Raw genomic sequence first — 113,425 nt, 5'->3', positions numbered from 1 at the left:
GCGGCCGTCCAGCGCCGCCTGCTCGATCCCGAGTGCGGGCACGCAGGCCAGGATCTGGACCCGGCCGCTCCCGCCATCGCGGAAGGGCTGCGCCAGGGGAAGGCGGTCAGCGAGGTCGCCTGGTCGCTCGGCTTCAGCGAGCGCCAGCTACGCCGCCGCAGCGTGGCGGCGTTCGGCTATTCGCCCAAGACGCTCCAGCGCATCGTCCGCTTCCAGCACGCGCTCCGCCTGGCCCGCGCCGGCCTGCCGCTGGCCCAGGTCGCCGCCACGGCCGGCTACACCGACCAGGCCCACATGGCCAACGACGTGCGGCGGCTGAGCGGCGGACCGATGAGGGGCCTTCTTTAGGCCCTCACTTCTTCCCCGACACCGGCCGTTTTCCGGAAACGAGCCCCTGCACCCATTTCGCGCTCGGGTCGCTGTCAATCAGCAACGCCCGTGTCAGCAGGCTCAGCGGAATGGCGAGAATCGCACCGAGCGGCCCGAGCACGAAAGTCCACACGATCAGCGAGATGAACGTCATCGTCGTGGAAAGCCCAACGGCGTCACCCAGGAATTTCGGCAGAATGAACGACTGCGTGACGACGTTGATGACGATGTACGCGCCGATGACCAGCAGCATCGTCCGCACCCCGCCGTCCAGCAGGGCGAGCATGGCCGGCGGCAGCAGGCTGATCACGAAACCGATGTTGGGGATGTAATTGGCGATCAGCGCCAGCACGCCCCACAGCAGCGGCAGCGGCACGTCCAACAATGACAGTGCGATCATGTCGAGAATCGCGTTGATCAACCCGAAGACGGTAGAGACGATCAGATAACGCCGGGTCTTGTGCGCGAACGTGGCCAGCGCCGTCACCATGTGCGGCCGGTTTCCCTCGCCCGCGGTGAGCACTTTCGAGGTGACCGGAGCGTCGAGCGACATCGCCAGCAGCAGCACCACGATGAGGAAGAGCGCCGACAGCACGCCGATCAGGCTGCCGAGCAGGACCTGCACCAGTTCCAGCACCCTGCCGGGGTCGAACGCCTGCAACGCCCTGTTCAGCACGTCGGTCCCCACGCCGTGCTCCGAGGCCCAGCGCTGAGCGTCGGCCACGAGCTGCTGGAACTGGTCGGTGTACGCGGGCAGCAGGTAGGCGAGCTGGGTGGCCGAGATGGTGACGATGCCGACCATGGCGAGCAGTATCAGGACGACGATGGCGAAGGGCACGGCGACCTGGAGCCAGGTCGGGGCGTGCCAGGCGGGCCAGCCAGCCGCGTACCGGGGAGACCGCGATGACGAGCACGAGCGCCAGCACCACGGGGCCGGCGATGGAGGAGACCTCGCGGATGCCGAAGAGCACGATCACCCCGGCGGCCAGGCCGACCAGGATGATCACCGCCCGGGGCACGGATTGATCAAGCACGCCCCGTACTTACCCGTGACGCAGGGGCGCACCGCCGATTTGACGGTTCCGGGAGGCGTACATAGAGTTCACCAGTCCCAAGGGAACGGCGGTGATCGCCGGACTCACTCGGGGACCACCTCCTAAGAGATCACCACTCCGGTGACACGTGCGCGTGCACTCGGAACGGCTGGTAACTTAGAGGGGTTGTCTCCGAAAGGGGATGCGGCTTAATTCTTGGCAAGTCGTTCGAGTCGGGTCAATTTGACAGGGCTCGGGGCGGCTGAAAAGATTAAGACACAACAAAACGAACGGAGTGAACGCCTCCGCCGCCGGGATCGCGGATGTGGTTTCGGTCGGGGATGTACGCGTCCGTTTCTTGAGAACTCAACAGTGTGTTAAAAGCCAGTGCATGATGCATTACCCCGTCATGTTTCCATGACGTGGATTCCTTTTAGTTGGCATCAATGTTGTTGATGTCGGCTGGGATTGTTTTCCAGACATTGTTTGGAGAGTTTGATCCTGGCTCAGGACGAACGCTGGCGGCGTGCTTAACACATGCAAGTCGAGCGGAAAGGCCCCTTCGGGGGTACTCGAGCGGCGAACGGGTGAGTAACACGTGAGCAACCTGCCCCTGACTCTGGGATAAGCCTGGGAAACTGGGTCTAATACCGGATACGACCACCGATCGCATGGTCTGGTGGTGGAAAGTTTTTTCGGTTGGGGATGGGCTCGCGGCCTATCAGCTTGTTGGTGGGGTAGTGGCCTACCAAGGCGACGACGGGTAGCCGGCCTGAGAGGGCGACCGGCCACACTGGGACTGAGACACGGCCCAGACTCCTACGGGAGGCAGCAGTGGGGAATATTGCGCAATGGGCGGAAGCCTGACGCAGCGACGCCGCGTGGGGGATGACGGCCTTCGGGTTGTAAACCTCTTTCAGCAGGGACGAAGTTGACGTGTACCTGCAGAAGAAGCGCCGGCTAACTACGTGCCAGCAGCCGCGGTAATACGTAGGGCGCAAGCGTTGTCCGGAATTATTGGGCGTAAAGAGCTCGTAGGTGGCTGGTCGCGTCTGCCGTGAAAGCCCGCAGCTTAACTGCGGGTCTGCGGTGGATACGGGCCGGCTAGAGGTAGGTAGGGGCAAGTGGAATTCCTGGTGTAGCGGTGAAATGCGCAGATATCAGGAGGAACACCGGTGGCGAAGGCGGCTTGCTGGGCCTTACCTGACGCTGAGGAGCGAAAGCGTGGGGAGCGAACAGGATTAGATACCCTGGTAGTCCACGCTGTAAACGTTGGGCGCTAGGTGTGGGGGTCTTCCACGATCTCCGTGCCGGAGCTAACGCATTAAGCGCCCCGCCTGGGGAGTACGGCCGCAAGGCTAAAACTCAAAGGAATTGACGGGGGCCCGCACAAGCGGCGGAGCATGTTGCTTAATTCGACGCAACGCGAAGAACCTTACCAAGGTTTGACATCACCCGGACCGCCTCAGAGATGGGGTTTCCCTTTTGGGCTGGGTGACAGGTGGTGCATGGCTGTCGTCAGCTCGTGTCGTGAGATGTTGGGTTAAGTCCCGCAACGAGCGCAACCCTTGCTCCATGTTGCCAGCAACCTCTTCGGAGGGTTGGGGACTCATGGGGGACTGCCGGGGTCAACTCGGAGGAAGGTGGGGATGACGTCAAGTCATCATGCCCCTTATGTCTTGGGCTGCAAACATGCTACAATGGCCGGTACAGAGGGCTGCGATACCGTGAGGTGGAGCGAATCCCTAAAAGCCGGTCTCAGTTCGGATTGGGGTCTGCAACTCGACCCCATGAAGTCGGAGTCGCTAGTAATCGCAGATCAGCAATGCTGCGGTGAATACGTTCCCGGGCCTTGTACACACCGCCCGTCACGTCACGAAAGTCGGCAACACCCGAAGCCCGTGGCCCAACCCTTGTGGGGGGAGCGGTCGAAGGTGGGGCTGGCGATTGGGACGAAGTCGTAACAAGGTAGCCGTACCGGAAGGTGCGGCTGGATCACCTCCTTTCTAAGGAGCCTTTTCACCTTGCATCACCGTTCGTGTGGTGGGGTGACAGCTCACTAGTGGAGCACTGGTTATTCAGGTTTGCCGGGTTGTCGGCGTGCTAGTACCGCCCATCCTCTAAGGGGGCTGGGAGTGGGAACGGGCGTGCGGGGGCTTGGGGAGCTTGGGCACACTGTTGGGTCCTGAGGAAACGGGCGACCGGTTCCTTGGAGACAGGGCCAGCGAACATCGTCGGTGTTGTGCTGATGGTGGGGTCTGGAGTCGCTGTTTGTTGTTTGAGATTTGCATAGTGGACGCGAGCATCTTTGTGGCCAAGTTTTTTAGGGCACACGGTGGATGCCTTGGCATCAGGAGCCGATGAAGGACGTGGGAGGCTGCGATAAGCCTCGGGGAGTCGCCAACCAGACGTTGATCCGGGGATGTCCGAATGGGGAAACCTAGCACCAGTCATGTGGTGTTGCCTCCGCCTGAATGTATAGGGCGGTTGGTGGTAACGCGGGGAAGTGAAACATCTCAGTACCCGTAGGAAGAGAAAACAATAGTGATTCCGTGAGTAGTGGTGAGCGAAAGCGGATGAGGCTAAACCGGGCGTGTGTGATAGCCGGCAGGCGTTGCATGTTCGGGGTTGTGGGACCTTCCGGTGGCTTCTGCCGGAGCCACGAGCAGTGATAAATCCGTCTGATAGCTGAAGCCTCTGGGAAGGGGCGCCGTAGACCGTGAGAGCCGGGTAGGCGAAATTGGATGGACTGTTGGAGGGGATCCCAAGTAGCACGGGGCTCGAGGAATCCTGTGTGAATCTGCCAGGACCACCTGGTAAGCCTAAATACTCCCTGGTGACCGATAGTGCACGAGTACCGTGAGGGAAAGGTGAAAAGTGCCCCGGTGAGGGGTTGTGAAAGAGTACCTGAAACCGTGTGCCTACAAGCCGTAGGAGCTTAGCTGGGCTTGCTCAGCTGTGATGTGACTGCGTGCCTTTTGAAGAATGAGCCTGCGAGTTATGGTGTGTGGCGAGGTTAACCCGTGTGGGGGAGCCGTAGCGAAAGCGAGTCTGAAGAGGGCGTTTGAGTCGCATGCTGTAGACCCGAAGCGGGGTGATCTACGCATGGGCAGGTTGAAGCTCAGGTAAGACTGGGTGGAGGACCGAACCCACCAGGGTTGAAAACCTGGGGGATGATCTGTGTGTAGGGGTGAAAGGCCAATCAAACTCCGTGATAGCTGGTTCTCCCCGAAATGCATTTAGGTGCAGCGTTGCGTGTTTCTTGCCGGAGGTAGAGCACTGGATGGCCGATGGGCCCGACAAGGTTACTGACGTCAGCCAAACTCCGAATGCCGGTAAGTGAGAGCGTGGCAGTGAGACTGCGGGCGATAAGGTTCGTAGTCGAGAGGGAAACAGCCCAGATCACCGACTAAGGCCCCTAAGCGTGTGCTAAGTGGGAAAGGATGTGGAGTCGCAGAGACAACCAGGAGGTTGGCTTAGAAGCAGCCATCCTTGAAAGAGTGCGTAATAGCTCACTGGTCAAGTGATTCTGCGCCGACAATGTAGCGGGGCTCAAGCACACCGCCGAAGTCGTGGCACTGACAGGATCTTCGGGTTCTGTTGGTGGGTAGGGGAGCGTCGTGCAGCCGGTGAAGCAGCAGAGTGATCTAGTTGTGGAGGCTGTGCGAGTGAGAATGCAGGCATGAGTAGCGAATCGAGGGTGAGAAACCCTCGCGCCGGATGACCAAGGGTTCCTGGGCCAGGTTAATCCGCCCAGGGTAAGTCGGGACCTAAGGCGAGGCCGACAGGCGTAGTCGATGGACAACGGGTTGATATTCCCGTACCCGCTTCAACGCGCCCATACTGAACCTCGTGATGCTAAGAGTCCTTAGCTCGGGTTGTCCTTCGGGATGACTGTCAGGGTGAACGCTTGAACCGATCGGGTAGTAGGTAAACGATGGGGTGACGCAGGAAGGTAGTCCAGCCCAGGCGATGGTTGTCCTGGGGTAAGCATGTAGGGAGCGCGGTAGGCAAATCCGCCGCGTGTGATCCTGAGATGTGATGCCGAGCCGATTGTGGTGAAGTGGATGATCCTATGCTGCCGAGAAAAGCCTCTAGTGAGTGTTGTGGCGGCCCGTACCCTAAACCGACTCAGGTGGTCAGGTAGAGAATACTAAGGCGATCGGGTGAACTGTGGTTAAGGAACTCGGCAAATTGCCCCCGTAACTTCGGGAGAAGGGGGACCTCTGCTGGTGATGGCACTTGCTGCTGGAGCTGGTGGGGGTCGCAGTGGCCAGGGGGAAGCGACTGTTTACTAAAAACACAGGTCCGTGCGAAGTCGTAAGACGATGTATACGGACTGACGCCTGCCCGGTGCCGGAACGTTAAGGGGACCGCTTAGCTCAGTCTTCGGATTGGGCGAAGGTGAGAACTTAAGCGCCGGTAAACGGCGGTGGTAACTATAACCATCCTAAGGTAGCGAAATTCCTTGTCGGGTAAGTTCCGACCTGCACGAATGGCGTAACGACTTCCCCGCTGTCTCAACCGCAGACCCGGCGAAATTGCACTACGAGTAAAGATGCTCGTTACGCGCAGCAGGACGGAAAGACCCCGGGACCTTCACTACAGCTTGACATTGGCGTTTGGAGCGTCTTGTGTAGGATAGGTGGGAGACTGGGAAGCTCGGACGCTAGTTCGGGTGGAGTCGTTGGTGAAATACCACTCTGGTCGTTTTGAACGTCTAACTCTGGTCCGTGATCCGGATCGGGGACAGTGTCTGGTGGGTAGTTTAACTGGGGCGGTTGCCTCCTAAAGGGTAACGGAGGCGCCCAAAGGTTCCCTCAGCCTGGTTGGCAATCAGGTGTTGAGTGTAAGTGCACAAGGGAGCTTGACTGTGAGACTGACGGGTCGAGCAGGAGCGAAAGCTGGGACTAGTGATCCGGCATCGGCGTGTGGAAGCGGTGTCGCTCAACGGCTAAAAGGTACCCCGGGGATAACAGGCTGATCTTCCCCAAGAGTCCATATCGACGGGATGGTTTGGCACCTCGATGTCGGCTCGTCGCATCCTGGGGCTGGAGTAGGTCCCAAGGGTTGGGCTGTTCGCCCATTAAAGCGGTACGCGAGCTGGGTTTAGAACGTCGCGAGACAGTTCGGTCCCTATCCGCTGCGCGCGTAGGAGACTTGAAAGGGGCTGTCCCTAGTACGAGAGGACCGGGACGGACGAACCTCTGGTGTGCCAGTTGTACCGCCAGGTGCACGGCTGGTTGGCTACGTTCGGAAGGGATAACCGCTGAAGGCATCTAAGCGGGAAGCTCGCCTTGAGATGAGGTCTCCCACCCACGTTGTGGGGTAAGGCTCCCGGGTGATGACCGGGTTGATAGGCCGGAGGTGGAAGCGCGGTAACGTGTGGAGCTGACCGGTACTAATAGGCCGAGGACTTGACCACAAAGCTTTTGCTCGCGTTCACTAGGCAATTCTGAGACAGCAAATGGTGTGCTGTTTCGTGGGGTTACGGCGGTTATGGCGGGAAGGAAACACCCGGTTACATTCCGAACCCGGAAGTTAAGCTTCTCAGCGCCGATGGTACTGCACTCGGGAGGGTGTGGGAGAGTAGGTCACCGCCGGACAATCTTTGATGAGAGGGGTTTTGGTATCTGGTTTCGGATACCAAGGCCCCTCTTTTTGTGTGTGTTGGGGGTGGGGTTCTGGCATCTGTTGTGGTGTTGGGGCCCCTCTTTTGTATGCCTGGGCTTTTTTGTGTGTGCTGGTTTTTGTGTGGGGTGTGTGGTGGGGGTTTGTTTTGTGTGTCTCGGGTTTTTGGGCTGGTGGTGGGTGGGTCGGGGTTATTGGGTTGCCGGCGCTGCTTGGGGTGTGCTCCGGGCGGCTGACCCGTTCTGCGCGGCAGGAGATCAGTGAACGGGTCGTGTGGCAGGACCTTGGGGCCGGGGCGGTGTGGCAGGAGTTTGGTGGCCGGGGTCGTGGCTGAGGAGCCCTTTGTCGCGGGCGGGCGTGGGGGCTGATGGCGGGCGCTTCGGGCGGGTGAATCGGAGCCCCATGAGGCTGCTCTGGGGCGGCTTGTGTCGCGCGAGGCTGTTCGGAAGCCGGGTTGGTGGTGTGGGGGTTCCGGGCGGTCGGGCTCGGCTGGCGTTCGAGGCTCTGTGCGGTGTGGACGGCCTGCTCTCTACGAGTGAGGTGCTTCGGCTGTGTGGCGGCGAGGGCTGGGTTGCGCCGCTCGGGCCTGTGGGGTGGGGTGCGGCGGGGCTTGTGGGCGCTTTGGCGGGTTGGGGGCTTGGGTGGTCCTGATGGCCGGGACTCAAGGGCGGTGGTTCGGGGTGGGGGCTGGGGGCGCTTTTCGGGCATGGTGGACTTCCGGTGGCGGGGGGCACGCGGCCCGGTCACTCTGGGTGTGTGACTCCTTCTCGCTCTTCGGACCGGGTATCGGCGCAGGTGAGGCGGCGGCGCCGGTGGATGCGCGTCCTTGCGTGGACGGTCGCACCGGTTGCGTGCACGCTCGTGCTCGCGGGGGTTGTGGACATCGTCGCCGGGATGTTCGGGACGCCCGGCAACCTGCTCGGGGTGCTGGACGAAATGGACAGCTTGCTCAGCATCGCCGTCGGGGGTGTGGGGTTGATGGTGGTGACGATGGTGGTCGTACGGGCGTCGAGAGGGGTGCGTGACGAGACAGCCGATTCATCCAGCGCCGTGGAACGTTCCATATCTGTCGAAGGGGACAATCCCGGCGTGGCGCTGACGGGGGACGGGGCGACCGCCGTGAACGTGGGGCGGGTGGACGTCGCGGGCGACGTACGGGTGGAGCCTCGGCCGCAGGTGCCGACGCGGCCGGTGCAGCTCGCACCCCGGACGCCCCTGCTGCTGGGCAGGGAGGAGGTGGTGGCCGAGGTCGGGCGGCGGTTGCGGCGAGGGCCGGGGCGGCCGTGCGTGGTGGTGATCTACGGGCTGGGCGGCGTCGGCAAGACGAGCGTGGCCGTCGAGTACGCCCACCGCCACCAGAACGACTACCGGCTCGTCTGGCAACTGCCGGCCACGGACGCGGCGGTGCTGTCGGTGGCGTTCGCCCGGCTGGCGGCGCTGCTCGGGGTGCGGGAGACGGAGGACCCGGCCGACCCGGTGGATCAGGTGCACGCGGCGCTGGCGGCGAGTCCCGAACCCTGGCTGCTCATCTTCGACAACGCGCCCGACGCGGACACGGTGCGGCGCTTCCTGCCACCGGCGGGACCGGGGCATGTGCTGGTCACCAGCAGGTCGGGAAGCTGGCCGCCGGAGCAGGGGCTGGAGTTGCCGGTGCTGGATCCGGATCCGGCGGTGGACCTGGTGCTGGCGCGGTCAGGGCAGGAGGACGCGGTGAGCGCCGCGGCGGTGGCGGTGGAGCTGGGCGCGCTGCCGCTGGCGCTGGAGCAGGCGGCGGCGTTCATGGCGGAGACGGGGCTGCGCCCTGCCGAGTACCTGGAGCTGCTGCACGACCAGCGGGCCGAGCTGCTGGGCCAGGGGCAGCCGTGGGGCTATCGGGAGCGGATCACGACGACGTGGCAGCTGTCGTTCGACAACCTGGCGCGGACCAGCCCGCAGGCGATCGCGCTGCTGCGGGTGCTGTCCTGCTGCTCGCACGAGCCGATCCCGTACCAGCTGCTGCTGTCGCCGCTGGACGGACGGGCGCCGCGCGAGGTGCTCGCGGCCGATGTGCGGCGGCAGCGTGCGTACGGGCGGCTGCCGGGCAGGCGGCTGCGGCGGGTACGCGAGCTGCGGCCCTGGCTGAGTGCGGTGATGGCGTTGCAGGAGCTGCCGAGCGACCCGCTGGCCGTGAACGCGGCGGTGAGCGCGCTGCGCGGGCACAGCCTGATCAGCCACCCGGCGGACGGCATGGCGTCGGTGCACCGGCTGGTGCAGGCCGTCACCCTTGACCGGTTGCCGCCGCAGGAGCAGCAGCGGTGGCGGGACGTGGCCGCCATGCTCCTGGAGTCGGTGCTGCCCGATGACCCGGCCGACCCCGCCGGCTGGCCACGGTACGCCGAGCTGCTGCCGCACATCCTGACCGTGCTCACGCCGATGGCGGCCGGGACCGGCAAGACGGCGCAGTACCTGGGGGCCAGCGGCGACTACCGGACGGCCCGGGCGCTGTACGAGGAGATCGGCGAGGCGCTCGCGGGACGGCTGGGCCCGGAGCATCCGTCCACGTTGACCGCCCGCCACGAGCTGGCCCGCTGGACCGGCGAGCTGGGTGACGCGGCGGCGGCCCGGCGGCAGTACGCGAACCTGCTGGCGATCCGGCAGCGGGTGTCGGGTGCCGAGCATCCCGATACGTTGACGGTGCGGCATGAGTTGGCGCGGTGGACGGGTGAGTTGGGGGATGTGGTGGCGGCCAGGGACATGTATGCGGGGTTGCTGGTGGTTCGGGAGCGGGTGTCGGGTGCCGAGCATTCTGACACGTTGACCGTCCGGCACGAGCTGGCCCGGTGGACGGGTGAGCAGGGCGATCCAGTGGCGGCGCGCGATCAGTACGCGGCCTTGCTCCCGGTACGCGAGCGGGTCTCCGGGGCCGAGCACCCCGACACGCTCACCGCCCGCGCCAACCTGGCCTACTGGACCGGGCGGGCGGGCGATCCCGCTGCGGCGCGCGATCAGTACGCGGCGCTGCTGCCGATCAGGGAACGCGTGCTCGGTCCCGACCATCCGGCGACGCGGTCGACGAGGGAGCAGCTCGCGTACTGGACGGAACGGGCTTAGCGCCCAGCCGCCTCGACGTCGAACGGCCCAGTGGCGGCCTCCTCAGGTCACTGAGACGAACGGGGCCGGTAGCGGTGCCGGACTTGCCCACACAGGCGAAGAACGGTCGAGCCCACACAGGCGAAGAAGCGGGCGAAGCGCGGCTCGGCGTTGGTGGAGATGCCGTTCATACCGCCACATACCGGTCATCACAGTCGATTGGTGCAAATGCGGAATAAGGCGATGGCCGCTAGCCTGGCTGCCGATCAAACGGACCCGATCGGAGGGACAGGGCATGGACGGTGGACGACCGGCGGACGACATGGTGCTCGGCCTGGTCGCCGACCAGCTCAGCGCCGCGATGGGCGCGCCTTGGGAGGTGCGTGACGGCATGGCCAAGGGGCCGGGCACGCTCGCGGTCGTGCTCGGGGCCGACCACACCGGCCACCCTTCCCACCTGGACCTCGACTTCGTGCTCAACGTCAACCGGCCGCACGAGACCACGATCTCCGACTGCGTGACCGGCTACGGCTCCACCCCTGAGCAGGTCGCCGACCAGGCCGTGCGCATGTGGCTGGGCACGACCGGCAGCGCCGTGCTCGAACTCCTCGTCCAGGACGGCTCCCACGCCGTCCACTTCGCCCCCGGCGACCCCGGCGGGCTGCCCGGCTGGCATGTCATCCACGGCGGCATCAACGGCTGGGGCGTCGGTGATGAGCACGACGCCGTCCAGATGTGGGCCGTCCAGCACCCGCTGCTGCCTCACCTGGCGCCGGTGCTCAAGGGCACGTTCGACCGCGAGCTCCTGGTGGGCGTCAAGCTGGTCTTCGGCGGCGGCGAGGGCTCGGAGGTCGCGGAGGTCCGCGTCGGCGGGGTCGGGCACGAGGCGGCCTCGCGAGCGCTGGCCGAGCTCGACTGGCCGCGCCCGGAGCGCGGTTTCTCCTACGCTCGCACCTTCGCGCTGCTCGTCCACCCGGACGAGGACTGACCGGAGGACGCACAAAGGGACCCGCACGCGGTGGTGCGGGTCCTTGCGGCAACAGTCACTCGGGCAGGACTAGCCGTGCGGGTCCCTTGCGGCAACAGTCGCTCGGGCAGGACTAGCCGTGCGGGTCCCTTGCGGCAACAGTCACTCGGGCAGGACCAGGAGGGCGTCGCCGACCGCGCGTTCCCGGCCGTCCGACGGACGGTTGACCACCTTCTTGCCGACCACCATGGCCGTCGAGCCGCCGCCGTCCAGGTTGATCGCCTGGGTGGCGCCGAGCCAGCGCATGAACTGGGCGGCCTCATGGAAGTTCGCGCCGACGCTCTCGCCGGGCCGGCGGCCGTCGATGGTGGCGAGGATGAGGCTGCCGTTGCGGGTCGTGCCGAGGAGGGTGCGCGGGTGGCGGCGCAGGATCATGTTGACCGAGTCGTGGCCGTCGCGCTTGGCGGTGATCTTCACCTTGCCGTTGCGGACCAGGCCGACGCCGCCGGCGATGACGTGCAGGTCGGGGGTGAGCTTGAGCGGCCGCCTGGTACGCAGGTCCACGACCTGCGTGACTATCTTGACGGTCCAGTTCTCCCAGGCGTGCTCGTTGACCCAGTCGGCGGCCAGGCCGTTGGCGTGCAGCACGCGCGTCCCTGCGGCGACGGCGGCACCGGAGGCGCGCAGGCCGATGACCTTGCCGTTCGCGTCGATGACCGCGTCGGTGCCGCCGGTGGGGGTCTTGGCGCCCCACTCCTCGGTGTAGAGGATCAGCTCGTCGGTGGCGGGAGCCCGGTTCACGCCGTTGACCTTGACCTTGGAGCCGTCCTGGGAGATGGCGGTGACGTCGGTCCGCAGCTCGGTGATCTTCGCGGTACGGCCCTTGAGCACGACCGCCGAGCGGCCGGGAACGGCCTCGCTCAGCAGCTTGCCGCCGACCACGGACGCGCCGACCGGCTCGCCGCGCAGCGCCTTGGCGGTGTGGATGTTGAAGAAGCCGCCGTTGACGCCGACGAGGGCCTTGCTCGCCTTGACCATGGACGAGACGGTCTCGCGCTTGGCGACGCTCCTGCCGAGCGAGGCGGCGTACGAGCCGCGGAACACCCGGGAGTCGATCATGACGACCTTGGCGCTCCACGGGCCGGTGGTCTGCAGCCCGTCGTCGCCGAGGTAGTCGACCTTGACCTTGAGCCCGGCCTCCTTCAGCTTCTTGGCGGCCTTCTCGGCCTTCTTCTTGTCTTTCAGCGGCCACATGCCGACGCGCACCATGTAGACGGTCTGCGAGGGCGCGTCGGCGACGCTCGGCCTGACGACCTCCTGCACGCTGGGCGTCTCACCGGCGGCTTCGACCTCGGCGGCCACGGCCTCGGCCGTGTGCTGCATGCCGTAGTCGCGTCCGCTGGGCATCAGGACGGTCAGCGTGTATCCGTCGGTGGCCTTGCCTGCCTGGACGTCGTACAGATCGATGCCCTTGGCCACGGCGGTCACCGTCTTGGTCGGTACGGGCCGCGCGCCCAGCGGGAACTTCGCCGACGGGAACCGTACCGTGCGCTGTTCCGCGTTGGCGGGCAGCGCCGTGAGGGTGATCGCGACGGCTAAAGCGAGGCCGCCTGCGAGGGTGCGTCGAGACATGAACTCTCCAGAGGGCGGTACAAGGGACCGCACCATACTGGCGAGATCAAACCCCGCAAGGCAGGCGAACACGCCAATTGGCTCAGGAAAATTACGAGATCCACACCGACCTCCGATATCCTGCGTACATGACTTGTTTCCGCATGTGGTGGCGGCCGAGAGACGGCCGCTGATTCGCCATGCGGGGGCCGTCCCAGAGACGGCCCGCCACCACGCAGGTCCTCTCCGGGACGGCATCGAGACCCAGGAGAGAGATCATGAACGACGTCGTTCTGACCGGTGACCGCCCGACAGGGCCGCTCCACCTCGGCCACTACTTCGGCTCCCTGGCCAACCGGGTCGAGCTGCAGGGCCGATATCCCATGTACGTGCTGGTCGCCGACTACCAGGTGATCACCGACCGCGACACCCCCGGTGAGATCCGGCGCAACACCACGGAGCTGGTGCTGGACTACCTCGCCGTCGGCATCGACCCCGCGCGGGCGGTGATCTTCCAGCACAGCGCGATCCCCGAGCTGAACCAGCTCCTGCTGCCCTTCCTGAGCCTGGTCTCGGTGGCGGAGCTGCAGCGAAACCCCACGGTGAAGGACGAGATCGCGCACAGCTCGCAGCGCGCGGTGAGCGGGCTGATGTTCACCTATCCGGTGCACCAGGCGGCCGACATCCTGTTCTGTAAGGGCACGCTGGTGCCGGTGGGCAAGGACCAGCTCCCGCACGTGGAGGTGACGCGGCTGGTGGCGCGGCGCTTCAACGAGCGCTACGGCCCGGTGTTCCCGCTCCCGCAGGCCCTGATGGGCGAGCAGCCGCTGCTCAAGGGGCTCGACGGCGGCAAGATGAGCAAGAGCAGGGGCAACGCCATCGCCCTGTCGGCCACCGAAGATGAGACCGCCGCTCTCATCCGCAAGGCCCGTACGGACTCCGACCGGCACATCACCTTCGACGAAGAGCGCCGCCCCGAGGTGGCCAACCTGCTCACGCTGGCCGGGCTGTGCCTGGGCCGCTCGCCGCGCGAGCTGGCCGAGGAGATCGGCGACCGCGGCGCGGCCGAGCTCAAGCGGGTGACCACGGAGGCGGTCAACGAGTTCCTGCGGCCGATCAGGAAGCGCCGGGCCGAGCTGGACGAAGGTGACGTGCGCCGGATCCTGGCCGAGGGCAACGAGCGGGCGCGCGAGCGCGCGGTGCGGACGCTGGAGGAGGTGCGCCAGGCCATGGGCTTCTGAAGGCACCGCCCGGATCGGCCCACCGACGGTTCGTCCCCCTCGGGCTCGCCGCCGTCGGCGGGCCGTCCATCCAGAGCGGGCCACCCGGCAAGCGCGTCAGCGGGCCTCTCGGCGGAACGACTCCAGGGCCAGCAGCGCCACGTGCAGCGACAGGCAGGACTCGACGTCGTCGAGGTCGGTGTCGAGGATGCGTTCCAGGCGGCGCAGCCGGTCGTAGAAGGCGGGCCTGGACAGGTGGGCCTTCTGGGCGGCGACCGCCTTGTTGCGCCCGCAGTCGAGGTAGATGCGCAGGATGCGGGTCAGGTCGCCGCCGCGCTGCGCGTCGTGGGCGAGCAGCGGGCCCAGCTCGCGCTCGGCGAACGTCTGCAGCCGCGCGTCGTCGCGCAGCAGGTGGAGCAGGCCGCGCAGGCGCAGGTCGGGCAGGCGGTAGTAGGGGCGCCCGTCGGGCTGGCGGACCGCCACCTCGGCGACCTGCTCGGCTTCGAGGAAGCTGCGGCGTACGTCCTTGATGGACTCGACGACAGAGCCGGCCGCCAGCACGAACGCGGCGCCCGGACACAGCCCGCGCAGCCGCTCGGCCAGCGCGGTCAGCGCCGGCTCGGCCTGGGTGCGCGGCGGAAGGGGCAGCAGCACGCCGACGCGGTCCTGGTCGAGCGCGCCCACCAGGGCGGGCAGGCGGGCGTCGCGGCAGGCGGCGGCGGTGCATTCGGCCAGCTCGCCGAGCCGCGCCTGTCCGTCGAGCGCCTGGTCGATGTGCTCGGTGGGCCGGATGACCACGCTGATCAGCCGGCGCCCGGTGAGCGGCACGCCCACCGCGCGGGCGCGGGCGGCGGCCTCGTCGGGGTCGGCGTAGGCATGGGTGAGGATGCCGGTGATGATCGTGCCGTGCGCCTGGCGTTCGAGCGACTCCTGGTGGCGCTCCAGCAGGCGGCCGAGGGCGAGCGTGGTGGCGGCGCGCTCGGCGAGCACCATGTCGCGCGGCGAGGGCTTGCTGTCGCAGAGCAGGATGAGCCGCCCCCAGTCCTGTCCGCGCGCGCCGACCGTGGTGACCAGCCAGCCGGAGGCCGGATCGTAGGCGGTGCGCTCGGCCGGCGCGACCGCCCGCGACCTGGTCTCCCACCCGGCCAGCAGCTCGCCGGCGTCGCGGCCGGCGGCCTCGCAGGCGAGCACCTGGTGCGCGAGGTTCTCCAGCAGCACGGGACGGCCGGACAGCCGGGCCACCTGCGCCAGCACCTCGGCGGGCGACGCGCCTTCGACCGACAGCTCGGTGAAGACCTCGTGCAGCTGCTCGGAGGCACGCAGCTCCTCGAGCTGGATGTCGATGATCCGGGAGTGCACCGATTCGGTGATCTGCACGAACGGCGTCTCCCTGGTGAGCACGATGACCGGCAGCCCGTGCTCCTCCGCCGCCTTGATCACCGCGCGCGGCAGCTCGCGGACGAACCTGCGGCCCAGCTCCACGACCAGCCCGGAGGCCCCGACAGAGGAAAGCTCGCCGATGTAGTCGGCGAGCTTCTCGGGGTCCTCGGGCAGGGCGACGCCCGTGGTGAGAACGAGCTCGCCGCCGCGTAGGAGATGAGCGATGTCGGCGATCTCGCCGACGTGCACCCACCGCACCTTGGTGTCGAGGCGGTCGGCGCCGGCGACTACGCGCGGGTTGCCCCGGCGCACGGTCTCCAGGGCGAGCACGTCGGCGATGGTGGGGAGCACGGGGCAGAGCCTAGCCGATCATCTTGTAAGAACGCCCACGGGGCACATGACACTTTGTCGCCCTTGTCATGGGTTGAGGTCTTCTTCGCGATATTCCCGGCGAGGTTCGCGTACGCGCAGCTCGACGCGGCGGATCTTGCCGGAGATCGTCTTCGGCAGGTCGTCGAACTCCAGCCGCCGCACCCGCTTGTACGGCGCCAGCTCCCTGCGGGAGTGCTCGAAGATCGACCTGGCGGTCTCCTCGGAGGGCTCGTAGCCGGGGGCCAGCAGGATGAACGCCTTCGGCACCGCCAGGCGCACCGGGTCGGGGGCGGGCACCACGGCGGCCTCGGCCACGGCCGGGTGCTCCAGCAGCACGCTCTCCAGCTCGAAGGGTGAGATGCGGTAGTCGGACGCCTTGAAGACGTCGTCGGTCCTGCCCACGTACGTGATGTAGCCGTCCGCGTCGCGGGTGGCGACGTCGCCGGTGTGGTAGTAGCCGCCGCGCATCGCATCACCCGATCCGCCGACATATCCGGACATGAGGCCGAGAGGGCGGCGGTCGTCCAGCGGCAGGCAGATCTCCCCGTCGTCGCCCGGCTCACCGGTGACCGGATCGAGCAGCACGACCTCGTAGCCGGGCAGCGGCCGCCCCATGGAGCCCGGCTTGACCTGCTCGCCCGGGGCGTTGCCGATCTGCGCCGTGGTCTCCGTCTGGCCGTAGCCGTCCCTGATCGTGATGCCCCACGCCTTGGCGACCTGGTCGATGATCTCGGGGTTGAGCGGCTCGCCCGCGGCCACGGCCGTGCGCAGCGGCAGCTTCCAGGCGGCGAGGTCCTCCTGGATGAGCATCCGCCACACCGTCGGCGGCGCGCAGAACGTGGTCACCCGCTCGTCGCGCAGCACCTCCAGCAGCGCGGGTGCGGAGAAACGGCGGTAGTCGTGGATGAGCACGGTCGCGCCGGCGTTCCAGGGGGCGAAGACGTTGCTCCAGGCGTGCTTGGCCCAGCCCGGCGAGGAGACGTTGAGGTGCACGTCGCCCGGCTTGATGCCGATCCAGTACATCGTGGACAGGTGGCCGGCGGGGTAGGAGGCGTGGGTGTGCTCGACCAGCTTCGGCTGTGAGGTGGTGCCGGAGGTGAAGTAGAGCAGCAGCGTGTCGCCCGCCTTGGTGGGCGCGTCGGGGGTGAAGCTCGTGCTCGCCTCGTACGCCTCGTGGTACGGCAGCCAGCCGAACGCGTCGCCCACGGCGATCTTCGTGTACTCGCCGGCCTCGAACTTGCCCGCGTCGGCGGCGTTCGCGATGACGTGGGACACCCCGCCGCGCCTGATGCGTTCGGTGACGTCCTTGGCGGTGAGCAGCGTGGTGGCCGGGATGATGACCGCGCCCAGCTTCATCGCGGCGAGCAGCGCCTCCCACAGCTCGGCCTGGTTGCCGAGCATGAGCAGGATCCGGTCGCCCCTGCGCACGCCCTGCTCGTGCAGCCAGTTGGCGACCTGGTTGGAGCGGGCCGACAGCTCGGCGAAGGTGTAGACGGCGCTGCTCTCGCCGACGATCTTGAGAGCGATGGTCTCGGGGGTCTCGGCGGCCAGCACCCCGTCGAACCAGTCGAGCGCCCAGTTGAACTCGGCCGGTCTCGGCCAGCGGAAGTCGCGCCTTGCGGTTTCGGGGTCGGCGGCGAGAAGGAAGTCGCGGGCGGCACGGAAATCGCTCATGCCGGGATACTGCTACGAGGCACGCCGCCGCTCAAGACCGTCGAGCAACGACACGAGCCCGAAGTCGAACGACAACCGGCGCACGGTGTCGGGATCGCCGTCGGCGAGCGTGTCGACGCCCTCCAGCATCTCGGGGTGCGCCGCGGCGGCCTCGCGCACGGTGTCGCGCATCTGCCCGATGTCCTTGTCGCCCATGCTGGTCCTCCAGGCGATCTCGGGGATCGTCATGCCGAACACGTACGCGGTGAGCGTGGAGCCGCAGAAGTCGATGTCCAGGCCCTGGAAGCCGGCGGCCTTGAAGATGCGGCGGATGCGGTCGCCGACCCGCATCGAGTTGGGCCCGAGCGCAGGCAGGCGGCCGATCAGGTCGGCCGACCACGGGTGGCGCAGGATCGTCGCGCGCATGCCGTAGGCCAGCGCGGAGACGGCGTCACGCCAGCCCACGTCGTCGGGGTCGGGCACGATGATCTCGCCCCACACCTGGTCGTAGGCGCGTTCGAGCAGCTCGTCCTTGTTGGCGACGTACCAGTAGAGGCTCGTGGCACCGGCGCCCAGCCGGGCGCCGAGCTTGCGCATGCTCAGGCCGCTCAGGCCCTCCTGGTCGAGCAGCTCGACGGCGGCGGCCACGATCTCCTCCCTGCTGCGCCCCGGGGCGGCGGCGCTCTTGCGGGGCTCGCGGAGCCAGACGGAGGAGAACGGCTTGCTGCTCATGGCCTAAGGATAAATCCACTCGCACACTGTGCGAGTATTGTCGTACAGTGTGCGAGTGAACTCGAACACTGTACGAGACCAGCGCCGCTGGTGGATTCTCGGCGCGCTCTGCCTGGCACTGCTCGTCCTGGTCATCGACAACACCGTCCTCAACCTGGCCATCCCGTCCCTCAACCAGGAGATGGGCGCGACGCCGTCGGACATCCAGTGGATCCTCGACGCGTACGTGCTGGCCTTCGCCGGCCTGCTGCTCACCGCGGGCAGCCTGTCCGACAAGTACGGCCGCCGCCGCATGCTGATCATCGGCCTGGTGTTCTTCGGCGGCGCGTCCCTGCTCGCCGTGATCGTCACCGAGCCCTGGCAGCTCATCGTCGCCCGCTTCCTCATGGGCGTCGGCGGCTCGCTCGTCATGCCGTCCACGCTGTCGATCCTGATGACGGTCTTCGACGAGGCCGAGCGGCGCAAGGCGATGGCCGCCTGGAGTGCCGTGGCCCTGGTCGGCATGGTGTCGGGGCCCACCCTGGGCGGCCTGCTGCTGGAGAACTACTGGTGGGGCTCGATCTTCCTGCTGAACGTGCCGGTGGCGGCGGTCGCCATCGTGGCCGCCGTCGTCCTGATGCCCGAGAGCCGCAGCCCCGCCCGCAGGATCGACCCGGTCGGCGTGGTGCTGTCGATCGTCGGCCTGACCGCCGCCGTCTACGTGATCATCGAGCGGGAATGGAACATCCCGGTCATCGTGGCAGCGGTGATCGCGCTGACCGCGTTCGTCATCTGGGAGCGCAGGCGGGACGAGCCGATGCTGCCGCTGCACCTGTTCGCCAGCCGCAACTTCAGCGGCGCGTCGTTCTCGATCCTGCTCATGTCCTTCGGCGCCGGCGCCGTGATGCTCATGCTGACCCAGTACCTGCAGTTCGTGCTGGGCTACGGCGAGATGCAGGCCGGGCTGGCCATGCTGCCGTATGCCGTCGCCGCCGCGATCTTCAACGGCGTGGGCGCCGGGCTCGGGCAGCGGCTGAGCAACCGGGCGCTCGTCGGCCTCGGCCTGATGCTGATGGCCGGCGGCTTCGTGGTGATGGCGCTGACCACCGGCTACCTGCCGCTGCTCACCGGCCTGGTGATCATGGGCATCGGCGGCGGACTGGCGGGACCGTCGGCGTACTCCTCGCTCATGGGCGCCATCCCCGTCCAGCACGCCGGGGTCGGCTCCGCGCTCAACGACACCGTGCAGCAGGTCGGCATGGCGCTCAGCATCGCGGTCCTGGGCAGCGTGCTGGCCGGGCGCTACACCTCCGAGATGCCCGCCGACCTGCCCGCGGTCGCCAGGGAGTCGATCGGCGGCGCGCACAGCGCCGGGTTCGCGGGCATCGCCAACGAGGCGTTCACCTCCGCCATGCACCTCGGCTCGTGGGTGGGCGCCGCGTTCTGCGTGGCCGCCGCCGTGCTCGCAGTCAGCGTGCTGCGCCCGGCGCCGCAGGCGACGGCTCCCGAGCCCGCCCAGGAGAGCAGCGCGGTCTGACGGCAGCGGGTTTGCATGGTGTAAGGCATTTTCTCGGCTAGGCGACACGTTGCACGTAGGAGGGCACCGGAACGGAAAGGGATACTCGACAACATGTCGGACCTACTCGCGCGCCATCGGGCAGTGATGCCCAACTGGCTGGCACTCAACTACAACGATCCCATCGAGATCGTCAGTGGCAAGGGCAACCGCGTCACCGACGCGAACGGCAAGAGCTACCTCGACTTCTTCGCCGGCATCCTGACCAACATGATCGGCTATGACGTCCCCGAGGTACGTGAGGCCGTCGAACGCCAGCTCGCCACCGGGGTCGTCCACACCAGTACGGTCTACCTGCTGCGCGGGCAGATCGAGCTGGCCGAGAAGATCGCGAGGCTGTCCGGCATCCCGAACGCCAAGGTGTTCTTCACCAACTCCGGCACCGAGGCCAACGAGACCGCGCTGCTGCTCGCCACGTACGCGCGCAAGAGCGACCAGGTGCTCGCCATGCGGCAGAGCTACCACGGGCGCAGCTTCGGCGCGATCAGCGTGACCTCCAACCGGTCGTGGAAGAACAACTCGCTCTCCCCGCTCAACGTGCACTTCCTGCACGGCGCCGACAGGCACCTGGCCCAGTTCAGGGGCCTGTCGGACGCCGACTACATCAAGGCGTGCGTCGACGACCTGCGCCACGTCCTCGCCACCTCCGTCTCCAACGACGTGGCGGCGCTGATCGCCGAGCCGATCCAGGGCGTGGGCGGCTTCACGATGGCGCCCGACGGGCTGTTCGCCGCCTACAAGGAGGTGCTGGACGAGCAGGGCATCCTGTTCATCTCCGACGAGGTGCAGACCGGCTGGGGCCGGACCGGCAGCTCGTTCTGGGGCATCGGCAACCACGGGGTGACGCCCGACATGATGACGTTCGCCAAGGGGCTCGGCAACGGGTTCGCGGTGGGCGGCGTCGTGGCGCGCGGCGACCTCATGGACGCCCCCCACGCGGTGGGCCTGTCCACCTTCGGCGGCAACCCCATCGCCATGGCCGCCGCCAACGCCACCCTCGACTACGTGCTCGACCACGACCTCCAGGCCAACGCGGCGCGCACCGGCGAGATCATCATGAGCGGCCTGAAGGCCGCCGCCGAGCGCCTGACGGTGGTCAAGGAGGTGCGCGGCAAGGGACTGATGTTCGCCGTCGAGCTGGAGAGCCCCGAGCAGGCGGGCCGCTTCATGGAGCTGACCAAGCAGGCGGGCCTGCTGGCCGGCAAGGGCGGCCTGTACGGCACCGCCATCCGCATGGCGCCGCCGCTCACCCTCACCGTGGACGAGGCCACCGAGGGCCTGGGCATCATCGTCACCGCCCTGGAGACCATCGACGCGGAGGCGAAGGACCGGTGATGGCAGAGATCAAGCACGTCAAGCACTGGATCGGCGGGGCACTCGTCGAGGGCGACGACACGCGTACCGCCGAGATCTTCAACCCCGCCACCGGCGAGGTGAGCGGCCACGTCGCGCTGGCCTCCGTCGCCGACGTGGACGCCGCCGTCGCCGCCGCCGCGGCGGCCTTCCCCGCCTGGCGGGACGCCTCGCTCACCAAGCGCACGCAGGTGCTGTTCCGCTTCCGCGAGCTGATGAACGCCCACCGCGACGAGCTCGCCGCCCTCATCTCCTCCGAGCACGGCAAGGTGCACTCCGACGCGCTCGGCGAGGTGGCCCGCGGCCTGGAGGTCGTGGAGTTCGCCTGCGGCATCCCGCACCTGCTCAAGGGCGGCTTCTCCGAGGGCGTCTCGACCCGGGTCGACTCCTACTCGATCCGCCAGCCGCTGGGCGTGGTGGCCGGCATCACGCCGTTCAACTTCCCCGCCATGGTGCCGATGTGGATGTTCCCCATCGCGATCGCCTGCGGCAACGCGTTCGTGCTCAAGCCGTCGGAGCGCGACCCGTCGGCCTCGCTGCTCATGGCGCGGCTGTGGCAGGAGGCCGGCCTGCCCGACGGCGTGTTCAACGTCGTGCAGGGCGACAAGGTGAGCGTGGACCGGCTGCTCGAACACCCCGACGTGCGCGCGGTGTCGTTCGTCGGCTCCACCCCGATCGCCAAGTACGTCTACGAGACCGGCACCGCGCACGGCAAGCGCGTCCAGGCGCTCGGCGGCGCCAAGAACCACATGCTGGTGCTGCCGGACGCCGATCTCGACCTGGTGGCCGACTCGGCGGTATCCGCCGGGTTCGGCTCGGCGGGGGAGCGCTGCATGGCGATCTCCGTGGTGCTGGCCGTCGAGCCGATCGGCGACGAGCTGGTCGAGAAGATCGTCGAACGCGTGGGCAGGCTCGTGGTCGGCCCCGGCGACGACCCCAAGTCCGACATGGGGCCGCTGGTCACCGGGCCGCACCGCGACAAGGTGGTCTCCTACCTCGACCTCGGCGTCCAGGAGGGCGCCAAGCTGGTCGTGGACGGCCGCGAGACGCCCGTGCTCGGCGGCGGCAAGGCGGCCGAGACGCCCGGCTTCTGGCTCGGGCCGACCGTGCTCGACCACGTGCCCGTCGGGTCGCGCGTGCACACCGACGAGATCTTCGGCCCGGTGCTGTCGATCGTGCGCGTCTCGTCGTACGAGGAGGGCCTGAAGGTCATCAACAGCGGCCAATACGGCAACGGCACCGCCATCTTCACCAACGACGGCGGCGCGGCCCGGCGCTTCCAGAACGAGGTCGAGGTGGGCATGATCGGCATCAACGTGCCGATCCCGGTGCCCATGGCCTTCTACAGCTTCGGCGGCTGGAAGGCGTCGCTGTTCGGCGACACCCACGTCCACGGCACCGAGGGCGTGCACTTCTACACCCGCGGCAAGGTCGTCACCTCCCGCTGGCTCGACCCCTCGCACGGCGGCGTGAACCTGGGCTTCCCCACGAACGGGTAAGCGGCGCTCACCGGCGGGAGGAACGGCGCGTCCTCCCGCCCGCCTCCCCGGTAAGCTCCAGCACGACGGATGAGGGGGGACGACAAGGGGGGACATCGTGAACGGTCGTCGTACTTATGCCCTGGCGCTCGCCGTGACGGCGCTGGTCGCGGGCGTGGGCGCGACGGCCTCCACGGGCGTCACGGCAGGTACGGCCTCCGGGCAGCAGGCCGTACGGCCCAAGCCCACCCCCACCGCCAAGAGCAGCGCCACCCCCACGCCCACGCCGAGCGCCACCCAGCTCGACGGCACGCTGCAGATCCTCACCTACCGCGGCTACGCCGAGTACGGCGGCGTCAGCTCCCGGGTCAACTGGGTGGGCTCGTTCGAGCGGGAGACCGGCTGCCGCATCGCCAGGCTCGACATCGCGCAGACCGCGGAAGAGCTGGCCGCCCGGGTCGGCGACCGGCCCTACGACCTCGTCACGGCCGGTCCCGCGCTGGCCGCCGGCCTGATCCAGCGCGGGCAGGCGCAGCCCATCGACCCGGCCAAGGTGAGCGGCTACAACGACCTCGACAAGCGGTTCCGCGACATGACCACCGTCTCCGGCAAGGTCTACGGGGTGCCGTACCTGTGGGCGTACGACGAGTTCGTCCGCGACCGCAACGCCGGGGGAGGGCTCGACGACGTGTTCTCCTCGACGCGGTCGGCGCTCAGGGACAGCCCGCTGACGATCGCCGCCGCCGCGCTGGCCGAGGGGGCGAAGGACCCGTACGAGCTGAGCGAGGCCGACCTGGACAAGGCGACGGCGCTGCTCGACCGCAACAAGGACCGCACCTACTGGCGCAACCCGATCGACCTGATCAAGGGGTTCGCCACGGGGGCGCTCGACTACGCCCAGGTCACCCCCTACTACCGGACGCTCCTGCAGAAGGCCGGGGTGCCGGTCGAGACCATCAAGACGCGCACGACGACCGGGTGGCTCGACTCCTGGATGCTCACCTCGTCCATGCCCGACACCACCTGCGCCTACCGGTGGCTCAACTGGGTGACCGCGGCCGACGCGCAGCGCGACGCCGCCGCGTGGACGGGCATGGCGCCCGCCAGTGAGAAGGCGTGCAAGGGGCGGGCCAGGGCGATGTGCAGGACGTACGGGATGGGCGACGGCAAGCGGCTCGATCGTGTGAAGTTCGCGGTGCGCCCGCCCGGTGATTGCCGCGCGGACGACGGGGAATGCACGGACTACGCCACCTGGGTCAAGCGGTGGCAGGAGCTCATGAAGTAGATGGGGCCGCTGCCCCAGCGGAAGGTGCCGCGGGCTCGCCCTGTTCTCGGCCGGGCGCGGCCCGCTCAGAGGTGCCCCGGGCCCTCCCCGCTGTCCCGGGGCGTTCTCGCCGCGCGTGCGGGCGATGGCCGCGCGCGTCAGCGGGACGGGAAGGCCACGACGGTGGCCATGGGCGCGGGCACGAGGGCCTCGGCGCAGTCGGCGCACGCGAGGACGGGCGCGTCGTCGGGCAGGCGGCCCACCCGCACACGCGGGCGCGGCCATCTCTTGTGGCAGACGACGCAGGCGTCGCCGTCGCGCTGAGCCCAGGTCAGGCCCTCAGGATCGAAGGTCAGCATGTCCTGCGTCGCTCTGGTCGAACCCCAGTTCATCACGCTCCCACCAGCCATGGGACTCTCCGCATGTCGGAACCGTTATAACCCTGACTGAGGCCGTGAGCGTCCTGCAGAGCGTCAAGTCAGAGTGAATTCTCTACCCATGCGACGCCGTTTACACCACAAAAACGGGCATCCAGCCGCAAGCTGGATGCCCGTTTCGTTGGGTTTCGTCTAGAGGTCGGCGATCGCCTTCTCCAGGATGCCAAGGCCCTCCTCGAGCAGGTGCTCGGGGATGACCAGCGGCGGCAGGAAGCGCAGCACGTTGCCGTACGTGCCGGCCGTCAGCACCAGCAGGCCATCGGCGTGGCAGCGCTTGACGACCTCGGCGACGGCCGCCGGGTTCGGCTCCTTGGTGCCCGGCTCGACCAGCTCGATCGCGATCATCGCACCCCGGCCGCGCACGTCACCGATCACGTCGAAGCGCTCCTTGAGCGCCTCCAGGCGGGGCAGCATGATCTCGCCGATCCGCCGGGCCTTGGCCACCAGGTCCTCGGCCTCGATCGTCTCCAGCACGCCCAGCGCGGCCTCGCAGGCCAGCGGGTTACCGCCGTACGTGCCGCCGAGCCCGCCCGGGTGCACCTTGTCCATGATCTCCGCGCGGCCGGTCACCGCCGCCAGCGGCAGGCCGCCCGCGATGCCCTTGGCCGTGGCGATGATGTCGGGGACGATGCCCTCGTCCTCGCAGGCGAAGAGCGTCCCCGTACGCGCGAAGCCGGTCTGCACCTCGTCGGCCACGAACACGATGCCGTTCTGCTTGCAGAACTCCGCGATGCGCGGCAGGAAGCCCCTGGCCGGCACGATGAAGCCGCCCTCGCCGGCGATCGGCTCGATCACCACCGCGGCCACGTTCTGGGCGCCGATCTGCTTGGTGATCACGTCGATGGCCTGCGCGGCCGCCTCCTCCGCGCAGTTCTCCGGGCCCGTCGGCCACCGGTACGGGTAGGCGAGCGGCACCCGGTAGACCTCCGGCGCGAACGGCCCGAAGCCCTGCTTGTACGGCATGTTCTTGGCCGTCAGCGTCATCGTCAGCAGCGTGCGGCCGTGGTAGCCGTGGTCGAACACCACGACGGCGGGCCGGCCCGTGGCGTGACGGGCGATCTTGACCGCGTTCTCCACGGCCTCGGCGCCCGAGTTCACCAGGAACGTGCGCTTCTCGTGCTCTCCCGGGGTCAGCTCGTTGAGCTTCTCGCACACCCGCACGTACGACTCGTACGGGGTGACCATGAAGCAGGTGTGGGTGAAGTCGGCCACCTGCTTGCGCACCCGCTCGACGACCCTGGGCGCGGAGTTGCCCACGTTCGTCACGGCGATGCCGGAGCCGAAGTCGATCAGCGAGTTCCCGTCGGCGTCCTGCACCACGCCGCCACCCGCGCGGGTCACGAACACCGGCAGCGTGGTGCCGACGCCGGGCGGGACGGCGGCCTGCTTGCGGGCCAGCAACTCCTGCGACTTGGGGCCTGGGATGGCGGTCACGACGCGCCGCTCCTGGGGAATGCTCATGCCACCGACGCTACGGGCGCTTCCCACCTGCGCCGATACGTCGGTATGTCACACTGGGAGTGGTCCTCTTAGCCGAAATGGACAATTTCGCATGCCGCCTACGCTCCAGACCGTCATGCGTCGCATGCAACTCAAGCCGCTGGCCGGCACCGCGCGGCCCGGCGTGCTCGACGCGCCCGTACGCTGGGTCGCCGTCAGCGAGCTGTCCGATCCGACGCCCTACCTGGAGGGCGGCGAGCTGCTGCTCACCACCGGCCTGCGGATGGAGGGCGACCTGTCCGGCTACGTCGCCCGGCTGGTCAGGCGCGGGGTCGCCGGGCTCGGATTCGGCGTCGGGGTCTCGCACGAGGAGACGCCGCCCGGACTGGTCGAGGCCGCAGAAGCGGCCGGGCTGCCGCTGCTCGAAGTGCCGCGCGAGATGCCGTTCATCGCCATCGGCAAGGCCGTCAGCGAGCTGCTCGCGGCCGAGCAGTACGAGGAGATCAGCCGCGCCTTCGCCGCCCAGGGCCGCCTGACGCGGGCGGCGCTGCGCCAGGAGGGCGTGGAGGCCGTCATCGACCGGCTGGCCAAGGAGGTCGGCGGGTGGGCCGCGCTGCTCGACGAGTCCGGCGAGGTCCGCCACGCCACGCCCGGCGCGCGGACCGAGGCGGTCGCGGCCGAGCTGTCCCGGCGTCGCGGCCGTCCCTTCGAGCCCGTGCCGGCCGCCGGTGAGGCGCGGATGCCGGCCAGTCTCGCGCTGTCCGCGCCCGGCGAGCACATCGTCGTGCAGCCGCTGGGCGGCGGGGGCAGGCCGCGCGGGTTCTTCGCCGTCGGGGCCGAGCACGCCTTCTCACCCGTCACCCACACCGTGATCAACGCGGCGGGCTCCCTGCTCACGCTCTCCATGGAGCAGGGCAGGGCCCAGCGCGCCGCCGAGCGCAGCCTGCGGGCCGCCGTGCTCGAACTGCTGCTCGCGGGGGAGGAGGAGCGGGCCAGGGCGGTGCTCGGCCGGCTGGGCGGGCGGCTGCCCGCCGCACCCGTGGTGGCGCTCGCGGCGGGACCCGAGGCGCTCGACGCGCTGGAGCCGGTCGCCTACGCCGCGCTGACCGGCGTGCCCGACGTCGTGGCGCTCGTACCCGAGCAGGACGCCGAGGAGGTGGCGCTGGGCGCGGGGGTGCCGGTCGGCGTGAGCCTGCCCACCGGCTACGGCTCGCTGCGCGACGCGCTCGACCAGGCCAGGCGGGCCCTGGAGGCGGCCGGCGACACGCGGCGCGGGCCGGTCGTCAAGTTCGGCGAGCTCGCGGGGCAGGGGCTGCTCGCGCTGCTCGACCCGGCCGCCGCCCACGCGTTCTCCACGGCGGTGCTGGCCCCGCTCAACGCCTACGGCTCGCGGGCCGACCTGGTGGAGTCGCTGCGGGCGTACCTGGAGAGCAACGGCCACTGGGACGCGGCGGCCCAGCGGCTCGGCGTGCACCGCCACACGCTGCGCTACCGCATGAGGCGCGTCGCGGAGCTGCTCGGCCGCGACCTCGACGACCCCGGCGTACGCGCGGAGCTGTGGCTCGCCCTGGAGGCGGCGGGCCGCCCCCGGGCCAAGCGGCGGGCTACTCCGGCTTTTCGACCTGGTAGCAGCAGATGACCGCGTTCGTCACCGCCTCGTAGGTGCGGCCGTCGCGCAGGTGCCCGGCCCGTTCCAGGCTGATCGCGCCCTGAGCGGCCGACCACAGCGCGTCGGCGATCTTGCGAGGCTGCGTCGGCACCAGGTAGCCGGCCGAGATGCAGTCGGCGATGACCCGATCGAGGATGTTGAGCGCGGCACGCGCCAGCGTCCTGGCGCGCTCGCTGGGCTCGAAACCGGGGATCGCCCGCTCGAACATCAGGCTGTAGTAGCCGGGCTCGGACAGGCACGCCTGCCGGTAGGCCGGGCTGAGCGCCGTCAGGTGCTCGTACGGATTGCGCCGGGGCGGCACCGCCTCCAGATACCGGCGGAACCGCTCGAACCCCTCCAGATAGAGCGCCTCCGCCAGCCCCTCCCGGTTGCCGAACATCGTGTAGATGACGGTCGTCGTGCAGCCGGCCTCGGCGGCGATCCTGCGCATGGTCAGGCTGTCGGGCCCGTCGCTCTGGAGCAGGTTGACCGCCACGTCGAGCAGACGCGAGCGGAGTTCGTCATGGCTGGCGCGCTCACCCTGGGAGTACGCACCCTGCAGTCCGAGAGGCGCCGAGGTCATGAGACCTCCTTAGTGGCCAAGGAGCTATGCGTCCTTGTGACCTCACGTCGTTCGGTCACGGGGCCCACGCCTTTCTGATCGGGGGCCCACCGCGCTGGAGACCCGCACCCGATGACTTAGCCATGGCGGAGATCCCTCAAACCACTCCGCATGGTAAACATCCCGAATTGGGTCTACTTCTGTTACATCATGGGTATACAACGGGGCTTGTACTTAACGGTGAGCCCTCGTGTGAGTCTTGTGCATCGTGGTGTAAATCCCCCGTGCGGCCGTGGCATAACGTCGAGGTATGGACGTGCGTACCTTCTGGCTGGCCGGCCGCGCCGCGACCGGGGAGACCGAGCTCACTGTCACCAACCCCCACGACGGCCGCGAGGTCGGGCGGCACTCCGTGCCGACCGACGCCCAGGTGGAGGAGGCCGTGGCGGCCGCGCACGCGGTCGCGAAGGAGGCCGCCGCGCTGCCCGTGCACGTGCGCGCCGAGGCGCTGGCCCACGTCTCGCGCCGCATCGCCGAGCGCGCCGACGAGATCGCCCACCTCATCACCGCCGAGAACGGCAAGCCCATCATGTGGGCGCGCGGCGAGGTGAGCCGCGCCATCGCCACGTTCCGCTTCGCCGCCGAGGAGACCCGCCGCTGGTCCGGCGGCGTGCAGCGGCTCGACACCGAGCCCGCGGCCAACGGGCGCCTCGCCTACGTCACCCGCGTGCCCAAGGGCCCCGTGCTGGCGATCACCCCGTTCAACTTCCCGCTGAACCTGGTCGCGCACAAGGTCGCCCCCTCCATCGCCGTCGGCGCGCCCGTCGTCGTCAAGCCCGCGCCGGCCACCCCGCTGTCCTCGCTGCTGCTCGGCGAGATCCTGGCCGAGACCGACCTGCCCGCCGGCATGTTCTCGGTGCTGCCCATCGAGAACGCGCGCGCCTCCGCCCTCGTGACCGACCCCCGGCTGCCCGTCGTGTCGTTCACCGGCTCCGCGCCCGTCGGCTACGCCATCGCCGACCAGGTGCCGCGCAAGCACGTGACGCTGGAGCTGGGCGGCAACGCCGCCGCCGTCGTGCTGGCCGACGCCGACCTCGACTGGGCCGCGCAGCGCATCGCGCTCTACTCCAACTACCAGGCCGGGCAGAGCTGCATCGCCGTCCAGCGGGTGATCGTCGAGGAGCCGGTCTACGACGCGTTCGTCGAGCGGCTGCTGCCCGCCGTCAACTCCCTCGTCACCGGCGACCCCGCCGACGAGAAGACCCAGGTCGGGCCGCTGGTCTCCGAGGCCGCCGCCGAGCGGGTCGAGCAGTGGGTGCGCGAGGCCCTCGACGCCGGCGCCACCCTGCTCGCGGGCGGCGGCAGGGACCGCGCCACCATCGAGCCGACCGTGCTGGCCGACGTGCCGCGCGAGGCGAAGGTCGCCTGCGAGGAGGTCTTCGGGCCCGTCATGATCCTCCAGCGGGCCGCCTCCATCGACGAGGCGTACGCGATGGTCAACGACTCCAAGTACGGGCTGCAGGCCGGCGTGTTCACCCGCTCGCTCGACGCCGCCTTCCGGGCCAACAGGGAGCTGGAGGTGGGTGGCGTGATCATCGGCGACGTGCCGTCGTACCGGGCCGACCAGATGCCGTACGGCGGGGTGAAGGACTCCGGCGTCGGCCGCGAGGGGCTGCACTCGGCCATGGAGGACCTGACGTACGAGAAGGTCATGGTCCTGACCGGGCTGACGCTCTGACGCCTTAGTGGTGCGGCGGGTCGCCGGCTCTGGAGCTCAGTGGTGCGGCGGGGTGACGCAGCGCGCCCGCCACCCCGCCCGTCTTAGGGGCCCGTCTTAGGGGCCCGTCTTAGGGGCCCGTCTCTGGGGGCCCGTTTCAGGGGCCCGTCCGGTGGGGCCCATTCTTCAGGCGCGCTCCGCCGTGCGGAAGAGCGCCTTGATCGTGTCGCCGAAGTACGGGCCGTACATCGTGCGCCGGTCATCGCTGTACTTGAAGCTGCTCAGCGACATGATCGTGCCCTTGCCCGTCGCCGTGTCGAATGAGGTCATCCACGGGCCGCCGCTCGCCCCGGCCGTCATGTCGCAGCCGAGCCCCTGGTCGCGGGTCTGGCCGTGCGGGTCGCTCTTCGCCGGCCCGCGCAGTAGACGAGGTGCGAGCCGTCGTACGGCGGGTCGGCCGGGTAGCCGAAGCCGAACGCCTGGCCGCCCCTGGGCGTGTTGAACGCGATGTCCTGGCCTCCCACGACGTCGGTCACGTGCCGGCCCCGCGAGGTGGCCAGGGCGACCATGCCGACGTCGTAGTTGTCGTCGGCGCTGCGCGACCACGGGCCGGCGACGAACATGCGGCGGGCGGCGTACTGGCCGTACGGGCGCGGGCCCGCCGTGCCGTACGCGGGGACGAACGTCCAGTTCGCCGCCCACTCGCCGGTCCCGTCCTTGACGCAGTGGCCCGCGGTGACCACGACGTCCCTGTTGGCGCTCTTGACCGTGCTCGCCGAGCAGACGAAGTCGACGCCCGCGACGGTCAGGAACACCCGCCCCGTGGTCCGCGCCACCTGGCCGCCGGTGATCCAGCGGGAGCCGGACGTGGTGGTGGCCGGCTTGGCGGGCCTGCCCGGCACCGCCGGGGCGAGGGGGCGGGCGGCGGCCATGAGTTCGCGCGGGGCCGGCAGGTCGGCGCTTCCGCTCGGCGCGGCCGCTCTGCCGGACGCGAGCTCTTTGGACGCGCCGTCCGTGGGGTGGCCGGACGCGCCGCCCGCGAGCTGGCCGGCAGCGCCGTCCGTGGGGTGGCCGGCAGCGCCGCCCGCGAGCTGTTCGGGAGCGCCGCCCGCTGTCCCCTTGGGAGCGCCGCCCGCGAGCCCGCCGGTGAGACCTTTCGCGAGACCTTGCGTCAGACCTTGCGTGAGGCCGCCCGGGAGGTCGCCCGGGAGGTCGCTCTGCAGAAGGCCGCCGTTCTTGAGGAGACCGCCGTTCTTCAGGCCGCGCTCGACGAGATCGAGCAGGTCGATCGGCAGCGCCCTGGCCATGCGTTCAGGAGTCCAGTACGCGAGCACGCGCCGCTGATCGACGGGCGTTCTGGCGGCCACGTGCTCGACGATGTCACCGCGCTCCGCAAGGCGCGCGGGAGCGACGGCCGGGGCTCCGGCCAGGGTGTCGGCCTGCTGGCGGACGGGTGCCGCACCGACGAGGGCGGGGCCGATCAGCCCCGCCAGGAGCGGGGCCGCCGCAAGCAGGGGGGTGCTCATGGTCATGTCCCATGAGTGTGCACCACGATATGTGTTCTTGTGACTACTTTCGGTGAATTGATCAGGCTGCGTTGGTGCTTTGTGCCGCTTGATAGACGGCCTGGGCCTCGCTCCCGAAATAAGGGCCGAACATCCAGTTGGGGGCGAAGTTGTATTTGAAGCTGTTGACGGAATTCTGCGTGCCGAGACCGGTGGATTCGTCGAAATTCAGCATCCAGGGGCCGCCGCTTGAGCCGCCGGTCATGTTGCACGTCAGTCCGAGGTCCTCGCTGGCCAGGACGTCGTCGAACGTCTGCCCGCTGCAGTAGACGAGCTTCGAGCCGTCGTACGGGGCCGCCGCCGGGTAGCCGAAGGCGTACATCTGCCGGCGTCGCGGCTGGTTGAAGGCCACGCCCTGGCCGCCGACGGTGTCCACCAGCGTCTTGCCGTCGACCGGCGCGACCACGGCGGCGGCCACGTCGAAGTTGATGTCCTCGCGGGTGTTCCACTGCTGGGTGGTGAGCAGCCGGGTGGCCGGCCAGGTGCCGAAGGGGCGGTTGCCCTTGTCGTAGCCGGGGACGAAGACCCAGTTCGTGTGGAACGTTCCGTTCATCTTCACGCAGTGGCCCGCGGTCAGCACCACGCTCTTGTTGGCGCTGGTCACCGCCGTGCCGGAGCAGGAGGCGTTGCGGCCCTGGGTGGTGAAGAAGATCCGCCCGGTGGTGCGCGCGACCGCGCCGCCCTTGGTCCACGCCGCGCCCGGGCTGTTCGCGGCCTGCGTGCTCGTGCCGCCGCCCGCCGTGCCGCGGGTGGGTGGAGCGGTCCAAGCCGTGCCCTGGCGAGGCTCGGCCGCGCTGGGCGCCGCCTTGGGGTCGGGGGCGTCGAGCGGCTTGGCGGACTCCATGCGCTGCTCCGTCCAATACGTCATCACCTGCCGGCGCTCGGACGCCGAGTCGGCGGCGGCGTGCTGGGCGGGCTTCGGCTGCCCCTTCGACGGGGTCTTCGCCTGGGCCGGGGTCTTCGACGCCACCCGGTCCTTCTGCGCGGTCCCGGACACTCCCGCCGGCTCGCCAGGGGACGCGCCGCGGGCGCCCGGGCCGCCCTCAGGGCCGGACGCCTGTGCCGCTCCCGCGGGCAGCGCACCGGCCAGCAAGGTGCCGGTGAGCGCGGCGGCGGAGAGCAGGGCGATTCTGCGGTGCATTACGTACCTCCCTAAAGCGGACTACGGGGAGGGAACGTAGCGGCCGCAATATCCGGATTTCTCAAGATTCGCTCATTCCGATATGACGAATTTCCGGCATAAATGAACTGGGTTATCTCGTGTCACAAAAGGAGGCGGATTTTGGCCCGGCCGCCTCGGCGTGCCTGAGCGCCCGGCGCAGCGGGGAGAATGGGTCTGTGCATGCGAAGACCCTCCGCTCCGTCGTACTCCTCGGCTCCACAGGTTCGATCGGCACACAGGCCCTCGACGTCATCGCCGCCAACCCCGACGGCTTCCGCGTCACGGCCCTCGCGGCAGGGGGAGGGAGGGTCGAGCTGCTGGCCAGACAGGCGGCCGAGTTCGGTGTCGAGGCGGTGGCGGTGGCCGACGCGGCGGCCGTGCCCGCGCTGCGGGAGGCGCTGGACGCTCACGGCGTCAAGCCCGTCGTGCTCGGCGGCCCCGAGGGGGTGGCCGAGGTGGCCGGCTGGGAGTGCGACATGGTGCTCAACGGCATCACCGGCGCGCTCGGCCTGTCGTCCACGCTGGTCGCGCTCAAGGCGGGCCGCCTGCTCGCGCTGGCCAACAAGGAGTCGCTGATCATCGGTGGGCCGCTGGTCAAGCGGCTGGCGGCGCCGGGCCAGATCCTGCCCGTCGACTCCGAGCACTCCGCGCTCCAGCAGTGCCTGTGGGCGGCGGGGCCCGACGGCTACGACCCCTCGCAGGTCAAGCAGCTCGTGATCACCGCGAGCGGCGGGCCGTTCCGCGGCATGAAACGCGAGGAGATGGCCGACGTCACGCCGGAGATGGCGCTGGCCCACCCCACCTGGTCGATGGGCCCGTACATCACGATCAACTCCGCCACGCTCGTCAACAAGGGGCTCGAGGTCATCGAGGCCCACCTGCTGTTCGATCTGCCCTTCGACCGCATCGAGGTCGTGGTGCACCCGCAGTCGATCATCCACTCCATGGTCGAATACGTCGACGGCTCCACCATCGCCCAGGCCAGCCCGCCCGACATGCGGCTAGCGATCGCGCTCGCGCTCGGCCACCCCCACCGCGTCCCCGGCGCCGCTCGGCCGATCGACTGGTCCAAGGCTCACACCTGGACGTTCGAACCGCTCGACGACGACGCCTTCCCCTCCGTCGCGCTGGCCCGCCACGTCGGCGGCGAGGGCGGCACCGCGCCCGCCGTCTACAACGCCGCCAATGAGGTGTGTCTCGACGCGTTCCTGCGCGGCGATCTGCCGTTCCTGGGCATCGTCGACACCGTGGCCAAGGTCGTCGAAGAACACCAGGTCACCCCGGCAGGCTCCGTCGAGGAGGTGCTCGCGGCCGACGCCTGGGCGCGGGCCCGTGCGGCCGAGCTCACAGCCGGGCAGTCCCGCTAGCTACCTAAACTGGAAAGCGTCGTCACAGTAAGGGTTGAAATGTCTTCTGTAGCTCTCGGCATCCCGACGGTCCGTCCCAAGCCGCTCGCCGAACGCCGCCGTTCCCGCCAAGTCATGGTCGGCAACGTGCCCGTCGGCGGCGACGCCCCCGTCTCGGTGCAGTCGATGACGACGACGGTGACCGCCGACGTCAACGCCACCCTCCAGCAGATCGCCGAGCTCACCGCGTCGGGCTGCCAGATCGTCCGGGTGGCCGTGCCGTCCCAGGACGACGCCGACGCGCTGCCGCTGATCGCCAAGAAGTCGCAGATCCCGGTGATCGCCGACATCCACTTCCAGCCGAAGTACGTCTTCGCCGCCATCGACGCCGGGTGCGCGGCGGTCCGGGTCAACCCCGGCAACATCAAGAAGTTCGACGACAAGGTGGGCGAGATCGCCCGCGCGGCCTCCGACGCCGGCGTGCCCATCCGCATCGGCGTCAACGCCGGCTCTCTCGACCCCCGCCTGCTGCAGAAGTACGGCAAGGCGACGCCCGAGGCGCTGGTGGAGTCGGCGCTGTGGGAGTGCTCGCTGTTCGAGGAGCACGGCTTCCGCGACATCAAGATCTCGGTCAAGCACAACGACCCGGTCGTGATGATCAACGCGTACCGGCTGCTCGCCGCCAAGTGCGACTACCCGCTCCACCTCGGCGTCACCGAGGCCGGGCCGGCCTTCCAGGGCACGATCAAGTCCGCCGTCGCGTTCGGCGCGCTGCTCGCCGAGGGCATCGGCGACACCATCAGGGTCTCGCTGTCCGCTCCTCCGGTCGAGGAGGTCAAGGTCGGCACCCAGATCCTCGAGTCCCTGGGGCTGCGCGAGCGTGGCCTGGAGATCGTGTCCTGCCCGTCGTGCGGGCGGGCGCAGGTCGACGTCTACACCCTTGCCGAGCAGGTCCAGGCCGGTCTGGAGGGCATGAAGGTGCCGCTGCGGGTGGCCGTCATGGGCTGCGTCGTCAACGGCCCCGGCGAGGCCCGCGAGGCCGACCTGGGCGTCGCCTCCGGCAACGGCAAGGGCCAGATCTTCGTCAAGGGCGAGGTCATCAAGACCGTGCCGGAGTCGCAGATCGTCGAAACCCTGATCGAGGAGGCCATGCGGCTCGCCGAGGAGATGGGCGTCGAGATCGACCTCGACGACGACACCACCACCGGCCCCACGGTCACGGTGGGCTGACCACCGGCCTTCACGGTCCTGCCCGGCTGACCGGCGGCGGTCTCCTGTGGCTCGCGGTGCGTCGAGCGCCACGGGCCTCACGGGCGGCGCAACGCCTTGGACGTCGTGGTCGCGGTCGGCTGAGTGCCCCGGCCTCGGTGGTGCGGCTGGCTGCGTGCCACGGATCTCGGGGTCGCGGTGAGCTGAGCGCTAGCCGAGACGTGTCCGCTCGACGGCGGGCACGTCTATTGGTGGGCGTGGTTGCCTCAGCGGTCGCTGTGGTGCTCCGCTCCGGCCGCGCTGCTCGCATCGAACTCCCTGGTGGCGTGGAGTCCGTCGGATGCGCGGACCGCTGCCCGCTTGTGTGCGAAGCGCCTCCTCCCTGGCGCTGTGTGGGGTCCGTCGGGTGTGCGGGCCGCTGTTCGCTTGTGTGCGAAGCGCCTCGGCACGGGCGCGCCTCACGCGCTCGCCACGCCGGCTCATCGATGACGACGCGGCTGCTCCGGCGTGCCGTCTGCTGGTCGCAAGGCGCAGCCTGGCGGTGTGCCGGACGTGGCCGGCTGGGTGTTGCCCGGTCGTTTGCGGGGCCTGGTGGGATTGGGGCTGTCCGGATGCGCGGCCGGCTCGGTGCGCGCGTGACGGCCTTGCTGGATTCGGATTGGTGAGCGCCACCCGGGCGGCGGCCAGTCGGCCGCGCCCGCCCTGCGACGGGCCTGCCCACCCGCATCCTCGCCAGGGCGCGAAAGACGCGGGCCCCTGGTGCTCGCGGTGGTCGCTCTGCAAGGGCGCCTTGGTGCGGCCGGCTGAGCGCCGTCCGGCAGGGGGCAGCCGGGTCGCGCCTGCTCGGGACAGGCGGGTCCTGCAGAGCACGTCTCTGGCGCTTATGGCGCCTGCCTGCGGAGGCGCGGGCTCTGCGGTCGGCTGAGGGTCCCCACCAGTTCTGCCGGGCCGTGCGGAGGCTCGCTGGGCTGGGTTCGGCCTCGTGGATGTTCGCGCGGTCAGTGAGCGGGCTGCTGGGGCGGTTCGGCGGGCTGGACGGGAGGCGGGCTGGACGGGAGGCGGGCTGGACGGGAGGCGGGCTTGGGCGGTTCCAGTCGCCCGGCAATCTTGCCGCTAGGCGTTGGCAAGCTTTTCCCCATACCCTTCGTGATCGCCTGGTGACTCACGGGAGCATCGCAGGGCCTATGAACAGGAAGGGGGCCGGGTGAAACGGGTAGTGGTGGTCGTCGCCGGAGTGGCGATGCTCGTGGCCGGGGTCGGGAGTGCGAACGGGACCGCGGTGGCGGTGGCCGCGCGGGAGGCGCCGGCGGCGGCGCGGCAAGCAGCGGCGGCGGCCGTGACGTGGGCGGCCTGCCCCAAGGCGCCGGGTAAGTCGGCGTCGGCGGAGCTGGAGTGCGCGACCGTGCAGGTGCCGCTCGACTACCGCAGGCCGAAGGCTCAGACGATCAAGCTGGCGCTCAACCGGATCAAGGCCAAGGTGCCCAGCGGCAGCAGGCATCTCGGTACGCTCCTGATCAACCCGGGCGGGCCGGGCTCGCCGGGCCGGAACCTGACGGAGTACGTGGCCTCATCCCTGCCCGCCGACGTGGCCGAGCGGTACGACATCGTCGGCTTCGACCCGCGCGGTGTCGGCGGGAGCGAGCCCGCGATCCACTGCATGGACGCGGAGACCTTCTACAAGGCGCCCAGGCTGGACCAGATCCCGCGCAACAGGACGCACGAGAAGGCGCTGCGCAGCCGCGCCGCCAGGTACGCGGAGGCGTGCGGCGACCGGTGGTCGTGGCTGCTGCCGCACCTGACGACGGAGAACTCCGCCAGGGACATGGACCGCATCCGCGCCGCGCTCGGCGAGGAGAAGATCAGCTACTTCGGCTACTCGTACGGCACCTACCTCGGCGCCGTCTACGCCACGCTGTTCCCCGGCCGGATCAAGCGCCTGGTCATGGACAGCACGGTCGACCCGAGCGGCAGCTGGTACACGCTCAACCTCAGGCAGAACCGCTCCTTCGAGCGCCGTCACCGGCAGTTCCTGGCCTGGACGGCCCGGCACAACGACGTCTACAAGCTCGGCTCGACGGTGAAGCAGACGTCGTTCGCCTTCTACGCGATGCGCGACCGGCTGCGCTCGCACCCGGCCGGTGGCGTGGTGGGCCCGAGCGAGCTGGACGACACGTTCGCGCTGGCCGGCTACACGGACAAGGTGTGGCCGTCGTTCGCGCAGGCGTGGTCGTCGTACGTGCGCGACGGCGACGCGTCGGGCCTGACCGACATCTACACCAGGCACGGCAAGAACGACGCGGCCGACGAGAACGGCTACGCCGTCTACCTGGGCGTGGAGTGCAGCGACGCGCGCTGGCCACGCAAGTGGGAGAAGTGGCGGGCCGACATGACCAGGATGCACCGCAAGGCGCCGTTCCTGACCTGGCCCAACGCCTGGTACAACGCTCCCTGCGCGTTCTGGCCGGTGCGGGGCGGCACGCCGGTGCAGGTCAAGGACTCGCCGAAGCTGCCGCCGTTCCTGATCCTGCAGTCCAAGGACGACGCGGCGACGCCGTACCGCGGGGCGCAGGAGATGGCCGAGCGCTTCCCGCGCGCCCGGCTGGTGGTGGACCAGGGCGGCAACCACGGGGTGACGCTCGCGGGCAACGCCTGCATGGACCGGCATCTGGTGGCCTACCTGCGGGACGGGACGCTGCCGCGGGACGGCTCGTCCTGCGCGGCGGCGCAGCAGCCGAGCCCGGCCGTCGCCGCGCCCCAGGCGGCGGGCCGCTCGCGCGCCCCGACCTGCTGGGCCTGCTCGGCGTGCTGGACCTGCTGAAGGGCGCGCGCTGAGGCCGCTGCCGGGCGCCCGATGAGATCGCTCAGAGGGCGCCCGCCGGTGACCGCGTAGCCCGCGCAGAGGTCGGACGTCAAGAAAGGGTTACCGTGGGCATTTCCGGATGAGCCATTCGGTAACCCTTCGCGTAGTCTGACCATTGTGATGCTGCGTACATCGGCGTCGCGCGTGCTCGACGACAACGACCGGGACGAGGTTCTCGCCCTGCTCGACGCCGATCCGGTCGCCAACGTCTTCGTCTCCTCGCGGGTGCGGGCCGTCGGCCTCAACCCGGCGAGGCTGGGCGGGCAGATGTGGGGCTATGGCACGCGCGGCAACCTCGTGTCGCTCTGCTACGCCGGGGCCAACATGGTGCCGGTCAACGCCGGTCCCGAAGCCGTGCACGCGTTCGCCGATCGTGCCCGCAAGCAGGGCCGGCGCTGCTCGTCCATCGTGGGTCCCGTCGACGCGGTCAGCCTGCTGTGGGAGCGGCTGGAGCCGCACTGGGGCCGGGCGCGGGCGATCCGCTGGGCGCAGCCGGTCATGGCGACCTCCAGCAAGCCGCCGGTGCCGGCCGACCCGCTGGTACGCCGGGTGCGCCCCGAGGAGTTCGACATCCTGCTGCCCGCGTGCGTGGCGATGTTCACCGAGGAGGTCGGGGTCTCGCCGAACCTCGGTGACGGCGGCGCGCTCTACCGTACGCGGGTGGCCGAGCTGATCAGGATCGGCCGCTCGTACGCGCGGATCGAGGACGGCCGGGTGGTGTTCAAGGCGGAGATCGGCGCGGTCACGCCGCAGGCCTGCCAGATCCAGGGGGTCTGGGTGGCGCCCGAGCTGCGCGGCAGGGGGCACGCGGTGGCCGGGATGGCGGCCGTGGTGGAGGCGGCGATGAACTGCTTCGCCCCCGTGGTCACCCTGTACGTCAACGACTACAACCACTCGGCGCGCGCGGTCTACCGCAAGGTCGGCTTCCGCGAGGTGGGCACGTTCATGTCCGTCCTGTTCTAGCCGGGCACGCGCAGGGTGAGCAGGGCGACGTCGTCGTCGTTGTCGGGCGGGCGCACCTTGGCGAGCAGCCGGTCGCAGTAGCCGTTCAATCTGCTGCCGGCGAGCGCCGCGGCCTCTTCGCGCAGCCGTTCCATGCCGTCGTCCAGGCTGTGGGCGGGCGACTCGATGAGCCCGTCGGTGTAGAACACCACGCTGGAGTGCGGCGGCAGGTCGTAGACGGCGTCCTCGCGTACCGTCTCGAAGCCGGTGCCGAGCATCAGGCCGGTGCCGTCCTCCAGGAACCGGGTGCTGCCGTCGCGCTCCACGAGCAGCGGCGGCGGGTGCCCGGCGTTGGTCCAGCGCAGCCGCCAGCCGCCGTCGATCTGCTCGGCGCGGGCGAAGACGACGGTGGCCATCGTGGCCTCGGCCATGCGCGCCACCGCCTGGTCGAGCTTGTCCACGACGGCGCTGGGCGCGATGTCCAGCTCTCCCGCGTACGCGCGCAGCATGTTGCACAACTGGGCCATGCCGGCGGCGGCGGCGAGGTCGTGCCCCACCACGTCGCCGATCACCAGGCCCACCGAGCCGTCGGCCTGTACGAACGCGTCGTACCAGTCGCCGCCGACCTGGGAGGCGTCGGGGGCGGGCACGTAGCAGGCGCTCATCCGCAGGTTGGGCAGGCTCGGCAGCCGGGGCAGCAGGTGGCGCTGCATGGTCTCGGCGACGCGGCGCTGCCGCTCGTACAGGCGGGCGTTGTCCAGCGCCAGCCCGGCACGGCGGGCGATGTCCTCGACCAGCAGCAGGTCGCCCGCCGTGTACGGCTCGGGCCGCTCGGAACGCCCGAGGGTGAGCGCGCCGATCACGTCGCGGATGCCGCGGATCGGCGCGATGCACGCGGACGTGATGCCGGTCGCCGCCAGCAGCTCCTGCTGGACGGCGGCGAGGTCGGTGTCGGGCGGGCACTGGTAGGTCTGCGGGCTGATCAGCGTCGCGGTGACGCCGCGCAGCGCCCGCGACAGCGGCATGGCCGAATCGGGGCGCACGGCGGGGAGCTGCCGCTGCAGGTCGTTGCGGTGCATCAGCGCGCCGTTCTCGTAGTGGACGACGACGGACCGGGAGATCGTGCCCTCCTCGGCGACCAGGTCGACCACCACCCAGTCGGCCAGCAGCGGCACCACCAGGCGCACCAGGTGGCCCAGCGTGGCCTGGACGTCGAGGCTGGAGGTGAGCGTCGCGGTGGTCTCGGCGAGCAGGGCCAGGCGTTCGAGGTCGGACAGCGACGCGCTGGGGCCCGGAGACTCGGCGGCGTCCTCCCCGTTGTCGCTCACCTCGTGGAAGATCACCAGCGCGCCCGTGGTGGAGCCGTCGATCCGGCACGGCGTGATGAGCCAGCAGGTCCGCAGCACCGTGCCGTCGCCGCACTCCAGATACGCCTCGTCGCCGGACGCGGTGGTGCCGGTGAGCAGGGAGTGGCGCAACGCGCACTGGCTGTGCGGCAGCGCCTCGCCGCGCCTGCCGCGGTGGATCGCGTCGTGGGCGTCGTGGCCGAGCAGATCGGCGGCGCGCCGCCGGAGCAGGCGCTCGGCGGCGGGGTTCATCTCGACGATGACGCCGCGGTCGTCGACCACGTACGCGCCCGCCATCTTGAGGTCGCGCAGCCGCAGCAGATGCCCGCCCTCGGCGGTGAGGGGGCGCTCAGCCTGCCGGGGCGGGACGCTCATGGGCGGATCTCCTTTCATCAGGAGGAACCTACCCAGGAGCGTTCTGTATCACCGCAGGCCGGGCTATACGCGTACGAGCTTGTCGAAGAGCCGCGCCAGCTCGATGTCGGGGTCGGCGGTGAGCCCCGCGTGCACCGGCCCCGCCTGGACGATCGTGCTGCGCGGCGCGGTCAGCCAGCGGAACCGGCCGCCGAGCGACTCGCGCGCGAGCGGTCCCGGACGCTCGCCGCAGGCCGCCTCGTACGCGCCGAGCGCCCGCCGCACCCCTTCCACGTCGGCGCTCGGGTCGAGGGCCCGCAGCCGCTCGGGGTCGAGCTGGACCTTGGCGCACAGGTAGCCGCGCGGCTGGCAGTAGAGCAGCACGCCGGCGTTGATCTGCTCGCCCCGCTCGACCTTCGGCACCACGCGGATCACCGCGTACTCGTAGACGTCTCTGCTCACTGGGTCCTGCCCTCCCGCCAGAACGCGCCGACGGAGCCGGGGCCCGTCGTCCTGCGCTCCTTCTGCTCGCCGGCCGTCAGCCACGCGCGCGGCCCGTGCGCCCGCCGCAGGAGATGGTCGACGTACGCCGCGCGCACGCCGTCGGGGGAGTCGAAGCCCGGCTCGCCTGCCAGCCACTCGTCCGGCACCAGGGCCGTCACCGTCTCCAGCAGCTCGCGGTCGATGCGGCCGGCCAGGTCGGCGCCCGCCGCGTCCACGTCGCCGGCGAAGGGGGCGAGCACGTGGTCGCCCGCGTCGAACGGCCGCTGCGGGTCGGCGGTGCGCCAGTTGTGGTGGAACCACAGGGCGGCGCCGTGGTCGATCAGCCACGTGTCGCGGTGCCAGACGAGCAGGTTGGGGTTGCGCCAGCTGCGGTCGACGTTGTGGATCAGGCCGTCGAACCACACCACCCTGGCGGCGAACACCGGGTCGGGCGCCCAGGCCAGCGGGTCGAACCCGAGGGCGCCCGGCAGGAAGTCGACCGCGAGGTTGAGCCCGGCGCTGGCCTTGAGGAGGTCCTGCACCTCCTCGTCCGGCTCTCTGACGCCGAGCTGCGGGTCGAGGTCGATGAGCTTGAGCTCGGGGGTCTTGAAGCCGAGGCGGCGGGCCAGCTCGGCGGCGATGATCTCGGCCACCAGCACCCGCCGGCCCTGACCGGCCTCGCGGAACTTGACGACGTACGTGCCGAGGTCGTCGGCCTCGACCACGCCGGGCAGCGACCCGCCCTCCCGCAGCGGAGTGACGTAACGGGTGGCTGCGATCTTTTCCAGCACGAGATGAGGCTATCGCCCCGGAACCGCCGCTCAGCACGTCTTGCGGGCTCCAGCGCGGCGCAGGACATCCGGGCTCCCGCGCGGCGAGTGCCATCCGGGCTCCCGCGCGGCGCGCTCACATCTTCGCGATGACCTCTTCGGCGAAGCGCTCCATGGTGGCGATCTTGAGGTCGAGCGTGCCCGCGCCGTACCGGGACTTCTCCTCGTCCGTCGCGAGCCACCACGGCGCGGCCAGCGTGCCCGTCACGCCCTTGGCGGCGAAGCGGCGGTAGGTCTCGGCGTCGGGGAGCACCGCGAGCGGCGCGATCACCTCGAAGCCGTCGGCGGATCTGCCGTTCGCCTCCAGGTGGCCGCGCAGCGCGGCGAGCACCTCGTCGAGCTGCTCCTCGGTGTAGATGCGGTTGCCGATCCAGCCGTCGCCGAGCCGGGCCGCGCGGCGCAGTGCCGCCTCGCTGTCGCCGCCGACGTACACGGGGATCGGATGCTCCGGCGTGGGGGAGATCGACAGCGGCGGGAGCCCGTCGAGGGCCACCGTCGCGCCCGACCAGAGCGCGCGCAGCGTCGGCAGCATGGCGTCCAGGCGCTTGCCGCGCGTGTGGAAGTCCTGCCCCGTGGCGACGAACTCCTCCTTGCACCAGCCCACTCCGACACCGAACGCCACCCGCTCGTGCGACAGCACCGCCGCCGTGGAGACCTGCTTGGCCACGGTGAACAGGTCGCGGGCCGGGGCGACGTAGACGTTCGGGGCGAAACGCAGCGTGCTGGTGACCGCGGCCATCGCGCCGATCGTCACCCACACGTCGGGCCAGTGCGTACGCGCATCCCACCGGGGCCGTCCCGACCGCGAGTACGGGTACGGCGAGGCGAAGTCGGCGTAGAAGAGGTGGTCGGAGAGCGTCAGCGTGTCGAAGCCGCACCGCTCGGCCGCCCGCGCCAGCTCCGTGAACTCGCCGGTGCCGGAGAAGGAGGCGCCCAGCCAGAATCTCATCGAAACTCCGGGGCGACCTTGGTGGCGAACAGCTCCAAGTTGCGCTTGACCGTGTCGAGCGGCAGCACGCCCTGCTGGCCCTGCATGTAGAGGCCGAACCACTCCAGGTCGGGCATCCGGTCGAGCATGCGCTGGATGCCGCGCTTGACGTCGTCGGGCGTGCCGAACAGCGCCATCTCGACGTCCCTCATGCGCTTGGCGTCGCCCTTTTCCGGCGAGATCGGCTTGTGCCCGTCGTCCTCCTGCTTGCGCAGCACCTCCAGGTAGCCGAAGGGGCCGAAGAAGGCGGCGAAGTCCTTGGGGATGCTGCGGCCGAAGGTGGCGATGGCCTGCTCGGTGGTGTCGCCGATGCCGACGATCTTGAGGATGCCGGTGTGCTCGCCCAGCTTGTAGTGGCGGCCGTGCTTGGCGGACTCCTCCTGGTAGAGCCGGGCCTTCTTGGCGTGTTCGTCGGGGTCGGGGGTGAACATCCACGGCAGGATGTCCTCCTGCGCCGCCCTGATGACCGACCGGTCGGAGATCGTGAACGGCTGCCACAGCTCGGGGTGCGGCTGCTGGTAGGGCCGGGGGCAGACGGAGACGGCGCGGACGACGCCGTTCTCGTCCAGCTCGCCGGGCGCGCCGAACGTGCGGGTCCACTCCTGGGCGGGCCAGCCCTCGATGCCCTCGTACGGGTAGGGCACCTGGTAGTCGAGCACGTCCGACTTGTAGCGGAGCGTCTCCTGAGTCCAGGCCATCTTCATGATCTTCAGGACCTCGCCGAAGACGTCGAAGTTCCGCGTGTCGCCGGCCGAGCCGTCGGAACGGGCGGCGGCGGCCTGCCAGCGCTGGCCGAGCACGTTCATCCAGCGGTTCTGGTAGCCCCGCGCCACGCCCAGCCGCAGCCGTCCCTTGCTGAACTGGTCGAGCAGCGCGACGTCCTCGGCCGCCCTGATGGGGTCCCAGGCGGGCAGGACGAGGCCGAGCGGGGCGAGCAGGATGCGCTCGGTCCGCGCGGCGAGGTCGGTGAGGAACATCAGCGGGTTGACCGAGAACTCCATGCCCTCGGAGTGGAAGTGGTGCTCGGTCATCATCAGCGCGTCGAACCCGATCCGGTCGGCGTGCACGGCGATCTCGCGTACCTCGTGCAGCAGCCGCTGGTACGACTCGGTGTCGCGGCCGATCGGGCGCCTGGCCTTGGCGTTCTCCTCGGCCGCGTAGCCCGAGCCCGGTATCTGCGGATTCAGGAAGATGGAAAACTTCACCGGCGCACCCCTCTCCGCCTCTTAGCGGGACGTCCTTCGCAAGGTACTCTGGAAATCTCAACCGAGCAATCGCTTGGTTTGCGGATGTGAGGTGTCATGAAGCTCGGCGTCACGATGTTCGCGACCGACCTGGCCATGCCGGTGCAGGAGCTGGCCAGGGCGGCGGAGGAACGCGGGTTCGACTCGCTCTACCTGCCCGAGCACACCCACATACCCGTCTCGCGGCGCACGCCGTACCCGGGCGCGGCGGACGGCGAGCTGCCCGAGGAGTACAAGCGCACGCTCGATCCGCTCGTCGCCCTGTCCTTCGCCGCCGCCGCGACCACCCGGCTGCGCCTCGGCACCGGCATCCTGCTCGCCGCCCAGCGCGACCCCATCGTCACCGCCAAGGCCATCGCCACACTCGACCTGCTCTCCGGCGGCCGCGTCGTGGTCGGCGTCGGCTTCGGCTGGAACGCCGAGGAGATCGAGAACCACGGCGTCCCGTACCGGCGGCGGCGCGAGATCGCCCGGCGTCACGTCCTGGCCATGCAGGCGCTCTGGCGCGATGAGGTGGCCTCCTTCGAGGGCGCCGAGCCGGCCTGGTCCTGGCCCAAACCGCTCGCCATGCCGCCCGTCTATGTCGGGGGCGCGGCGGGGCCGAAGCTCTTCGCCCACGTCGCCGAGTACGCCGACGGCTGGATGCCCATCGGCGGGCGCGGCATCAAGGCGGCGCTGCCCGCCCTGCGGGAGGCGTGCGAGAAGGCCGGGCGGCCGATGGCGAAGGTGATTCCGTTCGCGACCCTGCCCACCCGCGAGAAGCTCGACTACTTCGCCGGGCTGGGCGTCGAGGAGGCGGTCGCCACGCTGCCCAGCGGCCCCGCCGACCAGGTGCTGCCCGTTCTCGACCGGTACGCCGCACTGCTCCCGTAGCTTCTTCTGGCCGCATGTTCGCTGCGGCCAGGCATAATGGCGGTATATGTCCGAGCTACGTGCCGACGACCCCCGGCAGTTGGGGTCCTACCGGCTGACACGCAGGCTCGGTCAGGGTGGCCAAGGTGTGGTCTACCTCGGCGAATCCCCGCAAGGTCAGCAGGTCGCCATCAAGCTGCTGCACGCCAGCCTCTCCGGCACGCCGGACGCGCGCCGCCGCTTCCTCAGCGAGATCGAGGCGGTACGCCGGGTCGCCGCGTTCTGCACGGCCCAGCTCCTCGACGCCGACCTCGAAGGCACCAGGCCCTACCTGGTGAGCGAATACATCGAAGGCCCCTCGCTGCGCGAGCACGTCGAAACCGAGGGGCCGCGCACGGGCGGCTCGCTCGAACGCCTGGCCATCGGCACCGCCACCGCGCTCGTCGCCATCCACCGCGCCGGCGTCGTGCACCGCGACTTCAAACCGGGCAACGTGCTGCTCGGCATCGACGGGCCCCGCGTCATCGACTTCGGCGTGTCCCGGCTCGTCGACACCGCCGTCACCACCAGCCACATGCCCCTGGGCACGCCCGCGTACATGGCTCCCGAGCGCATGAAGGGCGAACCCGCCGGACCGCCCGCCGACATGTGGGCCTGGGCGCTCACCGTCGCCTACACCGCCAGCGGGCGGCACGCGTACACCGCCGAGACCCACAACGAGGTGCTGGCCCGCGTCCTCTACGGCAAGCCCGACCTCGGCGACCTCGACGGGCGGCTGCGCGAGATCGTCGAAGCCTGCCTGGCCGTCGAGCCCACCGACCGGCCCGACGCCGAAGAGGTGCTGCGCCTGCTGCTCGGGCAGGAGGCCGTCGCCGGCGGGGACGTGCTCACGACCGGCGCCATGGCCGCCGTCGGCGGCAAGGCACTCGGCACGCTGGTACGCCCCGCCACCGCCGTCACCCGCGCCCCCGACGCCGTCGTCGGGATCGGCGCGTCCGAGGCCGAGCCCGGCGTCATCACCGACCCCGACCCCACCACCAGCTTCCCCGCCATCACCCCCGGCCAGGTGGCCGACGCCGACGCCGGTGACCGGCGGCGGCGCGTGCGCCCCTGGCAGGTGGCCGTCGCGTTCGCCGGCCTCCTCATGGGCGTCGCCGGGCTCGTGCTCTACCTGCGCGGCGTCCAGGGCCCGGGGCTGGCCGGCGACTGGACCGGCTCCGCCGAGCACTTCACCGCCGGACGCGTCTTTCCCGTCGAACTCGTCCTCGACGACGACGGCGCCGGGCGCATGCGCTGGGGAGCCGACCTGCACTGCACGGGACGGCTCGTCCCCGAGGGCGGCGGCATGGTCTTCACGCTCCGGGACGTCTCCGGGCGCGAGTGCTACCCCGGCACGCTCCGCATGTTCCCCACCTCCGATGTGAACCAGATGGACATCAAGGTCAACCGCCCAGGTAAGGACGAAGTGACGTATTTCGGCAGGGTCGCGCGTACGTCCTGACCGGCTGTGTCACGGTCCGGATGCGATTGCCCTGCGCACCGTTGACTGTTCGCGGCCCGTTGCCTTCAGTAGGAGGCAGAAGGTGGCGGCGAGGGGAGGCGGCCCCGTGCCAACGGCGCAGCCGCTCAGAACGGGGGACCCTCGGAGACTCGGCGACTACGAGCTCACCGGGCGGCTGGGCGAGGGTGGCCAGGGGGCGGTGTTCCTCGGTTCCAGGGGCGGTCAGAGGTACGCGGTCAAGCTCCTGCACGGGCCCGTCGGCGACGAACGGGCGGCGTTCCTGCGGGAGGTCGAGCTGGCCAAACACGTGGCCAGGTTCTGCACCGCGCAGGTGATCGACGCCGGGTTCGACGAGGGACGGGCGTACATCGTCAGCGAGTACGTCGACGGGCACTCCCTGCACCGCGAAGTCATGCTCACCGGGCCCCGCAGCGGCGGCGCGCTCGAACGCCTCGCCGTCGGCACCGCCACCGCGCTCGTCGCCATCCACCGCGCGGGCATCGTCCACCGCGACTTCAAGCCCCAGAACGTGCTGCTCGGACCCGACGGGCCGCGCGTCATCGACTTCGGCCTGGCCAGGCTGCTCGACGCCGCCGCCACCCTCAGCGGGCGCGGGGTCGGGACGCCCGCGTACATGGCGCCCGAGCAGATCACCGCCTCCGCCGTCACCGGCGCCGCCGACGTCTTCTCCTGGGGCGCCACCATGTGCTTCGCGGCCAACGCCACCGCGCCCTTCGGCCAGGACTCCGTGGCGCCCGTCTTGCACCGCATCCTCACCGCGCCGCCCGAACTCGGGCTCCTCGACGGCCGGTTGCGCACGCTCGTCGCCGCCTGCCTGGAGAAAGACGCCCGTAACCGGCCGACCAGCCGGGAGCTGCTGTTCGAGTTACTGGGGGAGGCGCCGAGGGAGGTGTCGGCCGACGTGCCGGCGGAGGTGCTGCGCTCACCCCCGCCGCCCGTCCTCCGCACGCCTCCCGCTGTGGAGCCCCTGGCGCCCGGGCCGCGTACGGCGGGGGAGGGAGCCGGGCCCGCCGACGCCTCGCCGCCTGCGGAGCCCGCCTCGTCGTGGGGTGCGCCGTCGGCCGAGCCCGCCTCGCCTCTCGCCGAACCCGAGGCGACCGGCACACCCGACGCCTACCACCTCCCGCCCACCACCGACCAGCCCATCGATCACCCTGCTCCTCCCGGAGCCGCGGACCCGCACGCCGGCCACCTCGGCTCCTCCGACCCGCAATACGGCCACCTCGGCTCCTCCGACCCGCATGCCGCCCGTCCCGGCTCTGCCGACTCGCAAGCGGCTCGGCCCGGCTTCTCCGATCCCCGCGCCGGCCGATTCGGGACCTCGGGCTCCTCCTCCCCTTGGGTCGACCATCCCGGAACCTTCGGCACCTCCGACCCATGGGCCGCCGGCCGCCCGTCGGATTCCGGTACGCCCGACCCTGGGGATGCCGGCAGCGCTGCGGATTTTGGAGCGTTCGATCCGTGGGCCGCGAGACGTGGCAGGGACTTCGGCACCGCCTCCGACCTCCGTTCGGCTCATGCCCGCTCACCGATCGCACCCGGTGGGGCCTTACCTCCCGGGGACGGCGCGCTGGGCGGTGACGAGCTTTGGGCCGCCGCGGAGGGTTCGGGCGGCGGAGAGCGTACGAACCGGCGGGGTTGGCCGCGGGCGGCGATGGCCGTGTGCGCGGCGCTGCTGGTGACCGCCGTCGTGCTGCTCGTCGTGATCGTCCCCGCGATGACCCGTACCCCCGCGGGACAGGCAGGTCCGCAGGCGGCCGGCCCGCTCGCCTCGCCGCCGCCCACCACGCCTTCACCCGAGCGCAAGTCGCGAACCGCCACGCCCTCACCGACGAAGGAAACGGAGAGGAAGCAGGTCGAGGGGGCCAGGCGGCCCGCGTACGACCAGCCCTCGGCCGTACGCCCGCCGACGGCGACGGTCCCGTCCCTGGTCGGTCTGAGCAGGGAAGCCGCCGCCAAGGCCGTCCAGCGCGCCGGCCTCGCCGTGGGACGCGTCACCAAGCAGGACTCACCTCGAACGATCGGCCAGGTGCTCTCCAGCACCCCCGCCGCCGGCACCGTCGTGGACCGAGGCAGCACGGTGTCCCTGCGGGTGTCGGCAGGATTGCCCGTGCCTGCGGTGGCGGGCAGGCGGCGCGCCGTCGCCGAAGCGGCCCTGATCGACGCGGGCCTGAAGGTCGGCTCCGTCACCCGGGCCTGCTCTGAGGCACCGGAGGGCACGGTGCTGACCACCCGCCCCAAGGCGGGCCGCCGCGTCGAGGGAGGCACGGCGGTGGCGCTCACGATCTCCCGGCACGGCGCCGCCGTGCCGCCGGTCGTCGGCCGCCCCCGCGACGCCGCCCGCGCCACCCTGGACGCGGCCGGCTTCTCGGTGGTGACGAAGGAACAATCGGTGGACGACGAGTCCCAGGCCGGCATGGTGCTGGCACAGAGCGTCAAGCCGGAGACGTGCGCGAAGCCCGGCAGCCAGGTCGTCATCACGATCGGCGAGCCCGCCCAGACCGGCCCCGACCCCGGCGAATCCCTCGAACCTCCGACCGACCTCTCCGAACCCGACTGACCTCGGCCCACACGGAAGTTCCGTGGAGCCGGCGCGCTCGCCTCATGCACCGCTGCGCCAGGGCAGGTGGCTCACGCCTCCTGCAGGGCGGTGCTGGCGTTCGCCTCTTGCGGCGGCCGCGTTGTGCGGGGTGGGGCCGCGTCTCGTGGTTCCGTACGGGGGCGGGCCCAGGCGTGTGGCTGTCGTCCTTGGGCAGGTGGGGCGTATGAAGGCATTCCTGAAGCTTCTGGTGGCCCGCCGCCTGGCGGCGACCCCTCTCGGCCTGGCCATTCTGGGCGCCGGTTGGATCCTCGGGCGACGCCGCAAGCGCCGCCGCGCCGAGCGCGAGGGGCGGCAGCCCGTGCCGCAGTACGGCCGTACCGCGCAGGAGGCCGCACGGGCCGGACGCCCTTGAACCCGCACTACTGGCACGGGCCGGACGCCCTTGAACCCGCACTACTGATCGCCCGCACCCCCGCCCCGGCACCCTCGTAACCCGCCCCACGAGGTCACACGCGCAGTACGGTGACCGGTCGGCCGGACGGCGTGACCGCCTCCTCGAACGCGCCTCGCTCCGGCCACGGCGGTGCTTCGGGGCGGCGGTCGAAGATGACGAGTTTGCCGGTGGGGAGGGTGAGCCGGTCGAGGTAGCGGTCGAGCTGGGCCAGGCCCTCGGGCAGCGGGTCGTTCTCGCCCGCCCGCCAGACCTTGAGCTCCATGGCCTCGCGCTGCATGAGCCGTTCGCCGTCCGGCCCCTGGTAGGGCCGGCGAATAAGCTGCGCGGGTTCGCGCGGACGAACCGCTCGGTGCGGTCGCCCAGCACCCGGAGAGGACCTCCCGGTAGATGGGGTTGGCGATCTCCAGCGTTCGGGTGTCGCGGATGAGGCCCAGGTCGTGGACGTAGGAGACGGCATGGTCGAAGGCGCTGTCCAGGCCGGGAGCCGCGCCGGCCACGATGGGCTCGATCACGCGCTCGACCCGGGGCTCGTGCAGGCGGGCGACGAGCGAGTCGAGGTGGGTGGCGCGGGCCCGGATCAGCCGCTCCTGGGCATCTTCCACATGGGCGGTGGTGACGGTGCCCTTCAGCCCCATCTCGTGCACGCATTCGTGGGCGAGCGCGTTGACCAGCCACGGCTGGCCCTGGGTCAGCTCGAACACCCGATCGACCGCGTCTTTGGTGAACTCCTGCCCGGTCGCCTCGGTGTGCTGGTCGTACAGCTCGGCGATCTGGTCAGAGGTGAAGTCGCCCATGCGCAGCGATTTGGCGATGATGTCGAACGGACTCGCCGGGTTGACCCGGTCGGGATCACTGCCGGATGCGACCTTGTAATCCCGCACGTCCCGCAGTCCGCACAGCACGATCGATGCGGGGAAAGGGTGGCGCTCCGGACGCGCGTTGTGGCCGTCGCGGAGCTGGCTGAGGATACTGACCATGCTGTTGCCCTGAAGGGCGTCGAATTCGTCCAGGAACAGCACCACCCGGCGCGGGCAGCGGCGGCACCAGGCGCTCAATGCCGCGCCGAACTGAGCGCCAGGAGGGCTCGACGGCCAGGGATCCGGTGGGAGTCACTTCTTCGGCCACCCCGAGCGATTGGCGGCTTCACGCAGGGCGTTGAGCAGCAGGGACTCTGCGGCGGCGTAGTTGTCACCCGCCGCCTTGGCGACTTCGCAGGAGACCATCAGGGCGGCGGTGTCGCCCTCGGCGGTCAGCTCGGCGGCGAGGGTGCGCAGCGACGTGGTCTTGCCGGTCTGCCGAGGGGCGTGCAGGACGAAGTAGCGGTCCTCTCGATAAGCGTGCGGGCCTCGGGGATGCGCGGCACAGGAGGAAGCATGTAGTGGAGTGCCGGGTCGCATGGCCCGGTGGTATTGAAATACTTCGCCCGGGGTAGTCGCATGGTCACATTCTGCCAACAGCTCAGGTCGGGCGGGGTGGATTCCGCTTCCGGCGGAGCGGTCAGTGGTTGCGGCGGTTGCGTTTTCTGGTGGGGCGGTTTCCGCTGCCTGGGCCGGTGCCGGGGATGAGGCGGAGCGGGCGATGGCGGGCGGCGCGCAGCGGCTCGGCGACCAGGACGCGCATTTCCTCCAGGCCGACCGTGTCGTGGTGGCCGGCGTCGAGTACGGCGGTCACCAGATCGTACGCCTCCCGCCCCGCCATCACCTTGAGCTGCTCGATCAGGGGCTGAGGGCCGCCGAGCTCCAGCAGGGTGAGGAAGTTCTCGGCGACGAGCAGCAGGTGCTCGCCGTGCCCGATCGCGGACGGGTCGAGTTCGCCGACGTCCACGAGGTAGGTGAGGGCGGCGGGGCCGAGTACGGGGTCGCGGCGCAGGCCGTGGAGGAGGGCACGGCCGTCGGGCAGGGCTTCGGCGAGCATGTTGAGCATGGCCGCGGCGCGGGTGCGGAACGGGCACTCGCGTACAGCCTGCAACAACGGCTCGATGCCGTGACCCGGCTGGGCCAGCCAGCCGTGGAGTTCGGCGGCGGCGTCGTACGGCGGGTAGTGCTGGGTGAGTACGCCGAGCAGCTCGGCGGCGGAGGCGCCGGCCAGTTCGCCGATCAGCGGGGCGTCGCGGCCGTCGGCCAGCAGGCGTTCGCGTACGGCGCGCTGCCCGAGTGGGGTGAGCCTGGCCAGCAGCAGGTCGGGCTCGGCGAGGCGGGCGCGCAGGCGTTCTGCGGCATCGGGCGGCAGCCCCTGACCGTCGTCATCGATGTAGTCGTCGTGGTCGAGGTCGCTGAGGTAGAGCTCGTCGGCCGGGCCGCGGGTCAGCTCGACGGCGCCCAGGTCGGCGAGGACGTCGAAGGTGCGGGCCAGGTCCTCGGCGAGTCTTCGCCGGGTCTCCATCAGGTCATCGGTGGGCTTCCGTCCGTCGTTCCAGCCGGTGGGGATGCGGTGGTGGTGTTTTCTGCAGGTCAGCCACACCGTTTCCGCGAGGCGGGCCACCGGCATGTCGTCCATGCCGTACAGGGTGTTGAGGAGCCCGGTGAGGAGGTCGGGGAAGAAGAGCGTGAAGGGCGAGGCGGTGGTGCGGCGGATGACGAACGGGCCGAGCGAGGGGAGCGCGTGGAAGGCGCGCCGCCACAGGCCCTCGGGGTCGCGCAGCAGCGGGGCGGTCCTGGCGACCGCGTGCAGGCGGCCCTCGGCGGCACGGACCAGCCGCAGCCGCCTGGCCCAGGCGAGGAGGAGGGCGAGCTGGGGGAGGTCGGCGCTGGAGCGGGCCTGCCCGGCGTCCTCGCCGGTGCCGAGCAGGGCGGTCAGCTCGCGGGCCGCGTCGGCGGGCAGGTCGCCGGTCCCGGTGAGCGCTCGGCCGTCCTCGCCGGCCCAGGTCGTGAGCGCGATGAGGCGTTCGACCGTGGGGCTGCGCGCGGCGGCGGCGGTGAGGTCGGCGGCGGGCGGCAGCGCGATGGGCGGCTGGAGGTGGGCGCGCGGCTCGGCCGGGTCGCGTGCGAAGCCGAGGGGGCCTGGCCTGGTGAGGTGGCCGAGCGCGGCACGGTACTCGGGGGTGGCGCGGGCGATGGCGAGGTCGGCTTCGGCCGGGGTGGCGCCGCGGGGGTCGCGCAGGCCGGTGGCGGTGAGGTAGCCGAGGTAGGTGCGCAGGGTGTCCGGGGCGATGTCGAGGATCTCGCGCGGGGCGACGACGTAGCGGGGGATCCAGCCCAGCAGGTAGCGGCGGATCTGCTTTTCGTCCCAGTACGCGAGCCGCCCGTCGCGGCTGTGGTGCCGGGCGTCGATGGCGGCGCCGACGAGCAGCTCGTCCGCCGGGCGGTCGTGCTCGCCGGCCCAGGTGAGGCAGCGCCGCACCAGCACGGCCTTGGCCGCCTCGAATTCCTCGGCTTCCTCCGGCTCGAACCAGGTACGCACGACCGGACTCCCTGCGGGGTGCGATGGGTGGTCTGGCGTCCCAGTATCGCCGCTGAGACGTTTTCGCGAGGGCTGTTGTGCACAAGCGGTAAGGCGGTCGAGCCGTGCAGGCCCTCCGCGCTAGCCGGCCGTCGAGTCGTGCAGGCCCTTCGCGCGAGCGGGCCAGGCCGTGGAACCGTCACATGACAGCGGTCAGTACGCTCGGGCCGCTTCCAAGAGCGCGGCCCGTACCTGGTCCTCCGGCAGATCCATGGTCTTCACCGCGCCCCACTGCAGCGCCCCCAGCAGTGCCCAGCTCTTCAGCCTCGCCTCGGGGGTGGGGTCGGGGCCGGCGAGCTTGGCGTAGATCTCGTCCCTGAACGTCCTGATCGTGTGGCGTTCGGAGCCGGGCTCGGCGCCCGCGTCGTCGGCGGCGAGATCCTCCATGAACAGCCGGATGACCGATCGGTAGCGCACCGCGAACGTGACGAGCGCCTCGACGAACTCCTCCCTGCTGTCGTACGGGGTGTCGAGCAGCGTCAGCATGTCGGCCGCGACCGGGTCGAGGAGTTCGGCGGCCAGGCGGTCCTTGGGGTGGAAGTGGTAGGCGACGGCCGTCTTGGTGAGGCCGACGGCTGCCGCGATGTCGGCCAGGGAGGTCGCCGCGTAGCCGCGTTCTGCGAAGAGCTCTCTGGCGGCGGCCAGGATCCGCGATCGGGTGTCGTCGGCTGTGGTCATCGTCTCATTTCCCTGCCGGAGACGGCCTAGGGGAAATCCGTCCCCTTATCGTATGTCCTGTACGATCGTACAGGACGGCCGTCGAGTGGGGGCTGAGCGATGACACGGTTGCTGGGACGGCTGGGCGGCTGGTGCGCACGGCACGGCTGGATCGTGCTCGTGACCTGGGTGATCGCCGCCGCGGCGCTGATGGGAGGCAACCTCGCCTTCCCCAGCCCGACCAACAACGACGCCAGCATCCCCGGCACCGACGCGCAGCGCGCCCACGACCTGATGAAGACGGGCTTCGGCGCGGGGTACGCCGCGGGCGGCACCGTCCAGCTCCTCGTCTACTCGCCCGGCGGCTCGCTGATGGAGGACGAGCGCAAAGAGGCCGTGGAGCGGGCGGTCGACCGCCTGCGCACGCAGCCGCACGTCTCCTCCGTGGAGAGCCCGTTCAGGATGGGCGGCATCTCGTCCAACCTGCAGATCGGCCTCATCACCATCCGGCTTGAGGGCAACGACTCCGACAAGATCGCTCAGACCACCCAGGAGCTGTCCAAGGCGGCGGACCCGGCGCGGGAGGCCGGGCTCGAAGTGGTGCCCGCCGACGCCTCGAACCCGGCCGACAAGGAGATCAAGACAGGGCCCAGCGAGGTCATCGGCGTGCTGTGCGCGCTGGTGGTGCTGGTGTTCGCGTTCGGCACGCTGGTCGCCGCCATCATCCCGATCTTCGCCGCGCTGATCAGCGTGGCCTCGGGGCTGGGTGTCATCGGCCTGCTCGGCTGGGTCGTGGACATGCCGAAGCAGGCCGGGATCATGGCCACGATGATCGGCCTCGGCGTCGGCATCGACTACGCGCTGTTCCTGCTGTCGCGGCACCGGAGGCTGCTCGCGCAGGGCGTCCCCGTGGTGGAGTCGGTACGCAGGACCGTCTCCAGCTCCGGCGGCGCGGTGGTGTTCGCGGGCGGCACGGTGATCATCGCGTTGAGCGCGCTGATGCTGGCCGGGTTCCCGCTGCTAGCCACGCTCGGCTGGGTGACCGGCATCTCGGTCGTGGCCGCCGTGCTGACCTCGATCACGCTGGTGCCGGCTCTGCTCGGCCTGCTCGGCCACCGGATCAACGCGCTCAAGGTGCCGTTCCTGCGCGGCTCGGGCTCCGCCGGCTCCGGCTGGGCGGGGCTCGGCTCGTGGGTGGCGCGCATGCCGTGGCGGGTGCTGGTGGCCAGCGCGTTCGTGCTCGGCGCGCTCGCCGCGCCCGCGCTGGGGCTGAAGCTGGGCCCCATCGACGAGGGCTACGGCGACAAGGGCTCGGAGTCGCGCCGGGCGTACGAGCTGATGGCGACCGGCTTCGGCCCCGGCTTCAACGGCCCGCTCATCGTGGTCGCCGAGCTGCCGGAGAAGGTGCCGGACGCCAAGGACCCGCTGGTCAAGGACGTCGTCCGCGAGGTGGAGGACGTCGAGGGCGTCAAGTACGTCAGCGACCCCAAGGTCAACGAGGACGGCCGGTCGGTGCTGGTGCAGGCCATCCCCGAGTACGCGCCCAGCGACGAGCGCACCGCCGAGGTCGTCAGGGACGTCCGCGCGATCGACCTGCCGGGCGTGCAGGTGCACGTGGGCGGCAAGGTCGCGGGCCTGACCGACGCGGGCGACCGGATGACCGAGCGCACCCCGCTGGTCATCGGCGTCGTGGTGGGGCTTAGCGCGCTGCTGTTGCTGCTGGCCTTCCGCGCGCCCGTCGTGGCGATCAAGGCGGCGGTGATGAACCTGGTGTCGCTCGGCGCCGCGTTCGGCGCGCTGGCGCTGGTGTTCTCGTTCGGGCTCGGCACCGGGCTCGTCGGCATGGACCCGCCGGCCAGCTCCTCGTACGTGCAGACGATCTTCTTCTCGGTGCCCATCGAGAGCTACGTGCCGCTGATGCTGTTCGCGGTGCTGTTCGGGCTGTCGATGGACTACGAGGTGTTCCTGCTGACGGCGGTGCGGCAGTCGTACCTGCGGCACGGGGACAACGCGCGGGCGGTGGCCGAGGGGCTCGGCTCGACCGGGCGGGTCATCACGTCGGCGGCGCTGATCATGGTGGCGGTGTTCACGGCGTTCATCGCCTACCCGGACTCGCTGGTCAAGACGTTCGGCGTGGGCCTCGCGGTGGCGATCGCGGTGGACGCCACGATCATCCGCGGGTTCCTGGTGCCGGCCACGATGGTGCTGCTCGGCCGGCTCAACTGGTGGTGCCCGCGCTGGCTCGACCGGCTGCTGCCGAACCTGTCGGTGGAGGGCCACGAGGAGGACGACGAGGAGCCGGTGGCCGAGCGGCGCGAGCCGGTCACGACGGGCGTCTGAGCCTCAGTCGAAGTCCAGCAGGTCGCAGGCGGGCACCCAGCCGATGACGCCGGTGGTGGCGTTGTGTCCGTGGTGCCAGAGCGTGGTCTCGTACGGGCCGCACCGGTACGGCTCGTGCTCCTCCTCGCGGTTGGATGCGAACCCCTCGCCGGGCCGGCCGAGCCCGTGGGGCCGCGCCCCCGCCCTCGGCTCGGACCAGATGACGACCTCGGGGGCGGCGAAGTCGTACACGGGCCTGGCGCTGGAGGGCAGCGTGAGCAGAGCGGTCAGAGCCGCGGATCCGAAGTCCACGCACTGACAGTAGCGGGACTGTCGCTCACCGTTCCAGCGGCTTGCCGTGGCGTCGCCAGGTGAGGAAGCCGCCGTCCAGCGGGCGGGCCGAGCGGCCGTGATCGCGCAGCACGCGTACGGCCTCGGGCGAGACCACGCAGTACGGCCCGCCGCAGTAGGCCACGATCTCCGCCGATGCCGGCAGCTCGTCCAGCCGCTCGCGCAGCTCGGCCATGGGCACCGAGATCGCCCCTGGGACGTGCCCGGCCGCGTAGTCGGCGGCCGAGCGTACGTCGAGGACGACCGTGCCGGGGTCGGACAGCCGCGAGGCGAGCTCGTCGGCCGTCACGCCCTCCAGGTCGCCGAGCCGATCGCGGACGGCGGAGCGCAGGTCGGCCAGCCGCTCGCCGGCGAACGCCTCGAACGCGCCGAGGAAGCGCGAGACGCTCTCGTCGGCCAGCCGGTAGTAGATCCGCGTGCCCTCGCGGCGGCTGGTGACCAGGTTGGCCGCGCGCAGCTGCTGGAGCTGCGCCGAGGTGTTCTTCAGTGGCACGCCGGCCGCCCGCGCCAGCTCCTCGACCGTGCGCTCGCGCTGGTCGAGGACGTCGAGCAGGTGCAGCCTGACAGGGCTCGCCAGGACCTTGCCGACGCGGGCGAGCTGCTCGTAGATCGGCTCTTCTGCGAACATCAGACCATGTACTGGTCGTGGCGCAGGTAGACGTCGGTCCACTCCTCGGGGGTGAGCTGCCGGCCGCTGGCGGCGATCTCGGCCAGCTCTTCGAAGTAGCCCTCCCGCGGCGCGCCCGGCGTGAACAGGATGAGCATCGAGGCCGGCTCGCCCGACTCGTTGCGGAAGGCGTGGATGCCGCCCTCCGGCACGAACAGGAAGTCGCCCGGCTTGCCGTCCACCCACTTGTCGCCGTTGTACAGCTTGATCGTGCCCGACAGCACGTAGAACGACTCGGTCATCGTGCGGTGGAAGTGCGGGTCGGGGCCCGACGGCTTGCCGCTCATCTCCCAGCGGTAAAGGCCGTACGCACCGTTCGTGCTGCCGCCGGTGGCGAGGTAGTGCACCTTGGTGCCGCCCTCACCGCCGATGATCAGGTCGGGCGCCTGGCCGGCGAGCTTCACCACACCACTGGCCTCGCCGTGTTCGCCGAGGTAACGGGGCTCGGGGTAAGACATCAACGCCTCCTCTAGTGTTCTAAGGAAGCTTAGAATAACGCGGGCGGTTGGCCGGCCTGCCGAGCTGTTCGGCCTCGCCGGTCTTCGGGCCCGGCGGCACCGGTCCCGCTCCGGCGTCGATGACCGCGCGCAGGTAGCGTAACGGCCCCTGCTGAGCTGGTCGGGCGTGTTCAGGCTCTTGGCGAGCCGGAGCGGCGGTTCCGCCCGCCGGGCGCCCGTCCGGCTCCGCCGCGCGGCGCCCGGTTCAGAAGGTGATCACGGTACGCGCCACCGCGCCCTCGCGGACGTGGGCGATCGCCTCGTTGATCCGTTCGAGCGGTAGCCGCTCGCTGATCAGGCCGTTGAGGTCGAGCCGGCCGCGTACGTACTGCTCGGCCAGCATGGGCAGGTCGCGGTGCGGCGAGGCGTCGCCGCCCTGGGTGCCCATGAGGCGGCGGGAGGCGAACAGCAGGCCGGTGTCCAGCTCCATCGGGTGGCCTCGGGGACGACGGCGTACTCGGCGAACGAGCCGATGCCGATGAACCTGCGCACCTCGGTGCCGTCCATGGTGACGCGGGGCAGGCCGCCCATGATGATCGGCAGGCGGCCGGGGCTCGCGCAGAGGTGGAAGCGTCCCGCCTGGCAGGGGCCGCAGTGGCCGCAGGGGCCGTTCATGGCGATGATGACAATGGTCGCCCGGCTCGGCGGCGCTCTCCACCACGCCCGCGCTCTCGTGGCCGAGGATGAACGGCAGGCGGCCGGCCACGGGGCTCTTGCCGTCGATGGCCTTGAGGTCGGAGCCGCGCACGCCGGACGCCTTGACGCGCACCCGCACCTCGCCTGGGCCCGGGTCGGCGATCTCGACCTCGCGCAGCTCCAGAGGGGCGTGGAACTCGGTCAGCACGGCCGCGCGCATCCGCATGCGCCACACGGTAACCGCGCCCACTCCTGCGAGCAAGCGGTTGCTCGGTGTGCCTATTGGCGGCCCTGGCAGCCGTATCCGCGCCGACCTGCGGCTGGGCGTTCGCCGCCGGGCCGCCCGCGGCGTTCCGCGACGACCCGGTGGTCAGGGCCGCCTACCTGGGATGATCGGCCCTCAGGAGCGGCGCTCGGTGAAGTCGAGGATGCGCCGCCAGGCGTCCTGGCAGGCATCGGCCCACTCCGCGTACGAGCGGTCGAAGAAGGAGTGCGGCGCGCCCTCGTACACGTGCTTCTCGTACGGGGTGCCGACCCGGTCGAGCGCGGCCTCGTACGCGGCGAACTGCTCCGGCGTCGAGACCGTGTCGGCGCCGCCCAGCAGCATCAGCAGCGGCGCGCCGGGACCCGACTCCGGCGGGTCGATGAAGCGCAGGGCGCCGTAGAAGCCGATGCCGCCCGCCAGGCCGTTGCCCTCGGCGGCCTGCCGCCACGACTGGGCCCCGCCCAGGCAGAAGCCCACCGTGAACACCGGGCCGTCCAGGGCCTGCGTGGCCGCCAGCGCGTCGGCCCTGACGTGGTCGTTGGTGAGCTTGCCGACGTGCGGGCCGAAGTCGAAGTCGTCGCCGCGGTCGCCGATGCCCGCCGTACGGCCGAAGTAGTCGATCGCGATCGTCTTGAAGCCCGCCTCGGCGAAGCGCACCGCGAGGTCGCGGTAGTACGGGTGCAGGCCGCGGACGTCCGGCAGGATCACCATGCTCCGCCCGTTCGGCTGCGCCGGCTCGGCGCGGTAGGCGAGGAAGCGGTTGCCGTCGGCGGCCGTCAGCTCGATCTGCTCGTGCGCCGACACCTCGCCCTGCACGGGCGGGGCCGGCGGCCTGCTGTCAGTGGAGTGGCACATGATCTACAGAATGCCCGAGCGCCGCCGCCGGATGCCGCACCACCCCAGGCCCCGCGCGCGGGCGTCTCGCCGAACGGCGGGATCGCGGCCGGTAATCGCCGCCGCGTGGCGGTTGTGCGGCGATGGCCCGCGCACCCACCATCGAAGGACCGGTAACACCCGCCCGTGGAAGGACAAGCCCATGGCGCATCACCCCAACCTGGACCCCGAGCTGCGTGCCGGGGTCGAGCAGGCCGCGCAGATGGCGGAGATCGACCTCGCCTCGCTGTCGTACGAGGCGCTGGCCGAGCACCGGGCGCAGCTCAACGCCATGCTGGCCGCGGCGCCCCGGCCCGACACCACGGTCTCCATCGAGGACAGGCTCGTCCCCGGCCCCGCCGGCGCGCCGGACGTCCGGCTGCGCGTCTACCGGCCGGCCGAGGCGGCCGAGAACCGGCCCGCGCTCTACTGGATCCACGGCGGCGGCATGATCATCGGCAAGCCGGAGATGGACGATGGGATCATCGTCGAGTACGTCGAGCGGCTCGGCCTGGTCGCCGTCTCCGTCGACTACCGGCTCGCGCCCGAGCACCCGCACCCCGCGCCCGTCGAGGACTGCTACGCCGGCCTGGCCTGGACCGTCAAGAACGCCGCCGAGCTGGGCATCGACCCGTCCAGGGTGGCGGTGGGCGGGGCCAGCGCGGGTGGGGGGCTGGCCGCCGCCACCGTGCTGCTCGCCAGGGACCGCGGCGGCCCCGACGTGGCCTTCCAGCTCCTGGTCTGCCCCATGCTCGACGACCGCAACGTCACGCCGTCCAGCCACGAGTTCACCGACGCCGTGGTGTGGCCCAGGTCGGCCAACCTCTACGGGTGGAAGGCGCTGCTCGGCGACCGGATGGGCACCGACGACGTGCCCCCGTACGCCGCGCCCGCCCGCGCCACCGACCTGTCCGGGCTGCCGCCCGCGTTCGTGGACGTGGGGGAGCTGGAGGTCTTCAGGGACGAGTGCATCGGCTACGCCCAGCGGCTGGCCCAGGCCGGGGTCTCGACCGAGTTCCACCTGTATCCGGGGGCGTTCCACGGCTTCGACATGATGGTGCCCGACGCCGGGCTGAGCAGGCGGGCGCGGGCGGCCAGGGAGGCCGCGCTCCAGCGCGCCTTCGGCATCTGAGATCATTCCTTCGTGCGAGGGCACCCGCCTGGTGTGGGGCGGGTGCCCTCGCCTTTTTCTGACGTTCCGGAAATGGCGGGCTTTCGGCGCACATAGGGATAGGTGTCCGTGTCAATCGTCTGCTGAGGAGATATGCCATGGGGACCGCCCGTGGATGACGAGCGGCTGGCCAGATTCGAGGCCGTCTATGAGCTGGCCTACGGCAGGATCACCGCCTACGCCGTACGCCGCTGCGACTCCCCGCAGGACGCCGCCGACGTGGTGGCGGAGACCTTCACCATCGCCTGGCGGCGGGTGGCCGAGCTGCCGGAGGGCGAGGAGGCCGTCCTGTGGCTGTACGGGGTCGCGCGCAAGGTGCTGGCCAACCACTTCCGCGGTGACAACCGGCGCAGGGCGCGCACGGCCGAGCTCGACGCCGAACTGGCCGATCTGTACGGGCACTCCCCGGACACCGAGGTCGAGCTGGACGCGATCCGGCGGGCGTTCATGAGCCTGCCCGACGACGACAGGGAGCTGCTGTCCCTGGTCGCCTGGGAGGGGCTGGAGCGCGAGGAGATCGCCAAGGTGCTGGGGCTGTCGCGCAACGCCGTACGGATCAGGCTGTACCGGGCCCGCAGGAGGCTGTCGCGTGCACTCGCCGCCGGCGGCGTGCACGTGGCCGCACCCGGCCGCCGCCCGGCTCCGGCCATGGCTTCTGCGGAGGGGGCCGCTGTGGAGGGATCGCAGGGAGGAGCGCTGTGAGGAACGTCGACGAGATCGAGGCGATCAAGCCGCTGGCCCGGATCGCGCCCGGTGGCTCGGGTGGTGAGCCGTCCGGCGCGGGGGCACGGGCGCTGCTGGCCGAGATCACCGCGCAGGAGCCGGATGCGAGGCCGCACAGGGCGCGGCGTCTTCCGCTCAAGCGGCCGGTGTTCGGGCTGGCCGCCGCCGTCGCGCTCGCGGCCGGCGCCGTCGTGGCCCCGATCGTGCTGGGGGACCGCGCGCCCAGCTCGTACGCCGTGGAGATGGACGACGGGATGGTGACGATCCGGATCCGCGACTTCGACGACGCGGCCGGGCTTGAGCGGCGGCTGCGCGAGCTGAACGTCCCCGCGATGGTGGACTTCGTCCCCCAGGGCATGATGTGCAGGGAACCGCGCGGAAAGATGGTGGAGAACATCCCCCGCGGCCTCTACAGCCTGCCGGAGAACATTCCGGGCGAGCGGGACGGCTGGCAGATGCGCATCAACACGAGACTGTTCGGCCCCGGCCAGACGTTCGTCTGGACGATCAGCGGCAAGGGCGGCACGACCACCACGCACCTGATGGAGGGGCCCATCGCGCCCTGCGAGCCCGTCCCCGCGCCGAAGCCGTCGATCATCACCGAGCCGGAGTTCCGCCTCGCGACCGCCGAGGGCCGCTCACTTGAGGGCCTGCGCGTGGACGAGAAGACCGTCGGCGAGGTCCTGCCCGAGCTGCGCAGACGCGGCAAGGAGGTGGTGTTCGCGATCATCAGCGTGCCCCCGGGGAACCCCGGCGGGTTCGGCATCGTCCGCACCCAGAAGGAGCCGGTCGGCGACCACTGGGTCGTCTGGGAGGCCGAGGAGAACGCCGAGGGGGTGATCCGCCTGCTCGTGACCGAGCGCCGCCTGGACAAGAACCCCGTCTACGGCGGCCCCCGGGATGCCGTCATCAACGACTGACCGGCCGCGCCGGCCCCGGCGTTCACAGCAGGTGGCCGCCGGGGCCGGCGGCTCAGACCGGCGAGGCGCCGGGGCGGTGGTGGCCGGCTCCGGTGTTGGCGAGCAGGCGCAGGAGTGCCAGGGCCAGGTGGGCGCGCAGCCGTCCGGACGGCTCCGCGGGCGAGAAGCCCAGCACGCTCTCCGCCCGCGCCACCCGGGCGGCCAGCGAGCTGTGGTGCAGGTGCAGGGCCGCGGCCGCGCCCCTGATCGAGCCCGCCTGGCACAGGGCGCGGATCGCCTGGAGCGACTCATCGCTGAGGCGGGACATCGCGCGTACGTCGTCCAGCTCGGCGATCGCCTGCGCGGGCAGGTCGGCGAAGAGCGCCAGCGCGCCCAGCTCCGACCAGCGGATCACCCGGTCGTGGGGGCCGGTGAAGCGCAGCGCCGTACGGGCTCCCGCCCACGACTCGGCCGCCCGCGCGCCGGGCAGCTCGGGCCCCACCCCCACCCGGGCGCTGCCGCCGGCCGCCGTGAGCGTCTCCAAGCGCAGGCCGAGCACGTCCGGCCCCGCGCTTTGTGCGCCGGTGGGCGTCGTGACCTGGGGGACGGTGGGCGTGACCAAGACCGCCTGGATGTCGCCGATCGTGGCGGTGCGTACGTGGTGGCCCATCGCGCGCAGCCCGGCGGCGGGCCCCGCCTCCGCTTTGCGGGAGTGTTCTCCCTCCGGGGCAGGGAGCGCGACCGCCAGGGCGTGGAGCGGCGCGGCCGGGTCGAAGCCGAGCAGGCGCAGCGCGCGGGCCCGCTCGGCGTCGCCGGTCTCGGCCGACAGCACCAGCTCGACCAGCGCCGGATCCTGGCCCGCGCGCACGAGTGCGGCGGCACGTTCCAAGGTGACCTCGGCCGCGGCGGCGTAGCGTTCGAGCACGATCTCGTCGAGCCCGTGCGGCGGCCCCTCGCGCTCCATCCAGACGGCGCCGAGCCCGCAGGCGAGCCGCCGCACCGGGGCCTCGGCATCCGGTGCGGCGGCGCGGGAGTCGGTGCGGCCGTCGGGGGTGGCGCGGGTGCGGCGGCCGGTGGCCGCGTCGTACAGGCCGACCGGGCACTGCGTGAGCCGGGCCGTGGCCGTGATCAGCGTGGGCACGGTCACGTGGTCGCGCACGAGGGAGTCGAAGTAGGCGATGACCCGCACCGCGCTCTCGGCGTCGGCGTCGAGCGTGGACAGGCGCAGCAGCAGTCCCTGCACGATGCCCAGCGTAACCTGGCCGGATCACCAAGCGTGCGCTAGGTCGATTCCGTGGATCTCGCCTTCTCCCGGCCGAGCGGGACTTCCGCGCCGAGTTCGCGACTGGCTGAGCACCCACGTGCCGGGCCCGCTGCCGTCCATGGACACCCCCGAGGGCTTCGCCCGCCGGAGCACCGGAGGCGGAGACGTACCGGCTGCACACCTACGCGACCGCCCGCAGGATTGCCGCGCACTGCCCGCCCGCCGCGCTGCGCACCGAACGGCGGCCCGGATGGAAGCAGCTCGCCGGGCTCGGGTTCTTCGGCTCGCTGCTGCCGCCCGAGGACGGCGGGCTGGGGCTGCGGCTCATCGACGTGCTGCCCGCGCTGGAGGAGACCGGGCGGGCCTGCCTGCCCGGGCCGGTCGCGGAGACCGCGGCCGTGGCGGCGGCTCTGCGGGCGGGCACCGTGGCGACCGCCCGCGCCGCCGGTCGTGTGGTCCGGCCGCGCGCGCCGCCGGTCGTGTGGTCCGGCCGCGCGCGCCGCCGGGCGTCGTAGTCTCGCCGCGGGCCTGGCGCGGATGAGACCTGTCTGGGCGCTCGCGTCAGCGGGCCGTGGCCCGGATGGAGACCTGCCTGGGCGCTCGCGTCAGCGGGTGGTGGCGCGGTGGCGGCCGACCGTGCGGCGGGTCGGCTCCTCCTCCGTGGTGGTGCGGCGGTGGCGGCGGCCACGGGGCGGAGCGTCGGTGTAGGGGAACGCCGGATGCTCGTCCGAGTTACGGCGACGGCGGCGGCCACGGTAGGTGGTCGCCGGCTCCGAGGCGGTGAGCAGACCACCTGCGCGCCCGGGCCGGGCAGGCGGAGCGAACGCGTCGAACTCGCTGGTCGCGCCGGGGATGACGATGCGCTCGAACGTGCTCGTGTCCACCACGCGCTCCAGCGGGCCCGTGTCGAGCACGACCTCCAGCGGGCCCGTCTCGTCCGTGAACCGGTACCGGGACCTGTCGAAGTCGGGCTCGTACGGCGCGGCCAGGAAGGCGGGCTCGTAGGGGGCGGCGTCGCGCCGGGCGCTCAGAGGCTCGAAAGCTCCCCGGCTCTGCGGCACGGCGTCGGTGGTCAGGTCGAACGGCCGGATCTCCAGCGGCATCCTGCGGTGCCTGGCGTGCCGCGCGCCGTGCCGCAGCGCGTCGCGGGCCGCCTCCCTCGCGGCCGCTTCCCTGGCAGCGGCGTGGCGGGCCGCTGCTTCGCGTGCGGCGGCCTCACGTGCGGCGATACGGCGGGCGGCCTCCCTGGCGGCGGCGTGCTGTGCGGCCTCACGCGCCGCCGCCTCCCTCGCGGCGGCTTGCCGGGCGGCCTCCCGGGCGGCGGCCTCCCTGGTCGCGGCGTGACGCGCGGCGTTCCGCGCGGTGGCGTGGCGGGCCCTGCCCCGGCCGGCGTGCCGGGCCGAGTCCCTGCCGGTCCCGCGCCTGGACCCCTCCCACACGTCTCCGGTCTGCGGCAGGCCGGGCCGGTCGCCGTCGGAGGAGTAGCCGTCCGACCCGAACCCGCCCCGGCCACGCACCCCGCCACCGGACCACGCCGCGCCTTCGGACGCGCCGGAGAACGGCCGGGTCGAGCCATCGGACCACGCCGCGCCTTCGGACGCGCCGGAGAACGGCCGGGTCGAGCCACCGGACCCGGGCGCGCCGACGCGCGCGCCGCCCATGGCGGTGACGTCCGGCCCCGTCCTGCCGAGCCGGCCGCCGCCCATCGCGGTCATGTCCGCGCCGTCGGAGCCCATCGCGGCGATGCCGCCGGACCTCGTGCTGGGCGCGGCGGTGACCGGCCAGGCCATGGGGTCGGTGGTCTCCGGCATGGGCCAGGCCATGCCGCCCGTACCGGAACCCGAGGACGCCCCCACGGCCTGGAGCACCGCGCCTGAGGAGGCTCCCGCTGCCTGCAGCGCCGCGCCGGAGGAGGCCGCGACGGTCCGCAGCGCCGGGTCCGCGGTGGCGCCGGCGGTCTGGAGCGCCGGGGTCGCGTCCGCGGTGGCCGCGGCGGCGGTGAGCGAGCGCAGGGCGGCGGCGGTGGCCAGGCGCTCGGGGGTCTCGGGCAGGTCGAGCACGGTGCGGCGTTCCGCGATGACCGGGACCGGCGCCTTCCTGCTGCGACGGCGGCGCCCCTTGGCGCGCGACGGGCGGGCCGGCTTGGCGGGCGTCGCGGCCATGGCGGCGGCCGAGCGCATCCGGCGGGTCTTGGCCACGGCGAGCAGTGTCAGCGCGGCGATCAGCGTCGAGCCGACGAGCGTCGGGGCGTCGATGGCGGGCAGCGGCCCGGTGGCCGAGGCGTCGCCGTGGGCGGGAAGGGGCTCGCCGGTGGCCGCCTCGGTGTCGGCGGTGCTCGGCTTGGCGTGCTTCCCCTTCCTAGGGGTCGCCCCCGAGGACGCGCCCGTGGACGTGCCGGTCTCGGTCGTGGGGGAGCCGGAGGGTGCGGGGCCCGCTCCGGTCGCGTCCGTACGAGGGGCGGTCTCCTTCTCGGCCTTCGGCTGCGCGGCCGGAGCCTTCGCGCGCGAGCCGGCGGGGAGGAGGTCGTGGTACGCGGTTCGCCCTGCGGCTGGGCCTGGGCCTGCTCGGGGGTCTGGCCCTCGGTCCTGCCCCGCACCTGGTTCGGCTCGTCACCGCTGATCTGCGGGGACTGGATCCGGTCGCCGGACAGCGGCACCTGGCCGGACCGGCCGTCGTCGGCGCGGGGGATGTACGCGCTCAGCGACTGCTCGGGAGACTGGAGCGTGCCAACCTCGCTTCCCGGCTTCCCGGCCTCCCTGAGCGCGTCCGGGGTCTCCTTCTCGGCCTTCTTCTTGGCCTTGCGCTCCAGGCGCTCCTTGACCCGCTGCGGGTAGCCGTAGCCGACGACCTTGCTGGTGTCGCGTACCTTGCGCTTGGCGACGCCGCCGTCGATGTTGCCCTCGATCGTGTGGATGCGGTTGCCCTCGACCTTGGTCACGACGCCGACGTGGTCGATCCTGTCGATGTCGTCCGAACCGCTCCAGTCGTAGAAGACGAGCGCGCCGACCTCGGGCTTCTTCCCCCAGGCGCCCTGCTTCTTGAACCACTTCGCGTGCTCGACGGTCCAGGCGAACTGGCCGATCCAGTCCTCGTAGCCGAGCTTGTGCGCGGCCCACGAGAGGTACATGTCACACCACGGCGCCACGCTGTAGTCGGCGTCGAACTCGACGTTCTTGCCGTACCAGGCGCCGAACTTGGTGTACGAGTTCGACTTCTCGGAGTAGCCCAGCTGGCTCTCGAGCAGTTCTATGTACTTCTGGATCTCTGGCGTCATGGAAGTGTGGGGGAGCCTTCCGAGCAAGACCGGGTTCGGCACGACAGTCTTGGGTAGTGGGGGTGACCCGGGACTGGTGTGACAAAACCGGTGACCTGTCGTCTTCCGTGATGAGTGAGGTTATCGTGTTGTGACCTTAGCTCAAGCACGCACCCTGGGGGCAAGACCCCTCAAGGGGTAGAAACCAGCAGGTCAGTGATGTTGCCAGAAATGTCCGGCCCTAGGTGGTTTAACACTAAAAGATCTACCCTGGGGTGAGATCTCGGTATCGTGCGCTGGTGTATTATGCGGCCCGCGCCGGGGATCGGCCGCAGGGCCTTTATCATGCGCGCCGTGCGGAGTGTTGCGTACGCGGGTCCCGCTGCCGTGCGGATCTCCGTACTCGTGTGAGGGGTCAGTAGCCCGCGCCGGTCAGCAGGCCGCCGTCCACCGTGAACTCGCTGCCCGTGCAGTAGCCGGCCCGGTCCGAGGCCAGGAACGCCACCACGTGCGAGACCTCCACCGGCTTGGCGAAGCGCTTGATCACCATCGACCGCACGAACGCCTCGGCGTCCACGGCGCCGACCAGATCCGGGTCCGTGACCATGGGGGTATTGATCGCCCCGGGATGCACCGAGTTCGCCCGGATCTTGAACTTCGCCAGCTCCCGCGCCGCCGACTTCGTCACCCCGCGTACTCCGAACTTCGACGCCGAGTACGCCGACAGCCCCTCCGCGCCGATGTAGCCCTCGATGGAGGAGATGTTCACGATGGAGCCGCGCCCGGCGGCCTTCATTGCTGTGCCCCGTCGCTGAAGCTCTCCACGGTGCTGCTGCGCGGCCGCTGCTCGGGCTTGCCTGCCGGTCCCCGTGCGGCGGGCTGAAGCTCGCCTGCGAGTGCGGGCGGGTGCGGTGAAGCCGGGGGCGGACGCCACCGGCGTGCCGCGTGACGGTGTGGCGGTGAAGCCGAGCTACTCGCCGGAAGGACCCGCGGGTTCCCGCGTACGTGGCAGGGGCGAGCCGGCGGGCTCGGGTGAGTCGTGTGGCGGTGCGGTGGCCAGGCCGGGCGAGTCGGCGGAGGGCGCGGTGGCGGGGTCCTGGGTGCGGGGGAGCGGGGCGCTGGTGGGCGCGGTGGCGGGGTCCTGGGTGCGGGGGAGCGGGGCGCCGGTGGGCTCGGGTGAGCCGTGGGTGGGGGCGGCGGCGGGGTTCTGCGGGCTGCGGGAGGAGGTGGGCGTGGTGAGGCCGGAGGAGCGGGCGGCCGGGCCGTCGGAGGGTGGGCTTGACGGGGCGGGCGACCGGGACGGTGACGGTTGCGTGGTCGATGGCACGGGGCGGGAGATCGTGGGGGAAGGCGTCGCCGGGCAGTCGGGGCCGGTCAGCGGCGCCTCGCTGACCTGCGGCCCGTTCCCGGCCGCCGGTTCGGTCATCACCACGATCCCGACGTACGCCTGCTCCCCGCACGGCAGCCGCCCGGGGTCGTGGGTGACGGCGCTGGTGTAGGAGGTGCTGCCGCGTAAGGTGCGACTCTCCTGGCGGACGGTCAGCGCCGGCCCGCCTTCGCCGTCCCTCCTCGTGTACGAGATCCGCAGCCGCACCGCGCCCGTGCCGTCCGCCGAGACCCCGATCGTGCCCGCCTTGCCGTTCCACCGCAGGATCGTGGCCGCCCGCACCTTCGGGCCGGGTGCGGTCGTGCCGGCCTGGCCGCTGCGGGCGGGACGTGCCGGGGGAGACGCGGGCGTGGGAGGGGCGGGCGTGGGAGGGGCGGTGCCGGTGGCGCGCGGCGGTGCGGACGAGGTCCGCCTGGGCGCCGGGCTGGCCCGGGTGGGCTCCGGGGACGTGGTGGCGGTCGTGAGGTCGTTCCTGGACTCGGGCGGCGGCATCAGGATCGTCCCAGGGCCGGGCGGCACCCGGCCGCCGGACAGCATGATCGCGACCAGCGCCGCGGCCGCCGCGCCGCCCGCGATCCAGAGGTGGGGCGGGAGCCTGGGCAGCCGAGCCCTGGGGCCGTTGGAGGGGGCGGGGTCGGTCCGCGCCAGCGGGAAGCGTAAGGCGAGCAGCGTGGCCAGCTCGGCCAGGTGACGGCGGCCGCGCTTCTCCCAGTCGGGGCCGTACCCGGCGGCGGCGTCCTCCTCCAGCTCGGCCGCGAACTGCCGGGCGGAGGCGTACCGGATGATCGGGTCCTTGGCCATGCCGCGCCTGAGCAGGTCGCGCAGCCCGTCGGGGGCCACCTCCACCGGAATCGGCTCCACGAGGTGCTTGCCGCGCAGCGCGGGCACGTCCTGCTCGCGCTCCCCGCCGCCGTCGTCGCCGCTCTCCTTGTGCGCCCGGTACGGCGGCCGCCCCCTGACCGCCTCGAACAGCACGCACGCCGCCGCGTACACGTCGGCCGGCGGCCCGGCCTGGCCCCGCGTCCACAGCTCGGGGGCCATGTACTCCGGGGTGCCCGCCGGCACTCCCGGCTCCTCGGCGTGCACCACGATGCCGAAGTCGGTCAGCTTGGTCGTGCCGTCGGCCTGGACGAGGATGTTGCCGGGGGTGACGTCCCGGTGCGGCACCCCGCGCTCGTGGGCGGCGGCGAGTGCCAGCAGCGTGCTCTTGACCACGGCCAGCGCCGCCTCCGGGCTGATCCGGCCGTGCTCGGCGAGCAGCGTGCGCAGGGAGACGCCGTCCACCAGCTCCATGACCACGGCGGCCCTGCTGGGCGTCTCGACGTACTCGTACAGGCGCACCACTTCTGGGGTGTCGATCTCGACGAGGCGGTGGGTGTCCGACCGGAAGCGGTCCATGAACTCGGCGTCCCTGCGCAGGGTGGCGTTCAGGTATTTGATCGCCACGTACGCGCCGGTCTGCTCGTAGGTGGCGAGGAACACGCGGCCGGTGCGCCCGGCGCCGAGCTGCCGTACTTCGCGGTACCCAGGGACCAAGTCCTACCCCCATCAGACGGCCGTCATCGATTCGACGGTCTCACCCGGGGTTCGGGTTGTCACGAGCGAGATATTTCGTCCCGCGTTAATGGGGTGCGCCGGAGTTGTGCCGGGCGTCTTTCGCGCGCTCGGGCGTGCTCTGGTGGGGGCCTGCGGCCAGGCGCCCGGCTTCGTCCTGCCGTCGGCGGACGTTAAGGACCCGGCCCACATGCTGGAGGGCACGCCCGCCACCGAGGTGCTGCCCGAGCTGCTCGGCCCCGGCGACCTGGAGAGCCGCCGCCACCACGGCTTCTCCCCGTTCACCGGGACCTCCCTGGACATGACGCTGCGCTCGCTGGGCGTCTCCGCCGTGGTCGCGCTCGGCGTCTCGCTCGACCTGGGCATCCCCGGGCCGGCGCTTGAGGCGGTCAATCTGGGCTACCGGGTGAGCGTGGTGACCGACGCCGTGGCGGGCGTGCGCGAGGAGTACGCGCAGGCCGTGCTCAGGTACACGATCGGCCTGCTGGCCACCCGTACGGCCACCGCCGAGCTGATCAAGGCGTGGACGTGATGGACGGGATGCGGCTGGACGGGCGGGTCGCGGTCGTCACCGGAGGAGCGGGGGCGATCGGCGCGGCCATCGGCGCCGACGTCGCCGGGCTGGTCGCCGACCTGTGCACGGACGCGCCGCGTACATCACCGGGCAGATCCTGTCGGTGAGCGGCGGCGTGACCATGCACTGACCCGCCATGCGCCTACAGCGAGTCGTAGACCGCCTGGACCAGCCGGATCCCGCGCAGGTTCCCGGTCAGCGCGTCGGCCATCTTGTTCATCACGTACCCGATCGCAAGGCCGCGCTCCGGGTCGCCGAGCCCGAGCGCGCCGCCCATGCCCGAATGCCCGAACGCGCTCTTCGACGGCATCGTGAACGTCAGCGACGGCAGCATGAACCCGAGCCCGAACGACGTGGCCAGGTACAGCACCTTGTCCGGGCCGTTCACCCGAGGGCGGAGCGCGTCACGCAGCGTCTCGGGGCGCAGCACGTCACCGGCGAGCAGCCCCTGGTAGAACCCGGCCAGTCCGCGTGCGGTGGTGACGAGGCCCGCCGCGGGCCAGCCCGCGCGCAGGATCACCGGGTGGTTCGCGCCGCCCTTGAGCCGGTGCATGGCGGGGTTGCCGAGCGCCCGGTTCATCAGGCTCGCGGGGTCGAGCGCGGCCCGCTGGATCTCGGCCAGCAGGTCCTGCGGCCGGTCCGCGGCCCGGACCTCTCGAGGCCGGTCGGCTGCTTGGGCGTCCTGCGGCCGGCCGGTGGGCTGGGCGTCCTGTGGCCGGTCGGCGCTCTCCACGATCTCCATGCCGGAGCGCTCGGCCCGGCCGGGGGCGCGGCGCGGGCGCTCGCCGGCCTTGAGCCGCGCCGTACGCTCGATGACGTCGTCCGGCGCGCCCACCCACAGCTCCAGCTCCAGCGGCCCGGCGATCTCGGCGGCGACCAGCTCGCCCACCGTCCTGCCCGTCACCCGCCGCACGACCTCGCCGATGAGGAAGCCGTACGTCAGCGCGTGGTAGCCGTGCGCCGTCCCCGGCTCCCACAGCGGGCGCTGCCCGGCCAGCCGCGCCGCGATCGCCGGCAGGTCATCGAACTCCTCGACCGGCACCTCCTCCTCGACCACCGGCAGCCCGGCCTGGTGGGTGAGCAGGTGCTCGACCGTCACCGAACCCTTGCCCTCGGCGGCGAACTCCGGCCACACCTCCGCGACCGGCGTGGCCACGTCCACCAGGCCCTGCTCGACGAGGCGCAGCAGCACGGCGGCGGTGACCGCCTTGGTGCAGGAGTAGACGAACGCGGGCGTGTCGCGCTCCCAGGGCCGCCCGGTCCAACGGTCGGCGATGCCGTCCCACAGGTCCACCACCAGCTCGCCGTCCTTATAGACGGCGAACGCCGCGCCCAGCTCCTCGCCGTCGGCGAAGTGCCGCTCGAACACTTCGCGCACGCGGGCGAAGCGCGGGTCGCAATGCATCGGACCTCCAGCGGGGAAGACGGGGAAAGGGAGTGCTTACGTGAGACACGAGCCTAACAATTGGGGACGTTTCGGCCCAGACGACCAGCGCGGCACCCTCAACCTGCCGTGGTGCTCGACGCCCTGCTCGTCAGCCTGGCACGGCACCACCACCCACATGGACGCGCTGTGCCACATGTGGAAGGGCGACGAGCTCCACAACGGCCATCCGGCCGCCCGCGTCCGCTCGTACGGCGCCACGAGGTGCGGCATCGAGCACGCGGGCGGAGTGGTGGCCAGGGGCGTGCTGTACGACATGCCGCGCAGCCTCGGGCTCGACCACCTGCCCGCCGGCCATCGCACCTCGGCCGCCGAACTGGCCGCCGTCGCCTGCGACGACGCCGCCGTCGGTGGGCTCGACGCGCGCGGCCTGTCGCAGGAGCCGCTACGCCAGAGCCGAGATCAACCCGATGGTCAGCGCGGTGCGGTCCGGGATGTGGTCGATCAGCACGTGCTCGTGCCGAGCGTGCGCGCCGTCGCCGACCGCGCCCATGCCGTCGAGTACGGGGCGGCCCAGCGCCGAGACGAAGTTGCCGTCGCTCGCCCCGCCCACGGCCGCCTGGTCGAGCGGCCAGCCGAACCCGGCGGCCACCCCCTGCGCCTCCTTGAACAGCCGCTCGGACGGCTCGTTCGGCACCATCGGGGGCCGGTTCCACTCGCCGGTGACGGAGATCTTGATGCGCGGGTCGGAGACGCGCAGCCCGGCGAAGACGTCGTCGATGCGGCCCATCTCGGCCGGGTCGGTGACGCGCACGTCGATGCCGCAGGTGGCGTGGCCGGCGGTGACGTTGAGCCCGGTGCCGCCGCTGATGAGGCCGACGTTCACGGTGGTGCCGCGCTCGCGCGACCCGGCGGCGGCGAGCGTGGTGACGACCTCGGCCAGTGCGTGGATGGCGTTGGCCCCCGCGTACGGGTCGAGCCCGGCGTGCGCCTCGACCCCCTTGACGGTCACGTTGAACAGCCCGACGCCCTTGCGCGCGGTCTTGAGCGCCCCGTCCAGCGACGCCTCGAACACCAGCGTGGCCAGGGCGTCCTCACTGGCCGCCTCGATGTGCTTGCGCGAGGCCGGGCTGCCGATCTCCTCGTCGCCGTTGAGCAGGAACCGCACGCTCGGGTGCGGCAGCCCCAGCTCGCGCAGCCCGCGCAGCGCCCAGATCGACTGCACGAGCCCGGCCTTCATGTCGAACACCCCCGGCCCGGTCGCCTTGCCCTCGACGACGGTGAACGGCCAGGTCTTGAGCGTCCCGGTGGGCCAGACCGTGTCGTAGTGGCTGAGCATGAGGACCGTGCCCGGCGCGGTGCCCTCGTAGGTGAGCTCCAGGATGTCGCCGTGCTGGCCGCCCTCGTGGAGGATCTCGTCGTCCGGCGTCCCCAGGTGGCCGACCACCCTCGCCCTGATCGCCCGCAGCCCCTTGACCAGCATGGCCTTGTCGTAGCTGTGGGTCTCCAGCTCCACCACGGCCCTGAGGTCGTCGAGCATGGCCGGCAGGGCCTGCCGGGTCCAGTCGGTGATCAACACGAGAGTCCTTCCACGGGGTGTGCACTAGGGGACGGGGGAACCGGGGCCGAGCGGCACGCCCAGCCACCAGAAGACGTAGAACAGCAGCGTCCACACGACGAGCAGCGTCAGCGAGAGCGGGATCGTCATCGAGGCCAGCGTGCCGATGCCGGCCGCGCGGCGGTAGCGCTGCAGGAAGCCGAGCGCCATCACGAAGTACGGGCTCATCGGAGTGATCGCGTTCGTGCAGGAGTCGGCGATGCGGTAGAGGGCCTGGGTGTATTCGGGCGGGATGTCCAGCAGCATCAGCATGGGCACGAACACCGGCCCGACGAGCGCCCACTGGGCCGAGCCGCTGGTCACCACGAGGTTGATGAGGGTGACCACGAGCAGGATGCCGAGGAAGACCACGGGCCCGCTCACCCCTGCCGACTTCAGCAGCCCGGCGCCGTCGATCGCGAGGATCTCGCCGACGCCGGTCCACTTGAAGTAGGCGAGGAACTGCGAGATCGCGAAGAACAGCACGAGGATCGGCGCCATCTCGCGGATGCCGTGCACCATGAAGCCGGGGATGTCGCCGCTGCGGGTCACGGTGCCCGCGGCCTTGCCGTACGCCCAGCCGACCGCGAGGAACGCAAGGCCGAGGAAGACCGCGATCGAGGTGAGCAGCGGCGACTGCACGATGCTGCCGCCCTCGCCGCGCAGCGGCGAGCCCGAGGGCAGCACGGCGGCCGTCACGGCGGCGACGAACACCACCAGCGTGATCAGCGCGGCCCGCAGCCCGCGCCGCTCCTCGGCGGTGAGCTTCAGCGAGCCCAGGTCGTCCTCGCCGGCGTCGGGGTCCACCGGCATCTGCTCGACGCGGCGGGCCAGCACCCGTTCGGTCACCAGCGTGATGACGGCGGCCAGCACCACGGACGACACCAGCGAGAAGAAGTAGTTCGCAAGCGGTGTGACCGTGTAGTCCGCGTCGATCGTGTGGGCGGCGGCGGTGGTCAGGCCCGACAGGATCGCGTCCACGGGGGTGATGAGCGGGCTGGCGTCGTAGCCGGCCGAGATCGACACGAACGCCACCACGATGCCGAGGATCGGGCTGCGCCCCACGGCGCGGAAGGCCAGCGCGCCGAGCGGGATCAGCACCACGTACGCGGCGTCGGACGCCACGTGCGCGACCATGCCGGTGAACGACAGCGCGAACGTCACCCACCGCGGCGAGACCCGCGACACCCCTGAGCGCAGCACGGCGGCCAGCAGCCCTGACCGCTCGGCGACGGCGACGCCGAGCATCACCACGAGGATCGTGCCGAGCGGCGGGAACGAGGTGTAGTTCTCGATCGCGTCGCCGACCATCAACCGCACGCCCTCGGCGGACAGCAGGTTCTTGACCGCGACGGTCTCACCCGTGGCCGGGTTGACGGCCGACGCCCCGGCCGCCGCGAGCGCCCAGCTCAGCAGCGACAGCACCGCGCTGAGGATGACGAACAGCCAAAAGGGATGAGGCAGCCGGTTGCCCAGCCGCTCGATGCCGCCGAGCATCTTGAGCAACGCGTTCAGCGAACGCGATCCCGTCACAGTCTCCGGGGTCGCCACCGGCTGATCTCCCTCCCGCATTTCGGTCACCCATTACATGCGGTCAGGAGACATCCTGACAAGTCGGGGTAAAAAGTCAGTCAGCTTCGGCGGGTTCGCGCAGCGGCAGCCGCACCTCGAACCACGTGTCGCCGGGCACCGAGCGGACCTTGATCTCGCCGCCGTGCCGTCCCGCCACGATCCGGTACGAGATGTCCAGCCCGAGCCCCGTGCCCTCGCCCACGCTCTTGGTGGTGAAGAACGGCTCGAAGATGCGGTCCCTGATCGCCTCCGGCACGCCGTGACCGGTGTCGCCGATCTCCACGATGGCCTCGTCCTCGTCGTGGGCCGTGCGGATGGTCAGCGTGCCCTCCTGCCCCATCGCGTCGAGCGCGTTGTGCATGAGGTTCGTCCACACCTGGTTCAGCTCGCCCGCGTAGCAGGGGATGGGCGGCAGTGTGCGGTCGTAGTCGGTGACCACGGTGATGCCCGGCGGGATCTTGCCGCGGAAGATCGCGAGCGTGCTGTCCAGCAGCTCGTGCACGTCCACGCGCTGGAAGGGCGCCCGGTCCATCTGGGAGTACTGCTTGGCCGAGCCGATGAGCGTGGTGATGCGCTCGGTGGCCTCGGCCACCTCGTCGAGCATCTGCGTGATCTCCACGGCCTCGGCCAGCCAGCGCAGCGCCTTCGTGGTGTGCTCCTCGCCGATCTTCGTCCTGACCTTCTCCAGGTCCTCTTTCGAAAAGCCCGCGTTGACCAGCCCGGGCGCGAGGTCCCACGCGTCCTCGACGCCGAGCTCGTCGAGCGCCTCGCCCAGCTCGTCCTCGGCGTCGGAGATCTCCAGCGGCGAGCGCTGCGGCTGCTCGGCCAGCCGGCGCGTGCACGCGTCCTGCGCGTCGACCAGCGCCCGCAGCTTCTCCGGGGCGATGCCGTCCTCGGCGAGCTGGGCGAGCTGCAGCCGCGAATTGGTGATCAGCGAGCGCAGCTCGCGCACCGCGCGCACGGCGGCCGCCGCCGGGTTGTTCAGCTCGTGGGTGAGACCGGCGGTGATCGTGCCGAGCGCGGTCAGCCGCTGCCGCCTGTCGATGAGCTCCCGCTGCATCCTGCCGCCCGACTGCAGGCCGTTGAGCAGGTGCATCGCCATCGGGAACCACTCGGTCACGATGTAGGCGAACTTCTTGGCAGGCAGCATGAACATCCGCGACGGCGCCGTGGCGCGCAGCGTGTGCTGGTAGGTCGTCGGGGCCTGATCGCCGAGGTAGGCGGCGGTGGCGCCGCCGAAGACGCCGGGCTGTGAGGTGCGCGGCATCGCGACGGAGCCGGCGCTGACCGTCTCCATGATCATCTGGATTTCGCCTTCGAGCAGCACCGCGAAGCACTCGGCGGGGTCGCCCTGCCGGACGATGTATTCGTCCTGCTCGAAGGTCCGCACGCCGCCGCTGGCCGCGAGCAGGGAGAGCTGCTCGTCGTTGAGGCGCTCGAACAGGAACAGCTTGCGCAGCTCCTCGATGTCGATCATTGCTTCTCCCGGTAGCGGTGGACGAGCGCGACGGCCATCGCGCCTTCTCCGACGGCGGAGGCCACTCTCTTGATCGACTCGGCGCGTACGTCGCCGGCCGCCAGCACCCCGGGCACGTTCGTCTCCAGGTAGTACGGCTCGCGCCGCAGCGGCCAGTTGCGCGGCCGCCGTCCGCCCTGCACCAGGTCGGGCCCGGTCAGCACGAACCCGCGCCCGTCCCGCTCGATCGTCTCGCCCAGCCACGAGGTGTACGGCTCGGCGCCGATGAACACGAACAGCCACTGCGCGTCGACCGTGCGCTCCTCGCCCTTCGTGGAGAGCGTGAGCCGCTCCAGATGGCCGTCGCCGGACGCGCCGACCACCTGCGTCTGCAGATGCACCTCGATGTTGGGAAGTGCGGCGATCTGCTCGATGAGGTAGTGGGACATGGACTTCTCCAGACCGTCACCCCTCACCAACAAGTGGACCTTGCTCGCGAATCCCGACAGGTAGACGGCGGCCTGCCCAGCGGAGTTGGCCGCGCCGACCACGAACACCTCGGTGTTCTTGCACCAGGGCGCCTCGGTGAGCGCGGCGCCGTAGAAGACGCCCCGGCCCACGAAGTCGTCCAGCCCCGGCGCCTCCAGCCGCCGGTAGGTGACGCCGGTGGCCAGGATCACCGCGTGCGCCGCGATCTCCCCGCCGTCCTTGAAGCCGACCACCCGCGCCTGGCCGCGCGCCTCCAGGCTGTTCACCTTGCGCGGGGTCAGCAGCTCGGCCCCGAACTTCAGCGCCTGCCTGCGCGCCCGGTCGGCGAGCTGCTGCCCGGAGACGCCGTCGGGGAAGCCCAGGTAGTTCTCGATACGGGAGCTCTGGCCCGCCTGCCCGCCCGACGAGTACGCCTCGACCAGCACCGTCTTGAGCCCTTCTGAAGCGCCGTACACGGCCGCCCCGAGCCCGGCCGGTCCGCCGCCCACCACGATCAGGTCGTAGAAGTCGGTCGCCGGCGTCGTGGACAGTCCCACCGCCGCCGCCAGCGTCGCCTGGTCGGGCGACTCCAGCACGGTGCCGTCCGGTTTCACCACCAGCGGCAGGTGGCAGTTGTCACCCGCCGCCTTCACCAGCTGCGCGCCCTCCGGCTCGCTGGCCAGCAGCCACTGGTACGGCACGTGGTTGCGGGCCAGGAAGTCGCGCACCTTGTACGACGGCGCCGACCAGCGGTCGCCCACCACGCGCAGCTCGGAACGCTCGCGACGGTCGGTGCGCAGCCAGGCGTCGAGCTGCCCGTCGATCACCGGGTAGAACTTCTCCTCCGGCGGGTCCCACGGCTTGAGCAGATAGTGGTCGAGGTCCACCACGTTGATCGCCTGGATGGCCGCCTGGGTGTCGGCGTAGGCGGTCAGCAGGACGCGGCGCGCGTAGGGATAGAGGTCCATGGCGGCCTCGAGGAACTCCACGCCGTTCATCTGGGGCATGCGGTAGTCGGCCAGGATGGCCGCGACCTCGTCGCCGCGCAGCCGCATCTCGCGTACCGCGTCGATGCCGTCCCTCGCCGTCTCCGCCCGCACAATCCGGTAGTCATGCCCGTAGCGGCGTCTCAGGTCACGGGCGACCGCCCGCGAGACGCCCGGGTCGTCGTCCACCGTCACGATGACCGGCTTGTCCATGCCCTCTTGCCTTTCCACCATGCTGTGCTTAAACGAAGAATGTCATGTGTTGCGGCCCGGCCGAGCCGGGCGTTCATATGATGAGCGCGTGGGTACCCGCGATCGCATCATCGACGCCGCTGAGCAGGCCATTTCCGAGTACGGCGTCGCGGGCGCCACGACCAAGCGCATCGCCAGGCAGGCCGGCTGCTCCGAGGCCCTGCTCTACAAGCACTTCGCGAGCAAGGAAGAGCTGTTGCTCGCCGTGGTGCTCGAGCGCATGCCGGCGCTCGGCCCGGCGCTCGACGAGCTGCGCGCGGGCATCGGCCGGGGCGACCTGCACGCGGCCCTCGTCGCGTTCGCCCTGGCCGCGCTGCGCTTCTACACCCGCACTCAGGCCATCGCGGGCGGCATGCTCGCAGACCCCGCGCTCATCGCCGGGTTCCGCGCCATGCTGGCCGAGAACCGCACAGGCCCGCACGTGCCGGTCCAGGCGCTGGCCGGCATCCTGCGGGCCGAGCAGCGCGCGGGCCGCATCGACGTCGCGCTCGACGCCGACGCGGCGGCCTCGATGCTGCTGGGCGCCTGCTTCCACCGGGCGAACCTGTCGCGCTTCGTGGACCTGCCCGGCCCCGGCGACAAGGAATGGGCAGGCGCGATCGTCGCCACCCTGCTCAGGTGACTAAGCGATCACGCGCGCCTCTCCGCCGTCCACCAGCAGCGACACCCCGTTCACGTACGAGGCCCGCTCGCTGGCCAGGAACGCCACCACGTCCCCCACCTCCTCAGGCCGCCCGACGCGTCCCACGGGAACGCCCTTGCCGCGCTCGCGCAGCGCCTCCTCGTCGCCGGCGAGCTGCCGCAGCCGTTCGGTCTCGATGGGCCCCGGCATCACGTTGTTGACCAGCACGCCGTCGCCGCCCACCTCGCGGGCCAGCGTGCGCACCACGCCCGCGACGGCCGAGCGCGTGGCGTTGGACAGGGCGAGGCCGTCGATCGCCTCGCGGGCCGACCTGCTGGTGATGGTGACGATCCGGCCCCAGCCGCGCGAGCGCATCTCGGGCAGCACCGCGTGCATGAGGCGGACCATGCCGAGCAGGTTGCGCTGGACGGCGGCGTCCCAGTCGTCGAGGGCGACCTCGGTGAAACGGCCCGGCTTCGGCCCGCCCGCGTTGGCCACGAGGATGTCCACGGGGCCGAGCACGTCGCGCGTCTCCTCGACCACCCGCCCGGCCGCCGCCGGGTCCTCCACGTCGGCCAGCACGGCGTGCACGACCTTGCCGAACTCCTGCAGCTCCACCACCGCGTCCGCGAGCTTCTCCGGGTCGCGGGCGCTGACGCACACGTCGCAGCCCTCCCGCGCGAGGCTCTTGGCCGCGGCGAGGCCGAGACCCGCACTGCCACCGGTGACGAGGGCGACCTTGCCCGAGATGCCGAGATCCATAAGGCCGACTATAGATCGTGCGGATCCGCGCGCTGCGCGGCGGGCGGCCCGCGTGCCGGGCGCGTCAGGCCGATGGGTGGTAATGCCGCGACGGGCATGATGGGCTGGGCAGATGGCGAGAAATCTCATCCTTTCCGGAGGGCTGTTCCACGACTTCGCCGCCACGTCGGCCGCGCTCGTGGAGCTGCTCGCCGAGGTGGGGGTCGAGTCGGAGATCACCGAGGACATCGCGGGCGCGCTCGCCGAGCCGTCGGAGTACCAGCTCATCACGGTGAACGCGCTGCGCTGGCAGATGGCCCAGGACCGCTTCGCCGACCAGCGCGACCAGTGGCGCTTCACGCTGCCCGCCGAGGCCAGGGCCACCCTGCTCGACCATCTCGACCAGGGCGGCGGCCTGCTGTGCATGCACTCGGCGTCGATCTGTTTCGACGACTGGCAGGGCTGGCCGCGCGTGCTCGGCGGCTGCTGGAACTGGGCCAAGTCGCACCATCCGCCGCTCGGCTGGACCGGCGTGCGGGTGCACGGCGGGCATCCGGTGGTGGACGGCCTGCGCGACTTCGACGTGGTGGACGAGGTCTACAGCGACCTCGACCTGCTGCCCGACGTGAAGCCGCTGGCGTCGTCCGCGAGCGGCCAGCCGCTGGTGTGGGCACGGCCGGTGCGGCGCGGCCGGGTGTTCTACGACGCGCTCGGGCACGACACCAGGTCGTACGACAACGAGGTGCACAGGACGCTGCTCCAGCGCGCCGCGCTGTGGCTGCTGAAGCGCCCGGTCACCATCACGGAGTAGCCGCCCAGGCGCTCCAGCGCGTCACCTCGACGCGGATGACGGCGCCGGCAGGCGGGCGCTCGCGGTAGTGGGCGTACTTGGCGGCGAGGGCTTCCAGCGCCCGCTCGCGCAGCGCCGGGTCGTCCACGACGGCGGCCGTCCCGTCGGCGCGCACCCACCACAGCCTGGCCCAGTCGTCCTCGTAGTGGTCGGCCAGCACGCTGACCGCCGGATCGCGCGCGATGTCGCGCAGCCTGGCGAGCCGCGTGGTGGTCTTGGGCTTGTGGTCGACGGCCGTCACGATCGCGCCGTCGAGCAGCGCGAACGTGATCGGCACGATGCGCGGCGTGCCATCTGGCGCGAGCCTGGCCATCCTGGCCACCGGCTGCCCGGCGAACATCTCCCGCGCCTGCTCGCCGCCGATACCGTCCCCCATGCCCTCATGGTCGCACCGTGCGGCGTGTCCGGAACGTACAAGACCGGACGGCGGCGACCTGGGCACGATGACGGCATGAACGTGAACCTGTCAGCGGTCCCCGGCTTCATGGCCGGGCACGCCCGCATCCTCGATCGCCGCCGCTACGGCCTGCTCATGGGCGAGGAGGAACCGGAGCGCGTGCTCGCCGCGCTCGACGCCTACCGCAACCCCGACGGCGGCTACGGCTGGGGCCTGGAGCCCGACCTGCGCACGCCGGAGAGCCAGCCGGGCGCGGCGCTGCACGCCTTCGAGGTGTTCGCCGAGGCGGCCACCGTCACCTCGCCGCACGCCGCCGCGCTGTGCGACTGGCTGGAGTCGGTGACGCTTCCCGACGGCGGCCTGCCGTTCGCGCTGCCGCTCGGCGTCACCACCGCGACCGCGCCCTGGTGGCGCGGGGCCGACCCGTCCGTCTCGTCGCTGCAGATCACCGCCGTCACCGCGGCCGCCGCGCACCGGGTGGCCGCCCACGACCCGGCGGTGGCCGGGCACCCCTGGCTGGCGCGGGCCACCCGCTACTGCCTCGACGCCGTCCAGGCCATGGAGGAGCGGCCGCACGCGTACGTGCTGTCGTTCGCCGTGCGCTTCCTCGACGCCGTGCACGACATCGAGCCCCGCGCGGCCGACCTGCTCAAGAAGCTCGCCGCGTACATCCCCGACGACGGCAAGGTGCCGGTCGAGGGCGGCACCGAGCACGAGACGCTGCGGCCGCTCGACTTCGCGCCCTTCCCCGGAACCGCCGCCCGCGCCCTGTTCGACCCGAGCGTGATCGCCGCCGACCTGGTCAGGCTGGCCGGCGAGCAGCAGGACGACGGCGGCTGGGTGGTCGACTACGCGCGCATCTCGCCGGCCGGTGCGATGGAGTGGCGCGGCGCGATCACGGTCCACGCCGTGCGGGTGCTGCGGGCCAATGAGCTGATCTAGACGCCCAGCCGGCGGGCCGACTCCGACTCGTGGGCCATGCGGCGCAGCGTGTCGAGCGCCCTGCCGTACAGCACCGTGCCGAGCACCATGGCCTCCACGGCGGCGTCGCGCGGCCCGTCGAACGGGATGGTGTTGAGCTCCACCTCGGCCACCAGCCGGCGCGCCGCTTCGACGTAGGGGCGCAGATCGACCGGCACGCCGAGCTGGCGCATCCTCACGATGGTCTGGGCCAGCTCGTCGCGGGTGGGTGCGGACTCGGTGACGTCCCAGCCCAGCTCGTCGATCAAATCGTCCACCATGGCGCGGGCCGAGCGCCACTCCTCGCCGGGCTCGGGCTCCACGGCGGGGGAGAGCGCGTAGTGCGCGGTGCCGAGCACCTGGCGCACGGGCAGCGACTCGTCCTCGACGGCGGCGATGACCTGCTTGATCGAGGCGACGGAGAGCCTGCCGACTTCGAGCAGCGCGCGGATCATGCGCAGCCTGCGCAGGTGCGTCTCGTCGTACTCGGCCCTGGTCGCGGCGGTCTGCTCGCCCTGGTGCAGCATGCCCTCGCGCAGGTAGTACTTGATCGTGGGGATGGCCACGCCGGACTTGGCGCTGAGTTCGGAGATCCGCATCGTTAGATAATAGGGCTATCCAGATCGTGCCAGGTGCCGCGCGGCGCTCACCAGCTCGTGCACGTCGGCCTGGCGGTTCCAGAGGAAGACCACCTCGATGGGCGGGGTGTCCTCTTTGATGGGGACGAACGTGAGCGTGTCGGGCACGGTGGTGCCCTCGTGCACGCAGAGCGCGTCAGCCGGCGCCCTCTCCGACCATCGCGACCACCAGATCATGGGTGGCGGCCGCGGGGCCCAGCCGGGGGTGCAGCCCGTGGCGGACGAAGCCCTCAAGGAAGCGGCGGGCTCCGGCCACCGCGTCGGACTCCGGCATCAGCAGCGGCTCGCCGGCCAGGTCGGCCAGCGACACCTTCTCGTACGCGGCCAGGTGGTGCCGGCGGGGGAGCAGGGCGCGTACGGGGAAGCGGTGGACCAGCATGCGCGCGACGCCCCTGGGCAGCGAGCCGGGCGCGTAGCCGAGCCCGGCCTGCAGGGTGCCGTCGGCGATGGAGACGATCTGCTCGGCGGTGCCCATCGGCGCGACGCGTAAGCGGCCGGTGTGGATCTGGCTCAGCAGCCGGGCGACGATGTCGCCGAGCCCGTCGGCCACGCCCAGGCGGGTGGTCGCGCCCTTGCCGCGCGCGGCGGTGACCGCACGCTCGAAGGCGTCGAGTGCGACCGTGGCCTGCGCGAGGAACGCCTCGCCCGCCTCGGTCAGCTGCACCCCGCTCGACGACCGGCTGAACAGCTCGACCCCGATCTCCTTCTCCAGCGCCCTGAGCTGTTCGGACAGCGTCGGCTGAGCGATGTGCAGGGCGGCGGCCGCCCGTCGGAGGCTGCCCGCCCGTGCGATCGCCATGGCATACCGGACATAGCGTAGATCCATCGCTCACCTCGGCGTGATGATGATGAGCTATCGGTTGATCGCACCTCCGTATTACAAGAGCGGACAGCTTTCGTGAAGTTGCGTAGTCATCTCACTTCCGTGGCTGGGCCGGTGTGCCGAGCAGGCGCTGCGCCGCGAGCCGCCCACCCTCGACGCCTACCTGGCCGGCCCGTACGTCAGCACGCCCCTGCGCACGGCGGCCTGCTGTCGGACGGCTACGTGCACGGGCTGAACGGCGTGGCCCAGGCCGTCCGCGAGCGGCGCGCGGGACGGGAGACGGCGCTGGTGACCGGCTTCGGCGGCAGCTACGGCAGCGCCGCGCTGCTCGCGTGGTGACCGGAGCGGATGTCAAGAATTATTGCCGGAACCATTGACCGAGCGCAGATCTGAGCATAATTTTCACCGCGTGGACCTCCTGACCCGCATCAGAAACGAGCAGGGCGACATGCCGGAGGCGCTGCGCAAGGTGGCCCAGGCCATCCTCGAGGCCCCCGACGAGGCGTACCGGCTCACCATCGTCGACCTGGCCGAGCGCAGCGGGACGTCCACCGCCACCATCACCCGCTTCTGCCGCGCGCTCGGCTTCGCCGGGTACGCCGAGCTGCGGGTGGCCATCGCCACCGCCTCGGGCCGGGAGACGAAGGCCACGTGGGAGACCGACATCGGCCAGGAGATCCTGCCCGACGACGGCCTCGACCGCGTGCTCCGCGTCGTCTCCGGCAACGACATCCGGCTCATCGAGCAGACCCGCGACCAGCTCGACCTCGCCGTGGTCGACAAGGTCGCGCAGGCCGTGGCCAGGGCCGGGCGGGTGCTGCTCTTCGGGGTGTCGAGCAGCGCGGCCGTGGCCAGCGAGATGGAGTACCGCCTGCAGCGCATGCGGGTGCCGACCTGGAGCAGGTCCGACGCGCACGCCGCGCTGACCGACGCGGCGCTGCTCGGCCAGGGCGACGTGGCCATCGGCATCTCGCACAGCGGCAGGACGCGCGAGGTCATCGAGGTGCTGGCGGAGGCGGGCAGCCACGGCGCGATCACCGTGGCCGTCACCTCGCACCCGCGCTCGCCGCTCGCCGAGGTGGCCGAGCTGGTGCTCACCACCGCCAGCCGGGCGACCAGCTTCCGCTCGGAGGGGTTCGCCGCGATCCACTCGCAGCTCCTGGTGCTGGACGTCGTGTACGTGTCGGTGGCGCAGCGCACCTATGAGAGGACGAAGCAGGCTTTCGACGTGACCGTTCGCGCGGTGGCCGGACATCGCCTGCCAGAAAGGGACACATGACAGTCAACCCGCAGGACTTCGTGGAGCACATCGCCCGCCTCGTACGGACGATTCCCGAAGACCCCGAGATCTCCCGCGCCGCCGACCTGTTCACCAAGTCGCTCACCGCCGGCGGCGTCATCCAGGCGTTCGGCTCCGGCCACTCCGAGGCGATCGCCATGGAGATCGCCGGGCGCGCGGGCGGCCTGGTGCCCACCAACCGGCTCGCGCTCAGGGACATCGTCCGCTACGGCGACGCCCCCAAGTCCGAGCTGGACCGCTACGACCTCGAACGCGACCCCGCCGTCGCGCACAAGATCCTCGACCTCGCCCCCGTGCAGCCGCAGGACCTGTTCGTCATCATCTCCAACTCCGGCGTGAACGGCGTCGTCGTCGAGCTCGCCACGCTCGTCAAGGAGCGCGGTCACGACCTGGTCGCGATCACCTCGCGCACGCACACCGATGCCGTCGCCTCCCGCCACCCCTCGGGCCGCAAGCTCGCCGACCTGGCCGACGTCGTCCTGGACAACCACGCGCCCTACGGCGACGCCGTGCTGCCCCTGCCCGGCGGAGGCGCCACCGGCGCCGTCTCCACGATCACCTCCGCGCTGCTGGCCCAGCTCGTGGTCACGCAGACCGTACGCAACCTGCTCGAAGCCGGCGAGGTGCCGCCCGTCTACCTGTCGGCGAACGTCCCCGAGGGCGACGAGCACAACCTCGCCCTGGAGGCCCGTTACGCGGGCCGCATCCGCCGCGGCGCCTGACCGCACCGACCCGCCGTAGTCGCCGGCGGCGCCTGATGGCACCGACCCGCCGCATCCGCCGCGGCGGCGACTGACCCCACCGCCTGCCGTATCCGCCGCGGGCCGCCTGAAGCCCGCACCGTCCGCCGCCGACCCGTCCGCCGCCGACCCGTCCGCCGCCACCTGACCGCCCGGCGCCCGACCCGGGAGTCCCGCCATCGGGGCATCCCCGGGGCACCTCCGGCGCCACGATCCGTCCACTCATCCCCCGATCAACGCCTTTTCCGGGAGTCGCACGACCGCAAGGAGAACCCCCCATGTCCCGAAATTTCGGTAAACGCCTTCTCTCCTTAGCCCTCCCCGCCATCCTCATCGCGGTGACCCTGATCGCCGCCCCCGCCAGTGCCGCACAGGCGGTCCGCCTCCAGTACCGCACCAGCGCCCCCGGCGCCACCACCGCCCAGGCCGAGCCCTGGCTGCGCCTGTTCAACACCGGCACGACCGCGATCCCGCTCGGCCAGGTCAAGATCCGCTACTACCTCACCGGCACCGAGACCTACCGCTTCGCCTGCTCCTGGGCCGTGATCGGCTGCGCCACGATCACCGGCAGGTTCGCCCCGCAGGAGGGCGGCGAGCAGTACCTGGAGGTGGGCTTCACCTCCGGCACGCTGAACCCGGGCCAGGACACCGGCGACATGCAGCTGCGCTTCTACCGCGCCGACTGGCAGCCGTTCCAGCAGGGCGACGACTACTCGTACGGGTCCAACACCGCCTACGCCGACTGGGACAAGGTCACCGTCTACGTGGACGGGCAGCTCGCCTGGGGCACGCCGCACGGCACCGAGCCCGAGCCCGAGCCCGACCCCGACCCCGAGGAACCGGGCGGCACCGGAGAGCTGTTCGACGACTTCACCTACACCGGACCGGCGGACCCGCGGCTCGCGCAGCGCGGCTGGACCGTGCGCTCGGCGTCGGGCGGCCCCGGCGTGCCCGGCGCGACCTGGTCGCCGTCGGCCGTCTCGTTCCCCGGCGGCCTGCTGACCCTCGACTCCTCCACGGACGGCACCGCCGCAGGCACCGTGCACACCGAGCTGTCCACCGCCCAGCGCAAGTTCCACGAGGGCACGTACGCCGCCCGCGTGCGCTTCAGCGACGCCCCCGTCAGCGGACCAGACGGCGAGCACGTGGTGCAGACGTTCTTCACCATCACCCCGCTGCGCTACGACCTCGACCCCGACTACGGCGAGCTCGACTTCGAGTACCTGCCGAACGGCGGCTGGGGCGAGCCGTCCAGCATCCTCTACACGACGAGCTGGGAGACCTACAGGAACGAGCCCTGGCTCGCGGTGAACACCCACACCGAGGAGCGGGCGAGCTTCGCCGGCTGGCACGACCTGGTGATCCAGGTTTCCGGCGGCCGGATCAAGTACTACGTGGACGGACGTCTGTTCGCCGACCACGGCGGCGACTACTATCCCGAGACACCCATGTGGATCATGTTCAACCAGTGGTTCATCGATCTCCAGGGCGCGAGCGGGACGCGCACGTACCGGCAGCAGGTGGACTACGTCTACTTCAGCGCGAACGAGGTCGTCTCGCCCGCCACCGTGTCGGCCCGCGTCGCCGAGCTGCGGGCGGCCGGCACCGCCTTCAAGGACACCGTTCCCACCCCTTGACCGACACCCCGCGCCCGCGAGCGTGCGGGCGCGGGGCACCCCCCAGCAAGAGGGCTCTCGCGAGAGGCCCCGGACAAGGAACGTCATGAGAAACCGCATCCTGGCTCTGGCGGCCGTGTTCGCGCTCGCGGCGTGCGGCACCTCTCAGGAGCCGCAGGAGGCCGCGCCGGGCACCCCCACGAAGCTCACCGTCTGGATCATGGACGGCAGCATCACCGAGGAGCTGCTGAAGAAGTTCGAGACCGAGTACGAGGCCGCGCACCAGGGCATCGACCTCGACATCCAGATCCAGCAGTGGGACGGCATCGGCGAGCGCGTCACCGCCGCCCTGGCCAGCACCGACGCCCCCGACGTGATCGAGGTGGGCAACACCCAGGTCGCCCAGTACAGCGCGAGCGGCGGCGTGACCGACCTGACCGGCAAGGTGGCCGAGCTCAAGGGCGAGGACTGGGTGCCCGGTCTCGCGCAGCCGGGCAACATCGACGGCAGGCAGTACGGCATCCCGTGGTACGCCGCCAACCGCGTGGTCGTCTACAACAAGGAGCTGTTCGCCAAGGCCGGGATCAAGAAGCTCCCCACCACGCGCGACGAGTGGCTGGAGGTCACCAAGAAGCTCAATAAGGACGGCGTCCAGGGCATCTACCTGACCGGCCAGACCTGGTACGCGCTCGCCGGCTTCATCTGGGACGAGGGCGGCGACCTCGCCGTCCAGGAGGGCGGCCGGTGGAAGGGCGCGCTCGACACCCCGCAGGCGCTGGCCGGCATGGACTTCTACAAGCGGCTCCAGGCGCTCGGCAAGGGCCCCAAGGACTCCGACGAGGCCAACCCGCCGCAGCACGAGGTGTTCGCGCAGGGCAAGGTCGCCCAGATCATCGCCGTGCCCGGCGCCGCCGCCCGGGTGCTGGAGGTGGACGCCTCGCTCAAGGACAAGATCGGCTTCTTCCCCATCCCCGGCAAGACGGCCGACAAGCCCGGCACCGTCTTCACCGGCGGCTCCGACCTCATCATCCCGGCCGCGTCCCAGCATCAGGAGGAGGCGTACGAGCTGGTCAAGACGCTGGCGGGGGAGGAGTTCCAGAAGGAGTTCGCCAAGACCATGAGCTACGTGCCGAACCGCACCTCGCTGGCCTCCGTGCTCGACGGCGACGAGGGCACCGCCGCCATGGCCAAGGGCGCCGCCAACGGCCGCGCCACGCCCAACACCCCCAACTGGGCGGCCGTCGAGGCCACCGCGGTGATCAAGCAGTACATGACCGCCGTGCTCACCGGCGGCGACCCGGCGGCCGAGGCGAAGAAGGTCTCCGAGTCGATCACCACGACCCTGAACAGCGGATCCTGAATGCGGTCGAGGAGCCGTTCGTACTGGCCCTACCTGCTCATCGCGCCCACGGTGGCCGGCGGGGCCTTCCTCCTGCTCTACCCGCTGCTCAGAGCGCTGCTGATCTCGCTCCAGCACTTCCGCATGGGGGAGCTGATCAGGGGCGGGGCGGCGTTCATCGGCCTGGACAACTACGCCGAGCTGCTCAGCGGCCCGCAGTTCTGGCAGGTGCTGCTGCGCACGGCGGTGTGGACGGCCATCAACGTGGTGCTCATCGTCGGCATCTCCACCGGCGTCGCGCTCATGCTCCAGCACCTGCGGCGCGGCCTGCGCCTGGCGCTGATGAGCGCGCTCGCGCTGGCCTGGGCCATGCCGATCATCGCGGCGACCACGGTGTTCCAGTGGCTGTTCCAGTCGGAGCTGGGCATCGTCAACTGGCTGCTGGTCACGCTGGGCTTCGAGTCCTTCGAGGGCTACACGTGGTTCGCCGACGGCACCGCCACGTTCGCCGTCCTCGTCGTGCTGGTGGTCTGGCAGTCGGTACCGTTCGCCGCGCTCACCCTGTACGCCGGGCTCACCACGATCCCGAACGAGCTGTTCGAGTCGGCCAGGATCGACGGCGGCACCGGCTGGCAGGTGTTCCGCAGCGTCACCTTCCCCATGCTGCGGCCGCTGTTCGCGCTGATCACCGCCCTTGAGGTGATCTGGGTGGCCAAGTGCTTCCCGCAGATCTGGGTGCTCAGCCAGGGCGGGCCGGGCGACGCCACGACCACCCTGCCCGTCTACGCGTTCAAGATCGCCAGAGCGCTGCACCGCTACGACCTCGGCTCGGCGGTGGCGATCCTGCTGGTGATCCTGCTCGCCTTCGCCCTGATCAGCAACCTGCGCCGGATGGTGCGCTCATGAGACTCGCCAGAAGGATCCTGCTCAACACGGCGGCCGTCGTCGTGCTGGTGACCACGATCTTCCCCGTCTACTGGATGTTCCTGACCGCCTTCAAGCCCACCCGCGACATCCAGTCGGCAACGCCCACGTTCTGGCCCGCGAACCCGACGCTCGAGCACTTCGTCACCGCCGTCAACGCGCCGGGGTTCTCGACGTACCTGCGCAACAGCCTGCTGGTGACGGCGGGCGCGGTGCTGCTCGCGCTGGTGGTGGCGCTGATGGCGGCGTTCGCGGTGGCCAGGATGAACTGGCGGGGGCGCGGGCCGTTCGTGATCGCGGTCTTCGCCGCGCAGATGGCGCCGTGGGAGGCGCTGCTCGTGCCGGTGTTCATCATCGCCCGCGACACCGACCTGCTCGACTCGCTCGCCATGCTGACCGGTGTGTACTTCATGGTCACGCTGCCGTTCACCATCGTGACGCTGCGCGGCTTCCTGGCCGCGATCCCGCCCGAGCTTGAAGAGGCCGCGCAGGTGGACGGATGCGGCCGCATGACGGCCTTCCGCCGCGTGGTGTTCCCGCTGCTCGCGCCCGGCCTGATGGCGACCTCGCTGTTCGGGTTCATCACGGCGTGGAACGAGTTCGCGTTCGTGAACGTGCTCATCATCAAGGCCCAGGACAAGCGGACGCTGCCGGTGTGGCTGTCGTCGTTCAGGGACGTCTTCGGCACCGACTGGGGCGCCACCATGGCCGCCGCGAGTCTGTTCGCGCTGCCCGCGCTGCTGCTCTTCCTCTTCCTGCAGCGCAACGTGGGCACGGGGATGACGGCGGGCGCCGTCAAGGGCTAGGCGTCGCGGGGCCAGGACGAGGGGTCGGCGACGCGGGCGCCGCGCGGGGGCGTCGCGACCGCCCACCCCTGGCGCACCAGCAGCGCCACGGCCTGCCTGGCGGTGACCCTGGCCACGCCGTAGTGGCGCATCAGCGTGCCCGCGTCGGGGATCGGCCGGCCGGGCCGCAGCTCGCCGCGCGCGATCCTGCGAGCCACCGCCGCCGCGATCGGCACGTACAGCGCCCTGCTCGGCTTCACCCTGGGCACGCCGGGAGGGCCGACGAACGTGCCCTCGCCGCGCACGGTGTGGGCCAGCCCGCGCCTGCGCAGCTCGCGGGCGGCGTTGCGGGCGGTCGTGCGCCCGATGCCGAACTCCTCCTCGAGCGCCGTCTCGCTCGGCAGCGCCTCGCCCACCCGGAACTCGCCGCAGGCGATGCGCTCGCCCAGCACCTCGGCGACCTGGACATACAGGGGTACGGGACCGTCGCGGTCGAGCATGCTCGCATCGTAGACGCCCGCCTACGCCGAGGCGGCCATGATCAGTCCTTCGGCCACTTCTCCTCGGGCGAGACGTAGCTGCCCCGCTGCGGCACCGTGTAGATCCAGCCCTGCTCGCGCAGCAGCGCCATCGCCCTGCGCACGGTCTCGCGCGCCACGTCGTGCTGCTTCACCAGCGCCGACTCGCCGGGAATGGGACGCCTCGGGCGGTAGCGGCCCTGCTTGATGCCGGCGGCGATCTCCGTGGCGATCTGCTGGTAGAGCGGCGTCTTGCGCTTCTTGCGCAGGCCGCCCGCGGGCGGGCCGACGAAGGCGCCCTCGCCCTGGACGGTGTAGATGAGCCCTTCCTCGCGCAGCACGCGGATCGCGCGCCGGGCCGTGGTCCTGGCGACGCCGAACTCGTACTGGATGTCGGCCTCGCTCGGCACCGGGTCGCCCGGCGAGAGACCCTTCAGCCGCTCCCTGAGGATGTTGGCGATCTGAATGTAGACGTGTGTGTCGCCTTCGTAGTCGAGCACATCGGCAACATAGGCCAATCACCGCAAGAGCGCCCATATCGCTCTGTCTTCTTAGACAGATGTGCTTGTGCAAGCAGACGAGCGTGTACGACCAGAGATATGGTGTGCGCATGACGATCTGCCCGAGCCCCGACGACGAGGAATGTCTGTCGGTGCACCTCCCGCCGGCCAACGAGGGCTACAAGAAGCTCACGTGGACGCCGATCCGTCCCATGGGCCGGTCCGTACGGGTACGCGACTACACGTGCTCGTACCAGTCGATCACCTACGAGCTGTGCGAGTACGGCGGCGAGAGCTTCATCCGCAGGACCCGCAGGCACGAGAACGCGGTCTTCGTCGACGAGGCCGCCCGCGGCCGCCGCGCCGTCACCTTGGCGATCTGGAAGCAGATCCTGTCGGGAGAGGCCAGGTGAGGCAGCCGGCGACTACGCGCGTCGCCGGCGCGGGGAAGTAGCGGCCGGGGAGGCCGCCATGCCGGAACTTGGGGGGCCGGGGCGGGCCGGGTCGGGCCCGAAACTGGCGCACCGGTGCCAGACCACGGCCTGCGCCCCGGCGGAGTGCGGCATGGCGGGGCGGGCGGGGCCGGGCCCATCGTGTGGCCCGGCCCCGCCCCGACCATGTCGGCGGCAGGGCCGGTGCCGATCGCCGGCGGGCTACTTGAGCGCGCCGGTGGTGAGGCCGGCTTGGATCTGCCGCTGGAAGACCGTGTAGACGATCAGCATGGGCAGGATGGCCAGGGTGAGAGCGGCGAACAGGGCGGACCAGTCCTGGTCGTAGCCGGCGGCGGTGGAGATGTCGGCGATGCCCATCGTCAGCACCCACTTGTCCCGCTCCTGGAGCAGGATCAGCGGAAGCTGGTACTGGTTCCACTGGCCCAGCACGTTGAAGATCGTGATGCTGATGATCCCGGGCCGGGCCATCGGCAGCATGATCTGGAAGAAGACCCGCGTGTGCGAGGCCCCGTCCACCATCGCGGCCTCGCCCACGGCGGTCGGCAGCGTCCTGAAGAACGCCGACAGGAAGAACACCGTGAACGGCAGCGAGTACGCGATGTAGACGAGCACCACCCCCGCGTGCGTGTTCAGCCCGATGAACGGCCCGATCACGGGGATGTTGCCCATGTTCTGCACGACGAAGAACAGCGGCGTCAGCGCGAGATAGACGGGGAACGCCAGGCCCGAGACGAACAGCAGGTAGATGGCCCGGTTGCCGCGGAAGGGATACCGGGCCAGCACGTACGCCGCCATCGACCCGACGAGCATCGTGCCGAACGTACTGAACGACACCACGATGACGCTGTTGAGCATGTACTGCCCGATGTGCGCCTGCTCCCAGGCCCGCGCGAAGTTGTCCCAGCGCAGCGTGGCCGGCAGCGACCACGCGTCGCCGAAGATCTCGTCCTCGCTCTTGACCGAGGCCAGGAACGTCCACAGGATCGGGATGATCACCAGCAGCGTCCAGATGAGCAGGGCCAGGTGCGTCAGCACCCCGAGCGGCCCCAGCCGGCGGCGGCGCTCTTCGCGGGCCAGCTTGCGCGAGGTGGCCGCGGTCAACGAGATCATCGTCGTCATCTAGTACTCGATTCGTTCGCGCCGGGACAGCCGCAGCGACAGGATCGCGAAGCCGACCGTGAAGAAGAACATCACCACGCCCAGAGCCGAGGCATAGCCGAAGCGGAAGTACTCGAAGGCGTTGCGGTAGATCTCGGCCGCCATGACCGTCGTCGAACGGTCGGGGCCGCCGTGCTGGAGCGTCATCACCCAGACGATGGCGAAGACGTCCAGCGCGAGGATGCCGAGATAGACCCAGGCGACCTGCACGGTGTCCCACAGCAGCGGCAGCGTGATGCGGAAGAACAGGCTGAACCGGTTGGCGCCGTCGATCTGCGCCGCCTCGAACATGTCCCGCGGGATGCTCGCCAGGCCCGCGGAGAACAGCACGACGTAGAAGCCGACCGCCTGCCACACCATGACGCTCAGCACCGACCAGAACGCGATGTCCGGGTCGGACAGGAATCCGATGGGCTCGAGCCCGAGCGCCATCAGCGGCCCGTTCAGCATGCCGCTGCCGTCCGGCCGGAACACCTGCTGGAACAGCACCGCGACCACGGCCACGGCGAGCACCTGCGGGAAGAAGAAGACCACCCGGTAGAACTTCGAGCCCCTGATGCTGGCCACCCCGTTGCGGCCGCCCACGTTCAGCAGGAACGCGAAGAACAGCGCGATGACGATCGTGATCAGCGGCAGCAGCACGAGCAGCGCGGCGTTGTGGGTGACCGCCTTCCAGAACGCGGTGTCGCCGAACAGGCGCTGGAAGTTCTCCAGGCCGATGAACCTGGGCGTCGCCGTCACGCCGCGCCAGTCCGTCATCGCGATGTAGAACGCCTGGACGTACGGGGCGATCACGTACACCAGGTAGAGAATCACCGGGGCTGCCAGGAACGAGGTGATGAACAGCCCGCGGCGATACCGGTTGAACGACATCAGCGCGTGTACTTCTTGATCGAGGAGTCGTTCTTGATCTCGTCGGCCTTCTTCTGGATGCGTTCGAGGTACTTGTCGGCGGTGATGTTGCCGGACATCAGCTCGCCGGTGGCGGCGATGGCCTCGTCCTTGAGCGGGCCGTACCAGTTGTGCCAGCGGTAGTAGACCGTGTTGTCACCGGCGTCGGCGACCGCCTTCGAGGCGCTGGTGACGCCGGGGGAGATGTCGAGGCCCTCGGTGGCGCCCTTGACCACGGTCAGCGTGCGCACCAGCTCGCTGAACTCGCCGGCCGCCTTCTTCGACAGCATGGCCCGCAGGTACTCCATGCCCGCCTGCGGGTGCGGGCTCTTGGCCGAGACGATGAAGTTCTCGCCCGGCTGGGTGTGCAGGGTGCCGTAGGGCATCTTGTCGGAGCCGGTGACGTCGGGGATGGGGAACATCCCGTACTCGAAGTCGGGCGGCGTGGTGGTCTTCTGCTCGTTCTCCAGCCACGAGCCGGACGGCAGCATGGCCACCTTGTACTTGTTCTGGGCGGTCTGCGTCTGCACGTGGTCGAGGCCGGTCGTGCCCTGCATGAGGTACTTCGCGCCCACCTCGGCCCACGCCTCGGCCGCGGTCTTCATCGCCTCGGCGGTCCAGGCGCCGTCCTCGAGGTTGTCGATGTTCACCAGCACCTCGTTGCCGCCGATCTTGGCGGCCATGGTGAGCAGCGGCTCGTACAGGTACTGCGGGAACTTGCCGGCGTAGGTGAAGGGCGCCATCTTGCCGGACTTCTTGATGGTCTCGCAGAGCTGGATGAACTCGTCCCAGGTCTTCGGGACCTCCCAGCCGTTCTCCCTGAACACCTTCTGCGAGTACCAGATGCCGTGGATGTAGTTGACGTAGCCCAGCACGCTGAACTTGCCGTCGTACGTGCCGAGGTCGATCACCGACTGGTCGATGGTGTCGCGGACCTTGACGTTCGGGTCGTCCCAGCTCGGCGCGTCGAGCAGCGGGGTGAGGTCCTGAAGCTGGCCGTCCTGGGAGAGCGCGCCGAAGTCCATGAAGTTCGCCCCCGAGTTGTCGATGACCTCGGGCGGGTTGCCGCCGGCGAAGCGCGGCTGCAGGACCTTGGTGATCTCCTTGGTGGCGTTGTGCTTGATCTCGACGCCCGGGTACTTCGACGCGAACAGCGGCTGATGGATCTTCGTGGCGTACTCCTGGCCGAAGCCGCCGTCGAAGATCCACACCTCGAGCGGCTTGTCGCTCGCCACGCCGAACGGGTTCGACGCGCTGGTCGCCGCCGGTGCGGCCGAGCTGGAGGAGGCCGGCGGGGCGGCCGGGGTGGCGCAGGCGGCCAGCGCGCCCGCGACGGGCACGAGCGCCGCGCCGCGAAGCAGCTCGCGCCTGCTGATTCCGGGAGTGTTTCCGCTGTTTCGGGGGGTGTGAGGCATGGTGGACTACTCCTGACCTTTCGTGGTCCGCAGTGATGGAGCCCCGCGCGGATGCGAGGTCCGTGATGATCGCCGGAGAGTGGGCCAGGACGCCCGCCCGGGGCGGCCTCGCTCGGGAAACGTCATTCAGCCTCTCTCCACCCGGTGGCCTTCGACGGCGCTGATCGTGCGCTCGAACGCCTCGTTGGTCCGCTCGTACGTGCGTTGCGCCACGGCCACGTACACCGCGTCCAGCACGAAGAGCTGCGAGTGCACCGCCGCGAGCCCGCCGAGCCTGAACGTGGTCTCCCTGCTCGCCGTGGTCAGCACCAGGTCGGCCAGCTCGGCCAGCGGAGACCGGGCGAAGGAGGTGACGGCGACCGTCAGCGCCCCGTGGCTGCCCGCCTCGGCGAGCGCCTCCATGACCTCCCGGGTGCGCCCCCGGTGGCTGATGCCGATGGCGACGTCGCCCTCCTTCATCAGCGCCGCCTCCGACAGCGCCACATGGGCGTCGCCCGCGCTCCAGCCGGGGATGCCGATGCGGCGCAGCCGCCCTTCGAGCATCGTCGCGACGTCGCCGCTGGTGGAGACGCCGACCAGGAGCACGCGCGGCGCGGCCACGATCGCGTCGGCCACCCGGGCGACCACGTCGAGGTCGAGCTGGGCCGCGGTGTCCTGGATGAGCCGGGTGTCGGCGGCGGCCATCACTTCGATGGCCGTGTCGAGCGGGTCGTCGGGGCCGATCTCGTGGCCGACGCCCGCGCCCAGCCGGCCTGCGCCGCCCTGCCGGTCTCGGTGGCCAGCGCCACCCGCAGTTCGGCGTAGCCGGAGAACCCGAAGGCCCGGCAGAACCTGGTCACGGTGGCGGGCGAGCTGCCGGCGCGTTCGGCCAGCGCGATGATGGTCGACCGCGCGGCCTCGGCCGGATCGCCGAGTATCACCTCGCCGACCCTGCGTAAGGCCTCCGGCAAGCCGGGTAGTTCCGTCTCGACGCGCCCGAGCGCTCCTGAAGTCACGAATATTCCTTCCGAATACCCGGTCTTCTGGCGAAAATTATTCTTGCTTATCGGTCGCGTCAACCCCCAGACTCGGACCGTGACTGAATCGCTAGTGGTCGGTGTCGATGCCGGTGCCACCTCCACGCGGGTCTCCGTGCACACGCTCGACGGCCGGAGGGTGGGGTACGCGCGGGCGTCCGCGGGCAACCCGAGCGCCCACGGGCTCGCCAAGGCCGTCGCGGCGATCGGCTCGGCGCTGAACCAGGCCCTGGGCCCGCTTGACGGCGGGCGCGTCGTCGCCTCGCTCGCCGGCGTCGCCGGGCGCACCCCCGAGATGGCGCCCGAGCTGGCCGCGCTCTGGTCCGCCCACGGCATCCCCGACGCGCCGGTCTACGTCCGCGACGTGACCATCGCGTACGCCGCGGGCTCGGCCGAACCCGACGGCTCGCTGCTGCTGTCGGGGACGGGCGCGGTGGCCACCCGGGTGGCGGACTTCGAGGTGACGGCGATCGCGGACGGTCTCGGCTGGCTGCTCGGCGACCTCGGCTCCGGCTTCTGGATCGGGCGCGAGGCCGCCAGGGAGGTCGTCACCGCACTCGACCAGGGGCGCAAGCCCGCACGGGGCGACGTGCTGACCGAGCTCGTCATCAGCCACTTCCTCGGCTCCGACCGGCCCGCGACGCCGCGTGCGGTCGCCGACCGGATCGTACGGCTGGCGCAGGCCGACCACATGCGCCTGGCCGCGCTGTCGGCGCTGGTCGGCCAGGCCGCCGCGGCGGGCGACCCGGTGGCGGACGGCATCGCCAGGCGGGCGGCCGGGCACCTGGTGGACACCCTGCGCAGGGTGCACGATTCCGGGCCCGTGGTGCTCGCGGGCAGCGTGCTGACCAGCGACGGTCCCGTCCGCGACGCCGTCGTGGAGCTGCTGGCGGGGGAGCGGGTCGCGACGGCCGGCGACGGCGCGGGCGCGGCGGCCTGGCTCGCCGCCCGGCCCCTGCTCACCGAGGACGAGGCCGCCTCCCGCCACACCGCCTTCACCACCGCCCCCGCCTAGCGCCCGGAGCGCGCGCGTCTTCCCATCGCGGCCGGCAGGCGGGTGCCTTATGCCGGGAGTTCGGCGCGGAGGCGGCGGGCGGCGGTGACCACGTTGGCCAGGGACGCCTCGACCTCCTCGTACGTCCTGGTCTTCAGCCCGCAGTCCGGGTTGACCCAGATCCGCCCGACCGGCAGCACCTCGGCGGCCCGCCGCAGCAGGGACTCGACCTCGGCCACGGAGGGCACGCGCGGCGAGTGGATGTCGTACACGCCGGGCCCGAGCCCGCGCCCGAACCCGGAGACCGAGCCGAGGATGCGCCCGCCCGAGCGCGCGGACTCGATGGTGGTGACGTCGGCGTCGAGGGCGTCGATGGCGGTGAGGATCTGGTCGGCGTCGGAATAGCACAGGTGCGTGTGGATCTGCGTGCCCTCGCCCGCCCCCGACGTGGCACGGCGGTAGGCGGCCACCGCCCACTCCAGGTAGTCGCCCTGGGCGGCGCGCCGCAGCGGCAGCAGCTCGCGCAGGGCGGGCTCGTCCACCTGGATGATCCGCACCCCGGCCGACTCCAGGTCGCGCACCTCCTCCCTGATCGCGTCCGCCACCTGGAACACCACGTCGCGCAGCGGCAGGTCGTCGCGGACGAACGACCAGGCCGTGATCGTGACGGGCCCGGTGAGCATGCCCTTGACCGGCTTGCGGGTCAGCGACTGCGCGTACGTCGCCCAGCGCACGGTGATCGGGGCAGGGCGGGACACGTCGCCGTGCAGGATCGGCGGGCGGGTGCAGCGCGACCCGTACGACTGCACCCAGCCGTTCCTGGTGACCGCGAACCCGTCGAGGTGCTCGGCGAAGTACTGCACCATGTCGTTGCGCTCCGGTTCGCCGTGCACGAGGACGTCCAGCCCGAGCCGTTCCTGCAGCCGGATCACGCGTTCGATCTCGGCCTCGACGCGCCGCTCGTAGTCCGCCTGGGGGAGCGTGCCGGCGGCGACGGCGGCCCGGGCCGCGCGCAGCTCGCCGGTCTGCGGGAACGAGCCGATCGTGGTGACCGGCAGCGGCGGCAGGCCGAGCCGGGCGGCCTGGGCGGCGGCGCGCACCTGGTACGGACTCCGCTCCTCGTGCGCCACAGGCCCGGCAGGCGGCAGGGACGTCTCGGGAACGGGCGCGGCGGCCGGCCGGTCGGCCCGGGCGAACGCCACCACCTCGGCCACCTTCTCCTCGGCGAAGGCCAGCCGCTCCTTCAGCGCCGGATCCAGATCGGGCTCGGCCGCCAGCGTGTACGGCACATGCAGCAGCGAGCACGAGGTGGACACGGTGACCCGCGAGGCCCGTACCGCCGACAGCGCCGCCAGCGCCCGCTCAGGTGCGGTCCGCCACACGTCGCGCCCCGACACCACACCCGCGACCACGGTCTTGCCGGTCAGGTCGGCATCGGGCACCCCGCCGCGTACGAGGTCGAGCCCGATGGCCTCCACGGGCGTGCCGGCCAGCACCGGCAGCGCCTCACCGAGGTCGCCGAAGTAGGAGGCCACGAACAGCGCGGGCCGCGCCGCCGCCGCGCCCAGCCGCTCGTACGCCCGCCGCACCGCCGCCAGCTCCTCCGGCGTGCGGTCGCAGACCAGCGCGGGCTCGTCGAGCTGCACCCAGGCGACGCCTTCGGCGGCCAGCGCAGAAAGCAGCTCCTCGTACGGGCCGAGCACGTCGTCCAGCCGCTCCAGCGCCCCGGCGAGCAGCAGGAACGTCACCGGCCCCAGCACCACGGGCCGCGTCTCGTAGCCGAGCGCCCGCGCCTGGCGCACCTCGCCGAGCGGCTTGGCCGCGTTCAGCTCGAACACCGTCTCCGGCCCGATCTCGGGCACGAGGTAGTGGTAGTTCGTGTCGAACCACTTCGTCATCCGCAGCGGCGCCAGCTCGTCGGTGCCCCTCGCCATCGCGAAATAGGGGTCGGCGGCGTCGCGGTACCGCTTGGGCACCGCGCCGAGCAGCACCGCCGTGTCCAGCACGTGGTCGTACAGCGAGAACGTGTTGGACGGCAGCCCTTCCAGGCCCAGCTCGGCCAGCCGCCGCCAGGTGCGCTCGCGCAGCTCGGCGCCCACCCGGTCGAGCTCGGCGCGGCTCGACCGCCCGGCCCAGTACGACTCCAGCGCCCGCTTCAGCTCCCTGCGCGGCCCGATCCTCGGGTACCCGAGCACGGTGGACGTGGGGAAGACAGGGGTCGGTGACATGTGGTTCGGCTCCCTCGCAGAAATGATCAGGTCGCAGGCATCGTGCCGATCAGCCGCCGGCTCATGCACCATGTATTGGTGCTGCTTATGCTCAGGGAGATCCAGTGCTTCGCGCGGGTGGCCGAGCGGCTGAGCTTCTCCGCCGCGGCGGCCGAGCTGGGGATGTCCCAGCCGGCCATGAGCCAGGCCGTCACCCGGCTCGAACGCGCCACCGGTACCAGGCTGTTCGAGCGCAGCGCCCGCGAGGTGCGGCTGACCGCCCAGGGCAAGGCACTGCTTCCTTACGCGGAGCAGGTGATCGACGCGGTACGCGCGTTCAGCGACGAAGCGGCCCGGCTGGCCCGGCCGACCATTCACCTTGCTTATCCACCGCTCGTCGGCACGCTGGCGGCAAGGATCGTCAGGCGGCTGGCGAACCGCACTCCGGCCATCGGCGTGGAACTGCACCCGGCCGGGCGCGGCGCGGCGGCCCAGGCTTTGGCGAACGGTGAGGTGTCGGCGGCGATCCTGGCGACGCCCGCGCCCGCGCAGTTCGTCACGGCGGTCAGGTTCCACGTCACGGTAGACCACCTGGCGGTGCCCGCCGGGCACCGGCTGGCGGCGCGGCCCCGCGCGGTCGCCGCCGACCTGGGCGGTGAGGTGCTGCTGGCTCCGGGCGGCCGTCCCTGGCCGGGGCTGCCGGGCAGGTCGCGGCTGGCAGGCGACGACGACTTCGCCGCCGCGCTCGACCTGGTGGCGGCCGGCGCCGGGCTGCTGCCCATCCCGCACCTGCTGGTGCGCACGATCCGGCGCGACGACGTGCGGTTCGTGCCGCTGGATGCGGGCGGGCTGCGCATCACGTACGCGCTGGCCTGGTCGAAGGAGCGGGTCACCCCGGAGCTGATGGCCCTCGTCCAGGCCGTGCAGGACGCCCTGTGGACTCGATAGCGCTAGGAGACGGGCAGGTTCTTCAGTGCCTCGCGCCTGCTGAGCCCGGTGATGCCCTTCGCCCGGACGTACCGGACGACCTCGTCCGGGTTGGTCTTGGCGTATTCGCGTAACGCCCAGCCGATCGCCTTGCGGGCGAAGAAGTCGTTGTCGGACAGGCTCGGCTCGATGCACGCGTACAGCAGGGCCGTGTCGGTGCGTTCCTTGAAGCGGTTCTGGCACAGGATGGCCGTGCGCCGCTTCCACAGGTCGGCGTCGTGGGCCCACTCCAGCATGAGCGGGCGCATCGTCTCGGGGTAGGCCGCCAGCAGGTGGCCGATGCGGTGGGTGGCCAGCTCGTCCACCAGGTCCCACCACGCGCCCGTGACGATCATCTCCTCGTACATGGGGACCGTGTAGAGGGTCTGGTAGTCACGGTAGAAGTGGTGGCCGGACAGCTCGATGGCGGCGTAGCGCTCCTCGCGGTATTCGGCCTCGCGCCACAGCGACAGCACCGCCCGCCGCCACTCGGGCGCCGACTCCAGCCGGTGCTCGGCGAACACCCGCCGCAGCGCCGCCCGCCTGGGCACCGCCTGCACGCCGAGGAACGGCATGTCCGACTTCATGTAGGCCCGCATCGCCTCGGCCTTGCCGGGGTCGGCCGCGTCCTGCAGTGCCAGCCGCACCGCCTTGCCGAGGCTCATCCGTGGTGCGTGGTGCGGTCGCCCGTGGCGATGCCGTCGAAGAGCACGGTGATGTAGTGCTCGGCCAGCGCGGCGGTGTTGAGCCTGCCGCCGGGACGGAACCAGCGCACCGCCACCCAGATGGTGTCGCGGATCATCCGGTAGGTCAGCTTGGGGTCGACGTCTGCCCGCAGCAGACCGGCCGCCTGCCCGGCCTTGATCTGGGAGACCCAGATCTGCTCCACCTCTTCCTCGGCCTTGACGAGGTAGTTGAAGCGCTCGAACTGGCGCAGGTAGTTCCAGTCGTTCTGCATCACGGTGATGGCCGAGCGGTGCGGCTCCAGCGTGCTGAAGCCGATGCGCACCATCTCCTCCAGCACCGCGCGCGGGTCGGCGCCCGTGTCGAGCGCGGCGCGGTATCGGGCGAGTAGGTCGTCGAGGAAGGTGGAGAGCACCTCGTCGACGATCGTCTCCTTGGAGTCGAAGTGGTGGTAGAGACTTCCGGAGAGGATGCCGGCCTCGTTGGCGATCTCGCGTACGGTCGTGGCCTGGAAGCCCTTGCGCGCGAAGAGCTCCGCGGCGAGCTTGACGAGGTGGTCACGGCGCTCTGACGCCGACCCCGATGAGGTCGCGCGCTGGCGCTTCGCCGGTGCGGTGGTGGTGCCGGAGTTCTTTCGCGTCGTCACGTCACCATTATGGGCCCTCAGACAATCGCTTGTTCACACAACTGTGCCAGCTCATACGGCGTTCCCGGCTCGACCAAGCGCTTGTTACGATGTCGACGATGTGATCTTCGGCTGCGTGGACACGGTCGGGCCGCGGGCGGGGGACGTCGCGCGTACGTGCTGGCTGGCCGCCGGGCTGCCGCAGGAGGTGCCGGGTGTCACCGTGGACCTGGTGGTGGCGGGCGGCGTCCAGAACATGAGCATGGTGCCGATCTCGTCCGCCGTGTACGCAGGCCGCGCGCTCGGCCACGACACCCCGTTCGCCGGCTCCAAGGGCTGGACCGAGCGGTACGGCACCCGCGAGGTCTCCCAGCCGCGAGATCGTCCCCTATGGAGGGGTCACCGCCGACGAGGGCCCGCGCAGGGACACCACGCCCGAGAAGATGGCCGCGCTCAAGCCGCTGACCGAGGGCGGGCGGCTGACCGCCGCGCTGGCCTCGCAGATCTCCGACGGCGCCGCCGCCCTGCTGGTGGCCCCCATCCCCGCCACCGCGCACGCGCTGCGCGTGACCGGCATGTCCATCGGCGACTTCGACGTCATCGAGGTGAACGAGGCGTTCGCGTCCGTCGTGCCAGGCCTGGCTCAAGGAGACCGGCGCCGACCCGGCCCGCGTCAACCCCAACGGCGGCGCGATCGCGCTCGGCCACCCGCTCGGCGCGACCGGCGCCGTGCTCGCGGTCAAGCTGCTGCACAAGCTGGAGCGCACTGGCGGCGGGTACGGCCTGCAGGTGATGTGCGAGGGCGGCGGCCAGGCGAACGTCACCGTCATCGAACGTCTGGCCGGGACGAGCCGACCGGCGACCTGCCCGGGGCCGTCAACCGTCAACCGGCCGCGACCGGCGGGCGAGCATGTCGCGCGCTTACTCGCGAGCCGCGCGCCGCTCCGCCCCTGGCCGTGGGCACCGGAGTCGGGGACGGGCTGACGTCAGAAAATGCCACTAGCAAATAGGAAACTTTCCTATTAGATTGCGGTTCATGTCCCTCAGCGGTGACCTGCTTCGCCTTGCCGACGCCGTCCTGTTCCCCGGCTTCGCCGGCCACACCCCGCCCGACTGGCTGCGCCGCAGGCTCGGCGGCGGGCTCGCCGGCGTCGCGCTGTTCTCCCGCAACATCGCGGGACCCGACCAGCTCGCCCGGCTCACCGCCGAGCTGCGCGCCGAGAACCCCTCGGTGCTCATCGGCACCGACGAGGAGTCCGGCGAGGTCACCAGGCTGGAGGCGGCCACCGGCAGCAGCCGCCCCGGCGGGTACGCGCTCGGCGTCGTGGACGACGTACGGCTCACCGAGGACCTCGCCCGTGACCTCGGCCACGACCTGGCCGAGGTCGGCATCACCATCGACTTCGCCCCCTCCGCCGACGTCAACTCCAACCCCGACAACCCCGTCATCGGCCTGCGCGCGTTCGGCGCCGACCCGGCCCTGGTCGCCCGGCACACCCGCGCGTTCGTACGCGGCCTGCAATCTGCCGGAGTGGCCGCCACCGCCAAGCACTTCCCCGGGCACGGCGACACCACGGTCGACTCCCACCACGGCGTGCCCGTCGTCGCCGAAAGCGGGATCGCCGACGCCCTCCACCCCTTCCGCGAGGCGATCGACGAGGGCGTCAAGGCGATCATGACGGGGCACCTCCTCGTGCCGTCGTACGACGCCGAACGCCCCGCCACGCTCAGCCCCAAGGTGCTCACCGGGCTGCTGCGCGAAGAGCTCGGGTTCGACGGGCTGATCATCACCGACGGCATCGAGATGGCCGCCGTGTCGGCCGCGTACGGGATCGGCGGCGCCTCAGCCCGCGCCCTGGCCGCCGGAGCCGACGCGATCTGCATCGGCGGCGAGCACGCCGACGAGGCCACCGCCGCCGGTGTCCGGGACGCGATCGCGACCGCCGTCACCACCGGACTGCTGCCCGAGGAGCGGCTGGCCGACGCCGCTCGAAGGGTCCGCGAGCTGGCCGTCTGGGCAGCCTCCTCGGGCAGCCGCACCGAACCCGGTGACGGCACCATCGGGCTGAAGGCGGCGCGCAGGGCCGTACGCGTCACCCGCCGCTCCACCGCGGCCGTGCTGCCGATCGGCCCCGCCCCGCACGTCGTCGAGCTGTCCCCCGAGATGAACCTGGCCATCGACAAGGGCACCCCGTGGGGCGTCGGCGCACCGCTCGCCGCCCTGCGTCCCGGCACCACCGTCGCCCGCCTGGCGGCAGGCGAGACCACGGGACCCGAGCTCGAACGCCAGCTCGGCCTCGCCGGCGGCCGTCCCCTGGTCGTGGCCGTCAGGGACGCGCACCGCCACACCTGGCAGACCGAGGCGCTGCGCCACCTGCTCAGCGCCCGCCCCGACGCCGTCGTGGTCGAGATGGGCCTGCCCGAACGCTCCGACCTCGGCGCCGTGCACATCGCCACGCACGGGTCCGCCAAGGTCTGCGGCCAGGCCGCCGCCGAGGTGCTGACTGGTAGCCTCTGACGGTGATCTTCGATGGGAAGGACCTCTCCCACCGGGCGCTGGCCGACCGGCTTCCCTCCGATGAGACCCACGTCTTCCGCGAGTGCGACCTGACCGAGGCCGACCTGTGGGGCGCGCCGCTCGCGGGCGCCCGCTTCGAGTCGTGCGTGCTCGACGGCGCCGACTTCCGCAAGGCCGACCTCGACGGTGCCGCGTTCACCGGCGGGGGCGGCATGCGCATCCGCTTCAACGACGCCGACCTCATCGACGCGAGCTTCACCGACGTCGACCTGTCCTCGGCGCACTTCGGCGGAGCACTGCTGACCGACGCGTCGTTCACCGGCTGCCGCATGATCGGGGCCGTGCTCACCGGCTCGCGCGGCACCGGCTTCACGCTCTCCCGCTCCAACCTCACGCTCGCCAACCTCGGCGGCTGCTCGCTGCGCGGCCTGACCATCGAGGGCGTACGCTTCGACGACGCCGACCTGTCGGGCTGCGACTTCACCGAGGCGACTTTGAGCGACTGCCGGCTGCGCGGCACCCGCCTGCTCGACACCAAGTTCACCCAGGCCGATCTGCGCGGCGCCGACCTGGGGGAGCCCGACGACGCCAAGCTGCGCGCGTTCGCCGGCGCCGTCATCACCCAGGCCCAGGCCGCCGCCATCCTCGCCGCCCGCGGCATCACCGTCCTCTAAGGGCCCTGCTTCCCCGGCCGCCCGCGCTCCAGAAGGCGCTTCCCCGCCTCTCGCTCCAGAAGGCGCTTCCCCGCCCCTCGCTTCAGAAGGCCCGCACCGCCTCCGCCGAAGGGCCTTCGTTCTCCCCAATCCCTGCTCGCGCGGGCGAACGCCGTGCTGCGGCTCACCGTCAGTTCTCTCAGGGCGATCGGTCCGGTGCTCGCCGGCGTCCTGGTGGCACTCATCAGATCTCCGGCGCTGCTCGCCTGGGACGGGATGTCGTTCCTCGTCGCGAGCGCCGTCCTGATGTTCCTGCGCGTCGAGCTGCCGTCGAAGGAGCGGGTCCCCCTGCTCAGGTCCCTGGCCGACGGCTGGGCTCTGTTCGTCTCGCGGCGATGGCTGTGGACGTGCACGCTCGTCATGACCGTCGGCGGCATGGCCTGGCTAGGCGGTTTCCAGCTGCTGGGCCCGGTCGTGTCCACAGGGCGGGGCGGCAGCGCCTTCTCGGGTGCGGTGGCCTCCGCCTACGCCGCCGGCCTGGTCTGCGGGGGCCTGGTGATGCTCGCCTGGCGTCCCCGGCGCTCCCTCGTGGCCGCCAACCTCGGCTCCGTGGCGCTCTGCCTGCCGTTGCTGGGGCTCGCACTGGCCTAGCCGGACGTCTGGGTGTTCGGCGCCGCGCTGGCCGCCGGGGTCGGCACCGAGATCTCCATGATCGCGTGGACGGCGATCAAGCAGGAGCACGTGCCCGTGGCGGAGCTTTCGCGCGTCTCCTCGTTCGACCAGGTGGGCGCGGTCGCTCTGGCGCCCCTGGCGTATCCCGCGGCGGGCTTCCTGGCTGAGGCGCTCGGAGCGCCGGCCGTGATGGTGGTGGGTTGCGCGCTCGCCATCGCGATCCCGAGCGTGCTCGTGCTGGCGGTCTCGGAGGTGAGAACGCTCAGAAGCACGTGAGGCGCCTTTTACCCGGTCGGTCCGGTTTCGGGGTAGGAGCCTGCCTGACGAGGAGCGGTGTGGACCTGGAGAGTCCGGAGCACCGCCCCCGAGCCCTGACCTCACCAACCCACCGGACTCACCTGCGCCCGCCAGCGCGGGGGTCTGGTTTCCAGGGGGCGTTTCCTGATATTTCTGCTTGATCCTCTCCGGGAGGTCTGTGTGGGAATCTGTGCCGGCCGCGTGGTGGTCGTGACGGGCGCCGGTCGCGGCATCGGACGGGAGCACGCGCTGGAGTTCGCCCGGCAGGGCGCCCGCGTCGTGGTGAACGACCTCGGCACCGGACCGGGCGGCGAAGGCGGCTCGGCGGGGCCCGCGCTCGCGGTCGTCGAGGAGATCCGCGACCTCGGCGGGCAGGCGGTGCCGAGCAACGAGGACGTCGCCGACTGGGACGGTGCGGCCCGGCTGATCAGGGCCGCCGTCAGCGCGTACGGCCGGCTCGACGTGCTGGTCAACAACGCCGGCTTCCTGCGCGACCGGATGCTGGTGTCGATGACCGAGCAGGACTGGGACGACGTCATCCGCGTCCATCTCAAGGGGCACGCGGCGCCGCTGCGGCACGCGGCCGCGTACTGGCGGGAGCGGGCCAAGGCGGGGGAGCGGGTCACCGGCCGGGTGATCAACACCGCGTCGGGTGCGGGCCTGCTCGGCGGCGTGGGGCAGGGCAACTACTCGGCGGCCAAGGCCGGCATCGCCGCGCTGACCCTGGTGACCGCCGCCGAACTGGCCGGGTACGGGGTCACGGTCAACGCCATCGCGCCCGCCGCGCGTACCAGGATGACCGAGCGCGTCTTCGCCGAGACCATGGCCCGCCCCGCGTCCGGCTTCGACGCCATGGACCCCGCGAACGTCTCCCCGCTCGTCGTCTGGCTCGGCTCGGAGGAGTCGGCGCACGTCACGGGACGCGTGTTCGAGGTGGAGGGCGGGACGATCTCGGTCGCGACCGGCTGGCGTCACGGGCCGAAGATCGACCGCGGCGCCCGCTGGGACCCGGCCGAGGTCGGTCAGGCCGTCACCGCCCTCCTCACCACCGCCCCACCCATGGAACCCGTTTACGGCCTCCGCACCTGACCCACCCTCCGCGCCCGCCCCGCCCGGCGCTCGGCGTTGTTCGTGTCCGGCTCGCACACGTGATCCGGCGTGCCCGCTTGGCCCGCCTGACGCCCTGGCTCGCCCCCGCGCGTCTCGCCCCGTCTCGCGCCTCCACCCGCCTCACAGACCTGGCTCGTCTTGTGCCTCGCGCGTAGCGGAGGGCGCCAGGTCGTGGCGGAGGGGCCGCCAAGGCGCCTCAGCAGGCGGCGGGAAGGGGCGCCGAGGTGCCTTCAGCAGGCGGCGGGAAGGGGCGCCGAGGTGCCCTCTGCAGGCGGCGGGGAGGGTTCGACGGCCGTGTCAGCGCATGGTGGAGCGGGCCGTGGGGCGGAGGCGGAGGCGGAGCGAAGGGGCGGTGAGGTGCGGGGCGAGCATGGACAGGTCCACCTCCTGCTCCTTCTGCGGGCTCTCGAACCGGGCGAACCACACGAACACGTTCTCCCCGGTCCGCACGGGCAGCCGAGGATACGTGTTCTCGGCGTGCTCGCTCTCGAAGCACGCGACGGGCGGCGCCCCCGCCTCGGCCAGGACGGGTGCGACCTCGCGGGCGAAGAAGGCGGAGAAGCCGGGGCCGACGTGGTGGATGGTGGCGACGTACAGGGCGGGCGGCAGGGCGGTGGCGCCGACGGGCGGGCGCTCCCACAGGGGCGGCGGGGGCCCGGTCGGGCGGAGCAGCAGCACGTCGTCGGAGTCGGCCAGAGTGGCGTTGGCCTCGTCCCGGTGGGCCTGCCAGACGGGGCCGGAGTAGAAGGCTTCGAGCGAGGCGCGCCGTTTCTCCATGTCGGGAAAGGCCCGCAGCCAGGTGAACCTGTCGGGCTGCCCGACCTCGCGGAAGGAGCCGGGCACCAGCATGCCGGTCGCCTCCTGCGTCTCGATGAACTCCCGCTCGAACAGGGAGATCAGGGTGTCGCGCCGTCCCGGGCGCATGGCGTAACGCCGCAGTTCGTAGATCATGTGCGGACGTTAGCGCCGGGTCACTGACATCCCCTGTCAGGGTAAGCTCGGAACAATATTCTGATCACTTAGAGCTACCATTCGACCACGCATGGTTATATGCTCGCATTGACCTTGATCCCCTGAGGTCAAGGAAGCCCCAAGGGGTCGGCGGCGCCTATCGGGCCCGGTGGCCGCCGTCCCCAGCGGGCCTCCCCTCAGATGGCGAAGGAGCAGATGTGATCAGAAGGGTGTGGACCGCCGCCGTCGTGGTCATCGCGGCCGCCGGTGGAGCACTACTCGCAACCCCCGCTCACGCTGACGACGACTGGGCCGCCCGGTGGGCGAGTTCCTGGGCCGGTGGCAACTGGGCCGTCAACCGGAGCACCAACACCGACTCGGCCCAGTCAGGAAACGCCTTCGGAGACGTCCTCGCCGGCAACAACGGCCGTGGGCTCTCGACCAATGTCAACAACGTCAACGGCATCGCCCCGACCGCGACTCACGGCGGGATCACGGTGACCTACATCTTCTACTGACCCCGGCTGACGTCCGAGAAAACAGCACCTTCGAAAGGACACAACATGATCAAGAAGCTCTGCGTGACCGGTGTCATCGCCGCCTCCGCCGCGGGTGTGACCCTGCTGTCGGCCCCCGCCTACGCCGACACGAACGCGGGCAACACCAGCCGTAACGTCAACTCGTCGCAGTCGGGCAACAACTTCGGCAACGTCTACAACGCCAACGTCAGCCGCGGCCTCGGTGCCACCAGCTTCAACAATGTCAACGGCAACGCCGTGACGGGCACCAACGGCAGCCGCGTCATCGTGGACGACGTGGTCGACTAGCGGATCCCGGGCCGTGCCGCGCGACGCCGGACCGCGGCGCGGCCCGAACCGCGGCGAGCCGGGCCGGAAATGGCCCGGCTCGCGGCGTATTAGCATCCGTGCGTGACTATCTGTGCTTATGCCACGTTCGATGGACCGGACGACGAGCGGGCCCTCGTGCTCGCGGCCTGGCGGGAGGCCGGTATCGAGGGGCGCGTCGAGCGGTGGGACGACCCCGACGCCGACTGGAGCGCCTACGACGCCGTGGTCGTCCGCAGCGTCTGGGACTACGTGGACAGGCGCGGAGAGTTCGTGGCGTGGGCGCGGCGCGTGGGCTCGGTCACCCGGCTGCTCAACCCGCATCCCGTGCTCGAGGCCAACACCGACAAGACCTACCTGCGCGAGCTGGGCGTGCCGATCGTGCCCACGCACTGGTCGTCGCGTGAGCTGCCCGACTGGCCCGAGTACGTCGTCAAGCCGGCCGTCTCCGCCGGTGCCCGCGACACCGCAAGGACCGCCGACCGCGCCGAGGCCGCCCGGCTCGCCGCGGCGCTGGAGGGCGCGGGGCGCACGCCGATGGTGCAGCCCTACCTCGACATGGTCGAGTCGGAGGGCGAGACCTCGCTGGTGTACTTCAACCGCCGATTCAGCCACGCCGTACGCCGCAGCCCCATGCTCGCCCCCGGCGCCACGACCGAGGACAACGAGCGGGCCGAGCTGCGCACACCAGCCCCGGACCAGGTCGAACTCGCCGAGAAGGTGCTCACCGCCGTACCCCATGACCTTCTCTACGCCAGGGTCGACCTGGTCCGGCTACCCGGCGGCGAGCCGGCGGTCATCGAGCTGGAGCTGACCGAGCCGTACCTCTATCTGAAGCTCGCGCCAGGGGCGGCGGCGCGGTTCGCGGGCGCGCTGGGCGAGCTGCTGGAAACTGGCGGCTAGCAGGACAGGCCGCCGTCCACGGGGATGACCGCCCCCGTCAGGTAGGCCCCCGCCCGCGATGACAGGTAGATGGCCGCGCCCGCCATGTCGTCGGGCCTGCCGATGCGCCCGAGGGGCACGCTCTGCGCGATGGCCTGCCGGGTGTCGGGGTCGTCGAGCGCGAACGCCATCATCTTCGAGTCGAACGGCCCGGGGGCGATGGCGTTCACCGTGATGTGCTCCTTGGCCAGGCGCTTGGCGAGATGGCGGGTCAGCATGTGGACCGCCGACTTGGTCGCCGAGTAGGCGTAGCTCTCCAGAGCGGGCACCCTGATGCCGTCGATCGAGCCGATGTTGATCACCCGGGCCGGGTCGTCGGCGTCCGCCGCCTGCCTGAGCTGCGGCAGGAACTTCTGCGTCAGGTAGAAGACGCCCTTGACGTTGATGTTCCAGAGCTTGTCGAAGGCGTGCTCGGGATACTCCTCCAGCGGCGCGCCCCAGGTGGCGCCGGCGTTGTTCACCAGTACGTGAAGCGGCCCGTCCACGGCCGACACCAGCGTGTCGACGCCCTCGGGCGTGGACAGATCGGCGGGCACCGCCCGGCAGCCCAGCTCGGCGGCCGTCTTCTCGACCTCGGCGGTCTTGCGGGCGGAGATGTACACGTCCGCTCCCGCCGCCACGAACCCGGCGGCGATCATGCGTCCTATGCCGCGCGAGCCGCCCGTGACGACGACGGTCTTGCCTTCCACGGAGAACAGAGTCATGTTCTGGGAGCTTGCCATACCAACTGGTCGGTCGCCAGCTCCCGGCGTCATACGCCGCCCGCCCCGGAGCCACGCGGCCGCCGTCCGGCGTCACGGGCCCGGCAGGCGGCCGTTGCGGAACAGGTCCACGAAGCGCCGGTGGTCAGCCCGCGCCTGCGCGCCGTACCGGTGCGCGAAGTCCACCAGCATCCCCACGAACCCGGCCAGCGCGACCCGCGTACACTGCCGGGCCCGCTGCGGCACCCGGTGCAGCACGCCGGTGGTGGTGCCGAGGGTGAGCGAGCCGATCGCCCCGCCGCCTGCCCCGCTGATCAGGGGTGCTGCGAGGACACCGAGATCACCTCACCCGTCATGTACGAGGAGTAGTCGCTGGCCAGGAAGACGATGACGTTCGCCACCTCCCACGGCTCGGCCGCCCGCCTGAACGCCTCCTTGGCCGCCGGCTCGGCCGGCAGCCTCTCGTCGGTCACCTTCGCCAGGAGCGGGTGCATGGCGAGCGGCGCCGGGACGCCGAGTCCGGCGTTGTTGACCAGCACGTCCAGCCCCGTATCCGGCTCGGAGTAGCCCTGGCGCCACGGCTCGTCGCCGCGCTGGATCGCCGGCAGGAAGCGGTCCTTCTGCTCGTCGGTGCCGAACTCCAGGATCGTCGGGCCGATCAGGCCCTCGCCGATGTGGCCCACGCGGGCGGGGGCGTCGGCCCTGGCGTACTCCTCGTAGCAGGCGACCTGGTCCTCGAGCGAGGCCGCGCGGCCGCCGTGCCGCTCGGGCCAGGCCGGGCAGGTCCAGCCGTGCTTGCCGAGGTGGCGCTCCCACGCGTGGCGCAGCTCGAAGCCCTCGTGCTCGCGGCCTGGACCGCCGAGCCCGCGCGCCCCGGCGAGGGGACCGCTCAGGTTCTTCTCCAGCCAGGCCCGCGCCTCCTCACGCAGGCTCGACGAACCGCCCAACGAACCCCCCCGTAGCCGCCGCGGTAGAACACCAGCGGGCCGCCGTCGGCGTGCGTGTCGAGCTGGAGCGCCCGTGCCACCACGATCACGTGGTCGCCCGCCGGGTGCTCGGCCTCGACCGCGCAGTCCAGCCAGGCCAGCGCGCCGTCGAGCACGGGGTTGCCGCCGGGGGAGCCGGTCCACGACAGCCCGGCGAACTTGTCACCGCCCTTGGCCGCCATCCGCGCGCAGACGGCCTGCTGCGTCTCGGCCAGCACGTTGACGGTGAGGACCTTGGCGCCGCGCACCTTGGGCCAGCTCGTGCTGGTGTGCGCCACGCAGAAGGCGACCAGCGGCGGGTTCAGCGAGACGGAGGTGAAGGAGTTGGCGGCCAGCCCGCACGGCCGGCCGTCCACCGGATCGACGGCGGTGATCGCCACCACGCCGGTCGCGAACCTGCTCAGCACCTGCCGGAACCGGCGGCTGTCCGGCTGGCCGTTCGCGCCGTGGTGGGCCGGGCCCGTGACCATGGCGGCTTCGTTGCGAATCCTGCGCTGATGGGGCGCCGGAAGGCCGCGACAGCCGTCCGGCGCAATGAGCCGGGCAGCGTGTGTGCTCATGGTCCGCCTCCTCGTCCGCCTGCACGTCATATTACCAAGCGCTTGCTTGGACGCTAGGGGCAAGCCGGAACGGCTGTCAAGTCGTGCCCTCCGACCTGCGTTGACAGCGGTGAGACCGCGCCGTACTCGCCGCCCCGGAGGACGCCGGGCTGCCTCCCAACGCCGTGGACGGCCTGGCACCCACCACGTCGGCGACTCCGCACCGCCCACGCTCGTCGCGCCCGCGCTCGGCCTGACCGGCGTCACCTGGCACCTCGACCAGTCCGGCGGCGGCAGCGTCTCGCACGCCGTCGTCGGCCAGGCCGCGCTCGCCGTCGCCACCGGCATGGCCGAGACCGTCGTCACCACGGCCGAACGCGCCCGCTCGCTGCGCCGCCCGCCCGTCCTCATCTCCGCCGCGGCCTGGGGCGGTGGTACCTCCCACCTGTCCGGCGGCGCGGGCGATCCCACCGTGACGGCCGCCGCCGAGCCGGCGCCCCGCCTGTACGCCCAGGCCGGCCTCGGCCCCGACGACATCGACACGCACGGCGGCTTCCTGCCGGAGGGATGCGTGCACGGCATCGACCACATCGCCGAGGCGATCTCCCAGCTTCGCGGTGAGGCGGGGGAGCGCCAGGTGCCGATGACCGGTCACCGCCCGCCCGACCCGAGGAGCGCCTTGACCGCTCACCTGCCCCGGCCCGACCGTGACTCCGCGCCATGGTGGGAGCTGCTGGCCGGGCGCCGGTTCGCGGTGCAGGAGTGCGACTTCTGCGGCATGCTCCGCTTCCCGCCGCGCGCGTTCTGCGCCGCCTGCCGGGCGGAGGGCGCGCACTGGCGCGAGGTGCCGCCCGAGGGGACGGTGGAGAGCTGGATCGTCAGCCGTCAACCCTTCGTGCCGGGAAGGCGCGACCGACCCATACCTAGTGGTAATGGTCGCCTCGCGGCGGTGCCCGGTGGCCTGATCTACGGGAACTGGCGGGCGGAGCGGCAGCCGGTTCCGCGGGAGCCGGTGGCAGGGGTGTTCGCCGAGGTCACGCCCGAGGTGACGCTGCTGGATTGGGCGCCGGCGGGCGACGCGGACGGCTCCGGCGCGGGAATTCCGGGCCGGACATGATCCCGGTTTTCGACCTTGCACCGCAAATTGGATTGGTACCAGAAAATCCCACCGGTCCCACGGTCCCCAATAGTGCCCGCACGTTCGTGCCCGAAGGTTGATGATGTGGCTGTAGGCGTCGTCACCCCCGGCGGCGCGGGACCTTGGGGCAGACATGAGCGTTGCGTACGACAGGGCTCGCGTGACCGCGAGGCGGTCGCGCGGCGCGCGCATGCCCTCGCGCGGACCGCCGCCCGTATATGAAAAAGCCCCCATCGGGAGATGGAGGCGTCGGCTCGGCCGGTCCCTCGGAGGAAGGCGCGCCCTGGCGGGCGTGGGGGACCCGCCAGGACGCGCTTCCTGCCCCGTGTGCGACGACCCAGGACTCCGGCGAGGGATGGAGTCCTAAGCCGTTGGTTCACACACGGAGTCGATGGGGGAGCGTGAAGGCTCCTGCCGCCGGCGACGTGCGATGCGTCGAGCCGCTCCGACCGGGTCATCGATGGGATGCGCGACGGGGGCGCCTACCTCCTCGTTGCGGACAAAGGAACCGTCGTCGCATCTCGCGGTCGGCTCGGCCGACACCGAGTGCGCGGGCGTGCCGCCGCCCCTGCTCTGGTAGGTGTGGGTAGACCGCAGGCGGAGCGGCGCGTCACGCAGTGGACGAGCTGCTTCGCGAGGGTCCTGCCAGGGCAGAAATGACGTACCCGCGCGGACCGGCAACACTGGCCTTCACCCCCTCACCGGCCTTTAGATGGATTTGTACCAACGAATGGATGATGGGCCGGTAGAAGGGGTTCGGTCAAGGGGTTGTGGCCTGCTAGAACCAGATCGTCTAAATTGTTGGAACAAAAGGGGTGAAAGTGGCAAGGTCGGTGCTGTATCAGCAGGTGGCGTCGGAGTTGCGCCGTGCCATCTACTCGGGCGTCCTCGGCCCCGGGGCGCAGCTGCCGACCGAGGCGCAGCTCATGGAAGACCATGGGGTGAGCAGGAACACCGTGAGACTGGCCCTCGGCGAGCTCGTCAATGAAGGGCTCGTCACGCGCACGCCGCGGCGCGGGACGGTCGTGCGGGACCGGCGTCCGCTGCTGATGTATCCGCAGCGGGAGCTGGAGCCACAGCCCAGCGGAGAGCTGCGTGAGGCCTTCGCCTACGCCGTCACGCAGGAAGGTCGCGAGCCCAGCCAGTACATCGAGGTCCTGACGGTGTCTCCGGTCGAGGAGATCGCCAGCAGGCTCGAGCTGGCCGAGGGGGAGCTGGCGGTGGTGAGACGCCGTCTGCGTTTCGTGGACGGCCAGCCGTACAACACCAACGACTCTTACTTCCCCCGTGACCTGGTAGCGGATTCTGAGATCGCCAGGCCCGGTGACATCGCGCGAGGGGCGAACCGGGTGCTGGAAGAGCTGGGGCACGCGCAGGTGCGCGTCGTCGATGACATCTGGGCGCGCATGCCCAACCAGGATGAGGTAGAGCGGCTCCAGCTCGAACTCGGTACACCAGTCATGGTGTACGTCAGAGTG

General features: G+C 71.0%; 103 protein-coding genes, 3 rRNA genes and 4 pseudogenes (2 of these 110 only partly in view). 54 read left to right on the top strand and 56 right to left on the bottom strand.

The window, feature by feature from the left end; translation table 11 throughout:
* Positions 1-348 carry the 3' end of a helix-turn-helix domain-containing protein gene (locus WBK31_RS27360; RefSeq protein ID WP_406673408.1) on the top strand. Its footprint begins 870 nt before the window's first position, so 348 of the gene's 1,218 nt are visible here — the last part of the coding sequence; the start codon falls outside the window, past its left edge; its stop codon occupies positions 346-348.
* A 4-nt stretch (positions 349-352) separates the two neighbouring features.
* Here the strand turns inward: WBK31_RS27360 and WBK31_RS27355 are convergent, their stop codons facing one another.
* Positions 353-1,207, bottom strand: a complete 855-nt coding sequence (locus WBK31_RS27355) for an AI-2E family transporter (protein WP_406673407.1) — start codon at positions 1,205-1,207, stop codon at positions 353-355.
* A gap of 65 nt (positions 1,208-1,272) precedes the next feature.
* On the opposite strand from WBK31_RS27355, the gene WBK31_RS27350 reads away from it, so the two are divergent.
* From WBK31_RS27350 to WBK31_RS27325, 6 genes are all read left to right on the top strand, one after another.
* Entirely contained in the window at positions 1,273-1,395 is a 123-nt protein-coding gene (locus WBK31_RS27350) for a hypothetical protein (RefSeq protein ID WP_406673406.1), read from the top strand.
* A 491-nt stretch (positions 1,396-1,886) separates the two neighbouring features.
* A 16S ribosomal RNA gene (locus WBK31_RS27345) occupies positions 1,887-3,409 on the top strand.
* Between the two features lie 306 nt (positions 3,410-3,715).
* Positions 3,716-6,828 (top strand): 23S ribosomal RNA (locus WBK31_RS27340).
* A gap of 64 nt (positions 6,829-6,892) precedes the next feature.
* Positions 6,893-7,009: ribosomal RNA gene (gene rrf / locus WBK31_RS27335) — 5S ribosomal RNA — on the top strand.
* The 16S, 23S and 5S rRNA genes sit together here, the layout of an rRNA operon.
* 841 nt (positions 7,010-7,850) lie before the next feature.
* The gene (locus WBK31_RS27330) at positions 7,851-10,124 is read left to right on the top strand and encodes a tetratricopeptide repeat protein (protein WP_406673405.1); all 2,274 of its coding nucleotides are present in this window, start codon (positions 7,851-7,853) and stop codon (positions 10,122-10,124) included.
* Positions 10,125-10,398: 274 nt separating this feature from the next.
* Complete coding sequence (locus tag WBK31_RS27325) at positions 10,399-11,091, top strand: DUF6348 family protein (RefSeq protein ID WP_364070807.1); 693 nt, start codon at positions 10,399-10,401, stop codon at positions 11,089-11,091.
* Positions 11,092-11,232: 141 nt separating this feature from the next.
* On the opposite strand, the gene WBK31_RS27320 is transcribed toward WBK31_RS27325, so the two are convergent.
* Positions 11,233-12,702: a phosphodiester glycosidase family protein gene (locus WBK31_RS27320; protein WP_364070810.1), complete on the bottom strand. Its 1,470-nt coding sequence runs from the start codon at positions 12,700-12,702 to the stop codon at positions 11,233-11,235.
* 257 nt (positions 12,703-12,959) lie between these two features.
* On the opposite strand from WBK31_RS27320, the gene trpS reads away from it, so the two are divergent.
* Complete coding sequence (trpS, locus tag WBK31_RS27315) at positions 12,960-13,922, top strand: tryptophan--tRNA ligase (protein ID WP_364070813.1); 963 nt, start codon at positions 12,960-12,962, stop codon at positions 13,920-13,922.
* A gap of 96 nt (positions 13,923-14,018) precedes the next feature.
* On the opposite strand, the gene WBK31_RS27310 is transcribed toward trpS, so the two are convergent.
* The 3 genes from WBK31_RS27310 to WBK31_RS27300 form a co-directional block, all read right to left on the bottom strand.
* Positions 14,019-15,632: a PucR family transcriptional regulator ligand-binding domain-containing protein gene (locus WBK31_RS27310; protein ID WP_364070816.1), complete on the bottom strand. Its 1,614-nt coding sequence runs from the start codon at positions 15,630-15,632 to the stop codon at positions 14,019-14,021.
* Between the two features lie 66 nt (positions 15,633-15,698).
* On the bottom strand, positions 15,699-17,327 hold the full coding sequence (locus WBK31_RS27305; RefSeq protein WP_406673404.1) for an AMP-binding protein: 1,629 nt from the start codon (positions 17,325-17,327) through the stop codon (positions 15,699-15,701).
* Between the two features lie 12 nt (positions 17,328-17,339).
* A complete protein-coding gene (locus WBK31_RS27300; RefSeq protein WP_406673403.1) occupies positions 17,340-18,038 on the bottom strand; it encodes a TetR/AcrR family transcriptional regulator in 699 nt (232 codons plus the stop codon).
* Positions 18,039-18,093: 55 nt separating this feature from the next.
* Here WBK31_RS27300 and WBK31_RS27295 point away from each other — a divergent pair, with 55 nt between their 5' ends.
* The 4 genes from WBK31_RS27295 to WBK31_RS27280 all read left to right on the top strand — a co-directional run bounded on the left by WBK31_RS27295 (position 18,094) and on the right by WBK31_RS27280 (position 23,709).
* Positions 18,094-19,554, top strand: coding sequence for an MFS transporter (locus tag WBK31_RS27295; RefSeq protein WP_406673402.1), 1,461 nt, complete (start codon positions 18,094-18,096; stop codon positions 19,552-19,554).
* Between the two features lie 93 nt (positions 19,555-19,647).
* Positions 19,648-20,928 carry an aspartate aminotransferase family protein gene (locus WBK31_RS27290; protein ID WP_406673401.1) on the top strand — a complete coding sequence of 427 codons (1,281 nt, stop codon included), beginning with the start codon at positions 19,648-19,650 and terminating at the stop codon, positions 20,926-20,928.
* Positions 20,928-22,445: a CoA-acylating methylmalonate-semialdehyde dehydrogenase gene (locus WBK31_RS27285; protein WP_406673400.1), complete on the top strand. Its 1,518-nt coding sequence runs from the start codon at positions 20,928-20,930 to the stop codon at positions 22,443-22,445. Before WBK31_RS27290 ends, WBK31_RS27285 begins: the two co-directional genes overlap by 1 nt.
* A 97-nt stretch (positions 22,446-22,542) precedes the next feature.
* Positions 22,543-23,709, top strand: coding sequence for an extracellular solute-binding protein (locus WBK31_RS27280; RefSeq protein ID WP_406673399.1), 1,167 nt, complete (start codon positions 22,543-22,545; stop codon positions 23,707-23,709).
* Between the two features lie 137 nt (positions 23,710-23,846).
* On the opposite strand, the gene WBK31_RS27275 is transcribed toward WBK31_RS27280, so the two are convergent.
* Complete coding sequence (locus WBK31_RS27275) at positions 23,847-24,098, bottom strand: hypothetical protein (RefSeq protein WP_364070835.1); 252 nt, start codon at positions 24,096-24,098, stop codon at positions 23,847-23,849.
* A 159-nt stretch (positions 24,099-24,257) separates the two neighbouring features.
* Entirely contained in the window at positions 24,258-25,586 is a 1,329-nt protein-coding gene (gabT, locus tag WBK31_RS27270) for a 4-aminobutyrate--2-oxoglutarate transaminase (RefSeq protein ID WP_378786948.1), read from the bottom strand.
* 115 nt (positions 25,587-25,701) lie between these two features.
* Between gabT and WBK31_RS27265 the strand changes: the two genes are divergently transcribed.
* Complete coding sequence (locus WBK31_RS27265; RefSeq protein ID WP_364070839.1) at positions 25,702-27,204, top strand: PucR family transcriptional regulator; 1,503 nt, start codon at positions 25,702-25,704, stop codon at positions 27,202-27,204.
* On the opposite strand, the gene WBK31_RS27260 is transcribed toward WBK31_RS27265, so the two are convergent.
* A complete protein-coding gene (locus tag WBK31_RS27260; RefSeq protein WP_364070842.1) occupies positions 27,170-27,796 on the bottom strand; it encodes a TetR/AcrR family transcriptional regulator in 627 nt (208 codons plus the stop codon). The genes WBK31_RS27265 and WBK31_RS27260 overlap by 35 nt on opposite strands.
* 289 nt (positions 27,797-28,085) lie before the next feature.
* Here WBK31_RS27260 and WBK31_RS27255 point away from each other — a divergent pair, with 289 nt between their 5' ends.
* Positions 28,086-29,513, top strand: coding sequence for an aldehyde dehydrogenase family protein (locus WBK31_RS27255; RefSeq protein ID WP_364070845.1), 1,428 nt, complete (start codon positions 28,086-28,088; stop codon positions 29,511-29,513).
* 165 nt (positions 29,514-29,678) lie between these two features.
* On the opposite strand, the gene WBK31_RS27250 is transcribed toward WBK31_RS27255, so the two are convergent.
* The 3 genes from WBK31_RS27250 to WBK31_RS27240 form a co-directional block, all read right to left on the bottom strand.
* Positions 29,679-29,822, bottom strand: coding sequence for a hypothetical protein (locus WBK31_RS27250; RefSeq protein ID WP_378786953.1), 144 nt, complete (start codon positions 29,820-29,822; stop codon positions 29,679-29,681).
* Between the two features lie 26 nt (positions 29,823-29,848).
* On the bottom strand, positions 29,849-31,018 hold the full coding sequence (locus WBK31_RS27245; RefSeq protein WP_406673398.1) for a trypsin-like serine peptidase: 1,170 nt from the start codon (positions 31,016-31,018) through the stop codon (positions 29,849-29,851).
* Positions 31,019-31,079: 61 nt separating this feature from the next.
* Positions 31,080-32,198, bottom strand: a complete 1,119-nt coding sequence (locus WBK31_RS27240) for a peptidase (protein WP_364070850.1) — start codon at positions 32,196-32,198, stop codon at positions 31,080-31,082.
* Positions 32,199-32,395: 197 nt separating this feature from the next.
* On the opposite strand from WBK31_RS27240, the gene dxr reads away from it, so the two are divergent.
* The 4 genes from dxr (at position 32,396) to WBK31_RS27220 (ending at position 38,597) form a co-directional block, all read left to right on the top strand.
* A complete protein-coding gene (dxr, locus tag WBK31_RS27235) occupies positions 32,396-33,586 on the top strand; it encodes a 1-deoxy-D-xylulose-5-phosphate reductoisomerase (protein WP_378786959.1) in 1,191 nt (396 codons plus the stop codon).
* A 39-nt stretch (positions 33,587-33,625) separates the two neighbouring features.
* Entirely contained in the window at positions 33,626-34,795 is a 1,170-nt protein-coding gene (gene ispG / locus WBK31_RS27230; RefSeq protein WP_364069922.1) for a flavodoxin-dependent (E)-4-hydroxy-3-methylbut-2-enyl-diphosphate synthase, read from the top strand.
* Positions 34,796-35,978: 1,183 nt separating this feature from the next.
* Positions 35,979-37,592, top strand: a complete 1,614-nt coding sequence (locus WBK31_RS27225) for an alpha/beta hydrolase (RefSeq protein WP_406673397.1) — start codon at positions 35,979-35,981, stop codon at positions 37,590-37,592.
* A gap of 162 nt (positions 37,593-37,754) precedes the next feature.
* The gene (locus WBK31_RS27220) at positions 37,755-38,597 is read left to right on the top strand and encodes a GNAT family N-acetyltransferase (protein WP_364069938.1); all 843 of its coding nucleotides are present in this window, start codon (positions 37,755-37,757) and stop codon (positions 38,595-38,597) included.
* Here the strand turns inward: WBK31_RS27220 and WBK31_RS27215 are convergent.
* The 5 genes from WBK31_RS27215 to WBK31_RS27195 form a co-directional block, all read right to left on the bottom strand.
* Entirely contained in the window at positions 38,594-40,297 is a 1,704-nt protein-coding gene (locus tag WBK31_RS27215; RefSeq protein WP_406673396.1) for a SpoIIE family protein phosphatase, read from the bottom strand. The genes WBK31_RS27220 and WBK31_RS27215 overlap by 4 nt on opposite strands.
* Positions 40,298-40,360: 63 nt before the next feature.
* Positions 40,361-40,738, bottom strand: coding sequence for a DUF3037 domain-containing protein (locus WBK31_RS27210; protein WP_364069916.1), 378 nt, complete (start codon positions 40,736-40,738; stop codon positions 40,361-40,363).
* Positions 40,735-41,550 (bottom strand): HipA family kinase, encoded by an 816-nt coding sequence (locus WBK31_RS27205; protein ID WP_364069914.1) that lies wholly within the window; start codon positions 41,548-41,550, stop codon positions 40,735-40,737. The genes WBK31_RS27210 and WBK31_RS27205 overlap by 4 nt, the downstream gene beginning before the upstream one ends.
* A gap of 115 nt (positions 41,551-41,665) precedes the next feature.
* Entirely contained in the window at positions 41,666-42,538 is an 873-nt protein-coding gene (locus WBK31_RS27200) for a TIGR03619 family F420-dependent LLM class oxidoreductase (RefSeq protein WP_364069912.1), read from the bottom strand.
* Positions 42,535-43,782: an LLM class flavin-dependent oxidoreductase gene (locus WBK31_RS27195; RefSeq protein ID WP_364069910.1), complete on the bottom strand. Its 1,248-nt coding sequence runs from the start codon at positions 43,780-43,782 to the stop codon at positions 42,535-42,537. Before WBK31_RS27195 ends, WBK31_RS27200 begins: the two co-directional genes overlap by 4 nt.
* Before the next feature lie 96 nt (positions 43,783-43,878).
* On the opposite strand from WBK31_RS27195, the gene WBK31_RS27190 reads away from it, so the two are divergent.
* From WBK31_RS27190 to WBK31_RS27175, 4 genes are all read left to right on the top strand, one after another.
* The gene (locus tag WBK31_RS27190) at positions 43,879-44,694 is read left to right on the top strand and encodes a TIGR03619 family F420-dependent LLM class oxidoreductase (RefSeq protein WP_364069908.1); all 816 of its coding nucleotides are present in this window, start codon (positions 43,879-43,881) and stop codon (positions 44,692-44,694) included.
* Between the two features lie 46 nt (positions 44,695-44,740).
* On the top strand, positions 44,741-46,174 hold the full coding sequence (locus WBK31_RS27185; protein ID WP_364069906.1) for a serine/threonine-protein kinase: 1,434 nt from the start codon (positions 44,741-44,743) through the stop codon (positions 46,172-46,174).
* A 106-nt stretch (positions 46,175-46,280) separates the two neighbouring features.
* A complete protein-coding gene (locus WBK31_RS27180) occupies positions 46,281-48,755 on the top strand; it encodes a protein kinase domain-containing protein (protein ID WP_364069904.1) in 2,475 nt (824 codons plus the stop codon).
* Between the two features lie 205 nt (positions 48,756-48,960).
* A complete protein-coding gene (locus WBK31_RS27175) occupies positions 48,961-49,149 on the top strand; it encodes a DUF6203 family protein (RefSeq protein ID WP_364069902.1) in 189 nt (62 codons plus the stop codon).
* A gap of 41 nt (positions 49,150-49,190) precedes the next feature.
* Here WBK31_RS27175 and WBK31_RS27170 read toward each other — a convergent pair whose 3' ends face one another.
* From WBK31_RS27170 to WBK31_RS27155, 4 genes are all read right to left on the bottom strand, one after another.
* Entirely contained in the window at positions 49,191-50,213 is a 1,023-nt protein-coding gene (locus WBK31_RS27170) for a hypothetical protein (RefSeq protein ID WP_406673395.1), read from the bottom strand.
* A gap of 87 nt (positions 50,214-50,300) precedes the next feature.
* Complete coding sequence (locus WBK31_RS27165) at positions 50,301-50,588, bottom strand: hypothetical protein (RefSeq protein ID WP_406673394.1); 288 nt, start codon at positions 50,586-50,588, stop codon at positions 50,301-50,303.
* 100 nt (positions 50,589-50,688) lie between these two features.
* On the bottom strand, positions 50,689-52,590 hold the full coding sequence (locus tag WBK31_RS27160) for a hypothetical protein (protein ID WP_406673393.1): 1,902 nt from the start codon (positions 52,588-52,590) through the stop codon (positions 50,689-50,691).
* Positions 52,591-52,782: 192 nt separating this feature from the next.
* On the bottom strand, positions 52,783-53,307 hold the full coding sequence (locus WBK31_RS27155) for a TetR family transcriptional regulator (protein WP_364069894.1): 525 nt from the start codon (positions 53,305-53,307) through the stop codon (positions 52,783-52,785).
* Between the two features lie 99 nt (positions 53,308-53,406).
* On the opposite strand from WBK31_RS27155, the gene WBK31_RS27150 reads away from it, so the two are divergent.
* Positions 53,407-55,626 carry an MMPL family transporter gene (locus WBK31_RS27150; protein ID WP_364069892.1) on the top strand — a complete coding sequence of 740 codons (2,220 nt, stop codon included), beginning with the start codon at positions 53,407-53,409 and terminating at the stop codon, positions 55,624-55,626.
* A 3-nt stretch (positions 55,627-55,629) separates the two neighbouring features.
* Here WBK31_RS27150 and WBK31_RS27145 read toward each other — a convergent pair whose 3' ends face one another.
* From WBK31_RS27145 to WBK31_RS27120, 6 genes and pseudogenes are all read right to left on the bottom strand, one after another.
* Positions 55,630-55,917 carry a hypothetical protein gene (locus WBK31_RS27145; RefSeq protein WP_364069890.1) on the bottom strand — a complete coding sequence of 96 codons (288 nt, stop codon included), beginning with the start codon at positions 55,915-55,917 and terminating at the stop codon, positions 55,630-55,632.
* A 25-nt stretch (positions 55,918-55,942) separates the two neighbouring features.
* Positions 55,943-56,584, bottom strand: coding sequence for a metalloregulator ArsR/SmtB family transcription factor (locus tag WBK31_RS27140; RefSeq protein ID WP_364069888.1), 642 nt, complete (start codon positions 56,582-56,584; stop codon positions 55,943-55,945).
* Positions 56,584-57,081 (bottom strand): cupin domain-containing protein, encoded by a 498-nt coding sequence (locus WBK31_RS27135; RefSeq protein WP_406673392.1) that lies wholly within the window; start codon positions 57,079-57,081, stop codon positions 56,584-56,586. Before WBK31_RS27135 ends, WBK31_RS27140 begins: the two co-directional genes overlap by 1 nt.
* A 333-nt stretch (positions 57,082-57,414) precedes the next feature.
* Positions 57,415-57,735 (bottom strand): hypothetical protein, encoded by a 321-nt coding sequence (locus WBK31_RS27130; protein WP_406675533.1) that lies wholly within the window; start codon positions 57,733-57,735, stop codon positions 57,415-57,417.
* 88 nt (positions 57,736-57,823) lie between these two features.
* A pseudogene (locus WBK31_RS27125) lies at positions 57,824-57,976 on the bottom strand (alcohol dehydrogenase); the annotation flags it as partial.
* A 180-nt stretch (positions 57,977-58,156) separates the two neighbouring features.
* Complete coding sequence (locus WBK31_RS27120) at positions 58,157-58,876, bottom strand: dienelactone hydrolase family protein (RefSeq protein WP_406673391.1); 720 nt, start codon at positions 58,874-58,876, stop codon at positions 58,157-58,159.
* A gap of 181 nt (positions 58,877-59,057) precedes the next feature.
* Here WBK31_RS27120 and WBK31_RS27115 point away from each other — a divergent pair, with 181 nt between their 5' ends.
* The 3 genes from WBK31_RS27115 to WBK31_RS27105 all read left to right on the top strand — a co-directional run bounded on the left by WBK31_RS27115 (position 59,058) and on the right by WBK31_RS27105 (position 61,708).
* Positions 59,058-60,026: an alpha/beta hydrolase gene (locus WBK31_RS27115; RefSeq protein ID WP_364069878.1), complete on the top strand. Its 969-nt coding sequence runs from the start codon at positions 59,058-59,060 to the stop codon at positions 60,024-60,026.
* A gap of 150 nt (positions 60,027-60,176) precedes the next feature.
* Entirely contained in the window at positions 60,177-60,767 is a 591-nt protein-coding gene (locus tag WBK31_RS27110) for an RNA polymerase sigma factor (protein WP_378786970.1), read from the top strand.
* On the top strand, positions 60,764-61,708 hold the full coding sequence (locus WBK31_RS27105; RefSeq protein ID WP_364069874.1) for a hypothetical protein: 945 nt from the start codon (positions 60,764-60,766) through the stop codon (positions 61,706-61,708). Before WBK31_RS27110 ends, WBK31_RS27105 begins: the two co-directional genes overlap by 4 nt.
* Positions 61,709-61,760: 52 nt before the next feature.
* Here WBK31_RS27105 and WBK31_RS27100 read toward each other — a convergent pair whose 3' ends face one another.
* Positions 61,761-62,930: a helix-turn-helix domain-containing protein gene (locus tag WBK31_RS27100; RefSeq protein WP_364069872.1), complete on the bottom strand. Its 1,170-nt coding sequence runs from the start codon at positions 62,928-62,930 to the stop codon at positions 61,761-61,763.
* A 194-nt stretch (positions 62,931-63,124) separates the two neighbouring features.
* Between WBK31_RS27100 and WBK31_RS27095 the strand changes: the two genes are divergently transcribed.
* Complete coding sequence (locus WBK31_RS27095) at positions 63,125-63,466, top strand: acyl-CoA dehydrogenase family protein (RefSeq protein WP_406675532.1); 342 nt, start codon at positions 63,125-63,127, stop codon at positions 63,464-63,466.
* Positions 63,467-63,556: 90 nt separating this feature from the next.
* Here WBK31_RS27095 and WBK31_RS27090 read toward each other — a convergent pair whose 3' ends face one another.
* The 4 genes from WBK31_RS27090 to WBK31_RS27075 form a co-directional block, all read right to left on the bottom strand.
* A complete protein-coding gene (locus WBK31_RS27090; RefSeq protein ID WP_378786974.1) occupies positions 63,557-65,149 on the bottom strand; it encodes a hypothetical protein in 1,593 nt (530 codons plus the stop codon).
* A gap of 23 nt (positions 65,150-65,172) precedes the next feature.
* Positions 65,173-66,225, bottom strand: a complete 1,053-nt coding sequence (locus WBK31_RS27085) for a CHAP domain-containing protein (protein WP_406673390.1) — start codon at positions 66,223-66,225, stop codon at positions 65,173-65,175.
* A gap of 394 nt (positions 66,226-66,619) precedes the next feature.
* Complete coding sequence (locus tag WBK31_RS27080; protein ID WP_406673389.1) at positions 66,620-67,000, bottom strand: SDR family NAD(P)-dependent oxidoreductase; 381 nt, start codon at positions 66,998-67,000, stop codon at positions 66,620-66,622.
* 174 nt (positions 67,001-67,174) lie between these two features.
* Positions 67,175-69,127 (bottom strand): protein kinase domain-containing protein, encoded by a 1,953-nt coding sequence (locus WBK31_RS27075; RefSeq protein ID WP_406673388.1) that lies wholly within the window; start codon positions 69,125-69,127, stop codon positions 67,175-67,177.
* A 106-nt stretch (positions 69,128-69,233) separates the two neighbouring features.
* Between WBK31_RS27075 and WBK31_RS27070 the strand changes: the two genes are divergently transcribed.
* Together WBK31_RS27070 and WBK31_RS27065 are read left to right on the top strand one after the other, a co-directional pair.
* Positions 69,234-69,677, top strand: a complete 444-nt coding sequence (locus WBK31_RS27070) for an isochorismatase family protein (RefSeq protein WP_406673387.1) — start codon at positions 69,234-69,236, stop codon at positions 69,675-69,677.
* Positions 69,668-69,826 carry a hypothetical protein gene (locus tag WBK31_RS27065; RefSeq protein WP_364069858.1) on the top strand — a complete coding sequence of 53 codons (159 nt, stop codon included), beginning with the start codon at positions 69,668-69,670 and terminating at the stop codon, positions 69,824-69,826. The genes WBK31_RS27070 and WBK31_RS27065 overlap by 10 nt, the downstream gene beginning before the upstream one ends.
* Positions 69,827-69,861: 35 nt before the next feature.
* On the opposite strand, the gene WBK31_RS27060 is transcribed toward WBK31_RS27065, so the two are convergent.
* From WBK31_RS27060 to WBK31_RS27040, 5 genes are all read right to left on the bottom strand, one after another.
* Complete coding sequence (locus tag WBK31_RS27060) at positions 69,862-71,124, bottom strand: serine hydrolase domain-containing protein (RefSeq protein ID WP_364069856.1); 1,263 nt, start codon at positions 71,122-71,124, stop codon at positions 69,862-69,864.
* A 424-nt stretch (positions 71,125-71,548) separates the two neighbouring features.
* Positions 71,549-72,682, bottom strand: coding sequence for a M20 family metallopeptidase (locus tag WBK31_RS27055; RefSeq protein WP_378786985.1), 1,134 nt, complete (start codon positions 72,680-72,682; stop codon positions 71,549-71,551).
* Between the two features lie 24 nt (positions 72,683-72,706).
* Positions 72,707-74,272 carry an AbgT family transporter gene (locus WBK31_RS27050; RefSeq protein WP_406673386.1) on the bottom strand — a complete coding sequence of 522 codons (1,566 nt, stop codon included), beginning with the start codon at positions 74,270-74,272 and terminating at the stop codon, positions 72,707-72,709.
* Between the two features lie 55 nt (positions 74,273-74,327).
* Positions 74,328-75,749: an ATP-binding protein gene (locus tag WBK31_RS27045; RefSeq protein ID WP_364069852.1), complete on the bottom strand. Its 1,422-nt coding sequence runs from the start codon at positions 75,747-75,749 to the stop codon at positions 74,328-74,330.
* Positions 75,746-77,416: an FAD-dependent oxidoreductase gene (locus WBK31_RS27040; protein ID WP_406673385.1), complete on the bottom strand. Its 1,671-nt coding sequence runs from the start codon at positions 77,414-77,416 to the stop codon at positions 75,746-75,748. The genes WBK31_RS27045 and WBK31_RS27040 overlap by 4 nt, the downstream gene beginning before the upstream one ends.
* A 67-nt stretch (positions 77,417-77,483) precedes the next feature.
* Between WBK31_RS27040 and WBK31_RS27035 the strand changes: the two genes are divergently transcribed.
* Entirely contained in the window at positions 77,484-78,056 is a 573-nt protein-coding gene (locus WBK31_RS27035; protein ID WP_364069849.1) for a helix-turn-helix domain-containing protein, read from the top strand.
* Here WBK31_RS27035 and WBK31_RS27030 read toward each other — a convergent pair whose 3' ends face one another.
* Positions 78,057-78,818: an SDR family oxidoreductase gene (locus WBK31_RS27030; RefSeq protein ID WP_364069847.1), complete on the bottom strand. Its 762-nt coding sequence runs from the start codon at positions 78,816-78,818 to the stop codon at positions 78,057-78,059.
* A gap of 112 nt (positions 78,819-78,930) precedes the next feature.
* On the opposite strand from WBK31_RS27030, the gene WBK31_RS27025 reads away from it, so the two are divergent.
* Positions 78,931-79,608 carry a ThuA domain-containing protein gene (locus WBK31_RS27025; protein WP_364069845.1) on the top strand — a complete coding sequence of 226 codons (678 nt, stop codon included), beginning with the start codon at positions 78,931-78,933 and terminating at the stop codon, positions 79,606-79,608.
* On the opposite strand, the gene WBK31_RS27020 is transcribed toward WBK31_RS27025, so the two are convergent.
* Positions 79,598-80,023 (bottom strand): TIGR03668 family PPOX class F420-dependent oxidoreductase, encoded by a 426-nt coding sequence (locus WBK31_RS27020; RefSeq protein ID WP_406673384.1) that lies wholly within the window; start codon positions 80,021-80,023, stop codon positions 79,598-79,600. The genes WBK31_RS27025 and WBK31_RS27020 overlap by 11 nt on opposite strands.
* Positions 80,024-80,098: 75 nt before the next feature.
* Between WBK31_RS27020 and WBK31_RS27015 the strand changes: the two genes are divergently transcribed.
* Positions 80,099-80,986, top strand: coding sequence for a hypothetical protein (locus WBK31_RS27015; protein ID WP_406673383.1), 888 nt, complete (start codon positions 80,099-80,101; stop codon positions 80,984-80,986).
* Here the strand turns inward: WBK31_RS27015 and WBK31_RS27010 are convergent.
* From WBK31_RS27010 to WBK31_RS27000, 3 genes are read right to left on the bottom strand one after another with little or no spacing between them, the layout of a single operon-like run.
* Entirely contained in the window at positions 80,983-81,603 is a 621-nt protein-coding gene (locus WBK31_RS27010) for a MerR family transcriptional regulator (protein ID WP_364069839.1), read from the bottom strand. The genes WBK31_RS27015 and WBK31_RS27010 overlap by 4 nt on opposite strands.
* Positions 81,604-81,618: 15 nt before the next feature.
* Positions 81,619-81,768, bottom strand: a complete 150-nt coding sequence (locus WBK31_RS27005) for a hypothetical protein (RefSeq protein WP_406673382.1) — start codon at positions 81,766-81,768, stop codon at positions 81,619-81,621.
* A gap of 10 nt (positions 81,769-81,778) precedes the next feature.
* Positions 81,779-82,468, bottom strand: coding sequence for a LysR family transcriptional regulator (locus WBK31_RS27000; RefSeq protein ID WP_406673381.1), 690 nt, complete (start codon positions 82,466-82,468; stop codon positions 81,779-81,781).
* 192 nt (positions 82,469-82,660) lie between these two features.
* Between WBK31_RS27000 and WBK31_RS26995 the strand changes: the two are divergent.
* From WBK31_RS26995 to WBK31_RS26965, 7 genes and pseudogenes are all read left to right on the top strand, one after another.
* Positions 82,661-82,804 (top strand): annotated as a pseudogene (locus WBK31_RS26995) (acetyl-CoA acetyltransferase); the annotation flags it as partial.
* 70 nt (positions 82,805-82,874) lie between these two features.
* Entirely contained in the window at positions 82,875-83,744 is an 870-nt protein-coding gene (locus tag WBK31_RS26990; RefSeq protein WP_364069836.1) for a MurR/RpiR family transcriptional regulator, read from the top strand.
* On the top strand, positions 83,741-84,487 hold the full coding sequence (locus WBK31_RS26985; RefSeq protein ID WP_364069834.1) for an SIS domain-containing protein: 747 nt from the start codon (positions 83,741-83,743) through the stop codon (positions 84,485-84,487). Before WBK31_RS26990 ends, WBK31_RS26985 begins: the two co-directional genes overlap by 4 nt.
* A 356-nt stretch (positions 84,488-84,843) precedes the next feature.
* Positions 84,844-86,142: a cellulose binding domain-containing protein gene (locus WBK31_RS26980; RefSeq protein ID WP_406673380.1), complete on the top strand. Its 1,299-nt coding sequence runs from the start codon at positions 84,844-84,846 to the stop codon at positions 86,140-86,142.
* An 85-nt stretch (positions 86,143-86,227) separates the two neighbouring features.
* Complete coding sequence (locus WBK31_RS26975) at positions 86,228-87,481, top strand: extracellular solute-binding protein (RefSeq protein ID WP_364069830.1); 1,254 nt, start codon at positions 86,228-86,230, stop codon at positions 87,479-87,481.
* Entirely contained in the window at positions 87,482-88,366 is an 885-nt protein-coding gene (locus WBK31_RS26970) for a sugar ABC transporter permease (RefSeq protein ID WP_364069828.1), read from the top strand.
* Positions 88,363-89,190, top strand: coding sequence for a carbohydrate ABC transporter permease (locus WBK31_RS26965; RefSeq protein WP_364069826.1), 828 nt, complete (start codon positions 88,363-88,365; stop codon positions 89,188-89,190). Before WBK31_RS26970 ends, WBK31_RS26965 begins: the two co-directional genes overlap by 4 nt.
* On the opposite strand, the gene WBK31_RS26960 is transcribed toward WBK31_RS26965, so the two are convergent.
* Both WBK31_RS26960 and WBK31_RS26955 read right to left on the bottom strand, forming a co-directional pair.
* Entirely contained in the window at positions 89,187-89,669 is a 483-nt protein-coding gene (locus WBK31_RS26960; RefSeq protein WP_364069824.1) for a GntR family transcriptional regulator, read from the bottom strand. The two genes, WBK31_RS26965 and WBK31_RS26960, sit on opposite strands and share 4 nt — an antisense overlap.
* Before the next feature lie 41 nt (positions 89,670-89,710).
* Complete coding sequence (locus WBK31_RS26955) at positions 89,711-90,187, bottom strand: winged helix-turn-helix domain-containing protein (protein WP_364069822.1); 477 nt, start codon at positions 90,185-90,187, stop codon at positions 89,711-89,713.
* 110 nt (positions 90,188-90,297) lie between these two features.
* On the opposite strand from WBK31_RS26955, the gene WBK31_RS26950 reads away from it, so the two are divergent.
* The gene (locus WBK31_RS26950; RefSeq protein ID WP_364069820.1) at positions 90,298-90,600 is read left to right on the top strand and encodes a hypothetical protein; all 303 of its coding nucleotides are present in this window, start codon (positions 90,298-90,300) and stop codon (positions 90,598-90,600) included.
* A 240-nt stretch (positions 90,601-90,840) separates the two neighbouring features.
* Here WBK31_RS26950 and WBK31_RS26945 read toward each other — a convergent pair whose 3' ends face one another.
* The 5 genes from WBK31_RS26945 to WBK31_RS26925 all read right to left on the bottom strand — a co-directional run bounded on the left by WBK31_RS26945 (position 90,841) and on the right by WBK31_RS26925 (position 95,098).
* Entirely contained in the window at positions 90,841-91,749 is a 909-nt protein-coding gene (locus tag WBK31_RS26945) for a carbohydrate ABC transporter permease (protein WP_406673379.1), read from the bottom strand.
* Positions 91,750-91,758: 9 nt separating this feature from the next.
* A complete protein-coding gene (locus WBK31_RS26940; protein WP_406673378.1) occupies positions 91,759-92,670 on the bottom strand; it encodes a carbohydrate ABC transporter permease in 912 nt (303 codons plus the stop codon).
* Positions 92,670-94,103 (bottom strand): N-acetylglucosamine/diacetylchitobiose ABC transporter substrate-binding protein, encoded by a 1,434-nt coding sequence (gene ngcE / locus WBK31_RS26935; RefSeq protein ID WP_364069814.1) that lies wholly within the window; start codon positions 94,101-94,103, stop codon positions 92,670-92,672. The genes WBK31_RS26940 and ngcE overlap by 1 nt, the downstream gene beginning before the upstream one ends.
* 126 nt (positions 94,104-94,229) lie before the next feature.
* On the bottom strand, positions 94,230-94,787 hold the full coding sequence (locus tag WBK31_RS26930) for a MurR/RpiR family transcriptional regulator (RefSeq protein WP_406673377.1): 558 nt from the start codon (positions 94,785-94,787) through the stop codon (positions 94,230-94,232).
* Complete coding sequence (locus tag WBK31_RS26925; RefSeq protein WP_406673376.1) at positions 94,787-95,098, bottom strand: MurR/RpiR family transcriptional regulator; 312 nt, start codon at positions 95,096-95,098, stop codon at positions 94,787-94,789. Before WBK31_RS26925 ends, WBK31_RS26930 begins: the two co-directional genes overlap by 1 nt.
* 79 nt (positions 95,099-95,177) lie before the next feature.
* Between WBK31_RS26925 and WBK31_RS26920 the strand changes: the two genes are divergently transcribed.
* Entirely contained in the window at positions 95,178-96,134 is a 957-nt protein-coding gene (locus tag WBK31_RS26920) for a BadF/BadG/BcrA/BcrD ATPase family protein (protein WP_364069812.1), read from the top strand.
* 47 nt (positions 96,135-96,181) lie between these two features.
* On the opposite strand, the gene metE is transcribed toward WBK31_RS26920, so the two are convergent.
* The gene (gene metE / locus WBK31_RS26915; RefSeq protein ID WP_406673375.1) at positions 96,182-98,341 is read right to left on the bottom strand and encodes a 5-methyltetrahydropteroyltriglutamate--homocysteine S-methyltransferase; all 2,160 of its coding nucleotides are present in this window, start codon (positions 98,339-98,341) and stop codon (positions 96,182-96,184) included.
* A gap of 87 nt (positions 98,342-98,428) precedes the next feature.
* Here metE and WBK31_RS26910 point away from each other — a divergent pair, with 87 nt between their 5' ends.
* Positions 98,429-99,268 carry a LysR family transcriptional regulator gene (locus WBK31_RS26910; RefSeq protein WP_364069934.1) on the top strand — a complete coding sequence of 280 codons (840 nt, stop codon included), beginning with the start codon at positions 98,429-98,431 and terminating at the stop codon, positions 99,266-99,268.
* Between the two features lie 2 nt (positions 99,269-99,270).
* Here the strand turns inward: WBK31_RS26910 and WBK31_RS26905 are convergent, their stop codons facing one another.
* On the bottom strand, positions 99,271-99,951 hold the full coding sequence (locus tag WBK31_RS26905) for a DNA alkylation repair protein (RefSeq protein ID WP_364069808.1): 681 nt from the start codon (positions 99,949-99,951) through the stop codon (positions 99,271-99,273).
* Positions 99,948-100,616 carry a TetR/AcrR family transcriptional regulator gene (locus WBK31_RS26900; protein WP_406673374.1) on the bottom strand — a complete coding sequence of 223 codons (669 nt, stop codon included), beginning with the start codon at positions 100,614-100,616 and terminating at the stop codon, positions 99,948-99,950. Before WBK31_RS26900 ends, WBK31_RS26905 begins: the two co-directional genes overlap by 4 nt.
* A 91-nt stretch (positions 100,617-100,707) precedes the next feature.
* Between WBK31_RS26900 and WBK31_RS26895 the strand changes: the two are divergent.
* The 6 genes and pseudogenes from WBK31_RS26895 to WBK31_RS26870 all read left to right on the top strand — a co-directional run.
* Positions 100,708-101,435 (top strand): annotated as a pseudogene (locus WBK31_RS26895) (acetyl-CoA C-acetyltransferase); the annotation flags it as partial.
* 196 nt (positions 101,436-101,631) lie between these two features.
* Positions 101,632-103,113: a glycoside hydrolase family 3 N-terminal domain-containing protein gene (locus tag WBK31_RS26890; protein ID WP_364069805.1), complete on the top strand. Its 1,482-nt coding sequence runs from the start codon at positions 101,632-101,634 to the stop codon at positions 103,111-103,113.
* A 2-nt stretch (positions 103,114-103,115) separates the two neighbouring features.
* Positions 103,116-103,787, top strand: a complete 672-nt coding sequence (locus WBK31_RS26885) for a pentapeptide repeat-containing protein (protein ID WP_364069803.1) — start codon at positions 103,116-103,118, stop codon at positions 103,785-103,787.
* Positions 103,788-103,982: 195 nt separating this feature from the next.
* Positions 103,983-104,417 (top strand): hypothetical protein, encoded by a 435-nt coding sequence (locus WBK31_RS26880; RefSeq protein WP_406673373.1) that lies wholly within the window; start codon positions 103,983-103,985, stop codon positions 104,415-104,417.
* Positions 104,418-104,429: 12 nt separating this feature from the next.
* Positions 104,430-104,714 carry a hypothetical protein gene (locus tag WBK31_RS26875; RefSeq protein WP_364069799.1) on the top strand — a complete coding sequence of 95 codons (285 nt, stop codon included), beginning with the start codon at positions 104,430-104,432 and terminating at the stop codon, positions 104,712-104,714.
* A gap of 201 nt (positions 104,715-104,915) precedes the next feature.
* Positions 104,916-105,824 carry an SDR family oxidoreductase gene (locus WBK31_RS26870; RefSeq protein WP_406673372.1) on the top strand — a complete coding sequence of 303 codons (909 nt, stop codon included), beginning with the start codon at positions 104,916-104,918 and terminating at the stop codon, positions 105,822-105,824.
* Between the two features lie 318 nt (positions 105,825-106,142).
* On the opposite strand, the gene WBK31_RS26865 is transcribed toward WBK31_RS26870, so the two are convergent.
* Positions 106,143-106,796, bottom strand: coding sequence for an NIPSNAP family protein (locus WBK31_RS26865; RefSeq protein WP_406673371.1), 654 nt, complete (start codon positions 106,794-106,796; stop codon positions 106,143-106,145).
* A gap of 218 nt (positions 106,797-107,014) precedes the next feature.
* On the opposite strand from WBK31_RS26865, the gene WBK31_RS26860 reads away from it, so the two are divergent.
* The 3 genes from WBK31_RS26860 (at position 107,015) to WBK31_RS26850 (ending at position 108,544) form a co-directional block, all read left to right on the top strand.
* Entirely contained in the window at positions 107,015-107,314 is a 300-nt protein-coding gene (locus WBK31_RS26860) for a hypothetical protein (RefSeq protein WP_364069793.1), read from the top strand.
* Between the two features lie 45 nt (positions 107,315-107,359).
* Positions 107,360-107,623, top strand: a complete 264-nt coding sequence (locus tag WBK31_RS26855; RefSeq protein WP_364069791.1) for a hypothetical protein — start codon at positions 107,360-107,362, stop codon at positions 107,621-107,623.
* Positions 107,624-107,725: 102 nt separating this feature from the next.
* The gene (locus tag WBK31_RS26850) at positions 107,726-108,544 is read left to right on the top strand and encodes a RimK family alpha-L-glutamate ligase (protein WP_406673370.1); all 819 of its coding nucleotides are present in this window, start codon (positions 107,726-107,728) and stop codon (positions 108,542-108,544) included.
* On the opposite strand, the gene WBK31_RS26845 is transcribed toward WBK31_RS26850, so the two are convergent.
* From WBK31_RS26845 to WBK31_RS26830, 4 genes are all read right to left on the bottom strand, one after another.
* Positions 108,541-109,287: an SDR family oxidoreductase gene (locus tag WBK31_RS26845; RefSeq protein ID WP_378787001.1), complete on the bottom strand. Its 747-nt coding sequence runs from the start codon at positions 109,285-109,287 to the stop codon at positions 108,541-108,543. The two genes, WBK31_RS26850 and WBK31_RS26845, sit on opposite strands and share 4 nt — an antisense overlap.
* Positions 109,288-109,377: 90 nt before the next feature.
* Complete coding sequence (locus WBK31_RS26840) at positions 109,378-109,542, bottom strand: hypothetical protein (protein WP_364069785.1); 165 nt, start codon at positions 109,540-109,542, stop codon at positions 109,378-109,380.
* Positions 109,543-109,598: 56 nt separating this feature from the next.
* Positions 109,599-110,231: an SDR family oxidoreductase gene (locus tag WBK31_RS26835; RefSeq protein ID WP_406673369.1), complete on the bottom strand. Its 633-nt coding sequence runs from the start codon at positions 110,229-110,231 to the stop codon at positions 109,599-109,601.
* A complete protein-coding gene (locus WBK31_RS26830; RefSeq protein ID WP_406673368.1) occupies positions 110,174-110,740 on the bottom strand; it encodes a flavin reductase family protein in 567 nt (188 codons plus the stop codon). Before WBK31_RS26830 ends, WBK31_RS26835 begins: the two co-directional genes overlap by 58 nt.
* A gap of 206 nt (positions 110,741-110,946) precedes the next feature.
* On the opposite strand from WBK31_RS26830, the pseudogene WBK31_RS26825 reads away from it, so the two are divergent.
* The 3 genes and pseudogenes from WBK31_RS26825 to WBK31_RS26815 form a co-directional block, all read left to right on the top strand.
* Positions 110,947-111,449: pseudogene (locus WBK31_RS26825) on the top strand (acetyl-CoA acetyltransferase); the annotation flags it as partial.
* A 3-nt stretch (positions 111,450-111,452) separates the two neighbouring features.
* Positions 111,453-111,926 (top strand): Zn-ribbon domain-containing OB-fold protein, encoded by a 474-nt coding sequence (locus WBK31_RS26820; RefSeq protein ID WP_378790198.1) that lies wholly within the window; start codon positions 111,453-111,455, stop codon positions 111,924-111,926.
* 854 nt (positions 111,927-112,780) lie between these two features.
* Positions 112,781-113,425 carry the 5' portion of a GntR family transcriptional regulator gene (locus WBK31_RS26815; RefSeq protein ID WP_364069783.1) on the top strand. The gene runs 93 nt beyond the window's last position, so only the first 645 of its 738 coding nucleotides appear in the window; the start codon lies at positions 112,781-112,783; its stop codon lies beyond the right edge, outside the window.

The organism is Nonomuraea sp. N2-4H (genome assembly GCF_045291505.1).
Lineage (GTDB): Bacteria > Actinomycetota > Actinomycetes > Streptosporangiales > Streptosporangiaceae > Nonomuraea > Nonomuraea fastidiosa.
Note: the sequence above shows the minus strand (reverse complement) of the source record. Positions and strands in the feature narration are given on the sequence as shown.

Bases quoted from the DNA above. Each gene is read 5' to 3' on its own strand.
- WBK31_RS27350 (WP_406673406.1), top strand. From the start codon at position 1,273: ATGACGAGCACGAGCGCCAGCACCACGGGGCCGGCGATGGAGGAGACC.
- WBK31_RS27330 (WP_406673405.1), top strand. From the start codon at position 7,851: ATGCGCGTCCTTGCGTGGACGGTCGCACCGGTTGCGTGCACGCTCGTG.
- WBK31_RS27325 (WP_364070807.1), top strand. From the start codon at position 10,399: ATGGACGGTGGACGACCGGCGGACGACATGGTGCTCGGCCTGGTCGCC.
- WBK31_RS27320 (WP_364070810.1), bottom strand. From the start codon at position 12,702: ATGTCTCGACGCACCCTCGCAGGCGGCCTCGCTTTAGCCGTCGCGATC.
- trpS (WP_364070813.1), top strand. From the start codon at position 12,960: ATGAACGACGTCGTTCTGACCGGTGACCGCCCGACAGGGCCGCTCCAC.
- WBK31_RS27305 (WP_406673404.1), bottom strand. From the start codon at position 17,327: ATGAGCGATTTCCGTGCCGCCCGCGACTTCCTTCTCGCCGCCGACCCC.
- WBK31_RS27300 (WP_406673403.1), bottom strand. From the start codon at position 18,038: ATGAGCAGCAAGCCGTTCTCCTCCGTCTGGCTCCGCGAGCCCCGCAAG.
- WBK31_RS27290 (WP_406673401.1), top strand. From the start codon at position 19,648: ATGTCGGACCTACTCGCGCGCCATCGGGCAGTGATGCCCAACTGGCTG.
- WBK31_RS27285 (WP_406673400.1), top strand. From the start codon at position 20,928: ATGGCAGAGATCAAGCACGTCAAGCACTGGATCGGCGGGGCACTCGTC.
- WBK31_RS27275 (WP_364070835.1), bottom strand. From the start codon at position 24,098: ATGGCTGGTGGGAGCGTGATGAACTGGGGTTCGACCAGAGCGACGCAG.
- gabT (WP_378786948.1), bottom strand. From the start codon at position 25,586: ATGAGCATTCCCCAGGAGCGGCGCGTCGTGACCGCCATCCCAGGCCCC.
- WBK31_RS27265 (WP_364070839.1), top strand. From the start codon at position 25,702: ATGCGTCGCATGCAACTCAAGCCGCTGGCCGGCACCGCGCGGCCCGGC.
- WBK31_RS27260 (WP_364070842.1), bottom strand. From the start codon at position 27,796: ATGACCTCGGCGCCTCTCGGACTGCAGGGTGCGTACTCCCAGGGTGAG.
- WBK31_RS27255 (WP_364070845.1), top strand. From the start codon at position 28,086: ATGGACGTGCGTACCTTCTGGCTGGCCGGCCGCGCCGCGACCGGGGAG.
- WBK31_RS27250 (WP_378786953.1), bottom strand. From the start codon at position 29,822: ATGACCTCATTCGACACGGCGACGGGCAAGGGCACGATCATGTCGCTG.
- WBK31_RS27245 (WP_406673398.1), bottom strand. From the start codon at position 31,018: ATGAGCACCCCCCTGCTTGCGGCGGCCCCGCTCCTGGCGGGGCTGATC.
- WBK31_RS27240 (WP_364070850.1), bottom strand. From the start codon at position 32,198: ATGCACCGCAGAATCGCCCTGCTCTCCGCCGCCGCGCTCACCGGCACC.
- ispG (WP_364069922.1), top strand. From the start codon at position 33,626: ATGTCTTCTGTAGCTCTCGGCATCCCGACGGTCCGTCCCAAGCCGCTC.
- WBK31_RS27220 (WP_364069938.1), top strand. From the start codon at position 37,755: ATGCTGCGTACATCGGCGTCGCGCGTGCTCGACGACAACGACCGGGAC.
- WBK31_RS27215 (WP_406673396.1), bottom strand. From the start codon at position 40,297: ATGAGCGTCCCGCCCCGGCAGGCTGAGCGCCCCCTCACCGCCGAGGGC.
- WBK31_RS27200 (WP_364069912.1), bottom strand. From the start codon at position 42,538: ATGAGATTCTGGCTGGGCGCCTCCTTCTCCGGCACCGGCGAGTTCACG.
- WBK31_RS27190 (WP_364069908.1), top strand. From the start codon at position 43,879: ATGAAGCTCGGCGTCACGATGTTCGCGACCGACCTGGCCATGCCGGTG.
- WBK31_RS27185 (WP_364069906.1), top strand. From the start codon at position 44,741: ATGTCCGAGCTACGTGCCGACGACCCCCGGCAGTTGGGGTCCTACCGG.
- WBK31_RS27175 (WP_364069902.1), top strand. From the start codon at position 48,961: ATGAAGGCATTCCTGAAGCTTCTGGTGGCCCGCCGCCTGGCGGCGACC.
- WBK31_RS27165 (WP_406673394.1), bottom strand. From the start codon at position 50,588: ATGCGACCCGGCACTCCACTACATGCTTCCTCCTGTGCCGCGCATCCC.
- WBK31_RS27155 (WP_364069894.1), bottom strand. From the start codon at position 53,307: ATGACCACAGCCGACGACACCCGATCGCGGATCCTGGCCGCCGCCAGA.
- WBK31_RS27150 (WP_364069892.1), top strand. From the start codon at position 53,407: ATGACACGGTTGCTGGGACGGCTGGGCGGCTGGTGCGCACGGCACGGC.
- WBK31_RS27140 (WP_364069888.1), bottom strand. From the start codon at position 56,584: ATGTTCGCAGAAGAGCCGATCTACGAGCAGCTCGCCCGCGTCGGCAAG.
- WBK31_RS27135 (WP_406673392.1), bottom strand. From the start codon at position 57,081: ATGTCTTACCCCGAGCCCCGTTACCTCGGCGAACACGGCGAGGCCAGT.
- WBK31_RS27130 (WP_406675533.1), bottom strand. From the start codon at position 57,735: ATGAACGGCCCCTGCGGCCACTGCGGCCCCTGCCAGGCGGGACGCTTC.
- WBK31_RS27120 (WP_406673391.1), bottom strand. From the start codon at position 58,876: ATGTGCCACTCCACTGACAGCAGGCCGCCGGCCCCGCCCGTGCAGGGC.
- WBK31_RS27115 (WP_364069878.1), top strand. From the start codon at position 59,058: ATGGCGCATCACCCCAACCTGGACCCCGAGCTGCGTGCCGGGGTCGAG.
- WBK31_RS27085 (WP_406673390.1), bottom strand. From the start codon at position 66,225: ATGACGCCAGAGATCCAGAAGTACATAGAACTGCTCGAGAGCCAGCTG.
- WBK31_RS27080 (WP_406673389.1), bottom strand. From the start codon at position 67,000: ATGAAGGCCGCCGGGCGCGGCTCCATCGTGAACATCTCCTCCATCGAG.
- WBK31_RS27060 (WP_364069856.1), bottom strand. From the start codon at position 71,124: ATGCATTGCGACCCGCGCTTCGCCCGCGTGCGCGAAGTGTTCGAGCGG.
- WBK31_RS27050 (WP_406673386.1), bottom strand. From the start codon at position 74,272: ATGCGGGAGGGAGATCAGCCGGTGGCGACCCCGGAGACTGTGACGGGA.
- WBK31_RS27045 (WP_364069852.1), bottom strand. From the start codon at position 75,749: ATGATCGACATCGAGGAGCTGCGCAAGCTGTTCCTGTTCGAGCGCCTC.
- WBK31_RS27040 (WP_406673385.1), bottom strand. From the start codon at position 77,416: ATGGTGGAAAGGCAAGAGGGCATGGACAAGCCGGTCATCGTGACGGTG.
- WBK31_RS27030 (WP_364069847.1), bottom strand. From the start codon at position 78,818: ATGGATCTCGGCATCTCGGGCAAGGTCGCCCTCGTCACCGGTGGCAGT.
- WBK31_RS27025 (WP_364069845.1), top strand. From the start codon at position 78,931: ATGGCGAGAAATCTCATCCTTTCCGGAGGGCTGTTCCACGACTTCGCC.
- WBK31_RS27020 (WP_406673384.1), bottom strand. From the start codon at position 80,023: ATGGGGGACGGTATCGGCGGCGAGCAGGCGCGGGAGATGTTCGCCGGG.
- WBK31_RS27015 (WP_406673383.1), top strand. From the start codon at position 80,099: ATGAACGTGAACCTGTCAGCGGTCCCCGGCTTCATGGCCGGGCACGCC.
- WBK31_RS27010 (WP_364069839.1), bottom strand. From the start codon at position 81,603: ATGCGGATCTCCGAACTCAGCGCCAAGTCCGGCGTGGCCATCCCCACG.
- WBK31_RS27000 (WP_406673381.1), bottom strand. From the start codon at position 82,468: ATGGATCTACGCTATGTCCGGTATGCCATGGCGATCGCACGGGCGGGC.
- WBK31_RS26985 (WP_364069834.1), top strand. From the start codon at position 83,741: ATGACAGTCAACCCGCAGGACTTCGTGGAGCACATCGCCCGCCTCGTA.
- WBK31_RS26975 (WP_364069830.1), top strand. From the start codon at position 86,228: ATGAGAAACCGCATCCTGGCTCTGGCGGCCGTGTTCGCGCTCGCGGCG.
- WBK31_RS26970 (WP_364069828.1), top strand. From the start codon at position 87,482: ATGCGGTCGAGGAGCCGTTCGTACTGGCCCTACCTGCTCATCGCGCCC.
- WBK31_RS26965 (WP_364069826.1), top strand. From the start codon at position 88,363: ATGAGACTCGCCAGAAGGATCCTGCTCAACACGGCGGCCGTCGTCGTG.
- WBK31_RS26960 (WP_364069824.1), bottom strand. From the start codon at position 89,669: ATGCTCGACCGCGACGGTCCCGTACCCCTGTATGTCCAGGTCGCCGAG.
- WBK31_RS26950 (WP_364069820.1), top strand. From the start codon at position 90,298: ATGACGATCTGCCCGAGCCCCGACGACGAGGAATGTCTGTCGGTGCAC.
- WBK31_RS26945 (WP_406673379.1), bottom strand. From the start codon at position 91,749: ATGATCTCGTTGACCGCGGCCACCTCGCGCAAGCTGGCCCGCGAAGAG.
- WBK31_RS26940 (WP_406673378.1), bottom strand. From the start codon at position 92,670: ATGTCGTTCAACCGGTATCGCCGCGGGCTGTTCATCACCTCGTTCCTG.
- ngcE (WP_364069814.1), bottom strand. From the start codon at position 94,103: ATGCCTCACACCCCCCGAAACAGCGGAAACACTCCCGGAATCAGCAGG.
- WBK31_RS26930 (WP_406673377.1), bottom strand. From the start codon at position 94,787: ATGGCCGCCGCCGACACCCGGCTCATCCAGGACACCGCGGCCCAGCTC.
- metE (WP_406673375.1), bottom strand. From the start codon at position 98,341: ATGTCACCGACCCCTGTCTTCCCCACGTCCACCGTGCTCGGGTACCCG.
- WBK31_RS26910 (WP_364069934.1), top strand. From the start codon at position 98,429: ATGCTCAGGGAGATCCAGTGCTTCGCGCGGGTGGCCGAGCGGCTGAGC.
- WBK31_RS26905 (WP_364069808.1), bottom strand. From the start codon at position 99,951: ATGAGCCTCGGCAAGGCGGTGCGGCTGGCACTGCAGGACGCGGCCGAC.
- WBK31_RS26890 (WP_364069805.1), top strand. From the start codon at position 101,632: ATGTCCCTCAGCGGTGACCTGCTTCGCCTTGCCGACGCCGTCCTGTTC.
- WBK31_RS26865 (WP_406673371.1), bottom strand. From the start codon at position 106,796: ATGATCTACGAACTGCGGCGTTACGCCATGCGCCCGGGACGGCGCGAC.
- WBK31_RS26855 (WP_364069791.1), top strand. From the start codon at position 107,360: ATGATCAAGAAGCTCTGCGTGACCGGTGTCATCGCCGCCTCCGCCGCG.
- WBK31_RS26845 (WP_378787001.1), bottom strand. From the start codon at position 109,287: ATGACTCTGTTCTCCGTGGAAGGCAAGACCGTCGTCGTCACGGGCGGC.
- WBK31_RS26830 (WP_406673368.1), bottom strand. From the start codon at position 110,740: ATGGTCACGGGCCCGGCCCACCACGGCGCGAACGGCCAGCCGGACAGC.
- WBK31_RS26820 (WP_378790198.1), top strand. From the start codon at position 111,453: ATGACCGGTCACCGCCCGCCCGACCCGAGGAGCGCCTTGACCGCTCAC.